Source organism: Phyllobacterium myrsinacearum (assembly GCF_014138285.1).
GTDB classification, from domain to species: domain Bacteria; phylum Pseudomonadota; class Alphaproteobacteria; order Rhizobiales; family Rhizobiaceae; genus Phyllobacterium; species Phyllobacterium myrsinacearum_A.
This window is the reverse complement of record NZ_JACGXN010000001.1, coordinates 1,667,223-1,780,145: the sequence shown is the minus strand read 5'-3', so window position 1 is coordinate 1,780,145 and position 112,923 is coordinate 1,667,223. Positions and strand designations below refer to the sequence as shown.

Sequence of the window (112,923 nt, the reverse complement as noted above, 5' to 3'; positions counted from 1 at the left end):
TATCATCGCTGGCGCCCACGGAGGTCACATCCGCTTGCACAAACTGCGCGCCCAGCTTTTCCGCATAGGCCCACAATCCCTTGCCGACATGCTGAGGATCACTCACCGTCTTCCAGCCGGGAACGAACGTTCCAGCAACAAAACGCGGTGAGAGACCCGGCTGGCGTTCGGACAAAGCATCACCACGCAGATGTTCGAACGCTATTCCGGCACCGGTCCGCGCAGCCCAGCCGGGCAAGGATAGATTGAGTTCATGTTCGCTCTCATAGAGCTCCAGCGAGCCATCCTCGCGCACCATATGGCGGATACCGGCCCGCTGCATCAGGCCAAGCATCTCCGGCTCGGCCAGACGCATCATTGCACCTTGCGTAACAGTCGTTCGCTTCTGCACATCGGACCGGCTGGCACGCCAGAACCGGTAGAGCCACGGTGCCAGTTTTGGCAGATAGGACGGGCGGATGGTGAAGGGCCCGAGCGGGTCCATCAGCCAGCCCGGAACCTTGGTCATGATCCCTTTCGAGGCCATGGGCAGAATGTCGGAAAATGCGAGGGCACCGGCATTGCCGGAACTTGTACCCTCGCAGATGCCCTGGCGGTCAATGACCAGAACCTTGCGCCCGGCTTCGGCAAGAAACGCCGCAATAGCGATGCCGATAATACCGGCACCGATAATAACGATATCCTGCTTTTCCGCGCGGGCGCTCATTGCCCGGCCTCAGAGTACAGGCAGCTTCGGCCGCGAAGCCATCGCATCCTTGACGATCTTGTCAACGGCAGCCCGGCGCGCGCCCCGCAAAGGCTGGCGCGGCAGACGCACGCGATCATTCGTTCCGATTTCATGGACTTCCGCCAGTTTGATGTTCTGCACAAGATAGGTGGAGACATCGAGGTCGAGCAAGGGGCGGAACCAGCGATAGATTTCCAGCGCCTCCGCATAGCGACCTGCACCGACGAGCTTGTAGATCGCAACGGTTTCCCTGGGGAATGCAGTGACCAACCCGGCTACCCAGCCGATGGCACCAGCTGTCAATGCTTCGAAAGCAAGATTGTCTACACCGGTGAAAAGATCAAAGCGCGTGCCGAAAGTATTGATGATATCGGTCGTGCGGCGCACATCGTCGGACGATTCCTTGATGGCGACAAAATGCTTGTCCGACGCGAGTTCGGCAAGAATTTCGCTGGTCACATCCACGCGGTAGGCGATGCGGTTGGAATAGATCATGACCGGCAGATCGCCTGCAGCCGCAACGGCCTTCAGGGCCGTAACCGTCTCTTCCGGGTCCGTATGATAGATCGGGCTGGGAACAAGCATCAGACCATCGGCGCCTGCCTTGGCTGCCTGCTGTGCAAGCGCAGCGCCATCACGCGTTGCCGCTTCATTGATGGTCAGAAGCACCGGCTTGCCTTTGGCAACATTCTGCGCGGTCTTCAGGACCTCAAGCTTCTCGGCATGGCTCAGCATCGGGCCTTCACCCAGCGAGCCCGCAACAATAAGGCCATCGCAACCCGCATCCATCAGGAGAGAGAAGCAACGTTCCATTTCCTTGTGATCGAGTTTATCATCTTCAGTGAATTTGGTTGTAACAGCAGGGAAAACGCCTGACCACATGTCTCTTCTCCTTCTTGATATATCAGAAATATATCTGTAGAGAACAAAGCTGTCAATTGCCTTGAATAGAAAGTTTGTCTGATGGATCAAACCGCTGTCCACACCATTGCCCAGACGGGAGAAAGTCTTGCCGACCTGGCCTACCGCCAGATCGAGGAGATGATTGTCACGCTGAAACTGGAACCAGGTGCGGTCGTCAACGAACGGACCCTTACCGACGTTACCAACATGGGCCGCACGCCCGTGCGCGAGGCAGTGCAGAAACTGGCGTGGGAAGGCTTGATGGAAATTCGCCCCCGTTCCGGCATTGCCATTGCTGCACTCAATCCGCAGGATTTTAACAAGGTTCTCGATGCGCGCGAGGGTGTTGAGCGGGTTCTTGCACGCGGCGCCGCGCTCTATGGCGCATCCTTGCACCATGAACGGTTGAAGGCCGCATCCGATGCGATGACGGCTGCGCGGTCGGGAAACGATGTGATCGGCTTTCTCAACGCCGACAAGATTTTCGATACGGTGCTCGGTCAGGCTGCTGAAAATCCCTATGCCGCCCGCCTCGCTTCGCCGTTGCAGACGCATAGCCGCCGCTTCTGGTTCCGGCTGCAACGCCCCGGCAGCCTGGAACAATCGGCCGGAGCGCACACGGCGCTCATTCAGGCGATTATTACCCGCGAACCTGACAAGGCCGCCGAAGAGGCATCCCGGCTGATCGGCTATCTCAGGACACTGGCGCCCTGAATGGTGCGGAGTACATAAAAATCGCCGCCCGGCAGGGAACCGGGCGGCGATTTCATTGCATGCAAATTGCTTATTTCATTGTTGGAATGACAAACTCGGCACCATCCTTGACACCGGATGGCCAACGCGATGTGACAGTCTTCGTCTTGGTGTAGAACCGGAACGCATCAGGACCATGCTGGTTCAGATCACCGAAGCCGGAACCCTTCCAGCCACCGAATGTGTAATAGGCGATCGGAACCGGAATGGGCACGTTGATGCCAACCATGCCGACCTGGACGCGCGAGGCAAAATCACGGGCCGCATCGCCGTCACGGGTAAAGATCGCAACGCCGTTGCCGTATTCGTGCTCGTTCGGCAGACGGATCGCATCCTCGTAGGTATCAGCACGGACAATGCCAAGAACCGGTCCGAAGATCTCTTCCTTGTAGATGCGCATGTCTGGCGTCACATGATCGAAGAGGCAACCACCCATGTAGAAGCCGTTCTCATAGCCCTGCATCTTGAACCCGCGGCCATCGACAACAAGCTTTGCGCCTTCCTGAATGCCGAGATCAACGTACCCCTTGATGCGATCCAGTGCCTGCCGGGTGACAACCGGGCCGTAATCCGCCGATGCGTCAGTGGATGGACCAACCTTGAGGCTTTCAACGCGGGGGATAAGACGTTCGACCAGCCGATCTGCTGTGTCCTTGCCGACGGGAACGGCAACGGAGATCGCCATGCAGCGCTCGCCGGCCGAACCGTAACCCGCACCTATAAGCGCATCGACCGTCTGGTCCATGTCCGCATCCGGCATGATGATCATGTGGTTCTTGGCGCCGCCGAAGCACTGGGCACGCTTGCCGTTGGCGGTAGCGCGGGAATAGATGTACTGGGCAATCGGTGTCGAACCGACAAAGCCGACAGCCTTGATATCCGGATCATCGAGAATGGTGTCGACGGCTTCCTTGTCACCATTGACCACGTTGAAAATACCAGCAGGCAGCCCTGCTTCAATGAACAGTTCGGCAAGACGCATCGGCACACCCGGATCACGCTCGGAAGGCTTCAGAATGAAGGCATTGCCCGAAGCAATCGCTGGACCCGCCTTCCACAGCGGGATCATTGCCGGGAAGTTGAATGGTGTGATCCCGGCAACGACGCCGAGCGGCTGACGCATGGAATAAACGTCGATGCCCGTACCGGCATTGTCGGTGAACTCGCCCTTCAGCATGTGCGCTGAACCAAGGCAGACCTCGACCACTTCAAGACCACGCTGGATGTCGCCCTTGGCATCGGGGATGGTCTTGCCATGTTCGCGTGCCAGAAGTTCGGCAAGGGAGTCATACTCGGCTTCAACCAGATCAAGAAACTTGCGCAGGACGCGTGCACGGCGCTGCGGATTGGTGGCAGCCCAGGCTGGCTGCGCCGCCTTGGCATTGGCGATGGCAGCGCGCACTTCATCAGGTGTTGCCAGCGCGACGCGGCCCTGAACGGTGCCGTCCATAGGCTGGAAAATCTCTGTCGTACGACCGCTTGTGCCGGCGACATGCTTGCCACCGATAAAATGTCCAACTTCACGCATTGCGAGCAACCTCCCTGGAATTGATTGATGGAATTCTGTTGTCCCATCATCGCGCTTCAAAATTTTTATTGCAAGCCGAGCAAAAGCGTATCCGTTGTGCGAAAATTAAAGTACCAATGCGGATGGAGGCCAATCGATGAACTGGGATGACGTGCGGATTTTCCTCGCTGTGGCGCGTGCGGGACAAATATTGGGGGCGGCCAAGCGACTTGGCGTCAATCACGCGACAGTGGCAAGGCGGTTGACGGCGCTTGAGGACGACATCAACACCAAACTGTTGACCCGCCGCACCAATGGCTGCGAACTGACTCATGCGGGCGAGGAGTTTCTGCTCTCGGCCGAACGCATGGAAGCCGAGATGCTGTCAGCTCGTTCCGCACTCGGGGATGCGGACGTGTCTATTTCAGGGTCAGTGCGCATCGGTGCACCGGATGGTTTTGGGGTGTCCTTTCTGGCGCCGCGCATCGCTACCCTCACCGCCCGCTATCCGGACCTGAAAATCCAGCTGGTTCCCGTTCCCCGCTCCTTTTCGTTGTCGCGGCGCGAGGCGGATATCGCCATCACCGTCGATCGCCCGGATCAGGGCCGTCTCGTGGCTAAAAAGCTCGTCGATTATACGCTCTGTCTCTATGCCAGCCGATCCTATCTGGCAGCACATCCGGCACCTCGCACCGTGGAAGATCTTTCAGGCCATCGGCTGGTGGGCTACGTCGATGACCTTGTGATCAGCCCGTCGCTGAACTATGCGCCTGAAATCACCCGTGACTGGCGCCCTACGTTCGAAATTTCCAGCGCAATCGGTCAGGTCGAGGCGGTCAAGGCCGGGGCAGGTATCGGCATCCTGCATACATTCATTGCCAGAGAACATCCAGATCTCGTGCCTGTTCTGCCAGAACGCACGATTCAAAGGTCCTATTGGCTTGCTTACCATGAATCCGTGCGCACGCTCCGGCGTATCACGGCCGTCTCAAGCTTCATCTCTGATCTCGTCAATGCCGAGACCGGGCGCTTTACCTGAGTGCAACTTATACGAACGTAACAGCGGACGGGACAAATGTGATTGACGTCCGAGGAACAAACTCCACAATTGCGCCTCGAACACGTGTACCTTCGCCACGTGTTGTCATCATATCGGAGAGGGAAAATGTACCGATATATATTAACTATTGCTGTGGCCATCGGGGGCATGCAGTTCGTAACAGTGCCTGCCGCACAGGCACAGGAACGCGCCGTACGGTGTGAATCGCCAAAATTCCGCTATCGCGAATGCAACGTCGACATGCGCCGCCCGCGCATTATCAGGCAGACATCGAAATCACCTTGTATTGCTGGCGATAGCTGGGGTTTCCAGCGCGGTACACTCTGGGTTGACAAAGGTTGCGGGGCTGTCTTTGCCGAGGGCGGCCGGGAACGCCGTCGTCCCAATGGCGGCTATCGGGATGATCCACGTCCGCGCGACGGATACCAGGATGACCGTTATCCGCGCCGTGACGACCGGCGCGGTTATGATAACCGCGATCCATATTACCAGCCTGACGACTATTGAGAATCACAGCGATTCGGGTTTTTCGCCATCTCCTCACCGAGGGAGATGGCGGCAAGCCATTTATACCCTGTGGTAGGGGTGGCCTGAAAGGATAGTTGTTGCACGGTAAAGCTGTTCCGCCACGAGAATACGGACAATCTGGTGCGGCCAGGTCATGGCACCCAGCGCCAGCACGAGATCGGCACGTTTCCTTAAATCAGCATCGTGGCCATCGGGCCCGCCTATTGCCAGGAGCAACTGGCGCTTGCCGTCATCGCGAAACCGCGCAATGGCATTGGCAAAATCTTCTGATGGCATCGTCCTGCCGCGTTCATCCAGAAGCACAAGCACTCCGCCCTGATCAAGCGCTTCCAGTACTTTGGCTGACTCTTCCTGCTTGCGCAGGTCCGGTTGCTGGGCACGGCTTTCGGTAATTTCGGTAACAGCGTTGAATTCAAGACCAAGCGGAGAGCCAGTTTTCTTCAACCGGTCAAAATAGCGGTCTGCCAATTCCCGTTCGGGGCCAGACTTCATCCGGCCCACGGCGAAAACGGTGATACGCATGACACACTCCAGTCCTTTGTCACTTGGCGCGAAGAATAACTCTCCGGCCATCGACCGGTCCATGTGAAGCTAACCGTTCGAAACGTCCCTCAATGGCAGAGTGCCGGGACGCTCCAATCCGTCAGAACTATCCATACCAGAACATACTTGTGTGCCGTAACGGCAGACATTGCTCTAGTGTACGGTTTCTCCGTCAAGCTCGGGAGCCTGCCACATCTTTTCCAAGTTGTAGAACTCACGCACTTCAGGACGGAAAATGTGGATGATGATATCGCCTGTATCGATCAACACCCAATCACCGCTGGCAAGACCTTCGACCTTCGCATTATTTCCGTGACCGCTTTCCTTGAGCGTACGCAGGAGCTGGTCAGCCACCGCCGTTACGTGACGGTGTGAACGGCCCGATGCGATGACCATATGGTCACCGATGACAGACTTTCCGCGAAGATCGATGGGGACAATTTTTTCAGCCTTGGAGTCGTCGAGACTGGCAAGGACTGTCTGGAGGGCAAGAGCAACGGAAGTTTCACCGTTCATCTCCGCCGTTGAAGGTGCCAAGGCATCCTTCTTATGTAATGCTGTTCTCAGTGTATTTCCTTTCCAATAAGAACAACGCGCCGCAGCCTTTAATCGTGCTGCACGTTATTAAGATAGGCAGAGTCGCATGACACTTTCAAGACGTCATCGCACTACCTTTGTTCACGTTTTCATTTATGCCGTTTTGCCGCCCCGTTACGTATCGCTGTCGATGACAGGGACGAGCGCGGGCCGTGGATGAAAGTCCAGGCCGGAGCGGATGCGCGCGCCAGCAGCGGTGCGTCGTCCTCATCAAAGCGGGCATAATCAAAAGTCTTGGCCATGCGCGATGACAGAAATGCAAGGGTTGACCCCGGTCGATCAATTACGGCGATCGGGAATGTCATTGCGATCTTCTGCCAACGCTGCCAGCGGTGAAAATCAGCAAGATTGTCAGCACCCATGATCCAGATAAAATTCACGCCTGGATTGCGTGCCTTTATCAGGGACAGCGTATCGGCCGTGTAGCGGACATTGTAGGCAGCCTCGAAAGCCGTCACCTTGATACGCGGGTCGTGCACTTGCCGTTCGCACAGTTTTAGCCGTTCCGCCAGAGGTGCCAGATGGCGCATGTCCTTCAGAGGATTACCCGGCGTAACAATCCACCAGAGCTGATCAAGCTGCAGGCGGCGCAGTGAGATTTCCGCCACCAGAGCATGGCCCGCATGGGGCGGATTGAAGGATCCGCCAAACAGCCCGACAGTCATGCCTTTTTCAACGAAGGGCATGCGCAACTGCGCATCGCTCACTCCGGGAAAGTCGTGACGTAACGCATCCATGGATGTCACGGGCGGGTCTGACCATTGCCGCGAACACGATATTTGAAGGACGTCAATTGTTCCACGCCCACGGGACCCCGCGCATGCATCTTGCCTGTCGCAATACCAATTTCTGCGCCCATGCCGAATTCACCACCGTCGGCGAACTGTGTCGAGGCGTTGTGCAACAGGATGGCAGAGTCAATTTCGTTGAAGAACCGCTCGACCACATGAATATCTTCAGCAATCACCGCCTCCGTATGATGCGATGAGTAGCGATTGATGTGTCCGATGGCATCACCAATTCCATCAACCAGTTTCACAGAAATGATGGCATCAAGATATTCCGTTGACCAGTCTTCTTCCGTCGCCGGTTTTGCCTCGGCAAATAGGGCGATGACACCCTGATCACCACGAATTTCGCAGCCCGCTGCATGCAAATCCTCAAGCAAGGGCAAAAGACGGACAGGCGCAATCAGCCGGTCCAGCAGCAGCGTTTCGGCAGAACCGCACACCCCGGTCCGGCGCATTTTGGCGTTGACTATGATCCGGCGCGCCATTTCGAGATCTGCCGATGCATCCACATAGACGTGGCACAGCCCTTCCAGATGGGCAAAGACCGGTACGCGTGCTTCCGCCTGTACACGGGCAACGAGGCTCTTGCCGCCACGGGGAATGATGACGTCAAGATTGCCGTTCAAGCCCTTCAGCATTTCGCCAACAGCGGCGCGGTCTGTTACCGGAATGAGTTGAATGGCGTCTTTCGGCAAACCCGCCGCTTCGAGCCCTTCGATCAGAGCGGCATGGATTGCCCGGGACGAATGAACAGAGTCAGAGCCGCCACGAAGGATGACGGCATTACCAGACTTGAGACAAAGCGCCCCCGCATCAGCGGTGACATTTGGGCGGCTTTCGTAAATCACACCGATAACGCCCAGCGGCGTGCGGACGCGCTCGATGTGCAGGCCGTTGGGTCGGTCCCATTCGGCAATGATGTCGCCGACCGGATCCTTGAGCGCAGCAATGGTGCGAATGCTTTCCGAGATCGAGGCAATCCGGGCCGCATCAAGCTTCAGCCGGTCGAGCAGGGAGGCAGCCATGCCGGTCTTTTCGCCATTGGCCATATCCTGGCCGTTGGCTTGCAGAATCTCAGCCGCATGACGGTCCACCGCATCAGCCATGGCGATCAGCGCGGTCATTTTCTGTTCCGGCGACGCGATCGACAACGGCTGGGCAGCCGCACGGGCTCTAAGGCCGATCCCGGCCATCAGTTCAGCAACGTCGTCAATCGCCTCGACTCGTCCCAGCATCTTTCACTCCTTCGCAGCACGTTTTGCTGCGCGCATAACCAGATCGTCCCGGTGGATCATCGCGGAACGGGCTTCATAACCAAGGATCGTGGCAATCTCATTGGTCTTTCGTCCTGCAATCTTTACGGCATCCCCGGCATCATAAGCAATAAGGCCGCGCGCTGCTTCGCGTCCGTCCGGACCAACCACAGCAACCGTATCGCCCCGTGTGAACTGTCCGGCAACCTCACGGACACCAGCCGCAAGCAGCGACTTGCCGGATTTGAGTGCGACAAGTGCTCCCTCGTCGATCACCAGCCGGCCAGCCGGTTCGAGATTGCCTGATATCCAGGTCTTCCACGCATTCACCGGATTGAGGCTTGGCTTGAAGAGAGTTGACCGCTCGCCTGCATCAATTGCACCCAGCGGATTCATGCGTGTTCCCGAGGCAATGATCATCGCCGTGCCCGCCGCATTGGCAATCTTGCCGGCATCAAGCTTGGTTTTCATACCGCCGCGCGAGTATTCGGAAGCTGCGGCACCGGCCATGGATTCGATCTCAGGCGTAATGGCGTCAACAACCGGAAGGAACTGCGCATCGGGGTTCTGATGCGGCGGCGCCGTATAGAGCCCGTCAATATCGGACAAGAGGATCAGGAGATCCGCACCCATCATCGTCGCCACCCGCGCAGCCAGGCGATCATTGTCGCCATAGCGGATTTCCGTCGTCGCCACCGTGTCATTTTCATTGATGACAGGCACAGCTTTGAGCCGCAGCAGGGTTCCGACCGTGGCGCGGGCATTGAGATAGCGGCGACGCTCTTCCGTGTCCGACAGAGTCAGAAGAATTTGGCCGGCACGCAATTGATGCCCGCCCAACACTTCGGAATAGGCTTTGGCAAGTTCGATCTGACCCGCAGCTGCGGCCGCCTGACTTTCCTCCAGCCGCAGTGCACCTTTCGGCAATCCAAGCACTGTCCGCCCGAGTGCAATGGCGCCGGAAGATACAATCATCACTTCGACACCAGCCTGCACCAGCCGCGCCACATCCGCACCAAGGCTTTCCAGCCAGTCGCGCTTCAGTCCCTTCGCGCGATCCACCAGCAATGCCGAACCGATCTTGACCACGATCCGCCGATAGGTGGAAAGTTTGAGGGTATCGTTCATATACCCCCCTCTGTCCTGTCGGACATCTCCCCCGCAAGGGGGGAGATCACATCGACATCAACATTTTCGCTTAATTTGCAATGCCGCAGAACAGTTCGAGGCAGTAATGAAGGCTGATCTCCCCCCTTGCGGGGGAGATGTCCGACAGGACAGAGGGGGGTGAAAAATACAGGCTCGTTCTGCACGGACATGATGCACTCAATATTTGAAGCGGGTATCGATCTCTACCGGTGCCTCTGACTGACGCGATTCAAGGATGATCGCCGACAAGGCACGCAGCACCTGCTCGACACCCTCGCGGCTGACCGATGACAGGAGCATCGGCTCGCGGCCCGCAGCCTTTTTCAGCGCAGTCACCTTCTTCTTGCGCGCGGCGGCATCCAGCGTGTCGATCTGGCTCAGCGCCACGATCTCCAGCTTGTCCGCAAGTCCGTGCCCATAGGCCTCAAGCTCGGTGCGCACGGTCTTGTAGGCTTCCGCCACATTCTCTTCCTGTGCGGAAACGAGATGCAGAAGAACCCGCGTGCGTTCGACATGGCCGAGGAAACGGTCACCGATACCAACGCCTTCATGCGCGCCTTCGATCAATCCCGGAATATCGGCAATGACAAATTCGCGGGCATCCACACGGGCCACACCCAGGTTCGGATGCAGGGTGGTGAAGGGATAGTCGGCAATTTTCGGCTTGGCCGCCGTCACACTGGCAAGAAATGTCGACTTGCCGGCATTCGGCTTGCCCAGAAGACCCGCATCGGCGATCAGCTTCAGCCGCAACCACAGATTGCGCTCTTCGCCCTCAAGGCCGGGATTGGCGCGACGCGGCGCCTGATTGGTCGATGTCTTGAAGTGCAGATTGCCAAAGCCGCCATTTCCACCCTTGGCAAGGCGATAACGCTGACCCACGGTTGTGAAGTCGTAGATCAGGGTTTCATTGTCGTCTTCGAAGATCTGCGTTCCCACGGGAACCTTCAACACGACATCCGAGCCCTTGCCGCCAGTCATGTTGCGGCCCATGCCGTGCATGCCTGTTTTGGCCTTGAAATGCTGCTGGTAACGATAGTCGATCAGCGTGTTAAGACCATCCACGGCCTCGGCCCAGACATCACCGCCGCGGCCGCCATCGCCACCATCGGGACCGCCAAATTCCAGAAACTTTTCACGGCGGAACGATACCGAGCCGGCACCACCATCGCCGGAGCGGATATAGACTTTCGCCTGATCGAGGAATTTCATGGAAGTTCAGTCCTTTTTGATGTCCCGAGGCATTACAGGAAAATGCACGGGAAGAAAACTGGCCAGATCGATATCGGCGGCCTTTTGAGAATTCAGCCTGGTGAGGCGGATGATGCGGTTTACGAGAACCGGAGCGCAGTGGACATTTTCGTCCATGAGTACCGGAAGCGCAGCAAACCGCATCAGATGACCATCAGGGTGGATTGGCATAGGCCGCCTAAGTGTTCCAGCTGCGAAGCCCGATCCATGTCCTTCGATCCAGCATATAGCGTTCGACGGGCACATTGCCTGCCGCGAGCGAATCCATCATGCCCGTATTGGCATACTGGAACCCGCTCTTGTATAGCACCCGCCGCGATCCGATGTTCGAGACCCGGCATGAAGCATGCAGCTTTTCCACCTGCGTGGCGCGGAATACGAGATCGACCAGCGCATGCGTGGTTTCTGTCGCATAGCCTTTGCCCCAATGGGGCTCGCCCAGCCAATAGCCGATCTCCAGTTCGTCCCTGCGCGGCTCACTCATCCGCAAATCCTTGCTGCGGCGGTAATTGATGCCGCAGCAACCAATGAACGTACCGGATTGTGCGAGGGTAATCGCATAGACGCATTTGCCGATCTCGCCCGCATTGGCGCGGCGCACGAAGTCCACCGCATGATCTTGTGTGTAGGGATGGGGCATGCGGGAAAGCATTTCCGCCACACGGGGATTGTCGGCGAGACGGGCAATTGCGTCAACGTCCTCGGTGTGCGGCGCTCGCAGGACCAGGCGTTCAGTTACGAGGACCGGACAGTCTATCAGGTCCAGTCTGTCTTCATCGTCTTCCAGTAATTCGGCAACCATTTTGCTATCCTCCAGATGCGAAAAGGGAGATGGGTGGTAACCCCATCTCCCTTTGATCTTTTGGCTTGGATGCCAGTCACCGGGTCCGATGGGGACGCCGGTGCTTCAAGCAGGACCAGCTATTCTGCTGCTTCGGCGATCGGGTTCACGATCGACACGAAACTACGGCCGTTGGCTTTGGTACGGAAAGAGACAACACCGGCTTCAAGAGCGAAGAGTGTATGATCCTTGCCGAGGCCAACATTGACGCCGGGATGCCACTTGGTGCCGCGTTGACGAACGAGGATGTTGCCAGCGAGAACCTTCTCGCCGCCAAACTTCTTCACGCCAAGGCGCTTTGATTCGGAATCACGACCGTTGCGTGACGAACCACCAGCTTTTTTGTGTGCCATGGGATTACTCCTTTAAACCTGTTCTTACTCGCCCGAAGCGGGCTTCTCAGCCTTGGCAGCAGCCTTCTTCGGCGCAGCTTTGGCTTTCGGGGCGGCTTTAGTCTCGGTTGCTTCCACAGCGGCAGCTTCCGCCTTCGGAGCAGGCTTCTTGTTGACCGGCTTTTCAGCAGCAGTCTTCGAAGGCTTGGCACCACCCGTCAGGATCTCGGCGATCCGGATCGTCGTCAGTTCCTGACGATGACCGCGTGTACGCTTGGAGTTCTGGCGGCGACGCTTCTTGAAAGCGATGACCTTGCGTGCCCGGCCCTGCTCGACGACTTCGGCTGTTACCAGCGCGCCGCCAACGGTCGGAGCACCGATCGTAGCGTCTGCACCGACGCCAACCATCAGAACTTCGGCAAATTGAACGATATCACCGGCATTGCCGGCAACTTTCTCGACCTTCAGAAGGTCATTGGCGGCAACGCGATACTGCTTACCACCGGTCTTGATGACTGCGAACATTTTATGCCCTTTCGGCGTTCGGTTCGGTTTTTTGCCGTTTGAAGGGCAATAACCGTCTTTTTGTCAGTCGTGACATATTAATCGAAAGATGCTTTCAACCCTTGCAGATCTGGGCATCCGGACTCAAAAACAAACGGCGCGGAGAATCCCCCACGCCAGTCGTCGGGCGCTTATAAGGTGAGGATTATGCGAGAGTCAAGAAATTTAACGCAAAATTGCTCTTGTATCCTTGCGCTTTGCCCGCTATCTAGCCCGTCGCACGCTCAAGCCAAGTCCTTCGGGATATCGCGGCACCGGCAGGGAGAGCATCCCGGCCACATCGAGGGTCTGTCCATGACAGGCTCTTACACGCGGAGAGGTGGCTGAGTGGTTGAAAGCACCGCACTCGAAATGCGGCATGGGGGCAACTCCATCGGGGGTTCAAATCCCTCCCTCTCCGCCATTATTTCTGTATCTATGTTTTCTTTACTTACAAGCTAGGACTTAACCCAAGAATTGGCTTGGGAGTGCGGGCAAATTTTGTTATGAAGCTACTTGTTTAGCTGCATTGGCGCAGACTACATTAGTCAATGAATTTTTCGATAATTCATTGACTTAATCTGGGTCCGCCATATTATGAATCTCACTTACGCGAATGGCATGAATTGCTTGGTCGGGCGCTTCGCTAGACCTCATTTGATTGACCGGGATTATTCGGCTCAGAAGGGTGTGAATCCTTTTCGCCTTCTTCGGTCGCTCCGCTCTACAAGGCTTCACACCCTTCTGAGCCTTTGGTAAGTGATAGACGATCTCTTAAAAGAGAATTTTCTTAATATGGTAGACCCGGATAATATTCGGGTCTACCAGCCGACCTCGCTTGTACTTGTTTGCGGAGGAGCAATGAATTCGGGGGCAACACCACCTCCTTCGCTGCGCGAAGCATTTCTGAGACTTATTTATGAAGGGCCATTTAAAGGCAAGTACAGGCCATTAATTGCGGAAGAAGTGATCAACTTGTTCGACGATGGAGGTTACAGCGATTTTCTTACGCTGGAAACGGATATAGCTCAAATATGCAGCTTGATAATAGTCTTTTCAGAAAGTTTCGGAAGTGCCGCAGAACTTGGTGCATTTGCCACCTCAAAAGAAATCGCTAAGCGTACATTGGTGGTGATTGGTGATCACGAGTATAATCAAAAATCCTTCATAAAATACGGCCCCATAAGATCCCTAGAAAAGTCATACGGGGCAAACTCGATATGCGTAATTAAGCCCAAAGACATAGGAGTGGAAAACCTTAAGAACCTCAATAATATAAACATGAATGATCTCAGCGACATTCTTTTTGAACTAGTACAAACAAAAGCAAAATTAGTCGAAAAACACTCTAGGTTTGATAAATACCTGAGTGGGCATAAAATTAAGCTGATAGTGGGACTTATTCAATGGTTCGGTGCACTTACACTCGAAGAGATAGAAGTTGCTCTATATTGTATAGGCGTCACTTGCACTGAAGATGACATCGAAAATTACCTGAAATGCGCGAATTTTGCTGGATGGATAAAAAGCGAAAAGCGAGGAGTCAGAACTTTTCATGCTGCGGCCGCTGAAATTATGGCGGTACGGTTCTATCCGAGACCAGGAACTACTAAAATTGACGCCCTACGATGGCAAACGGAAGCTCGCGCAGTTTGGCGTGAGAAGGATGTTAGGCGATTTAATTTCATTGCTGAAGTGCAGAAAGAGGCGCGATAATGGGCCAAATCATAAGCTTTTTGGTCCAAGAGAGTGGAATGTCGGAATATTCAATCCGAAAGATTCTTGCGACGGCCCCCGAACGGTACAAAGAGTATCGCATACCTAAGAAATCCGGCGGTTATAGGGACATTGCGCAACCCGCAAAAGAGCTCAAGATACTGCAACGCGGATTCGCTAACAATTTCTTGATGAAACTCCCCATACATCACACTGCTATGGCCTACCGGCATAAGCAAGGCATCCGCGACAATGCGCAACGGCATGCCGGTTTTGGACAGATTTTAAAAATTGATTTCAAAGGATTTTTTCCATCCATTCGCGTGGAGGACTGGCGTTCTTATTGTGCCGCAACTGGATTTCTCATCGAAGCTGAAGATATAGATTTGTCATCGTTATTATTGTTTCACCGCGCCCGGGGAACAAGAGGACTCCGTCTAGCTATAGGAGCGCCATCATCGCCAATATTATCAAACATCTTGATGTATGAATTTGACCAGCGGGTCAGTGAGATCGTTGCGCAAGATAAGGTAATATATACAAGGTATGCGGACGATTTAACTTTTTCAGCGCCACGAACTGGATACCTTCTCGACGTTAAAAAAAATGTCTCCAAGATATTGGATGAATTGCAGTTTCCACGACTAGAGATAAACCACAAGAAAACTACTCATGTAACCACCAAGTATCACAGAGTTGTGACGGGTCTAACGCTGGCGAATGATGGTCGTGTTACTGTTGGGCGCGAACGAAAGAGATTAATTAGAGCCACTATTCACGCTTATATACAAGGTCGCTTAGTAGCAGAAGATGTGGGACGGCTAGCGGGGTTGATTGCATTTGTAAAATCTGCTGAACCTGAATATTTTGGGTTGCTGAAACATCAATATACCCCAGAGAAAATTATTGAAATTTTGAAATGGTCTTCAGGTACACTAAATCTTTTTGATGATTGATGGCAGATTAATTGATCCAAGCCAAAAACCAAAATTCAGAGTCCTTGCTTAGCCCGGAACAGTTCTATGATCCGGGCGAGCAGGAACATGGCCGGATAGAACAGGATCGAGCTTACTCCTGCTGCGAACACAAGCACAAGGACGAATTGCACCGGCGACAGGGCTGTGGAACGGGGCGGCTGCGGCTCATCCATGGATTACTTCCCGGCTTTTCGCGCCTCGAATTCGATCCGCACTTTTTCCGCCTGCTTCAGCAGCGTGTCCTTGCAGGCCTTGCGATCCAGATCCGTCGGCTGTTTTGACGAGGCAATCAAACCCTTCAGCCAACCCCGCACAGTCCTGTCAGCGTCCTCAGGTGAATGACCCAGTGCCTTGAGGATGGTCTCGCTGCTTTCGATGGCCGAGTAATGCGGTTCGCGGCCAAGCGCGGTCTGGCATTGATAGGAAGTGGTTACCAGTTGCTTGACATCGGCCACCAGGCTCGCGTCATTGCCCTTGCTGCCGGAGGTCGTCGTGCAACCCGCCAGAAGCACAATCCCAAGTCCCGTACCGATCGCCGAAAACCGCATTGCATCCCCCATGGTGGACGTCAACGCTACCCGTGGAGCGAAGATGTGTCGAGCAGTTATCGCGGCTTGCCAAACGGCAAGTGGGGGTTCCGGATCAACGCCGCCCGTTATATTCCGGCACCTTGTTGTCGCCGCCAAACAGCAACTCCTGCGGGTTGCTGTCGAAATTCGAGATGGCACGTTCGATATTTTCGACTGACCGGCGGCTATCGGAAATAAACTTCTGCGCATTGCGCAATTTTTCACCGGTATAGGTCCCCAGTGTTTTCAGGATCGGAGCGAGCCGCGCCTGCAGACTATCGGCCGTATCGCGATAGGATTGCAGCTGTTCACGGATATTGGCAACCGCACTGCCCTTGTCCTCGGAGAGGACCTTGTCCAGCTTCGTCAATGCATCATCAACTTTCACTGAAGCTTCGTTGATTTTCGACATGGTTTCACGCGCATCTTTGATAACAGCCTGTACATCCTGCGCCCGCTGCCCGTAACGGTTGATCATATCGGTACTGTCGGCAAGTTGCTGGGTGAAATCCTTGGCTTCATGCGCCTTGTCGAGTGCCGGTCCCTTCATTTCGTTCAGATAGCTTTCGGTGGCATCCATTGCACGGTCCACCCGCTGGAGAACGTCCTGAACCGTTTGTACGAGGGTTTTCAGCGATGAAGGGTCGATATCGATACGTGCCACCGTATCTTCTTTTTCCGCTTCTTCAAGCAGCTTGGGCTCATAGCTCTTGCCCCCCTTCAGCTCGATATAAGCCTGACCGGTCAACAGAACGAAAGCCAGTGCCGCCTGGGTCGACCGCGTGATGGGCGTGGTTGAATCAATCTGCGTCTGGGCGATAACCACATCGGGGTTGCTGGCATCGATAAAAAGGCGCGTCACGTCGCCAACCTTCAGGCCATTGAACAGAACCTGGCTTTTCACCGCAAGACCCGTTACCGAACCAGGAATGCGGATTTCCAGCATGGACGTTGGACGAACATCGCCCAAACGCTCGATCCAGTAGACAAAACCAAAAGCCAGCAAGCTCACCAGCACGGTGAAAATACTGACCACAAGATAATTGGCCTTGGTTTCCATTCACTATTCCATTCATCCGGACCGACAGGCTTGCAACCATATCGTGCAATATCCCTAACCCCACGCGTTGCAGAACGCCACTACGTTCTTGTGGTTCCGGCACAAGGCTCTCTTCGTTGCCACAGCAAAGACCATCACAAGCGTTTGTAATTGGCTGCCTGGCGTTACGGCGAGCCCCCATGCCATACCAGTCCACGTTACGTAACTCACGCAATCATAACGTCCGTTATCAACAGTCTGTGTGTTACGTGACCATATTGTTGCCCGTTAGGGAACGCACCCTTATCAAGTTAATGCAAGTGATTCGCGTTCGTTACGGCACAGACATACCCATGGCATTATCCAATGCAGAGAGACAGAAACGACATCGCGAGCGGCAAAAGCAGAAGCTCGCCGAGGTCGCCCCGAGTGTGGCAATCCAGTATGAGAATGTCGGCGCGGACCTGCGCGAAAAGCTCTACAGCCTCGTCAATACGGAGAATACGCGCCGGGAAAAGATCAGCCGCAGTACAGAACTACCGCTGGAGCAGACGGATTTCAGCCGGGTTATTCTCGACATCGCCCTCAATGAAGATCATTCAGGACTTGCTGACAGGGCCCGCATGATCCTGCTCGGTGCCCTGTGCATGGGCGAAAGCTCGGAAAAGGAAATTAGCGAGGCGCGCAGGCAAAAAGAGGCGGCGCTTGCCGAAGATGCCCCGGATAATCAACAGGACGTCGAACCGCATGGGCGTATCAGTCCGCTGGAACATTATATCCGTGTACCGAATTTCGGCTAAGCTCTGCTCCATAGCAACGCTGCGCTGATCGCAAGCAGGAGAATAGCCATGACACATCCGGTTCTTACCCCATCCAACGTTGCCGTGATTACCGGAGGCGCATCGGGCATCGGCCTTGCTGCAGCGATCCGCTTTGCCGCAATGGGTCTGAAGGTCTGCATCGCCGACCTCCCGGGGGAAAGGCTCGATGCTGCCCTGGCCAAGGTTCGCGAGCACGGCAACCCTGCAGATAGCATTGCCGTCGGCACCGATGTGGCCAATGTTGAAGAGTTGCAAAGGCTTCAACAGAGAGTTGAGACGGAGCTTGGACCGGTCAGCCTTCTCATGAACAACGCCGGTATCCAGCCCGGCAGCAGTGTTTTCGGCCCCGGCGGATGGGACAGGATCATCGAGGTCAATCTCTTCGGCATCGTGCGGGGGACACAGGTATTCGGCCCCAAGATGGTAGTCCGTCAAAAACCCGGCCTCATCATCAATACCGGATCGAAACAAGGCATCACCACACCGCCGGGCGACCCGGCCTACAATGTCTCGAAATCAGGCGTGAAAACCTTCACCGAAGCCCTGCAGCACGAATTGCGCAACACCACAGACTGTCAGGTCACCGCCCATCTGTTCATTCCGGGTTTTGTCTACACAGCGCTCACGGCTGGCGGCAGAACGGAAAAACCGGCAGGCGCGTGGACGCCGGAACAAACAGTCGACTTCCTGCTCGAGCGTGTGACCGCGGGCGATTTCTATATCCTGTGCCCCGACAATGACGTGGTGCGCCGTACCGACGAACGGCGCATCCTGTGGGCTGCGGGCGATATCGTCCATAATCGCCCGCCGTTGTCGCGCTGGCATCCGGATTACCAGAGCGCGTTTACCGAATTCCTCAAACAGGAGGAATAGAGGATCAGGCTTCGAACTGTTCGGAAACGAACTGCCAGTTAACCAGCTTGTCCAGAACCGCAGCAACGTGCTCGCCCCTGCGGTTTTCATAGTCGAGATAATAGGCGTGCTCCCACACGTCGATGCCAAGCACGGCCTTCTTGCCTTCGGCCAACGGATCGCCGGCATCCTGCATTCCGACCACGGCAAGCTTGCCGCCATCCTTGACCAGCCACACCCAGCCTGTCCCGAAAACATTGTCCGATTCAGCGACAATCTTCTTCTTCAAGCCATCAAGCCCACCGAAGCTACTTTCCGCCGCGGTTGCGAAAGCACCCTTCGCTGCTGCTGAGCCGCCTTTGAACTGCTGCCAGTAGAAATTGTGATTCCAGGCCTGTGCCGCATTGTTGAAGATGGGCGCATTGCCTTCCTTTTTCGCCCGCACCACAACTTCCTCAAGCGAAAGATCGGCATAGGGTGTTTTTTCCACCAGCGTGTTCAGCTTCTTGAAATACCCGGCATGATGCTTGCCGTAATGCAGGCCGACGGTACGTGCGGAGATAACAGGCGCCAGACCGTCTTCACCGTAGGGCAGCTCCGGCTGTTTGAAAGGAGCCGCCGCATGCGCCTGGATGGTCGGGGCAAAGAGCGTTGTGGCTGCCACGGCACCCGAGAGTACCAGCATATCGCGTCTGTTGAGATCCATCTTCTTCTCCTGAAAATTGTTGAGGGCAAAATGAGGGGCTGTTTGAGTGAAACTTGGCTTGGGTTACGCCTTTCTCATTGTGGAAAAACGGCACAGGTCAGAGGGAGTTCCCCGATCATGGCAATTTTCCGCTCTTTTTTATCATGCTTTGGTGCAGTCACACGTCATCGAATTGCATCAGAACGGGGCAGATAAGGATTTGAATTCTGCGTGTTGCTGTCCTAAGACTTGCAGTCAGGGAGTCCCCATTCCAAACCAAGAAACGCCGTGCCGGCAATCTTGCAGCACAGACGGTCAGCCATAGTCAAAGGTAGGAATTTTCATGAGCGATATTGCTGAAACCGCGTCACTCGCCGTTGCCCCCGATGTCAAAACCCGTCTGAAATCCATTATTGGCGGATCGGCGGGTAATCTCGTTGAATGGTACGACTGGTATGTTTACGCCGCTTTCACCCTTTATTTCGCCCCGGTTTTCTTCCCTTCGGGCAATCAGACAGCCGAGCTTCTAAGCGCCGCGGCTGTTTTTGCTGTTGGCTTCCTGATGCGGCCAATCGGTGCGTGGGTCATGGGTATCTATGCCGACCGCAAGGGCCGCAAGGCCGGCCTCACCCTGTCCGTAACATTGATGTGTCTTGGCTCGCTTCTGATTGCCGTCACGCCAGGTTACGCGTCGATAGGGCTTCTGGCACCCACTCTTCTGGTTCTGGCGCGCCTGTTGCAAGGCCTGAGTGTCGGCGGCGAATATGGCGCCAGTGCAACCTATCTCAGCGAGATGGCAGGCAAGAATCGCCGTGGCTTCTATTCAAGCTTTCAGTATGTAACCCTTATTTCCGGGCAGCTCGTTGCGCTCGTGGTTCTGCTCATCCTGCAGCGCATCCTGACGCCGGAACAGCTTGGAGCCTGGGGCTGGCGCATTCCTTTCGCCATTGGCGGCGTTCTGGCAATCGCGGTTTTCTACATTCGTCGCGGACTTGCGGAAACCCAGTCGTTTCACAATGCAAAGAACGATGACAAGCCAAAATCCAGCGGCTTCGCGTTGTTCCGCCATTATCCAAGAGAAGCCTTTACCGTTCTGGCGCTGACCTCAGGCGGCACGCTCGCCTTCTATGCCTACACCACTTACCTGCAGAAATTCCTCGTCAACACATCGGGTTTCAGCAAGGAATCCTCGACAGAAATCACGGCGCTGGCTCTTCTGATCTTCATGCTCTGCCAGCCAATCGCCGGGGCGCTTTCGGACAAGATCGGCCGCAAACCGCTGATGGTCGGCTTCGGTATTCTCGGTGTTCTCTTCACCTATCTGATCTTCTCTACCTTGGCGGTCACCACGAACCCCTACATCGCATTTGCCCTTTCGCTGGCAGGACTTTTGATCGTGACGGGCTATACCTCCATCAATGCCGTCGTAAAGGCCGAGCTTTTCCCGGCGCACATCCGTGCGCTTGGCGTCGCCCTGCCCTACGCTCTGGCTAACACGATTTTTGGCGGCACCGCCGAATGGGTGGCTCTAAAGTTCAAGGAGATGGGCCATGAGACATGGTTCTTCTGGTATGTGACCATCATGATCGGCCTGTCATTGATCGTTTATGTCAAGATGCGTGACAGCCGCGATCACAGCCTGATCCACGAGGATTAGTCAGACAGGCGGGGAAGCAGACAATCTCGTGACCCCGCCTTTATCTCCCGTTCTCCATTCCACAGACACTCTGGAACCGTTATGACCACATCCGCTAAGACCAACTCCATTGATCCCGTAAAGCTCGATCGTCTGGCGGAAGTTGCCGTCAAAATCGGTCTGCAGCTGCAGGCCGGACAGGACCTGCTGATTACTGCGCCGTTGGCTGCCCTGCCGCTGGTGCGCGGCATAACCGAACACGCCTACAAGGCAGGGGCGGGTCTGGTTACCTCTCTTTACGCCGATGAAGAAGCCACATTGATGCGTTACCGTCATGCGCCGGTGGAGAGTTTTGATCATGCTGCCACATGGCTCTTCGAGGGAATGGCCAAGGCTTTTTCATCGAACACTGCGCGACTTGCAATTGCCGGCGACAATCCAATGCTGCTTTCGGCGGAAGATCCGGAAAAGGTCGCCCGCGCCAACCGGGCAACGTCCAAGGCCTACCAACCGGCATTGGAGAAAATTGCCGGTTTCGATGTCAACTGGAACATTGTTTCGTATCCGAATCCATCCTGGGCGAAGCAGGTTTTCCCTGATCATTCTGAGGATGCAGCTGTTGCCAAACTGGCCGACGCCATCTTTGCCGCATCGCGCGTTGACATTGATGATCCTGTCACCGCATGGCGGGAGCACAATGCGGTGCTTGCCAAACGCCGCGAATGGCTGAATGGCCTCAACTTCGCTTCCCTGCATTTCAAGGGACCCGGTACTGATCTGGTTGTTGGTCTTGCCGACGAGCACCAGTGGCAGGGCGGTGCTTCGACCGCCAAGAATGGCATCACATGCAACCCGAATATCCCGACAGAGGAGGTGTTCACCACACCGCATGCATTGCGGGTGGATGGTCATGTTTCCAGTACAAAGCCTCTATCCCATCAGGGCACGCTGATCGAAGATATTTCTGTCCGTTTTGAAGGTGGCAAGATCGTTGAAGCCAAGGCTTCGCGCGGTGAGGAGGTTTTCAACAAGGTGCTGAACACCGACGAAGGCGCGCGCCGTCTGGGTGAAGTGGCACTGGTACCGCACTCGTCACCGATCTCCGCGTCGGGGCTTCTGTTCTTCAACACCCTGTTCGACGAAAATGCCGCGAGCCATATCGCGCTGGGCCAGTGCTACTCCAAATGCTTCGTCAACGGCGACAAGCTATCACCCGAGGAAGTCGCGGCGCGCGGCGGCAACAAGAGCCTCATTCATATCGACTGGATGATCGGATCGGGTGAAGTGGACGTGGATGGCGTCAATGCGGACGGCAGCACTGTGCCGGTCATGCGCAAAGGCGAATGGGCCTGACAAGAGCCACGCATCGCATGCGTTGATGGTTACAAAATGAGCCAGTAGAACGCCTCCCGGGGTCAATAACGCCATTGGGAGGAATTCATGGCTCAGGACGGATTCGGAAAACGCGCGCGGCTGCTCTTTGCCAGCGCGGTGGGCACCATCATCGAATGGTATGACTTCTTTGTTTTCGCCACGTGTGCGGTACTGGTTTTTGACAAGGCGTTTTTTCCGACCGCCGATCCGGCGATCGGGATTCTGCTTGGTTTGAGCACCTTTGCCATCGGTTTTATCGCCCGCCCGCTCGGCGGAATCATCTTCGGTGTGTTGGGAGACCGTATCGGCCGCAAGAATGCACTTGTGGTCAGCCTCGCCATGATGGGTGGTTCGACCTTTGCCATGGGCCTGTTGCCAACCTATGCCTCAGTTGGCGTTCTTGCGCCTGCTTTGCTGGTTCTGCTGCGTATTTTCCAGGGTATCGCCGTTGGCGGTGAAGCCACCGGAGCATTGCTCATCGTCGCCGAATCCATGCCGGGCAAGCAGCGTGGCTTCTGGACCAGCTTTCCGATGATTGGTGGACCTGCCGCAAACGTGCTGGCCGCAGCCACCATCAGCTTCCTGACATTGCGCTTTGGCGAACAGGCCTTTGTCGACTGGGCATGGCGCTTGCCGTTCCTGTTCTCGATCGTTCTGGTTGTTCTCGGCTTCTGGATGCGCCGCAAGGTGGAAGAATCGCCTGCCTTCATCGAACTTGTCGAAAAGCGCAAATCCGTTCCGGCCGCGCCCTTATCGGAAGCCTTCAAACATTTCAGCAAGCCCATGGGGCAGGTGTTTCTGGTCAAAACCGCCGAAAACACGCTGTTCTATCTGTTCACGACCTTCTTCCTCGTTCTCACGGTGCAGTTCCTGGGACTGGCCCGATCCGTCGGCGTGGGCGCCCTGTTCTGGGGGTCTATTCTTGAAGTCGTCGTCATCATGGCAGCAGCCTACGCCTCGGATCGTTTTGGCCGCAAACCTTTGATGCTGCTCGGGCTTGTTGGTGGTTTGGGTGCAGGCGCCTATCTGTTCAGCTTGCCGCATGGGGCCGATCCGCAACTGGTCCTGCAGGCAACCCTGCTCACCCTGACATTCCACGGCATTATCGTTGGCAGCATGGCGCCGTTCTTCACGGAACTGTTCCCGACCCATGTGCGCTATTCGGCGATGTCGATCAGCTATCAGGTCGCCTCGGTGGTTGGCGGTTCGGTCGCACCACTGATTGCAACGCTGCTGCTCACCGCAACGGGCACGCCCCATGCGGTGATCATCTACGCCGCGGTCATGGTCATACCAGGCATCATCTGCGTGCTCCTGTCCAAGGAAACACGCGGAGCAGATCTGACAGCCATTTGAACGCGATGACCGTCACCGGAATGCCGGTGGCGGTCATCTAACGGTTGGAAATAACCGATGTCTTTGGCCGCCAGACAAGCAGCCTGTTCTCGACCAGCGTCACCAGCCAGTCGACCAGAATGACAAAGCCCATCAGCACGAACATCCCGGCGAAAACACCGGTGACATCGAACACGCTCTCGGCCTCGTGGATGAGGTAGCCAAGACCGGCGGCTGATCCCAGATATTCTCCCACCACGGCGCCAACCACAGCAAAACCCACCGAGGTATGAAGCGATGAGAACATCCATGAGAGGGCGGACGGCATGTAGACATGGCGCAGGAGCTGCCGCTCGTTCATCCCGAGCATGCGGGCGTTGGAAAGAACGGCAGGACTGACTTCCTTGACACCCTGATAGACGTTGAAGAAGACAATGAAGAACACCAGCGTCACGCCGAGTGCTACCTTGGACCAGATGCCGAGCCCCAGCCACAATGCAAAGATCGGTGCGAGCACAACGCGGGGCAGCGCATTGGCTGCCTTGACATAGGGATCAAACACCGCAGCGAGCAACGGCTTGCGGGCAAACCAGAATCCAATGATGACGCCGCCCAGAGAGCCGATAATAAAGGCAAGCGCCGCCTCGGTCAGCGTGATGCCAAGGTGATACCAGATCGACCCCTCCATAAACCACTGAACCATGCGCTTGCCGACGGCGAGAGGTTCGGCAAAGAAAAAGCTGATGGTTTTGGGATTGCCGATAAGGGTTGTCGTTGAGGCAATGTGCCAGAACACCAAGGTGACAACGGCCACAAGAACCTGCAGGCCGATGAGAGTAAGCCTGTTCATGACTGGACCTCTTCGGTCTGCCGGTAGCCCTTCAGGACTTCCTCTTTCAATGCATTCCAGATTTCCCGGTGCACTTCGTGGAATTGCGGCTCAGACTTGATGTCAGCCATATTGCGCGGCCGTGCCAGCGGGATCGTGTAATTGCCGATGATGCGGGATGACGGACCCGCCGACATGATTATCACCCGGTCGGCGAGACCAATGGCCTCATCAAGGTCATGCGTGACGAACATCACCGCCTTGCGGTCGGCCGACCACAGATTGAGCAGGAGATCACCCATGATCAGCCGCGTCTGTGCATCAAGCGGTCCGAACGGCTCATCCATCAGCAGGATTTTGGGATGACGGATCAGCACCTGTGCTAGCCCGACGCGCTTGCGCTGGCCGCCCGACAGCATGTGCGGATAACGGTCGGCGAAGGCGGCGAGACCTACTTTGCCAAGCCAGGCTCGTGCCTGTTCCAGGGCTTCGCGGCGGGACGTGCCTGCCACCTCCAGCCCGATGGCCACATTGTCTATGGCAGTCTTCCAGGGCATGAGCGAATCCTGCTGGAAGAGATAGCCCGCGTGTTTGTTGAGACCCGAAAGCGGCTTGGAAAAAGTGCGCACCTGACCCTGCGCCGGCTTGAGAAGACCCGCCGTAGCATTGAGCAATGTCGATTTTCCGCAGCCTGTGGGCCCGACAATCGCCACGAATTCCCGGTCACTGACGACGAGATTCGTTTCACCGACAGCTTCATAGGTGCCACCATCCGGCAGTGGAAACGCAATGCGGATGCCATTGAGCTCAACGGCATTGACACCGTGAGCCTCGTTCAGGTCCGATGTGGTCGTCTGTGCAATGGTCATTGAGCGTTATGCCTCATCCTTTGATGAAACGGTCATCATAGGTCGCGGCAAGGTCAATCGTCGCATTGGCGAATTCGGGGTCGAGGATTTTCAGCGTATTGAGAACCGACTGCATGCCCTCCATGGGAAGAACCCCGTCCAGCGAATAGGTCGGCAGCGAATTGGCAATGGCTTTGAGATAAAGCGGCTTGTCACCCAGCTGGTATTCGGCGGGAACGCTGTCGGCGATCTCTTCCGGCGTAGCGCTGTGCAGCCATTTCAGCGTTTTGACGAAAACACCTACCAGCGCTTTTGACGTATTGGGATTCGCGTCGGCAAAATCCTTTTTCACATAGAGAACTGCCGCCGGATTGGAGCCGCCGAACAGCGCACGGGTGCCTTCTTCCGTACGTGTATCAATGAGAATCTTGATATCGCCATCCGCTTCAAGCTTGGCGATGACGGGATCCAGATGTGAGATCACATCCACCTGCCCCTGCTTGATTGCAGCGACAGCACTGGCACCGCCGCCAATACCGATCAGTGGAGCATCACTGGCCTTCAGGCCCGCTTTTACCATTGCATACTGGATCGTAAGCGCAGTCGATGAGCCGGGGGCTGTGACACCAAGCTTCAGACCGGCGAAATCGGCAGGAGATTTGACCTTGTCGGCCAGTTCCTTGCGTACGGCAATGACAATGGCAGGAAAACGCCCGAGTTCACATAGGGCACGGACATCCTGTCCCTTCGCCTGCATGCGGATCGTATGTTCATAAGCGCCCGTCACCACATCAACAGAGCCGCCAACAAGCGCCTGCAGGGACTTTGCGCCGCCACCGAAATCATTGATTGTTACATCGAGACCTGCATCTTTGAAAAACCCGCGGCGCTCGGCAATCGTCAGGGGAAGATAATAGAGGAGTGGCTTTCCGCCGACACCCAGCGTCAGACTGGTCTTTTCCAGCGCGCCGCCTGTCTGTGCCATAAGTTCGGTGCTTGACCCTGCCAGCATGGACAGTGCCGCTGCGCCCACAAGAAATTCACGCCGTTCCATTGTCTTCCTCCCGGCATCACTTGCCGTTCAACAAGACATACGAGGTGCCTTGACGATCAGCGTGATGTTTGTCTGTTTTCACGTGTTTTCAAAACGCTACCACCCGGATTCCAGAAGTGCAAGGCAAGGAGACGGACCAAATATCGCAACAAAAACGCGCCAGACTTGGGTCCGGCGCGTCATTTATGCGTTGGCCAATAAGCCAGAATGATCAGGCGACGAGGCGTCCTGCTGTTTCGGTCTGGGCATAGGCCTTGCCAAAACGGTTTGCGAGGAAAGCATCAAGCGCGATATCCTCCTGCTTGAGGAAGCCCTGCTGTGGCAGGTCGCCATTGGCCAGCATGTCGAGAACGGCGCAAATGGCCGACGCTGTCGTGATCTGGATACCGCTGTAAAGCACGTTGCCGATGTGGCCGCTATAGACCTTGTTGGCATAGGTTTCCTGCAAGAGACGGCCCTTCTTGCGGCCACTGACGGTCACGAAAATCACCACGACATCCTGCATGGTCGAAGGCAGGGCATTTTCCAGAATGTCCTTGAACACATCGCGGCGGTCGCGCAGGCCAAGATCGTTGAGCAGCGCCTTCATGATGGCCGCATGGCCGGGATAACGGATCGTGCGGTAGTTCAGCGTGCGGACCTTGCCGAGGAGTGTTTCGCACAGGGTGCCAAGACCACCTGATGTGTTGAAAGCCTCGTAGGTCACGCCGTCGAGCGAGAATTCCTCACGCTCTTCCAGCGGCGGCACTTCGGTCAATTCACCGTCGACGATAGCTTCGCATGGCTCGCAATATTCGTTGATAACGCCGTCCGTGCTCCAGGTCAGGTTATAGTTGAGCGCATTGGACGGGTACTGGGGCAAGGCACCAACCCGCATGCGCACACTTTCCAGCGTATCGAAGCGCTTGGCCAGATCATTGGCAACAATCGAGATGAAGCCCGGAGCCAGACCACACTGGGGAATGAAAGCTGTCTTGGCTGTCGCCGAAAGCTGCTTGACGATGCGGGTGCTGGCAACATCTTCGGTCAGATCGAGATAATGCACGCCCGATGAAGCTGCCGCCTGCGCAATGCGGGTGGTCAGGTGGAAAGGAGCGGCGCTCAGCACGGCAAACTTGCCGGCGAGAATCTTCTCAAGCGCGCCTTCTTCCGCAATCTCGATGCAGCGGGTCACCACCAGCGGGGAAACGTCCAGAGCCTCAAGCTGCGCCTGAGCCCGGTCGACGACGGTGACACGGTAGTCTCCGGTGTTTGCGAGCAGGTTGGCGATTGTTCCGCCGATTTTGCCTGCACCGACGATGACGATCTCTTTCATGTGATTCCCCTCAGGATTTCAGAACTTTCATCATTTTCTCACCCTTGATCGTCGAAATGAAGCGTGTAAACTGACGATATAACGCCCTATTTTTAGCAAATACGCCGTATGAGTTTGACATTATGCTGACAGATGCCGATCACGCCCTGCTTTCCCTGCTACGTGAGAACGCACGCGCCTCGACCGCCGACCTTGCCCGCAAGCTCGGCGTATCGCGCACCACGGTGCAAAGCCGCATAGAGCGGCTGGAAAAGCGCGGCATGATTCGTGGCTACAGCGTGCTGCTTTCCCCCGAATATGAGCGTGATCTGGTCAAGGCGCACGTACTGGTGACGGCCCTGCCGAAATTCGCCAAGCGGGTCGAAGTGGCATTGCGCGAGATTGCCTGGGTGCGGACCCTGCATTCGATCAGCGGGCAATACGATATGATCGTGATTCTCGAGGCGCCCTCCATCAGCGAGCTTGATACTCTGCTCGACCAGATCGGCGCATTGGAAGGTGTTGAACGCACCATTTCTTCCATCATCCTCTCCACACGTATCGATCGCTGAGAGATATAAATCCGAACGCCTTGGACTCCGCTTGACTCTTTGGCCGAATGGATTCCATAATGGAACATATCATGAACATTTAGGGGAAACCGTGGTGACAACCGTCAACCTTACGGCGTTGCGGCGCGATATTGCGTCTTTAAGCGAGCGGAATGCGCTGGAAGCGCAGGCGCCGCGCAGTGCCTTTGGTTTTGGCGACCGAAGCCTTGACAGGATGCTTGGCAAAGGTCTGCAACGGGGAGCGTTGCATGAGGTCTTTTCAGCGAAAATGCATGATGCAGGCGCGGCGACCGGATTCGTTATCGCCCTTGCCTTGCGGTCTTCCAGTGACCAAAGCCCTATTGTCTGGCTCGAAGAGGACTTTGCAGCGCAGGAATATGGTTTTCCCTATGCACCCGGATTGAAGAATCTCGGGCTTGATCCGGAGCGGCTTGTCATCGTGCGCTGTTCGTCGCCGCAGGATGTCCTGAAAGCCGCATCGGACAGTCTTGGCATCCGGGGAACAGGCGCCGTCATCATAGCGCCGTGGAGCAATCCGAAATGCCTCGACCTGACAGCCACACGCAAATTGTTGCTGACCGCCCAGCAGACAGGTGTCCCCGCCCTCCTCCTGCGGCTCGGTGCCGTTCCAATCGACAACTCCGCCGTGACCCGCTGGATGATCCGCTCTGCACCCTCGCAGTCGAGCGGGGCCAGTGCGCCCGGCCACCCGGTGTTTGACACCACCCTTATACGCAACAGGCAGGGCATGACAGGCCATTGGATCCTGCAATGGGAGAGTGATGATCATGTTTTCAGACAGATCGAACCGGTTTCTGGCACTGTGGTTTCCACACCTGCCCACCGACCGCCTCAAACGCGAAAATCCGCAACGGGCTGAGTCCGGCCAGTTGCTGATTGTTGTCGACAAAGTCGTCAATGCCTTGCGTCTGACAGCGCTTGACGAACGGGCCGCCAAGGCAGGCCTGTTCAAGACCATGGCCTTGACCGACGCCCGGGCGCAGTTCGAAAACCTCGACATCGCCTTCGCCTCACCGCGCAAGGACGCCGCCCTCTTGGAGAAACTGGGCGACTGGTGTGACTGCTATACACCTCTGGTCGCTCTCGATGGTCCCGATGGGCTGATGCTTGATATCACCGGCTGCGCGCATCTCTTCGGTGATGAGCAGAACATGCTGAAAGATATCCACCAGCGCCTGAACCAATATGGCGTGGCTGTCCGATCGGCCGTTGCCGGCAATGCATCTGCAGCTCACGCGTTTGCCCGCCATTCACCGGGGGGCGTGATTGATGATTCTGTCCTCAAGGAGAAACTGCGGCGGTTGCGCCTCGTCAGTCTCGAGATCGATGATGTTCATCTGGCTGGTCTAAAGAGGGCCGGACTGCGCACTGTCGGCGATATCGAAGTTCTTCCCCGCGCCGCCTTGGCCGCGCGTTTCAGCGCCGGACTGGTGGATCGCCTCGATGCGCTTTTCGGATATGCGAACCACCCGATCTCGCCCCGGCGTATCGTTCCCGCCTGCATGGCCGAACGCCGCATGGTCGAGCCTCTGATTGTCATGGACTCCGTTGAGTTGGTGCTTCATGCGCTTGGCAATGCGCTTTTCCGGCAGTTGCAGCAGCGTGCGGAGGGAGCACGGGAAATCGAGGCCTCGTTTTTCCGCGTGGATGGTGAGATCAGACGTATCGACATTCAGGCGGGACGGCCACTCACCGAGACCAAGACCCTGTTCAGACTGTTGAAGGAACGGCTCTCCACGCTCGCGGAACCACTCGATGCCGGTTACGGCTTTGACATCATCCGCCTTGCTGCTGTCCGGGTCGAGCGAACCCGGACCGTACAAAAAAGCCTCGATACCAACGTTCAGGAAACCGAAGAAATTGGCGGCCTGATCGACCGTCTGTCCATTCGTCTTGGTACCAACAGGGTCCAGCGCCCGCACCCAGTCGATACACATATTCCCGAACGCGCCGTTTCACTCGAACCGGCTATACACACCGCAACGGAGCTGCCTTTAGAATGGACACCCGGCCATCATCCGGGCGAACCGCCGGAGCGTCCAGTCCGGCTGTTCCAGCCGCCGGAACAAATTGAAACAACAGCGGGAATTCCCGATGGCGCCCCGGCTCAATTCGTCTGGCGCCGGGTCCGGCACAATATTGTTCTGGCCGAAGGGCCGGAGCGTATCGCACCGGAATGGTGGCGGGAGCATGCCGGGGCCCTGACACGCGATTATTATCGCCTCGAAGACAACAAGGGACACCGTTTCTGGGTCTTTCGCGAAGGCCTGTATGAGCGCGGCCAGACCACACCGCGCTGGTATCTGCATGGGCTCTTTGCCTGATGTCCGGCTATACGGAATTTGCCGTTACCAGCAACTTCTCCTTTCTCGAAGGGGCATCACAACCGGAAGAACTGGTGCAGGCGGCTGCATTGCTGGGCCTTGAGGGAATTGGTATCGCCGACCGCAACACGCTTGCCGGAGTGGTACGGGCCTATAAGGCCCATAAGGAGCTGACAGAGGAACAAGGGATAAAGCTGAACCTCTTTATCGGCTGCCGGCTGATGTTCACCGATGGTACACCCGATCTGATTGTCTATCCGCGCGACCGCCCGGCCTATGGTCAGCTTTGCCGTCTTTTAAGCGAAGGAAAAAAGCGGGCGAAGATCAAGGGCGAGTGCCATCTGGTGCTTGAGGATTTTCTTTTCCGTGCGAAAGATTTTCAAACCGTGATTATGCCTCAGGAACAGCCAGACAAAAGTCTGCTGCCTCTGTTGAAAAAACTTGGCGTGGTTGCCCCGGGATGTGTCTGGCTTGGTCTTGCCATGCCCTATCAGGGTGCTGACCGGCGCTATGGCGAAAGGCTGGAGCGGATCGCTACTACAGCCGGTGTTCCGCTGCTGGCGGTCAACAATGTGCTCTATCACACCCCTTCCCGCCGCCCCTTGCAGGATGTGCTGACCTGCATCCGGGAACATGTCACCATTTATACGGCCGGACGCAAACTGGAAAAAAACGCCGAGAGGCATCTGAAACCAGCAGAGGAAATGCAGCATCTTTTCCGGCATTTTTCCTCGGCCCTTCAGGAAATCCGCCGCTTCACCGCACCGATTACCTTCTCATTGAGCGAATTGCAGTACCACTACCCGGATGAACCTGTGCCGCCGGGTAAAACCCCGCAGCAGCATCTGACTGACGAGACCTGGAAAGGCGCTGTGAAACGTTATCCCGGAGGTATTCCGGAAATGGTCCGGGACCTCTTGAACAAGGAATTGACACTTATCGGAACACTGGGATACGCGCCCTATTTCCTGACGGTTCATGACATTGTCACTTACGCGCGATCGCAGAACATCCTGTGTCAGGGGCGAGGTTCCTCAGCCAACTCAGCCGTCTGCTATTGCCTGCACATTACCGCTGTCGATCCCACCAACGGCAATGCGCTGTTCGAACGCTTTCTCTCGGCCGAGCGCAAGGAACCTCCCGATATCGATGTCGATTTCGAACACGAACGACGTGAGGAAGTCATGCAATGGGTCTATAAGCGCTATGGCCGCGACCGCGCAGCCATTGTCGCGACCGTTATCAGCTACCGCCCGCGCAGCGCCATTCGTGATGTCGGCAAGGCCTTAGGGCTGACCGAAGATGTAACGGCTGCGCTTGCCAATACGGTGTGGGGCAGCTGGGGAACCACGGTTGAGCAGCAGCAGGTGAGGCAAGCAGGCCTTGACCCTGACAACATCATGATCCGTCGTGCCGTCAAATTGGCGACGGAGCTGCTCGGTTTTCCGCGGCACCTTTCGCAGCATGTCGGCGGGTTTGTCCTGACGCGGGAGCGACTGGACGAAACCGTTCCCATAGGCCCTGCGGCCATGAAAGATCGTTCCTTCATCGAATGGGACAAGGACGATATCGACACGCTTCGAATCATGAAGGTCGATGTGCTGTCGCTCGGCATGCTGACCTGCATCCGCAAGGCCTTTGATCTTATCCACCTGCATAAGGGAGGCGATCGTTATGAGCTTGCGACTGTTCCGCAGGGCGATCTGAAGGTCTACGACATGCTGTGCGAGGCGGATTCTCTTGGGGTGTTTCAGGTGGAAAGCCGCGCCCAGATGAACATGCTGCCGCGCCTGCGCCCAAGGAAATTTTACGATCTGGTCATCGAGGTCGCCATCGTGCGTCCGGGGCCGATTCAGGGTGATATGGTTCATCCTTATTTGCGGCGGCGCAAAAAAATTGAGGCTGTTCATTATCCGTCGCCTTCTCCCGAGCATGGGGACAAGGACGAACTCAAGAACGTCCTTTATAAAACCCTTGGCGTTCCTCTGTTTCAGGAGCAGGCAATGCGCATTGCCATTGAAGCGGCAGGTTTTACCCCTGATGAGGCCAATAAACTGCGCAGCGCCATGGCAACGTTCCGCAATCGCGGCACCATTCACAAGATGCAGGAGCAGATGGTTGAGGGCATGGTGCGCCGCGGCTATGAGCGCACCTTTGCCGAAAACTGCTTCAATCAGATCAAGGGCTTCGGTGAGTATGGTTTCCCGGAAAGCCATGCGGCAAGTTTCGCCATTCTTGTCTACATTTCCTCCTGGATCAAATGCCACCATCCGGAGGTATTTGCTGCAGCTCTCCTGAATTCGCAGCCCATGGGTTTCTATGCCCCGGCCCAGATCATCCGCGATGCGCGCGAGCACGACGTCGAGGTATGCCCTGTTGATATCAATTTCAGCGAATGGGACAACACGCTGGAAAGAGGAAATAACAACAACCTCGTCATGCGCATGGGCTTTCGGCAGGTCGACGGCTTCTCGAAAGCATGGGCTGAAGAAATTTGCGCAAAGCGGATAAAGCCCTATAGGGACATTGAAGAAGTCCGCCGCGTGACGAGACTGGAGCGCCGCGCCTTCGTTCTGCTCGCCGATGCGGATGCGTTTCGCTCGCTGGCCATTGACCGGCGTGAAGCGCTCTGGGCCGTTCGCAGATTTCCTGACAACGCAACCTTGCCGCTCTTTCAGATCGCCGAAACCAACGAGCTTGCCATGGAAGCAGAGACAAGACTGCCGGGCATGCAAATGGCCGAGCACGTCATTGCGGACTATGAATCCTTCCGGCTATCGCTCAAGGGACACCCCATGCAGTTTCTGCGGGACATGCTTGCCGGCGAGGGCGCCGTGACCTGTCAACAGGCCACGGCGATGCCCAGCAACAGGCGCGTCAAGCTTGCCGGCGTGGTCACTGTCCGCCAAAGGCCGGGCAGTGCAAAAGGTGTTGTCTTCATGACAATCGAGGATGAAACCGGCATTGCCAATATCATCGTCTGGGCGAAAACAATGGCTGCCTACCGCAAGGAAGTAATGAGTTCCCGTCTCATCCTCATTGAGGGCACTGTCCAAACCAGCGATAACGTCACCCATATCGTTGCCAGAAAACTGATTGATCGGACGGCGGATCTGTATCGTCTTTCGGAACAGCTACCGTCCCTGACCGTATCGCGTGGCGACGAAGTGGTTCACCCGGTCCCCGATCAATCGAGAGCCCGTCATCCGCGCCAAGTCCGCATCCTGCCCAAATCGCGGGATTTCCACTAAGCTTGCTTGACGTTCTTGGCCAACGCAGCACGGTCAATGGCGGTGATCATACAAATCTCCAGATCTCCTAGCCCATCCAGTATCTCTTCCTTCGAAATACCGACTGCCTCGGCTTCGGCAGTGCATTTGGCGACAAGCTGTTTCGGCCGTGGATCATCATGCGCCATATCAGCCGGCCGCGTGGCATGAACATTGGCTTCTATCCAGTTATTGACGAAATCAATCGCACGTTGGCTCATACTTTCCTCCTATATACCTCCAGTCAAAACTGCTGGCAGTGGAGAAGGTTGCGAAAAAAGCAGAATATCACACTGCTTCTTCGGCCCAAACGGTGAACTTGGTCAGGACATTGGGCCCAAAAATATTGGTCAGCGGAACGTCAGCCGCATCCCGTCCGTGCGCTACCTTGATCCGTCCGATGCGGGGCTTGTTGTTGCGTGGATCGAACGCATGCCATTGCCCGCCAAGATAAACTTCCATCCAGGCGCAAAAATCCATGGCGGAATGGGGCAGCGGCGTACCGATATCGGTGATATAACCAGTGCAATAGCGGGTCGGGATATTGAGGCACCTGCAAAAAGCCACGGCCAGATGGGTAAAATCCCGGCAAACGCCACGGCCCTCCGCAAAGCCTGATGCTGCAGTTCGCGTCGGGTTGGAAAATTCATAGCCGAAAGTAATGTGATTATGTACGTAGTCGCAGACCGCCTGAACCCGCTGCCAGCCTTCGGGAGCATAGCCGAACAACCGCCATGCATCTTCACTCAAGACATCCGTCTCGCAATAACGGCTGCCCAAAAGATAAACCAGCGTCTCGGCAGGCAGGTCCTGCACATGATGTTGAATGGCGTCCAGCACGACTGGATCAGGCAGGCCATCGTCGTAGACAACCGCATTGGTCGAACACGTGAAGGGCCCGGGGGCAGCAAGAATTCGGTTGCACCAGTTACCGAACTGATCGTGATAGCCATCGACGCTGGAACCCAAGGTCGACTGGAATGTCTCGATCCCCTCAATGTCATCCACCCTTGAGTGGTGCACATTCAATATGGCAATCAGGGGTGTTTCCTGAACAAAATCAAAACTCAATTCACACCCGACATTCAGTCTCATGAAGATACCCCTCAACACATCAGAATATTATTTTTGAAAATTGCAGTTCAGCACGACAGACTATTGCGCAAAAAGCAACCGGCTCGATTGCGAGCCGGTCAGAATTTGAAGTCGCAGGTGCAATCAGGCGCGGTCAACGACCTTTTTTACAGCATCCTTGGCTTTACCCTTGATCTGCTGGGCGTCGCCTTTCAGTTCCTGCGCCTTCCCTTCGGCTTGCAGCTTCTTGGAGCCTGTCGCCTTGCCAGCCGCCTGTTTGATATTGCCAGCTGCTTTGTTTGCAAGCCCGGAAATCTTGTCGCCTGTGCTACCCATCGGTCTACTCCTTGATTGTTCATTCACACTCGTTAAACGGCGCACATGGCCTGCGGTTCCAGACCCGGTGAAAATATTCAACTTATTGAAAACAAAGGGAATGCGTCTGTTCACGCATAGAAAACCCGGCGCCCACGGGGGAACAGGCACCGGGTTCTGAACGTGCTGACCGGCATGCGATCAGCCTCCTTGAAACGTTGCAGGATTGTCTTGGTTCCCGACAAACGGAAGCTTTCGCGGGAATACGTGCGATCACCCGGAAACATGGGTTACAGCCTCGTCGATTGACGAGGCAAAATAGCAGTTTTTGGTTGACCCGACGATCTTCTCTCCCTCGATGCTTCCGGGGGTGTCGGACCAGAACCCAATGATGATTTTGATGCGCGCATTGCGTCGCCGGATGCGGCGGACAAGATAGCGGGCATGGGCTACGGATGATGTGTTGAGGTAACTGACATAAATCGCACTCGCATCCGCGAGATCGAGTTTCCCTATATTGACGGTCTCCAGTTCGTCATGGGTAATGTCGCGAACATCGAAATCGCGCCGCTCGAGAATATCGCCAACAATCACCGCAGCCGCGTCGTCAAGATTGCCTCGCCCTCCAGCCGAGATAATCGTCTTTGGTTCTTTAGCCTTGCCATTTTTTGTCTTGGCTGGTTCGGCGTCGGCTTCGTTTTCGGCAACCGCGTCATCTTCATCATCCTGATGATCTGACAGATTTTCCACGAGGCGTATCATGCTCTGTGCCACCCGGCCGCGGCGCGTTGCATCCAGCACTCCCCGCCCCCGGTCATGCTCGGCAAGCAAAAGCGCAGGCACAGCAACGGAAACGTAGTAATCGCCTATCGTCGATGATTGCAGGTAGTCCTCGGCTTTCTCCGTCGCCTCGTCGGGATCGCCGGACAGCAATCGCTGATAGAGCTGTTGCGGCGGCAGGAGCACGGGCTCATTGCCAAGCAACACATCAAGAAATTCGAACCGTGGTACGTGGCGTCCCAGCACAACGAGGCAAACCGTCAACGGCGTGGAGAGAAGAAGCCCGATAGGACCCCATATCCAGGTCCAGACAATAGCCGCGAGCAGGATAGCCACTGGCGAGAGCCCTGTTTTCGATCCATAGAGAACCGGTTCCATGATGTTGTTGCTGATGAGTTCGAGAACGATGAACAGGCTTGCCGTCCACAACAGGAGCATCCACCCCGGATCGACTGCCAGCGAAAGCACCAGCGGGAACGACGCTGCGATGAACGGGCCGATATAGGGAACGAAGCGAAGGGCAATGGCCAGAAGCCCCCACAGCATCGGATTGGGAATGCCGATCAGCCAAAGACCGATGCCGATAGGAACACCAAAGCAGATATTGATGACGAGCTGCATCAAAAGATATTGCCCGACCCGCTTGCCCGCATCATGCAAAGCCGTAGTGGTGCGGTGAATATCGCTGGCGCCAACAAGCTTGATGAAACGGTCGCGTAGATCCTCCCGCCGCAGCAACATGAAAATAACGAAGACGATGACGATGCCAATCGTTGCCAACGGTTGAATCAGCGGTCCGGCAACCGTTTGCAGCAACTGCAGCGGATCGGGTGCAGGATAGCGGATTTCGACCGGAACAGGTTTGTCCGGATTATCATTGCGCAGGGGCGACCGGTCTTGCTGCGGGTCTTGCTGCGCTACATTTTGAGGTGGATGTTGAGCTTTTTGATCGGCATCGTTCCCGGTTGGAAACCGCTCCACCTCATCGGAACGGCCAATTTCCTCGCTGAGACGTTTGAACATGCGGGCGCCGCGATCGAATATACCATTGCCCGACTGGGCATCCTTGATGGTTCGAATCTTGGCTTCAATATTGTATTGGTAGCTTGGCAAATTTTGCGCCAGAACCGTCAGCTGGCCGACCACAATTGTGGCAAACAGAAAGATGACGATGAAGGCGGTTAACACCACGCTGATAACCGACAGCACCTTCGGAATTCCGAAGCGATGCAGGTATGTGACCAATGGCGACAAGGCAAAGGTCAGCAGCAATGCCAGGGCGAGCGGGACAAAAATGTCCCGCGCAAAATAAAGCGCACCGACCACGGCGATGGCAACGATAATGGGTGGAAACTGCATCCGCCCGTCTGAATCAGGCGTGTTGGACGTATAAATGGATCTCTGTGTGACGCGCTCGACTGCACGAGGCGATGCCTTCCGCGCATTTTCAGAAGGCATGGCTGTCCCACTTGCCTAGATTCATCACCGTCCCTCCCCGTTAAAATACGCCACTGAAACGAAGCCGGCTGAATTTGGTTGCATCAGCTTTCCTGACTTCGCCTCGAAAAGGAGGAGATCCTTCCCTTGTTATCCCAAGGAGTACGATCGAGGCGCTTCGATAGCCCGGAACAAAAACCGATATCAGAAGTTTCCAGATGAACGGACCACCCAAAGGAGAGAAGCAGAAATGCCGGTGACGACTATCCTGATTATCATTCTGATACTGGCACTTATCGGTGTATTTCCCAGTTGGCCTCATTCACGGGCATGGGGGTATGGGCCGACAGGGCTCCTCGGGATTGTACTGATTATTCTGCTGATCTTGCTTCTCTTGGGCCGCATCTAGTTGAAATTTTTATATTCTGATCTGACCCACAGATCAGCTCTTACGACAGGAGTTACTCAATATGCTGCGTGGTGTTTTGCTTTGGCTCATCGGCCTGCCGCTACCGATCATCCTCATTCTTTGGTTCCTTGGCTATCTTTCATAGAAAGAATTCAAGGTCATTGCTTTGCGCCGGCCACTGCGCCGGCGTTTCTTTCCCCATCGCAATAGTGCACTGGAACCATATTCCCATGATGAAACATCTCTTGATTACCACCGCCTTGATGACCGTTTTAACCGCATCCGGCTTCGCCCAAACGAAAGAGACCGGCACAACACACGGTATTTTCGGCGAAAAGGTCAAGATAGGGGCAAATGGCGAGCGCTATCTTCAATCCGAACCCGGCCAAATACTTGCATCCGGATTGATTGGCCAGAAGGTTTATAATGGTGCGCAAGACGATGCACTTTCGATCGGATCAGTGAAAGACCTGGTGCTTGATGCCAATGGCATTGCCGTCGCCGCGATCGTCGGCGTTGGCGGATTTGTCGGTATCGGCGAGAAAGACGTGGCCGTTGGCTTGAGTGACCTCACCTGGGCAGATCGCGCCGACCAAACACGCTGGCTGGTCATTGCCACAAGCAAGGAAGAACTTGAGAAAGCACCCGCCTTTGACAAGGGAGCTTTGCTCGGCGAGGGCGTTTCCGCAGAACGTGCAAAGCCGGTTCTTGAACCGTTGAAGTCGCTGCCGGAAGCGACGGTGAGCGCCCACGATGGTCTCAAAGCCGTCCCGGCAACTGCCGTAAGCGCAGAAAAGCTGATTGGCACGACAGTCTACGGGTCGGAGGAAGAAACGCTTGGCACCGTGGGCGACGCCCTGATGACACCGGACGGTCAGGTGGAGGCATTCGTCGTGGACGTGGGGGGCTTTCTTGGTCTTGGTAAGAAGCCGATCGCCATCTCTATCGAGAATCTTGATCTGTTAAGTGACAAGGACGGCAAGATCGCCGTCTATACGCCCTTTACCAAGGAACAGCTTGCGGCACATCCTGCCTATAGTGAGGAAGCGTACAAAGCAGACAGCGAGAAAATCCTGCTGCGCGGCAGTGCTGAATAGGCCTCCTGCCTTGACAGCAAAAGGAGAGCGTTGTCCTGCAACGGTCTTCGCTGTTGTTTGGAACCAATAGTGATGCAGGGCGTTTCCACCCCTATAAACCCATATTTCTCAAGGAGTTCCTTTAATGGCGTCAGTTTCTTCGAAAGTTCGCAAAGCCGTGGATGATGCAACCGAATCCAATCCCGATCTTCAGGCACAGGTTGCCGCTTTGAAGGAAGATATCGCGAGCATTGCAGCCACACTCGCCAAGATCGGTAAGGACTCGGCGAGAGAAGCAACGAGCAATGCGTCATCGACGTTTGAAAACGCCAAGTCACGCGGCGAAGATGCTCTGGACGAGATCCGGTCTCAAGCCAAGGCGCTCGAGGATCAACTGACCGAGACCGTACGCGAGAATCCTCTGACGACCGTTGCCGTTGCTGCGGGCGTAGGGTTTCTTCTGGCTCTGATCGCCCGTCGCTGACATGCTGAAACTGCTGGCCCCACTTCTGTCCAGTGCTGTTTCTGGAGAGTTCGGTTCTGCCGTGAAACGGGCAAAACGCCGTGCCGTTTTTCTCAGCCTCATCGGCATCCTGTCGGTTATTGGCGGGATTTTCTTGCTTGTTGCCGGATATATCGCACTCGCTGAGCATTTCGGCGAGCTGCATGCAGCCCTGATACTGGCTGGGGGGGCTTTTGTTCTTGCGCTGCTGGCCTACATCATCATGAAAATTTCCGAGGCAATTGTCCGTAAGCGCCAGCGCGAGCGGTCAAAAGTCGACACGTCAACGCTTCTGACTATCGCTGCCCTGGCGGCTGCACCGACAGTACTGAAATCGCGCGGGCTGCTCATGCTTGCCGTCCCGGTCGTTGCCTTTGCCGGCCTCTCGCTTCTCACGAAGAAGAAAAAGCCATCATCCAACGATGGCGCTTGATCCGTCCTTTATCGGCATGGAAATCAAAACCTCCATGCCGGTCTCGGGATAGCTCAATCTGACGCTGCTCGACAGAACCTTGTCCAGACTGCGTTCGATCAGACGCTCTCCCAGACCACGGGCGGCGGGTGCCGTAACGCGCGGACCATCCGATTCGACCCAATGGATCACGACACGCGATTCATCCAGACCAGGCTCCGTTTGCCAGGAGACACGCACCTGCCCGGCCGCAGACGACAACGCTCCATGCTTGGCTGCATTGGTAGCAAGTTCATGCAACGCAATACCAAGACCCAGCGCATGATCAGGCGGCAGTATCATATCTTCGCCTTCAAGGACGACCTGCGCAGGATCATAGATCGCATAGGGTTCGACCTGCTTTGTGATGAGATCGACGAGACTGATTCCACTCCATTCCCGGTCAGACAAAAGTGTATGAGCTTCGGAGATAGCCCTCAGGCGTCCGGAAAACGCCTCCATGAACTCAGCCGGATCGGATGTGCGATTCAGTGTCTGCCGTGCCAGGGATTGCAGCATGGCCAAGGTGTTCTTGACCCGATGATTCAATTCGCGCAGCAACAGTCGCGTTTTCTCGGCAGCATTCCGCGTGTTGGTGATGTCAATATTCACACCGACGGCAACCACCGGCCTCCCCGCTGCATCCCGCTCGAAAATGCGCCCGCGCCCCAATAGCCACTGGCCGGAGGCTGCGGCACGAAATTCACCGACATAATCCTGATTATGGGCAAGTGCCCGAGTGAACGCCGATTTCATGGACGGAAAATCATCCGGATGCATTGCGCGGAACACATCCTCGCCATTGATCGGTTTGTCGTCGCTCAGCCCAAGCATGGAATAGGCCATCTTGTTACCACTGAACTTGCCGGTCTTCAGGTCCCAAACCCAACTGCCAACGTTGCCGACCTCCAGCGCCATGTCATTGCGCTGCTCGTCCCTGTGCAATGTCGCGATCGAATCTGCCCGGCTTCGGGCATCGCGCTTTAGCGTGAGAAAGGAGCCGGCGAGCCTCGCCACCTGCCTGAGCTGGGATTGAAGCGGAAGAGCAAAGGCATCAACAGGCTTTGCCGATGCAATGATCAATGCAGCAACGGGCTCATCTTCGACGCAGACAGGAACAGCCGCAACAAACCGCACATCCTGTGCGGCGGAAACGGCGTCAATTTCGGAAAACCGCTCGTCAGCACGTGCATCGAAAACAACGAGGCAATCGTCTCCTGACAGAGCAACAGCACTGGCACCAAACGCCCACAGATTGGAAGGCGGTTCAGAGGAAATCCCGGCCTGTGCCAGAATCTGCGCTTGATTCTCACCCACCAGAATAATCTGGGCAAAATCGGCAACTGACAATGAAGCAGCCAGAGATATAAGATCGGCAAGTTCGCTATCTGACTGAAATTCCAGTTGACTTATAGCGGAAAGAACGTCCAACCGAGCAGGCGCTGACAGGAATTCTGACGTGTTTTCGGAAATATGGTTTGACTTCATATTCACATGACGCCCCTTGTCGAGCCGTCCTTACTCTCAACGTTAAAACAGCTTCGAACATCAACGCGACCAATTGGCCTTTGTTCCCAAATCGGAACATTTAATCGCCAGCGCCGTTTCTGTTTTGCCAATGATGCAAAGGAGATACTTATGCTCGAAGTCAAAGACATTCTATCCGACAATAGTCTGAACAAACCTGCGAAGATTGAAAAACTGCAGGATCTCCTGAGTGAAGCAAGGGGACTGCAACGAGCAGCAACCGAAGGCGGAATGGACACCGACGATGGTTTCACCCGAAATTTACGCGATATCGAGCTCGCGCTTGAAAAATTGAATGCTGATATGCCGGAAACGGGGGCAGCAACGTTGTAATGCCTTTTCATTCGTTCTCTGCCTTAACCTCTTCCGGAGTTTCTGCACTCTGGAGGGAAGGGAATGTAACGGTTACCAATGTGCCGCCGCTTTCATTTGCGGTATAGTTTACCTCTCCACCAAACTGCTGGCAGAGCTGTGCGACGATTACTGATCCGAGCCCCGATGCACGCTTTTCGCGCTTCTCCTGCATGCCAATTCCGTCATCTGCGATGGCCAGTGCGACAACACCATTGCCATTGCGCTCAAGGCGAATTGCAATCGATCCGGAGCGATTATCCGGAAAGGCATGCTTGATCGCGTTCATCGTCAACTCGCCAATGATGATACCCAGCGTCGTGGCGTCGCGCGAACTCAAGTCAATTTGCTCGAAATGTGCATTGATCCGGATATCCCGATCATGAACATGGGATTCTTTAAGGTCGGCGATAACCTCCGGCAAATATTCGTCGGCTCGAACAGTTTCATGATCCTTGCCGAGCCGGAGACGCCGATGCGCTGAGGAAATCGTCTGGATGCGGTCCCGCGCCGCACCAAGCGCCACGCGGATTTCTTCCGATGAAACATCACGCATCTGGATGCCAAGAAGCGATGAAACGGTCGCCAGCGAATTACCAATGCGGTGATCGGAATCCTGTAGCAGCGTTTCGACACGCGCCCTTTCCCGCTTGGCTATCAGCATAGCTTTTTCCAGCTCGGCCGTGCGCAACTGCACCATTTCTTCCAACTGCGATTTTTCGGACAGAAGAGTCGATTGCCCTTCCGTCAATCTGCGGACATAACGTTTAGTCCGGCTGGCAAGGATATAGGCCAATAAGAGTGCACCGCCGAGAGAGAGAATCGAGGCAACCGTGAGCCAGAATCGGAGATCATCCATTGCAATATTGCGCGCGATAAGCCGCCGGTCCTCCTCGGCCAGAAAACCGCTGATGGTTTTCTTGATCTCATCCATTTGCCCTATGCCGAAGTCCGGACCGAGGGACGCCAAGGCATCACTGTTTTTTCCTGCCAGCGAGAGCGATATCGCGGATTCAACCCTTTGTTGCTTTTGTTTCGCCAAATCTCGAATTTGACTGACAATCACCTGTTGGCGGGAATTGCCTCTTGTCATCTCGTTCAAGGTATTCAGAGATTCATCGAGTCGGGACGCCGCGCCGCGATACTGATCAAGAAAGGCAGGGTTTTGGGTCAGGAGATAGCCGCGCTGACTGGTGTGCGTCTCATTCAGAAGGGCAAGCGCACCATCCGCCCGCTCACGCACCTGATAAGTGGCAATAACATCATCCATCTGATTGTTAAAACCGCGGGTCAGAATGACCGTCGATGCTGCCGCAGTAATGATCAGCGCCAGTGAAATTATGATTGCCAGTCCGCGCGCCGGCCTCTCAGAAAAACCCGCCAAGACTCTGCGCCACTGCACCAACTCTATTGCTCCTGCCAGATCGAGTCTGGTCTACAAGACTGTCAAATCTAAGACCTAAATAAAAGGTCTTGGCACCTTCGGCAAACCCTGCCATCCGGAAATATCCAGAAGCATTGGCTCGTCAAGAACTTCACACCCCCTGTCAACCCAGCGCAGTGCACCACGAGCGGCCAGCTTCTTCAATGTCTTGTTGGTATGCACGATGGATAGCCCAAGCGTATCCGCCACATGCTGCTGCCTGAGGGGAATGAAGAGTTTGTTGTCTTTCACCATACCCACGGATTTGGCGCGCTGGAACATGAAGGCAAAGAGATACGCCGCGCGCTCCAGCGCAGACCGGCGGCCCACGCTCAGCAGGATTTCATCCAGCATCTGTTCCTCGCGCGACGCCAGCCATGTGATGTCATAGGCGAGACTGGGGAAATTGCGGAAGAGATTAGGCAACTTGTCCCGCTGAAAGACGCAAAGAATAACCGGCGACATTGCCTCGATGGAATGTTGCATCTCCTTCATCAGCGATCCTTGCAATCCGATGAGATCGCCGGGCAGCACGTAGTTGAGGATTTGTCTGCGACCGTCTTCGAGCGTTTTATATCGAAATGCCCACCCCGACAGCACCGAGAACAGGTGCGCGCTGTTGGCGCCCTCGACCAAAAATGTCGTTCCGGCATCGGCCACGAGTTCGCCGGTCTTGAATCCAGACAGGAAAGTCAGCTCTTCTTTGTCATGTGGCTGAAAATGCGGAAAGTCCTGCAAGGGACATTTTTCGCAAGGAAATTGCCGCACTGCTGAGGCCGTTGTTGTTTTCATGTGTTTCTCGATCGAGAGTTGTTGAACAGGCTAGCATGGCGCCATTGAAATGCCCGATAATTCTTCGCTTTCGACATGTCATAGTTAAATGACACATACCGGCACCGGGCGCATAAGCACTGCTTTTAGGAGCAGTTGAGATGGAATTGACCGGCAAGCGGGTTCTTGTTCTGGAAGATGAATTTCTGATTGGAATGGAGCTGGAGCGCATCGCCAACGATTGCGGCGCCAAATCCGTTCATGTGGTTTCAACGGTTGCAGAACTTCTTTTCTGGATAGACAGTCAACAGCCATGTGACATTGCCATTCTCGAAGTCCAGGCGCGTGGTGCTTCGTCCTTTGAAGCGGCGCGGCTTTTGCTGCAACGGGGGATTCCCCTCGTCTTTGCCACTGCCTACGACCAGCAAAGGGGCGGCATACCGGGCTTTGCCAATGTTCCCGTTGTTCTGAAACCCTATGGCAAGTCCCATATCCTGCAAGCAGTCACCGCTGCGGCATTCAAAGTTTCCCACAGTACTGCGGTGGCAAAAGATGATGACACGTCAGGCGAATTTGTTTGAGGTAACCTGTGTGGAGATCGAATCAGGCCCGTAATCCACCTCCCCTTGCACATCGAGGAGTTCCTGCAACCGCGTTCTCGCGCGGCTGACCCGGCTCTTGATTGTTCCAACAGCGCATTCACAGATTTCAGCCGCTTCCTCATAGGAAAAACCCGACGCGCCAACAAGAACAATTGCCTCCCGCTGATCATCGGGCAGCTTTTCCAGTGCCTTGCGGAAGTCCTGCAGATCGAGTGCGCCGTACTGTGAAGGATGTACGGACAACTGTTCGGTGAAAATGCCGTCGGAATCCTGAACCTCGCGCCCACGCTTGCGCATCTGGCTATAGAATTCATTGCGCAGGATGGTGAATAGCCACGCCTTGATATTCGTGCCCGGTTCGAACGAATCCTGCTTCGCCCATGCCTTCATGATCGTATCCTGAACAAGATCATCGGCGCGATCAGGATTGCCAATTAGCGATACCGCGAACGCACGGAGCTTCGGTAAGGACGCAATCAGGTTTCTCTTGAAATCAGCAGACTCATGTACCATTCGACCGCCTGTTATTTTGACGACTGAGCATGGTTGCGTTCAGCCTCGTCGAGCTTTTCCAGAAGATCCAGAAACCGCACGGGGATTTCTTCCTCCTGGACTGAGGCATAAAGCGCACGAAGCTTCAAACCGATTTCTGATTCCGCGTTTCTGACGTCGCGGCGGCGGACGCGTCCCTTTTCAGGGCCGTCGGAGAGACTTTTATTTGCGTTCATTCTACTATCTTTGCTGGTCGTTCGTCGCAAAAGCTTTTGGCAGGCACATTAGTATCGATAATACTTCAGTGAAGGAAAAGTTCCGTTGCAGGGAACTTTTTTTTCGCGAATGTGTTTTGGTTCGTATTCGTCTTCAATGCCCCAAGGGGAACAGGGAATCCATTATAATGTCATTGTCCACTCGGATCGCTCCACATCTGCCCTATCTTCGTCGTTTTGCCCGCGCCATTACAGGCTCGCAGTCTTCGGGTGATGCCTACGTGGCAGCGACCCTCGAAATTCTCATCAACGACGTCTCCCTTTTTCCCGAAACATCGTCGGATCGCGTCAGCCTCTACAAGCTGCTGATCAAGCACTTCAATTCCGTCAATGTGCGGCCGCTTGAGCTGCAGTCGGAATTTGGTTGGGAAAAGCACGCCGCAGCCAATTTGACAGCCATCGCGCCCCGCGCGCGTCAGGCCTTCCTGCTCATCAGCCTTGAAGGTTTCAGCCAGGCCGAGACGCTCGATATTCTCGAAATCGACGAGCAGGAACTTTACGGTCTGCTCGATGAGGCTTCCGTCGGCATCTCCAAGCAGATCGCAACCGATATCATGATCATCGAGGACGAACCGCTGATCGCCATGGATATCGAGCATATGGTTGAAAGTCTGGGCCACCGGGTCGTCGGCATTGCCCGCACGCGGGACGAAGCCATCAAACTTTATTCCCAGACACAGCCGAGCATGATATTGGCGGATATTCAGCTTGCAGACGGGAGTTCCGGCATTGATGCCGTGAACAATATTCTCAGTCAGGATGCCGTTCCGGTCATCTTCATCACGGCCTTTCCAGAACGTCTGCTGACCGGCGAGCGGCCGGAGCCGACTTTCCTTGTTACCAAGCCCTTTAATCCGGACATGGTGAAAGCGCTGATTACGCAGGCATTGTTCTTTAAGGAAAGCAGCAAGGCAAAGGCATGAGAAACGCTTAAGGTGTAAACCACCCTGTCGTATCGGAACCAAACCTCTTGGAAAGCGTTCTGAAAGCAACAAGATAGGGAGATGATAATGCTATATTATGCCGTGGTTTTTCTCATTATTGCCCTTGTGGCAGGCGCTTTGGGCTTTGGCGGAATTGCAGGTGCTTCTGTGGGCATTGCAAAGATCATATTCTTTGTATTCTTGGCGCTGCTGGTAATTTCGTTGGTTGCCGGACTGCTGCGAAAGGCCTGATAAAAACCTTTGAATGCCACAAAAACCGCCGGTTCCGCACCGGCGGTTTTTGCTTTTTGTGTGACTGGCGTTGCCCTTCGCTATTTGAGCATTGCGAGAGGTACCACTTGGTTGTAGTGGGTTGATGAAAATGTAAACTTGACGGTCAGGCTGCATCCGGTTTTCGATGATATGCAGCGTTGAAACTGGACGGCCCGATGATTGACTGGACATACCTCGCCCGTAGGGTACCCGTTGCCATATTATGCTATACGGCAGGCGTGATCGCCTTGAGGCTGGCACTTTCGCCATTCCTCGATATTGACGAGGCCCAGTTCGTCGGCTCAGTTGACTTCGCCTGGATATATGGCAATTCCCACCCGCCGCTTTACAACTGGCTTGTCCGGCTTGGTCTCACCCTGACTGGCTGGAACTGGGTGGCCGCAACCGTTCTTGTACGTCTGTGCCTGCTCGGCCTTTACCACTGGCTGTCCTTCGACACCGCCCGCCGCCTCGGCGGGGACCGCGCCGGGGTGCTGGCGTTGGCTGCCTCGGCTTTGCTGCCTCAAATTGTATGGATGTCGATTCAGACAACCGCACACACGCTTCTTGTGATTGTCGCATCCATCGGCGTCATTCACGCCTTGACTCTGATCCGATCAGGCCGAGGCTACAGCGCTTACGTGTGGCTCGGTGTATGGGCCGCGATTGGCGGGCTCGCAAAATACAATTTCTTCATATTCCTGTTCAGTTTCCTCATTGCCTGTGCGTTGAATCTGAATATCCGTCGACAGGTTTTCCGCAAACCTGCGTGGATTTCTCTTGCCATTTTTGTGGTGGCCATGTGCCCCATTGTCGTTGCGTCTCTTAATGCACCTTTGGCGGCCACAGCCGGGCGAATGGCCAAGCTCAACCATCCGATACCCATGCTCCAACCGCTTGATCTGCCCTGGTTTGGAGTAGATGGCGTTCTCAGTCTTGTCATTTCGGCATTCCTCTGGTCCGGCCCTGCTCTGCTGATCTTCCTGATCGGCAGGCGGAAGGATGATCCCAAGCCCGCTCCGGACGGTGACGCCGATGTCAGAAAAGTACTGTTCCGAACCATTGTCATCGGTCTGACAGCCTTTGGCCTGATCGTGTTTTTTGCCGATTATCATTCGGTGGCCGAGCGCTATATGGCACCCATTCTGGCACCGACTGCCATTTTGCTGGCGTTGTATTTCCCGCAAAAGTACGGCGCGCGAAATCTCCTCGTTATATCCGCAGGCTTTTATCTGCTGGCTCCGACCGCCTTTGCCATCGTCATGCTTTTTGGCGCAGAACGGCTGTCAACGCCATTTGATGCTGTGGCGGGCGCCATTCGCGCGCAGAATTCGACGCCGGCACGCATTGCGGGCGACAGGCAGGATGATGGGGCCAATGTTGCAGTTCAGTTGAATTGGCCGCCCGCGAGTGGCAGCGCCGACGATATTGTTCTTGTCTGGCGCGGTGACGATGCACCAAACGAAGATACGCTTGAGCGGCTACCGGCCGATGCAGTCGCCGCCGGCCCTGTCACAAAGGTCGTGAGCCCGCTTAGAAACTTCAGCGGACGAACACGGACCTTCAGCTTTCAGCGCTATTCATCTCACTCACCGCTTCCGGATCAGAATACCGGCGGCTGAGCCAAAAGACACCCACGGTGTCGAGGAATGCGACCGCAGCGCGATCGAAGAATCCATACTTCGAGACTCCGGCTAAACGCGGGCGATCTTCCACGTCAATCTCGACCACAGGCAATCCAGCCCGGACCGAGAGCGCTGGAAGAAAGCGATGCATATTGTCGAAGTAGGGCAACCCTTTTGCAACGCTCGCAGGCAAGACCTTGAAACCGCACCCCGCGTCCCTGCAGTTATCCTTAAGAAGTCGCTTGCGTATGAAATTGGCAGATTTCGATGTCAGCAGCTTCACCACGCCGTCATTGCGGCGCTTCCTGACGCCGGCAAAAAGCACAGGCGGAGATTTTTCGATACGCTGCCAAAGTTGCGCCAGATCTGACGGATTATTCTGCCCGTCCCCATCAAGCGTTGCGATCCATTTGCCCTTGGCGGCCTGAAACCCGCTCACAAGCGCCCTGGATTTTCCGGTCCGTTTTTTGTGCTGGAGAACGCGAACATGATGGCCGGCATTCAAGGCTTCTTCTGCCGAGCCATCAGCGGATCCATCGTCCACGATGAGTATCTCATAGACTGCGATGCCCGAAAGGGCCTGATTGATTTCAGTGACAAGTGCACCGATGTTTCCCGATTCATTGTAGACAGGAATTACGACTGTCAGGTCGGCCATTTCAAAAATCCAGAAATCGTGATGGGCCTGCCGCATTCCGATCAGATTCGGGTTGTGCCCGGCCTGGTATGAATATCATTGCATCAGCGCAATGCGTCAGAAATTTAAATCTATTACCGCTCCCATAGCATTCAAAACGGGAAAGCAAAACAAATGTTCACAGCGAGGAACACACCAATACCTGGAATGGAGGCTGAACCGACTATGTTTCACGTAAGAGTGAAGCTCACGCCGCAATTCCGCCATCCCATTTGATACTAAAGTGATAGCATCACGCTAATATCCGGCGTGGATGGTTTATGGTTAATAGTTCATTAATCGAAGTCTTCCTATTGTCGGCTCTAATCATAATTTATTTCGGTCCGCATATGCGTTTTCAGGTTTCACAGGCAAAGATCGGTTCGGGGAAGGGTATAGGCGCGCATGCAGGCCTCCTTCTTCTGTTGTTTGCCTGCGTTTTACCTGCGAAGGCTCAGGAACAGGTCGACGCAAAACGCGCCGAAACCGTCAAACAGCTGGATGAAATCGCCGGCCAGATCAGCTTGTCTTCGGAACGGGTCGCCTCGCTCGACAAGGAAATCGCTGATCTGAAGAAAGATCAGACGACTATAACAGCTGCGCTTATCCAGTCGGCCAAGACCGAAAAGAAACTGGCTGAAGATATCGCCGGGATCGGCGATAAGCTGACGGATCTGCGGGAACGGGAAGATGGCGTAAAACTCTCCCTGAGAGAGCGCCGGGGTGCCCTCGCCGAGGTTCTGGCCGCCTTGCAGCGTATGGGGCTCAATCCACCGCCCGCTATTCTTGTCCGCCCCGATGACGCACTTGCTTCAGTCCGAAGTGCTGTTCTGCTTGGAGCTGTTGTTCCTGAAATGCGCGAACAGACCGAAATATTGATTGCGGATCTCAAGGAATTGACCCGGATCAAGACATCGATCTCGGACGAGCAGACGCGATTGACCGCTGCTCTGTCGGGACAGGCGGAAGAAAAGAAGCGGCTGGATCTGCTGCTCGCCGAAAAACAGAAGCTGCAGTCGACTTCGGAAGAGACACGCAAGGCCGAACAGCAACGATCCGAAGATCTGGCAAAAAAAGCCACCTCGCTGCGCGATCTTATCGCCTCGATGGAACAGGATATGGAGGAGGCGCGTAAAGCAGCCAGCGCCGCCAATCAGCAGGAAGAACAAAAACTCGCGGCCAGCCAGGAACGCGCCGATAATTTTGCCTCCAATCAGGAACGCCTTTCGGCCAAGGTGAATTTTGCTTCGCTCAAAGGGCATCTGTCCATGCCGGGCGCCGGCAAACTTATCAGGCATTACGGCGACGACGACGGTTTGGGTGGCATTTTGCAGGGCGACACGCTCGAAACTCCTGCCGGAGCGACGATTACCTCGCCCACGGATGCAGTGGTCCTTTATGCCGGCGCATTCCGGTCCTATGGTCAACTCTTGATCCTTGACGCCGGCAATGGCTATCATGTCGTTTTGGCGGGTATGAAGAGAATCAATGTTTCGCAGAATCAGTTCGTTTTGGCGGGAGAGCCGGTCGGTGTGATGAACGAGCAACTTGTAGCCAGTACCGGCACCGTTCAGATGGGAAATGGAGCGCCAATGCTTTACATTGAGTTCCGAAAAGATACAAAACCTGTTAATCCCGCTCCTTGGTGGGCGGATAGGCTCGCTGGAAGGACCACAAATGATACGTAGGTTAACGCTTCTCATGGCCGGAGCCCTGTTGGGCGCGACGGCAATGGTCGTTGTGCAGGGTTCGCTGCCCACAACCGCTGCAGAAGCTGCGGGCAACGATACATACAAACAACTGTCGATTTTCGGTGACATCTTCGAGCGCGTCCGGGCTCAGTATGTCACGCCGCCGGATGACAAGAAGCTGATCGAAAGCGCCATCAATGGCATGCTGACGTCGCTTGACCCCCATTCATCCTATATGAACGCCGAGCAGGCGCAGGATATGCGCGTCCAGACAAAGGGCGAGTTCGGTGGCCTTGGTATTGAAGTCACGATGGAAAACGAACTTGTAAAGGTCATTTCTCCCATTGAAGACACACCAGCATCCAAGGCTGGCGTTCTTGCCGGCGATTATATCTCGCAGATTGATGGCACCGATGTTCGCGGGCTGACATTGACCGATGCCGTCGACAAGATGCGCGGCGACGTCAACACCCCGATCGAACTGACACTTATCCGTCAGGGTGCCGACAAGCCGATCAAGCTGACGATCGTCCGTGACGTCGTCAAAGTGAAGGCCGTGAAATACCGCGTTGAAAACGAAGTTGGTTATGTCAGGGTTATTTCCTTCACGGAACAGACCTTTGAAGACCTGCAGAAAGCAATCAAGGATATCCAGAGCAAGGTACCGGAAGACAAGCTGAAGGGCTTTGTGCTCGATCTGCGCCTCAACCCGGGCGGTCTTCTGGATCAGGCAGTTGCCGTATCCGATGCTTTCCTGGACAAGGGCGAAGTCGTATCCACCCGTGGCCGCGATCCTCAGGACATCACGCGGTTTGATGCCCGTCCGGGCGATCTGATCAACGGCAAGCCGCTGATTGTCCTGATCAATGGCGGTTCGGCCAGCGCCTCTGAAATCGTCGCGGGTGCATTGCAGGATCATCGCCGGGCAACGGTGCTTGGCACACGTTCTTTCGGCAAGGGTTCTGTTCAGACAATCATCCCGCTGGGTGAAAATGGCGCGCTGCGTTTGACAACGGCGCTTTATTATACACCTGCCGGCAAGTCCATTCAGGGCAAGGGCATCGTTCCTGATATTGCAGTCGATCAGCCGTTGCCTGATGATCTCAAGGGCCGCGCTGAGCCCATGAGTGAATCCAGCCTGAAGGGACATATCAAGGGCGTTCAGGAAGATGCTGAGGGCTCGGGCTCCATTGCCTATGTACCACCGGATCCAAAGGACGATCTGCAGCTGATCGAAGCCTTGAAGCTTCTGCGCGGCGAACAGGCCAATGCAGCCTTCCCGGCAGACCCGACAAAGGGTGTCCCGAACTGATATCAACAATGGGGATCAGGCGCCTTGTCTGATCCCCTCTTTCTTTGACACTTCCTTCCGTTCCCTCTCCCTCATCGGCCGAAGCGCGTGAATTCCGACATCAACAGGCCGCTGGGACAAAACAGCAAACGGCCTCAAGAAAGACCAGGTCGCAAGGCTGGCACTCGCTGGCTGCTGTCTACTGTTGCCATTATGGGGATAGGTGCAGCTGCGCTGGTGATTTCACTGACAAGCAATCATGGTTTTCGCAATCCTTCTCCGGAGCCGAAAAAACCGAAGCTTATTGAGGCAACACCGCAGCTCCCACCAAAGAACGATCCAGCAGCGAGCAAGCGACCAGCAGCAACGGTGACGCAGGAGAATGTGACAACCAGTCCCGGCGGCCCTAAAATAATCATCGTGGGCGATCCGGGCAGGCAGTCGCAGAACCCTCTGACTGCGCATATCCCGGATCGCGATCTGCTTGAGATGACTGCTCAGGGGCCATTGCCGATCACCGCATCGGACGGTCGACGGTCACTCGATGTCTACGCGCGGTCGTGGTCCGGCGCACGCGGTGCACGGGTTGCAATTGTGATCGGTGGGCTCGGCATGTCCCAGACGGGCACACAGCGGGCCATAGGCACACTCCCTGCGGAGATCACGCTGGCCTTTGCCCCCGAAGGAAACAGCCTTACCCGTTGGATGCAAACGGCACGCCAGAATGGTCATGAACTGCTGATGCAGCTCCCCCTCGAACCATTTGATTACCCGCGCGTCAATCCCGGCCGCAACACGCTGACAGTCGATGCGCCAGCCACGGAGACACTCGACAATCTCCACAAGGCCATGGGGCGCATTACCAACTATACCGGGGTCATGAATTACATGGGTGCCCGTTTTACCGCCGACACCAAAGCGATGACTCCGGTGATGCAGGACGTAACAAAGCGCGGCCTGCTTTATCTTGATGATGGCAGTTCGGCCCGCAGCCAGGCTGACATGATCGCCGCACAGCAGGGGACGCCCTTTGCCGCCGCTGACATCCTGATTGACGGCGCACAGGATCGGGGCAGTATTCTCAAGAAGCTCGATGAACTCGAGCGCATCGCTCGCGCCAAGGGCACGGCCATTGCTACCGGCTCGGCCTTTGACGTGACCGTTGACGCCGTTACTGCCTGGGCAAACGAAGCCAAGACCCGGGGCATTGAGATTGTACCGGTTTCCGCCCTTGTCCGGGACCCTGAAAAGGGCTAGGCACCCATCATCACGACCTTCTGCAGCGGAGTATTCTCATGAGCAAGAAACATGGGCCAGTTGATCCGGATACACTCCCCTATCGGCCTTGCGTCGGCATCATGGTTCTCAACGCTGAAGGGCTTGTCTGGGCGGGTCATCGCATTGTCATACCCAATGACGAGATGGAAGGCGCAACCCAGCTTTGGCAGATGCCGCAGGGTGGTATCGACAAGGGCGAAGACGCGGAGATTGCAGCGCGCCGGGAGCTCTATGAAGAAACCGGCATGAAAACCGTTTCCCTGCTCGCAGAAGCGCCGGACTGGATCAACTATGACCTGCCGCCGGAACTCGTCGGGCTGGCACTGAAAGGCAAGTACCGCGGCCAGACACAGAAATGGTTTGCCTACCGTTTTGACGGCGACGAAAGCGAGATCGCCATCAACCCGCCGCCCGGTGGCCACACGGCTGAATTCGACGCATGGGCGTGGAAGCCAATGGTTCAACTCCCGGATCTGATCGTGCCGTTTAAACGCGAGGTCTACGAGCAGGTCGTCGCTGCTTTCAGGCATCTGGCGGATTGATCCGCACTATTTCCCGCCTGCATTTCTGTTGTGCGTGGTTCGACAAGCTCACGATGAGGGGGATGGATGATTGCGCAAAGCTAACCCCGTAACTTCGGTATATCTCGTTGAAAAACCACAACCTTACCGCTCCTATATCTTCGAGCTCCTCCCTTTGTGTCATCCTCGGGCTTGACCCGAGGACCCACGGCAAAGAGTATAGCCCTATCTAGAAATGCAAAGGGATCCAGCGAACTGGCTGCACAAATTCTTCTTCGTTGCGGATTGACTAAACTGGGATGCATTAAGCCAGTTGGAACGGCGGAGTTCCTCGCTCGTGGGTCCTCGGGCTAAGCCCGAGGATGACGAAGAGGGAGGACCTTGTGATAAGATCCTGCAACCCAGTTCAAACAAAAAAAGCGGACCAAAAGGCCCGCTCTAATCATTACCGAGGCTTGGAAATCAATCAAGCAGCCTTGATGGCTTCCTGCAGCGTTGTCAACTGGCCGAGAAGATCTTCTGCCTTGGCCTTTTGTTCGCGCGTCGTCGCATCTTCGAAGTCTTCCTTCGCGTCCTTTATGCGGTTCTGCAGCTCATCAGCCTTTATATCGGTGACGTGTACCGCCGATTCCGCGAGGAGAATGCATCCGTCCGGTGTCACGTCGACGAAACCGCCGAATACGACATAGCTGTCCGGCTTGCCGTCCGCCGTCTTCACAGTCACGACACCTGGCTTGATCGTCGCCATCAGCGGCGCATGATGTGCCATCACAGTCATGTAACCTTCCGTGCCCGGAACCACAACTTCGGTGACCTGTTCCGAGAGCAGCAGACGTTCTGGCGATACGAGTTCAAAATGGAAGGCTTCTGCCATGATATTCACTCAATTCCTGCGGTCATTGACCTGATAGAAGGGATGGCCTTGACAAGAAAGGGCGGGCCGAAGCCCGCCATTATGTTCCAGATCAGGCAGCTTCAGCTGCCAGACGCTGTGCCTTTTCGATCGCCTCGTCAATCGAGCCGACCATGTAGAATGCTGCTTCCGGCAGGTGATCGTAGTCACCGTTGCAAAGACCTTTGAAGCCCTTGATGGTGTCAGCCAGATCAACCAGCTTGCCCGGCGAACCGGTGAAGATTTCAGCAACGAAGAACGGCTGCGACAGGAAGCGTTCGATCTTGCGGGCGCGGGCGACCGTGATCTTGTCTTCCTCGGACAACTCATCCATGCCGAGAATGGCGATGATGTCCTGCAGGGACTTGTAGCGCTGCAGGATCGACTGAACCTGACGGGCAATCTGGTAGTGTTCTTCACCAACGATCAGCGGATCGAGCATGCGTGATGTCGAGTCGAGCGGATCCACAGCCGGATAAATACCCTTTTCAGAGATCGCACGGTTAAGGTTCGTCGTCGCATCCAGATGCGCAAAGGATGTCGCAGGAGCCGGATCGGTCAAATCGTCGGCGGGCACGTAAATGGCCTGCACGGATGTGATCGAACCCTTGTGGGTCGTGGTGATGCGTTCCTGCATCTGGCCCATGTCGGTTGCCAGCGTTGGCTGATAACCCACGGCGGACGGGATGCGGCCCAACAGAGCCGACAATTCCGAACCAGCCTGCGTGAAGCGGAAAATATTGTCCACGAAGAACAGAACGTCCTGACCCTCATCGCGGAAATGCTCGGCAACTGTCAGACCGGAAAGCGCAACACGGGCACGGGCCCCTGGCGGCTCATTCATCTGACCGTAAACGAGTGCAGCCTTGGAGCCTTCACCGCCGCCAGCCTTGTTCACGCCGGACTCGATCATTTCGTGGTAAAGGTCGTTGCCTTCGCGGGTACGTTCACCCACGCCGGCGAATACCGAGTAACCACCATGCGCCTTGGCCACGTTGTTGATCAGTTCCATGATCAGAACGGTCTTGCCAACGCCAGCACCACCGAAGAGGCCAATCTTACCGCCGCGTGCATAGGGTGCAAGCAGATCGATAACCTTGATGCCGGTCACCAGAATCTGGGCTTCGGTCGACTGCTCGACATATTCCGGAGCTGGCTGATGGATAGCGCGTGTCAGCTTTGTCTTGATCGGGCCGGCTTCATCAACCGGTTCACCGATAACGTTCATGATACGGCCGAGCGTTGCTTCGCCGACTGGAACCATGATAGCCGAACCGGTGTCATACACGGGCTGACCGCGAACCAGACCTTCGGTCGAATCCATGGCGATCGTGCGAACAGTGTTCTCACCCAGATGCTGGGCAACTTCCAGAACAAGACGATTGCCGAGGTTGTCGGTTTCGAGCGCGTTCAGAATCTTTGGCAGATCGCCTTCTTCGAAATGAACGTCCACAACGGCGCCGATGACCTGGCTGATGCGACCGGCAGTGCCGGTTGCCTTCACGGTCGTCTTTGGCGTTGCCGATGCCTTGGCGCTCTTGGCTACCGGAGCAGCCTTTACTTCAGCCTTCGGAGCGGCGGCCTTTGCAGCGGCTGCTGGCTTGGCTGCGGCTGCCTTTGTGGCTGCCTTGGGTGCAGCTGCTTTGGCGGCTGCGGGTGTTTTCGGGGTCGCTGCTTTTGCCATCGATCCTTACCTTCGCGATTAGAGCGCTTCCGCGCCCGAAATGATTTCGATCAGTTCTTTGGTGATCTGAGCCTGACGCTGGCGGTTGTACGACATTGTCAGCTTGTTGATCATGTCACCGGCATTGCGGGTTGCGTTGTCCATGGCGGACATACGCGCACCCTGCTCCGATGCCGCGTTTTCGAGGAGAGCGCGGAAAACCTGGACGGAAATATTGCGTGGGATCAGATCGCCAAGAATGGATGCCGGATCCGGCTCATATTCATAAACCGCATCGCCTGCCGTTTCCGGTTCGGCATCGCCGATGGCGCTTGCGGGAATCAACTGCTGGGCAGTTGGTATCTGGGAAATCACCGACTTGAATTCCGAATAGAACAGCGTCGCAACGTCAAACGCACCTTCATTATAAAGGTCGATGATCTTGTGACCGATCGCATCAGCATTGACAAAGCCGAGCTGCTTCACATCGCGCAGATCAACGTGATCGATGATATGCTTGCCGAGATCACGGCGCAGGATATCCGCGCCCTTCTTGCCGACAGTGATGATCTTGACCGTCTTGCCGTCCGCAAGCAGACGGCGTGCATGTTCACGGGCCAGACGGGCGATCTGCGAATTGAAACCACCGCAGAGACCACGCTCCGATGTGCAGACGATGAGCAGATGCACATCGTCCTTGCCGGTTCCGCTCATCAGTACAGGAGCATCATCACCATCCACATTGGCAGCGATGTTGGCCAGCACAGCAGCCATACGCTGTGAATAGGGACGCGCGGCTTCCGCAGCTTCCTGCGCACGACGCAGCTTCGCCGCGGCGACCATCTGCATCGCCTTGGTGATTTTCTGCGTCGCCTTGACCGAGGCGATCCGGTTTCTCAGATCCTTTAACGAAGGCATCCGTTCATCCCGTCAGTGGTTACGCGAAAGACTTGGCGAAGGCGTCAACTGCAGCCTTCAGCTTGCCTTTGATGTCGTCGCTCAGCTGCTTTTCCTTGGCGATTGCGTCGAGAACATCCTTGTTCTCGGTGCGCAGCCATGTGAGCAGGCCCTGCTCGAACTTGCTGACCTGATTGACGGCCAGCTTGTCGAGATAGCCGTTCACACCCGCGAAAATCACGGCAACCTGCTCTTCAGTCTTCAGCGGCGAGAACTGCGGCTGCTTGAGAAGTTCAGTGAGGCGTGCGCCACGGTTGAGAAGACGCTGGGTCGATGCATCGAGATCGGAACCGAACTGCGCAAAGGCAGCCATTTCACGATACTGCGACAGCTCACCCTTGATCGAACCGGCAACCTGCTTCATCGCCTTGATCTGCGCGGCAGAACCGACGCGGGACACCGACAGACCGACGTTAACGGCAGGACGGATACCCTGATAGAACAGGTTGGTTTCAAGGAAGATCTGACCGTCGGTGATCGAAATCACGTTGGTTGGGATATAAGCCGAAACGTCGTTCGCCTGCGTTTCGATAACCGGCAAAGCAGTCAGCGAACCGGCACCATTTTCGTCATTCAGCTTTGCCGAACGCTCGAGAAGGCGGGAATGCAGATAGAAAACGTCGCCGGGATAAGCTTCACGGCCCGGAGGACGGCGCAGCAGCAACGACATCTGGCGGTAAGCCACAGCCTGCTTCGACAGATCGTCATAACCGATCAGCGCGTGCATACCATTGTCACGGAAGTATTCGCCCATGGCGCAGCCGGCGAACGGTGCAAGATACTGCATCGGAGCAGGATCAGAGGCCGTAGCAGCCACAACGATCGAGTATTCGAGCGCGCCGCGTTCTTCAAGGATCTTGACGAACTGGGCAACAGTGGAACGCTTCTGACCGATAGCAACGTAAACGCAATAAAGACGCTCGCTCTCATTGCCGGCATCATGCGCAGGCTTCTGGTTGAGGAACGTGTCGAGAATGATCGCCGTCTTGCCGGTCTGACGATCGCCGATGACCAGTTCGCGCTGGCCGCGGCCAACGGGGATCAGGGCATCGATGGCCTTGAGGCCGGTCGACATTGGCTCATGCACCGACTTGCGGGGGATGATGCCGGGAGCCTTGACGTCAACGCGCGAACGCTGCTTCGCCTTGATCGGGCCCTTGCCGTCAATCGGATTGCCGAGAGCGTCAACGACGCGGCCAAGCAATTCCTTGCCGACAGGAACGTCAACGATAGCGCCTGTGCGCTTGACGATGTCGCCTTCCTTGATGTCACGGTCCGAACCGAAAATAACAACACCAACGTTGTCGCTTTCAAGATTCAGGGCCATGCCACGGGTACCGTCCGGGAATTCGACCATTTCACCGGCCTGAACATTGTCCAGACCATATACACGAGCAATACCGTCACCGACGGACAGAACCTGACCGACTTCGGAGACTTCTGCCTCCTTGCCGAAATTCTTGATTTGCTCTTTCAGGATTGCGGAAATTTCCGCGGCGCGGATGTCCATCAGCCGACCTCTTTCAGTGCAAGCTTAAGCGAAGAAAGTTTTGTGCGAAGTGAAGTGTCGATCTGGCGGGACCCCAACTTGACGATGAGACCTCCAAGGATCGACGGATCAACAGTGACATTGATTGTCACGTCCTTGCCGGCGACGCTTTTCAGCGTGGCCTTCAATTCAGTTTGCTGCGCTGCCGTCAGGGCATGCGCAGAAGTAACATCGGCCGAAACCTCGCCGCGATTCTCGGCAGCGATATTGCGGAACGCCTGGATCATGGAAGGAACCGCGAACAGGCGGCGGTTCGTTGCCACGACACGAAGAAAGTTGGCCACAAGACCGCCGATCTTGGCTTTGGCCAGGATCGCGGAGATAGCCTTGACCTGATCTTCCGCGGAGAAAACGGGGCTCTCGATGAGGCGCCTCAAGTCAGCACTGCCATTGACGAGCGCTTCAAACTGGCCCAGATTCTTTTCTACATCAGCGACTGATTTTGCTTCCAGCGCGAGGTCGAACAGTGAACCCGCATAACGCTGGGCAACACCGGATATGAGCGACGAAGTTTCTGCCACGAACGACAAGCTCTCTGCGTTGAAGCCAAAAATCGGGAAACCAAAAGGAATTTTCGGTCAAATCTTTGGCATTATTGATTTTTTATCGCCCCGGAAACAACTCTGAAACTGTCCCCCGACGAGATTTGAATGCCGTCTAGCATAGAGAAGCAGGAGTCGCAACACGCGAATCCGCTAAAACTGGCGTCAGAATTGCCGCAGCGGCAAATTTTGAATTAGACACTCAACTTTTGGACGACCCGCCTAGGCAATAAAGCCGAAGGCGAACAGGAGTGGCCCCACTGCCAACGCCAGCTCGATCAGCACGGAAATCCAGTTGTAAAGTGTATTGCCCCGGTCCGACATCATCGAGATCAGGCGGCCAAAAACCGTGAACCCCCAGGAGGCCCCGAGCGCGATCCACAGAAACGGTTGCGCAAAGAGCAGGGCGCAAAGCCCAAGTCCCAGATAGAACCCTGCCATTGTGGCCCGCGCCTCGGACAGCGCTTCCGGATGCGCCGGAACAGGTTGCAGACGTAGTATCCTGAATGCAATGCGGGGTGCAAAAAACAGGATCAGGCCAAAAAAAACCGTGACGCCAGCAGAACTCCAGGCGATCCACTCGCCTTGACTGGCTGGCCAATACAATTCGATCATTCTTGCGTCCCCGCTGCGTTAACCATTTCCGCTGTTTGCTTATAGAAAACTTTGCGGGTCGATATCAATCTGAACGCGCACTGATCCACGCTCTTTTGGTCCGGCACTCAGAATTGCGCGAATGAAATTCTGGATGTCTGCCTTGCGTGTTCCGTGGATCAGCAGACGAAAACGATGCTGCCCCCGGATAAGGGCAAGCGGCGCTTCTGCCGGACCGAGCACATTGATCTCTGGCGATTGCGGGGCAGCACGGCGCAATGCCCGCGCGTGGTTTTCCGCTTCCGCCCGCGTTCCGGCTGAGATGATAAGGGCACCCAACCTTCCATAGGGCGGCAAACCGGATCTTTCCCGCTCCTCGATTTCCCGTGCATAGAAGGCATCCGCATCACCGGAGACAATCGCACGCATGACAGGATGATCCGGCTGATAGGTCTGCAGAAGGCCCAGACTCTTCTTGCCGGTGCGTCCTGCCCGGCCGGTCACCTGGCTCAGCAACTGGAACGTCCGTTCTGCTGCCCGCGGGTCGCCATTGGCCAGACCAAGATCGGCGTCGACCACGCCCACCAGCGTCATATTGGGGAAGTTGTGTCCCTTTGCGACAAGCTGCGTGCCGATAACAATATCGGCTTCACCGCGTGCAATTGCATCCAGCTCCAACCGCAGCCGCTTCACCCCCATCAGATCGGAAGACAGGACAATGATCCGCGCCTCGGGAAAGGTTTTCTCCGCTTCCTCGGCAATACGCTCGACACCCGGTCCGCAGGCGACGAGATGATCCAGCGTCCCGCAGGAAGGACAGGCCTCCGGCCGCGGTTCCTTGTGTCCGCATTGATGGCAGACAAGCTGGCCGCGAAACCGATGCTCGACCAGCCAGCTTGAGCAGCACGGACACTGAAAGCGATGCCCGCACACCCGGCACAGCGTCAAAGGCGCATAGCCACGGCGATTGAGAAACAGCAGTGACTGTTCCTTGCGCTGCAAGGTCTGGTTCATCGCCTCGACCAGCGCCGGGGACAGGAAGCCACCGGGACGCGGCGGCGAGCGGCGCATATCGATGGCTTTCAGATCCGGCATCGCCGCTTCCGCATAACGGCCTGTCAGGCGGATCCGGTTATAGCGGCCCTGCAGGGCGTTGACCTGGCTCTCGACGGACGGCGTGGCGGAAGCCAGAATGACTGGGAAGCTGCCGATATGCCCACGAACCACTGCCATGTCGCGTGCATTGTAGAAAACGCGGTCCTCCTGTTTGTAGGCAGGGTCATGTTCTTCATCCACAATGATGAGGCCCAGATCCCGAAAGGGCAGGAACAGTGCCGAGCGCGCGCCTGCGACAACCCGCACCTGTCCTTCCATCACCTGCCGCCAGACACGCTCGCGCGTTTTCGGTGCGAGATCAGAATGCCATTCCGCGGGTTTCGAGCCGAAACGATCGTGGAAGCGTTCCAGAAACTGCTGGGTCAGGGCGATTTCAGGTAGAAGGATCAGCACCTGCTTTCCCTGCCCGATCGCCTTTGCCACCGCTTCAAAATAGACTTCCGTCTTGCCGGAACCCGTCACGCCATCCAGCAGGGAAACGGAGAAACCGCGTGACGAAACTGCATCCACCAGCTGTTTTGCCGCATCGGCCTGATCACCGGAGAGCTGGGCCGGTGCATAGTCCGGATCAGGCGGCGCAACGACGGGACGTGCGGGGATCATGACTTCCTCGAACACGCCTTGCGCCGAAAGCCCGTCGATCACCGTTGCCGAAACCCCCGCGGCGTGGGCCAAGCCCGTGCGGGTCCATGCAAGGCCGTCACCAGCCAGTTCAAGCACCCGCGAGCGCGCACCAGTCATCCGTTCCGGTTGCTGGCCGGAAAAACGCAGACCCGGCACCGGTGGCTCTGGATCGAAAGCAGCAGGCACGCGCAGGACCATCCGAGCCACCATGCCCGGTGGCGAGATCGTATAATCCGCCGCCCAGCGCATGAAGCGCATCATGTCATTGTCCACAGGAGGACAATCGAACAGCTCCGAGATCGGCCGCAGCTTTTTCGCATCAATCGAATCAGTCGAACCCTCTGTCACAATCCCCGCAACCTCGCGCGGACCCAAGGGGACACGAACAATTGAGCCGGCTTTTACCTCCATTCCTTCCGGCACAGCATAGCTGTAGGGCTTCGCTGCCGGCATAGGCACGAGCACTGGGACAATTTTTTGCGCGGAAGGCGAATCTTGCTTCATAACCTCGTGACCTTGGCGCGGCTTTCAGTTAAAGAAAAGCCACTTTTCCGGGACACCATCCCTTTAGCCCCATTTAAGGAGGACTGCTCCAATGAAATTTTTTGTCGATACTGCTGATGTGAAGGATATCCGTGAGCTGAACGATCTCGGATTGCTAGACGGCGTAACAACCAATCCGTCGTTGATCCTCAAATCCGGTCGCAGTATCCTGGAAGTCACCAAGGAAATCTGCAGCATCGTCGATGGTCCGGTTTCTGCAGAGGTTGCAGCTGTCGAATATGAGCAGATGATGAAGGAAGCGGCGGTTCTTTCCAAGATCGCCAAGAACATCTGCATCAAGGTTCCGCTGACGCTCGATGGCCTGAAGGCCTGCAAGGCGCTCAGCTCCGATGGCCACATGGTCAACGTAACGCTGTGCTTCTCCGCCACCCAGGCGCTGCTTGCTGCCAAGGCCGGCGCCACATTCATCTCGCCATTCATTGGCCGCATCGATGACATGGGCATCAACGGCATGGATCTGATTGCGGAAATCCGCACGATCTATGACAATTACGATTACAAGACAGAAATCCTTGCCGCATCGATTCGCACGGTCAACCATGTCAAGGAAGCTGCGCTGATCGGCGCCGACGTTGCCACCATCCCGCCGGCAACACTCAAAGCACTGGTCAAGCATCCGCTGACCGACAAGGGCCTCGAGACCTTCCTCGCAGATTGGGCTAAGACTGGTCAGAAAATCGCCTGATACAGGCATATCCCTTTTAAGACAAAACGCCCGCCGGTTCAAAACCGGCGGGCGTTTTGTTTATGGGTGTCGCTGGCGAAATCAACCCGCCTCGTACCGGCCAAAGAACTACAACAGATCAGCGTGGTGGCGCTGTGCGACATCCGGATGCGAGCGCAGGCGCCCCTTGAGATAGTTGCGCCCGACTTCCCGGAACAACGGATTGTCCGGGTCGGAGTCGGCACCACCCGCTTCCCGCGCAAGATCGTCCGGCAGCGTCAACAAAGGCACATTGGCATTGAGATCCGCGCCGAAGAAGAACGCGACCGATAGCCTGTCCTTACCCGATGGCGGCGTGACGACCCGGTGCACGGTCGCCTTGAGATAACCATTCGAGGCCAGCTCGAGAATTTCACCGATATTGATGACGAAAGTACCGGAAACCGGTGTGGCATCAATCCACCCGCCATCCTTTTCCACCTGCAAACCGCCCTGCACGTCCTGCAGGAGCAGGGTCAGAAAACCGCTATCCTTGTGTGCGCCCACACCTTGATCGCTGCCTGTTGCGTCACGGCCGGGATAGCGGATGATTTTCAGGTGCTGGTTGGGCGCCTTTTCATAGATCGGCTTGAAAACATCCTTGTCCTGCCCAAGTGCTGTTGCAAAGGCCTGCAGCAGCTCGATGGCAACACGGGTCAGCTCGTTCTGCCATTCCAGCACTGTGGATTTCAGATCAGGCAGGGTGTCCGGCCACTGATTCGGCCCCTGCAGCCGCGACCATGCGGGCGTTGCTGTGTCCTGTTTGACGACCGCTCTTTCTGCTCCCACATCAAACTGCTCGCGCCAATCCGCCTGTCCTTTGGTCCGCTCCCAGCCCGCACGGGTGTAACCGCGAAAATGCGGGGAATTGACCATTTCGACGGCGAGCTTGTCCACGTCCGGCATGGCAAAGAACCGTTTGGAAACAGCGACAACATCTTTTTGCAATTGCTCTGAAACGCCATGGCCACTCAGATAGAAGAAACCATAGGTCCGCGCTGCATGGCGCAAGTCCTCGAAGAAAGCTTCCCGTTGCGCAGGATCACGATAACGCCTGAAATCAAGTGTTGGCAGTGTGTCGGTTTTGGGCAGGGCGCTCATGGTCCGGGTCTCCGCATGCAAACAGATTGTCTATCTCGGTGCATTCAACTTCAAGGTGTTTTTTGCTTGTAAAGCTGGTCCAGAATCTGGCGCTCGAAGAAGGCAAGTTCCGGCGACGCATGCCGCCGCGGCCGCTCCACCGGAATGGGCAGATCAAGGGCAATCCGGCCGCTGTCGATCACAACAACACGATCCGCGAGGGCAACCGCTTCCGCCACGTCATGGGTCACCAGCACTGCTGTAAATTTCTTGCTGAGCCAGATACGTTCAAGCAATTGCTGCATTTCAATGCGGGTCAGGGCATCAAGCGCACCGAGCGGCTCGTCCAGAGCCAGAATGCTGGGGTGGCCAACCAGCGCACGCGCCAGAGCCACCCGCTGACGTTGACCACCCGACAACACCGAGGGCCACTCTTCGCTGCGATCTGCCAATCCGACTTCTGCAAGGATATCCAGGCTCTTCTTCCGGACCTCCACTCCTTTGGCGATACCGGTCAACCCGACATCCACGTTGGCTCCAACCCGTGCCCATGGCAGGAGACGCGGTTCCTGAAACATGATGCGCGTGCGTTTCTGATCCTTTGTTTCATCAGCATGAACAAGTTCGCCTGATGTTGGTTTGTCGAGCCCGGCCAGCAACCGCAGCAATGTGCTCTTTCCACATCCGCTCTTGCCGATCACGGCAACGAACTGGCCGTCATGCACATCAAGGTCGACACCCTGCAGCACGGTCTTGTCACCGAAGCGTTTGGTAACGTTACGGAACGAGAAGGCAATCTTGCGCTCCTGTGCCGTTACGGTCGCACGCGCTGTGGTTTCGGTAAAGGATTGGCGGGCAGTAATGGTTGCTGCAGTCATCGTCGTTCCTCACGCGTTTTGAAAGGCGGGATGCCATTGCAGGCAAAGCCGCTCGAGATAGCGCGCCAAAGTATCAGCGAGTTTTCCGAGAAGCGCATAAATCAGGATTGACAGGACAACCACATCGATCAGCAGGAACTCTCGAGCCTGCATGGCCATATAGCCAAGGCCGGAGGATGCGGAGATCGTCTCGGCCACAATCAGCGTCAGCCACATGATCCCGAGCGCATAACGCAGCCCGACGAAGATGGAGGGCAAGGCGCCCGGCAGGATAACCCGGACAAACAGTTGTGAACGGGACATGCCGTAGATACGGCCCATTTCAACCAATTGCGGATCGACACCCTGAATACCGAGAAGCGTATTGATGTAGATCGGAAAGAAAACGCCGAGCGCAACCAGAAACAGTTTTGCTTCCTCGTCGATACCGAACCACAGGATCACCAGCGGGATCAGCGCAAGATGCGGGATATTGCGGATCATCTGGATGGTGGTGTCGGTGAGGCCGCGGCTGAGCGCTGAAAGCCCGTTGGCAAGGCCGAGACCAAAGCCGATGGCACCGCCGACGGCGAAGCCGCTCAAGGCCCGCAGCGTCGATATGCGTATATTTTCAAGCAGTTCGCCTGACAGAAGCAGTTTCCAGAAAGCTGCGCCCACGGCAGAAGGTGCAGGCAGGACATTGGCCGAGATGACACCGGCGCGGGATGCGATTTCCCACCCGACAAGCAGAAGGGCGGGAAGCAGCCAACCTATGGCGCTACGGCCGATGGATTGAAGCGCCCTGCTCATGAAGTAGCCTGCAACCGCTTGGCTCCGTGTGAACCAACGGCAAATTCGTTCGCAATCTCTTGTCGAAGTGTGTTCTTCCGCCCACCCAATCCCAATTTCGGGAACAATAGCTCGGCGACGCGATAGGCTTCTTCAAGATGCGGATAACCGGAGCCGATAATTGTATCGATACCCACGTCCTGATATTCGCGGATCCGCGCCGCAATGCTTTCGGGATTACCAACCAGCGCTGTGCCCGCACCGCCGCGCACCAGCCCGACACCTGCCCACAGATTGGGCCCGACAAGCAGCTTGTCACGACGTCCGCCATGCAGTTCCGCCATGCGGCGCTGACCAACCGAATCCATTTCCTTGAGGAAGCGCTGCTGCGCAATCTCGATCTGCGCATCGGTCACGCGGCTGATCAGCCTGTCAGCCGCTGCCCAAGCCTCGTCCTCGGTTTCGCGAACAATGAAATGCAGCCTTATGCCGAACCGCAGCTTGCGCCCCTTGAGTGCTGCCCTCTTGCGCGCGCGCTCGATCTTTTCGGCAACCTGCGCCACTGGTTCACCCCAGGTCAGATACATATCCACCTGCTCGGCTGCCAGATCCTGACCCGCATCGGATGATCCGCCAAAGTAAAGCGGCGGCGGGGTCTGAACCGGCAACAAATCGAGCCGCCCGCCCTGAACGCGGTAATGCTTGCCCTCGAAATCAACGGTCTCGCCGGTCACCAGTCCCCGCCAGATTTTCAGGAACTCGGCCGCCTGTTCGTAACGTTGATCATGCGGCAGGAAGACGCCATCGCCTGCGAGTTCCGTCGGGTTGCCGCCGACAACCACGTTGAGCAGCAGTCGGCCGTTGCTGAGCCGATCAAGCGCCGCAGTCTGCCGCGCGGCAAAAGCTGGCGAGACAATGCCGGGGCGCAGTGCAACCAGAAACTTCAATCGCTCCGTATGGGCGGCAAGACCTGTGGCCGTAATCCAGGAGTCTTCACAGCTTTGCCCCGTCGGCAGCAGCACGCCCGGGAAACCCAACCGGTCCACGGCCTGGGCAATCTCCTTGAAATAGGCGAACTCGGGCGGCCGTTGCTGTGTCTCCGACCCAAGATAGGTTCCATCCCCATGGGTTGGAATGAACCAGAAAAAGTCGAGCGGGGCTTGCGAGGCGTTTGCTGGCTGCGTCATGACGGGTATCCAGTTCTTTCCAAGGTGCGGGATGGGTTCCACATCCCCAGTTGTTTGCTCAGTTACCGGGTGCCGTCCAAACGGCATCGGAAATCTTGATGGCTTTCGGGATCAGTTTCAGCTTGAAGAAACGATCCGCCGTTTCCTGTTGATGCGCGATGATCTCGGGAGTGATTGGAAAGATCCCGAATACGGAACGGTTTGCTGCAATGGTCTGCGCTTCGAGCGGAACACCTGTAACTTCATGCAGCGCCGCTGCAACCTTGTCCTTGTTTGCATCGGCCCATGTGGCGGCTTCCTTCAAGGCGGCAACCGTTGTGGTCACGACATCGGGATGCGCAGCGGCGAAGTCGCGGTTTGCCAGAAAGTACGTGTTGACGTCGAGCACATCACTGGAGCGCGCCAGAATGCGGGGCTGATAACGGGTTTCGGCAATGGCAAAGAACGGATCCCAGACCGCCCACGCATCAATCTTGTCGCTGGCAAAGGCTGCCGCTGCATCGGCGGGACTGAGGTAGATGGGCGTGATCTCGTCATAACCGACCTTCGCCTTTTCAAGGGCAGCCACGAGCAGGTTGTGCGCACTTGTTCCCTTGCCAACACCAACCTTCTTGCCTTTCAGATCGGCCAGAGACTGGATTGAAGAACCCGGCTTGACGAAAATCGCCTCACCTTTGCCATTGGATGGCAGCGCAGCGACATAGACAATGGCCGAACCCGCGGACTGTCCGAAGATCGGCGGGGCATCGCCAACCCATCCCACATTGATGCTGCCGACATTCAGCGCCTCAACCAATGGCGGACCAGCAGAAAATTCGACCCATTTGACCTTGATGCCTTTCGGCTCGAGCGCCTTTTCAACGACCTTCTGCTGCTGGGCAATGACCGGCAAGCTCGTTTTCTGAAAGCCGATCTTGAATTCCTGTAACGGTTCGACGGCAAAAGAGGCCGTTGCAGCCAGTGCCGCAACAGCCAATACAGCTGCACCAAATAATCTGCGTGTCAGTATGGACATGGGTCTCTCGCAATTCTGCCGGTTGGGAACACGTCATCAAAAGCGATCGACGGTCTCCTGTCTGATCAGGAACTGCTGCAATGCTATTCAACCCGACTATTTCTATAGAGAAAATATATTTCATATAATGCAGGCTATGCGGATTGGTTTTCCGATAACCGCGCCCGCTCAAGCAAAGGCGGGCGATTTCACGCCGTGCCTCTCATTTGCGAGCAATTTATTCCTTCCCGGCCCAAGGCACGAGTAGCCGCTCGAGCCGCCGGATTCCGATCTCCAGAATGAACGCCACACCGGCAATAACGAAAATGCCCATGATAACCACATCCGTGACCAGAAACTGCGCCGCGGACTGAATCATAAATCCAAGGCCGCGTGTGGCAGCCACCAGTTCGGCGGCAACCAGCGTCGACCATCCTGCACCTAGCGCAATACGCAACCCGGTCAGGATGTTGGGAAGTGCACTTGGCAAAATCACATGACGGATAACCTGCAACCGTGTGGCCCCGAGCGCCCTCGCAGCATTGATCCGGTCGAGGGATGCACCTTTGACACCCGCGGCCGTTGAAATGGCAATGGGCGCCAGCATGGCAATCGCGATCACCAGGATCTTGGACGGCTCGCCTATGCCAAACCAGATAATGACCAGCGGCAGATAGGCCAGCGGCGGAATCGGTCTGATGAACTCGATGATCGGATCGAATATGCCGCGCCCGACGGCACTGACACCAATGGCGATGCCTGCGGGAACAGCCACAAGCAATGCAAACAACAGCGCGGCAAACACCCGCAACAGGCTTGCAAGGAGATGCTGCCACAATGTGGCGTCGACAAAACCATTGGTCGCGACTGAATAGAACTTCCACAGCACCGCCGCCGGTGAGGGCAGAAAAACCGGAGAAACCAGTTTGAAATGCGCCGAGACGATCCAGAGCAGCAGCAAGCCAGTAACGGTCACTGCGCTGGCAATGCGCGCAGTTCGTTTCGCTGAGGGCTTTGCCTTCGGCTCCGTCGGTACGCTCCCGACAGCAGCATCTGCAATATCACCGCTGGCTTCTATGGAGAGTGTCATGCAGTCTCTCCTTCGAAGATGGAATCCTCGAGCTCGGCACGGGCCCGATTGAACGCCGGGTCAGCCTTGATCGACCGTACGGGTTCGCCGCCCACATAGCGGCGGCCAAAACCGGCCTCCATCTGCCTGACAATCCTACCTGGACCCGGAGCGAGCACCACGATACGCGTTGCGAGCAGCAGCGCCTCGTCAATGCCGTGGGTCACCATAAGAACGCCAACGGAGTTGGCGGCCCAGATATCGAGAAGCAGTGTCTGCATACGCTCACGCGTCAAGGCATCAAGTGCACCCAGCGGCTCGTCCATCAACAGAAAATCCGGCTCCGCCGCCAGTGCCCGGGCGAGCCCAACCCTTTGGCGCATACCGCCGGACAATTCCCAGATCGCCTTACCGCCGATGCCATCGAGCTTGACCCGTTCAAGCAGGCGCGTTGCGGCAGCGTCCCTTTCCTGTTGAGGCACTCCGCGCAGTTTCAGGGCAAAGCCGACATTGTCCTTTACGCTCAACCAGGGAAATAGCGCGTCATTCTGAAATACAACGGCGCGATCAGCACCCGGTGACGTGATGTTTCTCCCATCCACCGTCACCGCTCCTCCGGTAGGCGTGACCAATCCGGCAGCCGTGTTGAGCAATGTCGTCTTGCCGCAACCGGACCGGCCCACCAGCACGACGAAATCACCCGATTTGACAGAAATGCTGGCCTGCACGACGGCTGGCTGCGTCTGACCTTCGTAGTGAACGGAAACATGATCGAGAACGAGATGTGCCATGGGGTCTACCGGTTGAACGGCGGCGTCCGTGGCCTTTCCGGCGGTCGGGGGAGTGGGTACCCCGAAGACCGGAAAGGACACACGAACGCCCCCGCACTATCAAGATTTGAACTCAGTTCGATGCGATTGCCGCCTCCACGAACTTTGCCGTTGCATATTTCGAGTAGTCGGGAAGGACAGCGTCGATCTTCCCCTGCTCTTTGAGAAACTCGGACGTGGCTGCAATTGCTTTAACCGTGTCACCCCCCAGAAACTTGGCAGACGCCTGTTCCGTCAGCGTCGGGAAAACATAGCCCTTCAACAGAAGCGGCACATCATCCACCTTTGCACCGGTCAGGCGGCTGATCTTCTCGGCCTGCGGCGATGTCGCGGACCATGCATCCGGTTTCGCCAGATAATCAGCATAGGCCGCACCGGTTACCTTGACGAAATCGCGAACGGCATCCGGGTGTTTTTCGGCGAATTCCGTGCGGACGATCCAGGCGTCAAATGTGGGCGCGCCCCACTGCGCCACCTTCGATGAATCGACGATGATTTTCCCACTGGTCCTGATCTGGCCAAGTGCCGGATCCCACACGTAGGCCGCGTCGATATCGCCACGCTCCCACGCTGCAGCGATCTCGGGCGGACGCAGGTTGAGGATATTGACGGATTGTGAATCGACACCTTCATGCTTCAATGCGGCAAGCAGGCTGTAGTGTGTCGTTGACACAAAGGGGACAGCCACTTTCTTGCCGGCCAAATCCGCAATCGTGCTGACATTGGAACCGTTGCGGGCGACCAGTGCTTCCGATTCGCCGATGAGGCCGACGACAAGAATGGTCTGGATCGGTAGCTCACGGCTGGCGGCAGCCGCCAGCGGGCTGGACCCGACATAGCCGATATCAACTGAGCCGGAAGCGACTGCGGCGATGACATCCGCTCCGGAATCAAACTTCCGCCAATCGATTTTGGCGGCCGCTGCCTTTTCATAAGCAGCGTCCGCCTGCGGGACCTTCGATGGCTCGACCACCGTCTGATAGCCGATAGTAATCTTCAGATCTTCCGCCTGTGCGGTGGAAAACGCCCCGAGACTGAAGAGAACAGTCGTCGCAGCAAGGAAATGGCGGCGGGTAAACATCGGTGATCCTGACCTGTTGAAACATTTCTGTTCCAACTCTGGTCGCCTCTACTCGAATTGTAGAGTTACGATCTGCCAAGATTCTGCCGCTAGGAGAAAATTATTTCTTCCGGCGATGCTTCTCCAGAGAAATGACGGTAAACAAACCGTCAGTCGTCGTCATCCGCATAGCTACCGGACAGGCGCATGCCTTTGATGGTTGTGGCGCCATGGTCACGCACCACTGTCAGGGCGCGCGTGCCGGTTCTCGCCTCAATTTCGTCGGCAAGGATACGCGAATGGGTGACGATCCAAACCTGTGTCCGTTCGGCGGCGTTCGTAATCATTTCAGCCAGCGCGGGAAGCATGGACGGATGCAGGCTGGTTTCCGGCTCATTCAGCGCGATAAGCCGGGGCAAACGATAGGAAAGCAATGCTCCCGCCAGCGCCAGAAACCGGATCTGACCGTCTGACAGTTCTTCCGGCCGGAAGATGCGTTGCGGGAATTCCGGCAGTTGCAAACCGAATGTTGCGGTTTCGCCCGGAACCGGTACATCCAGCACTGCGCCGCCGAGGGCAGATGCAACGCAATGATCAAGATCGGCGGTATCCTCGCGGATGTGAACCAGCGTCGCGAAAACAGCAGCCAGATTCTTGCCGTCCTCATCCAGCATCGGCGCGGTAATTGCCAAGGCGGGCTGGCGGATCGGCGAATCGCGATCCGTCCGGAAGCCATGATAAAATCGCCATCCGAGAATCGTGGCCCGCAGATCCCCAATTTCGGGATATCGCCCAGCATTCCTAAGGGTCGAGAGTGCTGTCTCCGAATCGAGTAACCGAACCGGGTGCTCGATTCTTCGGCCGCTATCGTCGCGAGCGAACACGGCTGGCCCCTTGCGACCCATCATCTCGACTGGCCGGCGCCCGGAATCGATGGTGAGAGCTTCTTCCTTGATCTGAGGCTCAAAGGCAAAGCCTGCCGCAGCAGGGGGTCTCAGTCCTATCTCAATGCTGTAAGTCGGGGCAAAGCCCGTTCGAACGGCATGGCCGGTCCGGATCGCTTCCTCGTCATCGTCAAAAGAAGCGCTGAAAATCATCCTTACCGGGCCCGGTTTGCGTTTACCGGTCCACAACGCCGATTGCATACCGCCCTCCCGCGCTATCTCATAGGAAAGCGTACCCTCCGCCGCGGCTTTTATCATCTGCATGGCGCGATAAAGATTGGATTTACCGACACCGTTCTCGCCAATGAACACGGCGAGTTGGCGGATATCCAGACGGATCGACTGCAGCGACCGGTAACCGATCGCTGATAGGGAAATCAGGCGCATGGAATGCCACCCGTCATAATTTCAAAGCTTGGACATGTCCTGCGCCACGCTGAGATTCAATGCTTCCGCGGTTTCACGTGCTGCCCGATTGATCGCGTCGCGCTGGGCCCGAAGCACGGCGTAACGCTGTCTCGGCGCATCGTAGTCTGCCGTGATAAGGCGCGTGCCCTTGCCAACAACTTTACCGTCGGAAATGCGGGTCAGCGTATAGCTGCCTGTCATACGCATAGAACCGGCTGTCGGCTGACCCGACTTGTCGTTGGTTGCGTTCTGGATAAGAGCCAGCGACAAATCCTGATAGCCAACACTGAGTTGCAACGTATAAGCCGCACTCGCAGGCTGTCCGGCTCCATGATTAAACATGAAGATCAGATTGTTGCGCACCTGTTGCGCTTCGCGCGTGCCCACTTCAGGGATGGTGATACTGGCCAGTTTTGACTGCACGCTGCCACTCACACCAGCGCCTGCACCGGCAACCGGGCCCGGATTGGAATAAAGCGGTCGAACCTGGCAACCGCCAGCGATCAGAGCCATGCCGAGAACGCACGCGGACAGCAAACGCTTGGAGCCGGAAAACGGCTGGAAACGATCAGGCAACGACATTGATGATCCTCTGCGGTACGATAATGACTTTCTTCGGCGGATTACCGTTCAAGGCCATTTTGACAAAATCAAGTTCAAGGGCGGCCTTTTCGACCGTCAATTGATCCGCATCGCGGGCAATTGTCAAATCACCACGCTTCTTTCCGTTAATCTGCACAGGCATTGTGACGGTGTTCTCAACGATCAGTGCATCATCATAATGCGGCCAGGCCCTGTCGGCAACGAGACCCGTGCCCTTGAGTGCTTTCCAGCACTCCTCCGCCAGATGCGGCATCATCGGCGCGATCATGGCGATCAGCATGTCAGTTGCTTCACGGCAGGCAGCAATCGTTGCCGCATCCGCGTCACCGGCCGCAATTTTCTGCAAGGGGGCAGCCAGTACATTGACGAGTTCATAGAGTCTGGCAACAGCCTTATTGAAAGCCAGCTTCTCAATGTCTTCGCCTACGGCTTTCACCGTTCTGTGTGCTGCCTTGGAAATCGCCGCTGCATCACCCTCAGAGGCTGGGGCGGCGATCGCATCCTGCAGGGCAGGCGCTGCTTCGGAAATCAACCGCCAGACACGTTGAACAAAGCGGTGTGCACCCTCTGCTCCCGCTTCGGTCCAGATCACATCCCGTTCGGGCGGTGAATCGGACAGCATGAACCAACGTGCAGTATCGGCACCATAGGAAGCGATAATATCATCCGGATCGACAACGTTCTTTTTCGACTTCGACATTTTTTCGATTGAGCCGATTTCCACCTCGTCACCCGTGGCAATCAAAATCGCCCGGCGCTTGCCATCGCTTTCCTCCAGCCGCACTTCCGCCGGTGTGACCCAGCTTCCATTGGCACCCGTCCCAAGCCGGTAGGTCTCGTGAACAACCATGCCCTGTGTGAACAGGCCCTTGAACGGCTCGCTGATATCAAGATGACCAGCGACTTTCATGGCACGGGTAAAGAAGCGCGAGTACAGCAGATGCAGGATCGCATGCTCGATACCGCCGATATATTGATCAACCGGCAGCCAGTGATTGGCCGCCTTCGGGTCCGTCGGCTCGTTCTCCCATGGCGCAGTGAAACGGGCAAAATACCAGGATGAATCGACGAACGTATCCATCGTGTCGGTTTCGCGCCGTGCAGCCTTGCCGCACTGCGGACAATTGACATGCCGCCATGTCGGATGCCGGTCGAGCGGATTGCCCGGTCGATCGAATTCCACGTCATCCGGCAGCTTTACCGGCAAATCAGCCTTGGGAACAGGAACGACACCGCAATCATCGCAATGGATCATCGGAATCGGGCAACCCCAGTAGCGTTGACGGGAGATACCCCAGTCACGCAGGCGGAAATTGACCTTGCGTTCGCCCTGCGGGCGGCCGCCGATCGACTGTTGTTCCAGCCGCTTTGCAACCTCGTCAAAGGCCTCCGCAGGAGACAGCCCATCAAGGAAGCGCGAGTTGATCATCACGCCATCGTCGACATAGGCCGTTTCAGTGATCTGGAATGTCGCGGCATCGCCGCCCTCGGGCATGACGACGGCCACGACAGGCAAACCATACTTGTTGGCAAAGTCCAGATCGCGCTGATCGCCGGACGGGCAACCGAAAATCGCGCCCGTGCCGTAATCCATCAGCACGAAGTTCGCGACATAGACCGGCAACGTCCAATTTTCATCGAGAGGATGCTTGACACGCAGACCGGTGTCGAAACCGCGTTTCTCGGCCGTTTCCAGGGCAGCGAGGGAGGTACCCGCGCGGCGGCACTCCTCGTTGAATTCAGCGAGATCAGGATTATCTTCCGCGGCTTTCTTGGCCAGCGGGTGATCCGCGGCAATCGCCAGGAACGATGCGCCGAACAGGGTATCGGGCCGTGTCGTATAAACTTCGACTTCCGTCACGCCGCCAATCTGCGACTTGGCATCCAGCGCCCAGCGGATCAGCATGCCCTCTGACTTGCCGATCCAGTTGCGCTGCATCAGCCGCACCTTGTCCGGCCACTGATCGAGACCATCCAGAGCGCCCAGCAACTCTTCATTGAAATCGGTGATCTTGAAGAACCATTGCGTCAGTTCACGCTGTTCAACCAGCGCGCCGGAGCGCCATCCACGGCCATCGATAACCTGCTCGTTGGCAAGCACCGTCATGTCCTCGGGGTCCCAATTGACCTTGGAGGATTTGCGCGTCACCAGCCCCTTCTCGACAAAGTCCAGGAACAGCATCTGCTGGCGGTGGTAATATTCGACATCGCAGGTCGCAAATTCACGCGACCAGTCCAGCGAAAGCCCCATGGATTTCAACTGGCTACGCATGCTCGCGATGTTCTGATACGTCCATTCCTTGGGATGCACCTTGTTCTGCATCGCCGCATTTTCTGCGGGCATGCCGAACGCATCCCATCCCATCGGATGGAGGACATTGAATCCCTTGGCACGCTTGTAGCGGGCAACTACATCGCCCATGGCGTAGTTGCGCACATGCCCCATATGGATACGTCCCGACGGATACGGGAACATCTCGAGCACATAGTAAGGATCGCGCGGATCATCATTGTTGGTTTCGAAGAGCTTGGCTTCGTCCCAAACCTCTTGCCAATGCTTCTCGGCTACGCGGGGATTGTATCGTTCGGTTGCCATGAACGGGATTCTCTTGCAAAGGATAGTGATGGGCGGACCTTCACCATGGATTGACCAGAGCGTCAACCATAGACAATGAGGGAACCGCGCGAAACTGCATCAAAAAGGACCTGCCTGACCATGTCGACCGCCGTTGAACACCTTCTTGCCGTTCGAAAGGCTATTGTGAAAGCCGAACTGGAAGCCAACCGCAGGGAAGGCTCGGTGACGCTCGTTGCCGTATCGAAAACCTTCGAATCCGACGAGATTCGCCCCGTTCTTGATGCCGGACAGCGCGTCTTCGGTGAAAACCGGGTTCAGGAAGCACAGTCGAAATGGCCGCGTTTGCGCGAGGATTATGCGGATATCGAGCTACATCTCATTGGACCATTGCAGTCAAACAAGAGTGAAGACGCCGTTGCACTGTTTGATGTTATCGAAACGGTCGACCGGGAAAAGATCGCAGCGGCCCTCGCAGCTGAAATGAAGAAGCAGAACCGATTTCCCAAACTCTATGTTCAGGTCAATACTGGCTCAGAACCTCAAAAGGCCGGGATTGAACCGAAGGAAGCCGTCGCCTTCGTCAAACGCTGCCGTGCCATCCATGGCCTGGCCATCGAGGGCCTGATGTGTATTCCGCCCGCCGATGAGAATCCCGGCCCGCACTTTGCGCTTCTGGAAAAGATCGCGCGCGAAGCGGACGTCGAAAAGCTGTCCATGGGCATGTCAGGCGATTATGAGATTGCCGTCGGCTTCGGCGCGACGTCAGTGCGCGTCGGGTCTGCAATTTTCGGCAGCCGAACCTGAAGACCCGCCAGTTACCAGCTGCGGCGCGGTCCGGTATCGATGTGGTAGTAACCCGCAGGATAGCGCTTGAAACCGCCGACTTCCTTGCTGCCCGACAGATGCTGCAAAAGGCCGGAAGCGCTTCCGTGCACACGGAAATCAACAGCCTGGCAGCTCAGGTGATAGGATTTTTCCCGACCGCCTACCCTGCGGTTTCCGTTGCGTGAGCGCACCGTCGAATTCACGGTGATCGGCCCGTAACTCGCCGAAACGCGGTTCAAGACATTCTTCAGCCGCTCCGGTACGCAATTGGCCGGCGCCTTGTACTGGACGTAGGCTTTGCCGCGCGGCATGGCAGCGAGAACCAGCGGATTGATCTTGTCGAACAGGGAGTCGCCGAGCAAATGCGCATGCTCCTCATCAAAGAGATGCGCACCAAGCCTTTTCCATGGGTTGGCAGGCTCAGGTAGCGTACCGGCGGTCGCGGGAATGGTAAAAGCAAGCCCGAGCAGGGCAAGCGCCAGAGAGGCCGATTTTGCGCAAAACACAACGCTGCGCAAGAGTAACATCGTCATTCATCAGTCCTTGATTGGGCACGCGCTTCTCAGTCCACACGGCGCGCCAAAATTATCCTCCCCAGTCAAGGCAGTGACGGTCTAAGGCAAAATGTGTTCAAAATGGACCACGGCCCATAACAAAATGTAACGCAATATTACAATGCGTTGTGGATCGTGTGCGACGGAACGCCATTCCCTCAGGGGCATTTGTTGTATTTACGCATCGATTTGCATGGTGATAATGAAGGCCATGCGCCTCTCTCTCCGGGAGGCATCCGGGTGGAGGCCCGTCAGCTCAGGTTTGGAGGAAATTGATGTCCGAGAAGGTCTATCCCGTGCTGCCAAGCGCGAAGAAAAACGCGCTTATCGACAATGAAACGTACCTCGCCTGGTACAAGCAGAGCATCAAGGATCCGGAGAAGTTCTGGTCCAAGCACGGCAAGCGCATCGATTGGTTCAAGCCTTACACCAAGGTCAAAAACACTTCCTTCGACGGCAAGGTCTCAATCAAATGGTTTGAGGATGGCCAGACCAACGTCTCTTACAACTGTATCGACCGGCATCTGAAGACGCGCGGCGATCAGGTCGCCATTATCTGGGAAGGTGACAATCCCTATCTCGACAAGAAAGTCACCTATAACGAACTGCACGAGCAGGTCTGCCGTCTCGCCAACGTGCTGAAAAAGCACGGGGTCAAGAAGGGTGACCGTGTAACGATCTACATGCCGATGATTGTGGAAGCGACCTACGCCATGCTCGCCTGCTCGCGTATCGGCGCTGTCCATTCCGTTGTTTTCGGCGGCTTCTCGCCCGATGCCCTGGCAGGCCGTATCATTGATTGCGAATCGACCTTCGTCATCACCGCCGATGAAGGCATGCGCGGCGGCAAGCCGATCCCGCTCAAGGATAACACCGACAAGGCCATCGACATCGCCGCCAAGCATCATGTGATGGTGAAGAGCGTGCTGGTTGTCCGCCGCACCGGCGGCAAGACCACCTGGGCACCCAACCGCGATTTCTGGTACCACGAGGAAATTCTCAGCGTTAAGCCCGATTGCAAGCCGGAAAAAATGAAGGCGGAAGACCCGCTGTTCATCCTTTACACTTCGGGTTCCACCGGCAAGCCGAAGGGTGTGCTGCACACGACCGGCGGCTATCTCGTCTACGCCTCGATGACCCACCAATATGTCTTCGATTATCACGACGGCGATATTTACTGGTGTACGGCCGACGTGGGCTGGGTCACTGGCCATTCCTACATCGTCTATGGCCCGCTTGCCAACGGTGCTACAACGCTGATGTTCGAGGGTGTTCCCAACTACCCGACCAATTCGCGCTTCTGGGAAGTCATCGACAAGCACAAGGTCAATATCTTCTACACGGCTCCCACTGCCATTCGCGCGTTGATGAGTGCCGGGGATGAACCGGTCAAGAAGACTTCACGCAAGTCGCTGCGTATTCTTGGCTCCGTCGGCGAACCGATCAATCCGGAAGCCTGGGAATGGTACTATCAGGTGGTCGGCGACAAGCGCTCGCCCATCGTCGATACCTGGTGGCAGACGGAAACCGGCGGCATTCTCATCACCCCGTTGCCGGGTGCCACCGACCTGAAACCGGGTTCTGCCACGCGCCCATTCTTCGGCGTACAGCCGCAGCTTGTCGACAATGAAGGGGATGTGCTGGCAGGCGCTGCCGATGGCAACCTCTGCATCACCGACTCATGGCCGGGCCAGATGCGCACGCTTTATGGCGATCACAAACGCTTCATTGAGGCTTACTTCTCCACATACAAGGGCAAGTATTTTACCGGGGACGGCTGCCGCCGCGACAAGGACGGCTATTACTGGATCACCGGCCGCGTTGATGATGTGCTCAATGTCTCGGGGCACCGCATGGGCACTGCCGAGGTGGAATCCGCCCTTGTATCTCATGATACGGTTTCGGAAGCCGCCGTCGTCGGCTACCCGCATGATCTCAAAGGTCAGGGCATCTATTGTTATGTCACGCTGATGGCCGGCCTTGAAGGTACGGACGAGCTGCGCAAGGAACTCGTCACCCACGTGCGCAAGGAAATCGGGCCAATTGCCTCTCCGGACAAGATCCAGTTCGCACCGGGCTTGCCCAAGACACGCTCGGGCAAGATCATGCGCCGCATCCTGCGCAAGATCGCCGAGGACGATTTCGGCTCATTGGGCGATACATCGACATTGGCCGATCCCGCCGTTGTCGATGACTTGATCGCCAACCGGCAGAACAAAAAGGGCTGATGATCCGCTGACCGGAAACACTGTGCGTGGTTCGACAAGCTCACCATGAGGGAAGTGGACGACTGTAACGATAGTCATTGTCGTTGCAGGTCTTGGCTTCCTGCAATCAATCCAATTCCCTCATGGTGAGCTTGTCGAACCACGCATAGAAGTTACTGCAATCGAGGACTACCGATACAAATCTGCTCTGGTCTGCGGTACCGCTGAAATCCCGCGCTTGCGTCTGGATGCAAGGGTCTGGTTGATCTGTACGGTTCCACGCTCGAATGCCAGTGCGCAACCGGTCAGATAGAGCAGCCAGAGCCGGGCCTTTGGTGCACCGACTTCAGCAATGGCTTCGTCAAACCGGGCATGCAGCCGATCGGCCCACAGACGGCACGTCTTGCCATAGTGCTCGCGCAGATTTTCCACATCGTGAACCTCGAAACCATAACCTTCAAGGTTTTCGATTGTCATGCCGAGATGGTCGAGTTCACCACCCGGGAAGATATATTTCACCAATGCCAGATGCTCGGCGCTCTTGCGGCCGAACGTCTTCTTGTTGCGCTTCATACGGCGGGTAATCGCGTGATGCAGATAAAGGCCGCCCGGCCGCAGCAAGCGATGGACACTGGAAAAATACGTGTCGTAATTGGCGATGCCAACATGCTCGAACATACCGATCGACGAGATTTTGTCGAACTGCTCATCGAGATGTTCGTAGGATTTCACGTGAATCGTGATCTTGTCTTCCAGACCCTCTGCCTTGATCCGCTCACGGGCCAGCGCGGTCTGGGCCTCCGAAAGTGACACGCCGGTTCCGATGATTCCGTAATGTTTGGCCGCGTGGATCAGCATTGCGCCCCAGCCGCAGCCAATATCCAACAGCTTTTCGCCGGGCTTCAATCGCAGTTTCCGGCAGATGAGGTCGAGCTTGGCTTCCTGTGCCTGATCGAGGCTATTCGCCCAATCCGTGAAGTAGGCGCAGGTATAGACCATCCGTTCATCGAGGAAGAGCTGATAGAATTCGTTCGAGACATCATAGTGGTGGGTGATGGCAGCCTTGTCGGAACCGCTGACAAAAGGCTTCTGCCCGTCGACACCCGAAGCATCCGTCCCGCGACCGCCGAGCAGCAATGCGGGAACATCCTTCAGCAATTGCCATTTCGGTAGCGTCTTAAGCTTCTGCTTGAACTTCCCCTTGGGCCCGCGCTCGACAAGGTCAAAAAGCGTGCCGTTCTTGACGTCGATCTGGCCCGAAATCCACAACTCGACAATCGATCCGATATTGGGTTTCAGCGCCAGCCGGCGCACTGCCATCGGATCATTGATGGCGAGTACCGGCCCATCCATGTCGCCGATGCGTTCGCCGTTCCATAGTTCGACAGCAAATTGCGGCTCCAGCATATGTATGACTGTGCGGATGATCCGCGCCGCGCTCTCTTGTGCCGCCATTCAACAACTCCAAATCATATACTCCGGAATACTTAGGCCGGAGGTTTGGCAGAACCTATGCGCTTCGTTTCCGGCTGGCAACGCACTTTCAAGGGCAGCCAAAGGAGTGGTTGAAAATTTCCTCTTGAAACCTGAGGCAATACACCCCATTCTCAATTTGTGTTCAACGAATGAAAAGGAGGTGATCTGATGTCTCGTGATTTCGCAAACTGCCACAAGGCGTCTGATGCTTTCCATCGGGGATCGTCTCTCCGTTGAATAAGCGCCCTGGCTCGCGCCGGGTAAGAAGGCCAAACGACAGCTTTGTGCCAGACGGAATTGCGGGGCCACTCTTCGGAGTGGCCCTTTCCGTTTAGGCAGCCAGAATTCTCTTCCATCTGCTTTGCTCTTTCCGAAATTGGTGATACCAAGTTTATGCCTGAAAATGGTGCACTCTGCCTCCATTGGAGGCAATTCCCTCGGAAAGACCCACGATGTCCGCCCTTTCAACCCCAAACGCAGCACCAAAGCGTGCATGGCGTGACGAAATCATTGCGATGCTGGCTTTGAGCTGGCCGATGATCCTCACAAATCTGGCCCAGACCGCCATGACGGCGACTGATGTCATGATGATGGGGTGGGTCAGCGCTCATACGCTGGCCGCCGGGGCACTGGGTACCAATCTTTACTACGTTCCGATGATCTTTGGCCTCGGTCTCATGCTGGCGACATCGCCGATGATGGCGCGGGAGCTTGGCCGCAACAAACACACTGTCCGGGAAATCCGTCGCACCGTGCGCCAGGGCCTCTGGATTGCCGTGACAATCTCCATCCCCATCTGGTGTGTGTTGTGGAACACTCAACACATCCTGACTGCCATGGGACAGGATCATGCACTCGCGGCCGAGGCAGGCGCCTATGTACGGGCTCTGCAGTGGGCCGCCCTCCCCTTCTATTGCTATATCGTGGTCCGCTCGTTCCTCGCAGCACTGGAGCGTCCCGGCTGGGCACTGGTGATCGCTGTTCTCGCCGTCATGTTCAACGCGCTGGCAAACTGGTGCCTGATTTTCGGTAATCTCGGGTTCCCCAAGCTCGGCATCGTCGGTTCAGGCATTGCGACAACGCTTTCCTCCGCCCTGATGTTCATTGGCCTTGTCATTGTCGTACTGAAAGACCGGCAGTTTCGCCGCTATCGCCTGTTTGGCCGGTTCTGGCGCCCAGACTGGGCCCGCTATGGCGAATTGCTGCGTCTCGGCTTGCCCATTGCGGCGATTCTCAGCTTTGAAGTGACCATTTTCAACGCGGCGGCGTTTCTGATGGGCATTATCGGCCCCGATTCCCTTGCCGCTCATGCCATTGCCATCCAGATCGCCTCAATCAGCTTCATGGTGCCCATGGGCTTTGGTCAGGCCGCGACGGTGCGCATCGGCCGTGCCTACGGTGCGCAGGACAAGGACGGCATCAAACGTGCGGGCTGGGTCGCGTTCACTGCAGGCACTGGTTTCATGGTTCTGACGGCGCTGCTGATGCTGCTGGCGCCCTATCAGCTCATTCGCGCTTTCATTGATGTCAACGATCCGGCGAATGCCTCTGTTGTATCGCTGGCAGTCTCATTTCTGGCTTTCGCCGCACTTTTTCAGATTTTTGACGGCGGGCAGGCCGTTGCCAGTGGTATGCTGCGCGGACTGCATGACACGACCATACCGATGATCTATGCTGCCATTGCCTATTGGGGCATCGGACTGCCGCTCTCGGTTGCCTTTGGTTTCTGGCTGAAACTGGAAGGCGCAGGCATCTGGCTCGGATTGCTTTCCGGTCTCGCTGCAGCAGCCATTCTGTTGATGAGCCGTTGGCTCAGGCGCGAAAAGCTGGGTATCGAGATCATCCGGCACTAAATCAAAAATCGATAGTGCGGCCCTTTATTTCCCAATCACCGAAGCGGGCAGGATCCTTGCCGCCACGCCCGCCGATTTCCCGCGGCTGGCTGGCCAGTTTTTCCTCGGCCTTATGGCGCGCTTCAGCTTCCAGCAATGCGCGCTGTGCCGCAGGCGGCAGTTGATCGAACGGCTTGCGTGACGGTTGCTCGCTGGCGTCGGCCCGTGGCGTCTCTGATGTCGGGTTACTGGTCATTCTGGTCTGTCCATCATTGAAGCTTGCTGTACGAAACACCATCATATACCGGAAGATGTCGAACAAAAGGAATGATCTTGATACGTAAGATGTTCACAATGCGGGGAATGAAACCATGAATGTAATGCGCACAGGAATGCTGCTCGCCTTCATGACCGCCTTGTTTATGGGCGTTGGTTTTCTCATTGGTGGCACGGGCGGCATGATGATTGCCCTTGTCGTAGCAGCAGGCATGAATCTCTTCAGCTACTGGAATTCCGACAAGATGGTCCTGCGGATGTACAACGCCGTCGAAGTGGATCAGAACAACGCACCGGAATATTATGGCATCGTCCGAGACCTCGCTGCGCGCGCGGGCCTGCCCATGCCGCGTGTGTATCTCATTGAAAACGATCAGCCGAATGCTTTCGCTACAGGCCGAAACCCGCAGAACGCTGCTGTCGCTGCTTCAACCGGGCTGTTGCATCGCCTGTCCCCCAACGAAGTTGCTGCTGTCATGGCGCATGAGCTCGCACATGTGGAGCACCGTGATACCCTGACCATGACCGTCACGGCCACCCTTGCCGGAGCGATCTCCATGCTCGGTAATTTCGCCATGTTCTTTGGCGGCAACCGTAACAACAACAATCCGCTCGGCTTCATCGGTGTTATCGTTGCCATGATTGTCGCGCCATTCGCCGCCATGATCGTCCAGATGGCAATCAGCCGGACACGCGAATATTCGGCTGACCGGCGTGGTGCGGAAATTTGCGGAAATCCCCTGTGGCTCGCTTCGGCTCTCAACAAGATTGCCCGCGGTGCCAAGGAGATCGTTAACGAGGAAGCCGAGCGCAATCCGGCCTCCGCGTCGCTCTTCATCATCAATCCATTGAGCGGCCAAGGAGCTGACAATTTGTTCTCAACCCACCCGAAGACGGAAAACCGTATCGCAGCACTGGAAGCGATGGCAGACGAATTTCGCCAGCACCCTGCCACGCCACAGCCAATGGCAACACCCGAAACTACCATGAGTGAGAACCAGCAGGACGATGAAACACCTTCTCCCTGGGGCCGTGACGGTTCCTCGCGTAAAGGCCCATGGGCATGAGCGCGGGACAGGAGAGAAAGCGGCCATTCGGCAAGAAGAACAGCACGTCAAGCTACCATGAGGCCGAAGACCGGCCGGGGCTGGCTGCGCGTCAGTGCGCGACCCGGCTGCTGGGTGCCGTCATTGAAAAGCAGACTTCGCTGGATGGATTGACCGACAACAGCAACGGCCATCCGCAGTATATGGCGCTCGACGATCGCGACCGGTCACTGGTTCGCGCCATTCTGGGTGCTGCCCTGCGCAACCGTGGCACCATTGAAGCGGCCATTGGCCAGTTGATCGATCGTCCGCTGCCCGAAAACGCTGTTGCCTTGCGGCACTTGCTGCATGTGGCCGCGGCACAGATGCTTTATCTGGATTTGCCGGATCGTGCTGCCGTCGATCTTGCCGTCACCGCTGCCAACAATGATCCGCGAAACCGCCGTTTCGCTTCGATGGTCAACGCCGTGCTGCGTCGCCTGTCACGCGAAAAGGACACAATCGTCTCGAATGCAAGCAATGTACCTGCGTGGTTCGAGGACAGTCTGATTGCCGCCTACGGCAAGGAGAAGACCAGCGCAATTCTCGATATTCAGAGCAAGGAGCCGCCTATTGACCTCACTGTCAAAGGCGATCCGCAGGAATGGGCTGAGCGTCTCGGCGGTCTTGCCCTTCCAACCGGGTCGGTGCGTATCGCCCAGGTTGATGGTGCGCTGACCAGCCTTGCAGGCTTTGCCGAGGGCGAATGGTGGGTGCAGGATACAGCCGCAAGCCTCCCGGCAAAGCTCTTCGGTGACATCAAGGGCAAACGCGTTGCCGATCTTTGTGCCGCACCGGGTGGCAAGACGGCACAATTGGCGCAGGCTGGCGCCCACGTCACCGCGCTTGATCTGTCAGCCAATCGGCTGAAACGCCTGCGATCCAACCTCGAACGCCTGCAGCTGACGGCAGAAACCGTGGAAGCCAATCTCTCGACATACAATCCCTCGGAATTATTCGACACGATTTTGCTCGATGCACCATGCTCCTCGACAGGCACCGTGCGGCGTCACCCCGATGTTCCGTGGACGAAGTCGCCGGCCGATATCCAGAAGCTTGCCGCGCTTCAGGCCAAATTGCTCGATCATGCGGTCACGCTGGTTAAACCCGGCGGCGTCGTGGTCTTTTCCAATTGTTCGCTTGATCCGCTCGAAGGCGAAAAGGTTGCCAACGATCTTCTGGCCAAGAATCCCTCCATCGAGTTGCTGCCCGTCAGCAAGGAAGAGGTAGGCGGATTTGCCGAACTGATCACCCCGGAGGGCTATGTGCGTTCCACACCCGCTGATCTCTCGAATGCTGATCCGGCACTCTCGGGTATGGATGGTTTCTTCGCTGCACGTTTTCGCCGGAAAGATTAAAATCAACTACTAAAATTTTAACTGTTTTGGTTGCATAGTCCCGGTTTGTCGTCGATGGGTTGAAACCAAAGCAATGATTTCAGGGAGCTGGAGCAGAATTCCGCTGTGCGGGAAATGTTTCACGAACATGCATAAAAGCAGACTGAAGTGCGCCGGAACGCGGCGAAGCGAGGAAATGCCGCGAGATGGTCGCGTTTAGCGAAACACCGCAACTCTGGGGACTTGCGACTGCGCAATTATGGCGCCGTTTTCGCAGGCGCCTGCGCATGGGTCCGCTGTTTCGCTGGCGCTTCACCGGCTTCACGCCCGAACGCGTGCTTATTGCGCCGCAGGATCTGCGCCCAGCCGACCCGCAACTTGCGGAAGAGTTCTATCATGGCCGCTTTGCCCTCGCCGGACGCGTGGTTGAAACAGGCGGACGCTCACCCTTCATCGTCGAGCCGCCCAATGCCGCCTGGCAGGCGGCGCTGCACAATTTCGGCTGGCTGCGCCATATGCGCGCCTCCGGCACGGAGCTTGCCACGGCCAATGCCCGCGCGCTCCTCAGCGACTGGATCACGACCCACGGCCGCTCGATCGGCGGCCCCGCCTGGACACCAGAGGTAACGGCGCAGCGCATTATCGCCTGGCTGCAGCATTCCAGCCTCATTCTGGCCGGTGCAGAACTGCGCGCCTATCGCCAGTTCATGCGCTCGCTCGCCATGCAGGTGCGCTATCTCAAGACCATGGCTGCCGTGATGGATGACGGCGAAGAAAAGCTGCGTGCCCGCATTGCGCTGGCCTTTGCCGCATTGGCCCTGCCCGTTTCGTCCAACACCGCGCGTTCCGCGCGCCGCAATCTCGAATTTGAACTCGTCCGCCAGATCCTGCCGGATGGCGGCCACATTTCCCGCAATCCGCTGACGGTGCTTGAGCTTCTGGCCGATCTTCTGCCGCTGCGCCAGACCTATGCCAGCGGCACGGAAGCGCCGCCAAAAGCGCTGATGGAAGCGATCGAGCGCATGCTCCCGGCCTTGCGTTTTTTCCGCCACCATGACGGCAATCTGGCCCTGTTCAATGGTGTTGGTGCAACAATGCCGGAACGTGTCATTGCTGTTCTGCGCCACGATGATATCGGCGGTCTGCCACTCACCCATGCATTGCACTCCGGTTATGAGCGGCTTTCGATGGACTCCACCACCATCATCGCAGACACCGGGCTTGCACCACCGGTGACCGCGTCACGCGACGCCCATGCCGGATGTCTGTCCTTCGAAATGTCATCCGGGCGCAACCGCTACGTCGTCAATGCCGGTGTCGACCGCTATGGCCCGGCAGAATTTCGCCCGCTTGCGCGCTCGACTGCCGCCCATTCCACCGCCACGATCAATGATACCTCGTCATGCCGTTTCAGCGCGACATCAGGTCTGTCTACCATGATCGGTACCCCGATCATCGCCGGGCCGACAAAGGTCAATGTAGAGCGGATCGAACGACCGGGCGCGGTTGGTTTCGTCGCCAACCACAATGGCTATGTCCGGCCATTCGGCATCTATCACGAACGCCAGATTGTCCTGTCACACAATGGCAGCGTCATCGAAGGCATCGACAGTTTCTTCGCCGCAGGTCGCAATCCCCTGCGTGGCACGGGGCGCGAGAATGTCGTCATCCGCTTCCATCTCCATCCCTCGGTCAATGTCAGTGTCGATGATCATGGCTTGATCATCCTTCAGGTGGACAATGACGATATCTGGATGTTCTCCGCTACGGTCCAGCCCTTCATTGAAGACTCGTTGTTCTTCGCCGGTTTCCGCGGACCGGTCAAAACACGCCAGATCACGCTTTCGCTCAATGCATCACAGCTACCGGAAGTGGAATGGCAGTTCACCCGGACATCCCTCGGAGCCTATGGCTGACCCCATGGGGTGGGGAAAACCGCCCCAATTCGTCTGAATATGCGATCGGAAGTAGGATTCCTTGGCAGCCTGTGCTAACCGGCTGTCAAAATCCCCCAAACTTTTCCGCTGAGGACGAATTCTCCCATGGCCGTCACTGCAAAATCCATTCCCGCCCCCAACCTTCATCCTGTCAAGCGCGCACTCATTTCGGTTTCCGACAAAGCGGGCCTGACAGCACTCGCCCACGCACTGCACCGGCACGGCATTGAAATTCTGTCGACCGGCGGCACATCCAAGACCATTGCGGCGGAAGGCATTCCCGTCATTGACGTTTCCGAAGTCACCAACTTTCCCGAGATCATGGATGGCCGCGTCAAGACCCTGCACCCCAAGGTGCATGGCGGCCTTTTGGCAGTGCGTGATGATCCGGAACACGCCGATGCCATGCAGGCGCACGGCATCGGTGCCATCGATCTGGCTGTCATCAATCTCTACCCCTTTGAAGAAGTCCGCCATTCCGGTGCCGACTACGCCAATATCGTCGAGAACATCGACATTGGCGGACCGGCCATGATCCGCGCCGCGGCAAAGAACCATGCCTATGTCGGCGTCGTCACCGATACGGGCGATTACGAGATGGTGATTGCCATGCTCGACAAACACGAGGGATCGCTGCCCTATTCCTTCCGCCAGAGCCTTGCTGCCAAGGCCTATGCCCGCACGGCAACCTATGACGCCGCTATTTCAGGCTGGTTCGCCGAAGCGCTGATGACCGAAACGCCATCACGCCGGGCAATCGGCGGTCATTTGCATTCCGTCATGCGTTACGGCGAAAATCCGCACCAGTCCGCCGGCTTCTACCTCACCGGCGAAAAACGTCCGGGCGTTGCCACGGCAACCCAGTTGCAGGGCAAGCAGCTTTCCTACAACAACATCAACGATACGGATGCGGCCTTCGAACTCGTTGCCGAGTTTGATCCTGCCCGCACATCCGCTGTTGCCATCATCAAGCACGCAAACCCCTGCGGTGTAGCCGAGGGTACGACGTTGAAGGACGCGTATCTCAAGGCATTTGCCTGTGATCCCGTTTCAGCCTTCGGCGGCATTGTTGCGCTCAACAAGACACTGGACGCGGATGCTGCCGAAGAAATCGTCAAGATTTTCACCGAAGTCATCATTGCGCCCGATGCCACGCCGGAAGCCCAGGCAATCGTTGCCGCCAAGAAGAACCTTCGCCTGCTCATCACCGGAGGCCTGCCGGATCCCCGCGCTTCGGGTATCACCGCAAAGACCGTCGCCGGTGGCATTCTGGTCCAGTCACGCGACAGCGGTGTGGTTGACGATCTTGATCTGAAGGTTGTGACCAAGCGTGCCCCAACCGAGCAGGAAATGACCGATCTGAAGCTTGCCTTCCGCATCGCCAAACACGTCAAATCCAATGCTATCGTCTATGTAAAAGACGGTGCAGCGGTCGGCATCGGTGCCGGTCAGATGAGCCGTGTCGATTCGGCGCGCATCGCCGCCCGCAAAGCCGAAGATGCTGCGGAAGCCGCCGGCTTGCCAACACCTCTCACCAAAGGCTCGGTCGTCGCCTCCGATGCGTTCTTCCCGTTCGCGGATGGACTACTTTCAGCGGTTGCTGCCGGAGCAACTGCCGTTATCCAACCCGGCGGTTCCATGCGGGATGATGATGTGATTGCCGCCGCCGACGAACATGGCATTGCCATGGTATTCACCGGCATGCGCCATTTCAGGCACTAGGCTTTACCGGAACTGCTGCCGGATAGGGGGTTCGCAACAGAACCGCCAATCCGGCCAGCAGGAAAATAACGATCATCGCCATGCCGAGGCGCGGCGATCCACTGACCGCCGTTACCGTTGCAACAACGAATGGTGCAAGAAAACTCGTTGCCCGTCCCGACAGGGCATAGATGCCGAAATAACGGCCAGCCTCATCGATCGTCACGCTTCGCGCCATATAGGACCGCGAGGAGGCCTGGACCGGGCCAAACGCGACGCCGATCAGCAGGCCGAACACGATATAGGCCTTTTCCGCAGGTGTGCCGAACAGCCCGCCCGTATCCGCACCGGGCAGCGGCCATAGGCCAAAAAGCGTATAGCCGGGTCCCGTCGAAACAATGCCGACTGTGGCAATCGTCAGCAGTACCAGCGATATCACCACGACCACTTTTGATCCAAGCAGCGTATCAAGGCGGCTTGCGGCAAGACAGCCAAAAATCGCAACAACATTCAGGATGATTCCGTAAATGCCGATCTCGGCGGTCGCCCAGCCAAACATGGTGGCCGCGAAGGCTCCGCCGAGTGCGATCAAGGCATTAACGCCATCCTGATAGATCATGCGTCCAATCAGGAACCGTAGAATACCCGGCCGTTGCCGCACTTCGCCGATGGTCGATTTGAGCTCGGCCAGCCCCGTATGCACGGCCCTGCCAATGGGGAGGCCCTTGCCGCTGTCAGGCGTGAACAGGAACATGGGAAGGACGAAAATCAGATACCACAGCGCCGACAGGGGCCCGGTTGCCCGGTCCCCCTCGCCTGTGACCGGATCAAGCCCGAGGATCGGGTTCAATCCCAGCATGGTTTTTCCCGTTTCGGGCGAGCCCGCCATGAAGGCCACCACGAAGATCAGGACGATCATGCCGCCGAGATAGCCAAGGCCCCAGGCCATATTGGAGATACGGCCGATATCCTTTTCCGGCACCAGGCGGGGCATCATCGAATCATTGAAAACGATGGAAAACTCAGCGGCAATCGATGCCAGTGAAAAGAAGAGCAGCGGCACGATCAGGTTTGAACCCGGCGCCGCGAACCACAGCATTGACAGGGCAACAATCTGGATGACGGCAAAGAAACCGATCCAGGGTTTTCGCGCTCCGGACTGGTCGGCAATCGAGCCAAGGACGGGAGACAGCACTGCAATGATGAGGCCGGATATGGCTATGCCATAACCCCAGGCAGCCTGACCGACGGCGGGATCACTCGCCATCCGTGCAACGAAATAGGGACCGAAAATAAAGGTCGTGACAACAGTGAAGAATGGCTGCGCCGCCCAGTCGAAGAGCATCCATCCCCAGATGCCCCGTTTAGACGCAGCCATGTCGTTCCCTTCCCCTGATCCGGTCCCCTACTTTTGTCTAGGACAGATCGGAAAGCAATCCGGCAGCCACCGCAAGCCGCGAGACGGTCAAATCCCCGCCTTCAACGATGTTGACCATCCGCTGCCGCAACTCGTCTACGCGCACGCCCCGGTTCGCAATCCACTCCTTCGCCGGATCGGACTTCTTGCCGTATTCGCTGAGTGCAGCCACGGCGATGCCGCGCCGAGCCTGCGAAATCAGGTCGGATGCCCGCGCCAGTGCGATACCGTCATAGTAATCCGCAACGGATACGCCCCGCGCAGCTTCCACGATACGGCCGATGCGGAACGCTTCGGAAATATCGAAATAAGCCTTGGCGGCGCTGGCAATATCGGTACCGGCCTGCTGTGCAACCGCAGCAATATCCGGGATGATCGGCGCAATTTCCAATCGGGCGAGCTGAGCGGCGAGAGCCGCAGGCGCACCCAGTCCGGCATAATAAGCCGTATCGTCACGCAACTGGTTGCTCATGGACAGCGGCAGCAGCTTTTCGAGTTTGGGCTGCAAGGTAGCGCGCGCCGCCTTGATTTCCCCGATAGCCGCCTGCAGTCCCACACCGACGGTGCGGTTGCGCAGAACCCACGCCGTGGTCCAGTTCAGCATCTGCGCCACCTTGGCGTAGAAGCCGTTCTGCGCATCGCCGGGCAATGCGTTATCCAGCGCATCAATCTCGGCAAACAGTCCATCCACTTCGAAACCATCGCGCACGATCACGTAGGCACGCACGATATCCGGTGCCGATTGTCCCGTCAGATCGGCGAGACGGCTGACAAAGGTCGGACCGCCCCGGTTGATGGCATCATTGGCGAGCTGAGTCGCGATGATTTCCCGACGCAGACGGTGCGTGCGGATTTCCTCGCCATAACCTTCCTTCATCTGTTTCGGGAAGTAATCGAGCAGGCCACGCTCAAGATAGGGGTCATCTGGCAGGTTGCTGGCCAGCAGCTGATCCGACAGCACGATCTTGGCATAGGCGAGAAGAACGCCGAGCTCAGCGCGGCTGAGGGCAATGCCATCGGCCTGCCGTTCCGCCAAAGCCTTGTCATCCGGTAGGGTTTCCACCTTGCGGTTGAGCAGTTTCTTGGCTTCCAGCTCGCTCATGAAACGCGACTGATAGGCAAGATCGGTCAATCCGCGCCGCTGCGCCAAGGACAGCGCCAGCGTCTGCAGATAATTGTTGCGCAGGACGAGATCACCCACCTCATCAGTCATCGATTCAAGCAGCGTGTCGCGCTTGTCGCGCTGCAGCTTGCCGGAACGCATGGCCTGCGCCAGCGCGATCTTGATGTTGACCTCAACGTCGGATGTATTCACGCCGGCAGAATTATCGATAGCATCGGAATTGCACCGTCCGCCGGCAAGCCCGAACTCGATACGCGCCTTTTGCGTGACGCCAAGATTGGCGCCCTCGCCGATTACCTTGGCCCGCACATCGAGCCCGGTAATGCGGATGGCATCATTGGCGCGGTCACCCACTTCCGCATCAGTCTCGAAACTGGAGCGCACATAGGTGCCGATACCGCCGAACCACAGGAGATCAACCGGCGCTTTCAGAATGGCCGTCATGATTTCGAATGGCGTCGCCGTGGTCTTGGCCAGACCGATCACCTTGGCCGCCTCTTTCGACAGCGTGATGGACTTCTGCGAACGGGAGAACACACCACCCCCTGCCGAAATCTTCGACTTGTCATAGTCCTGCCAGCTGGAACGCGGCAGGTTGAACAGCCGCTGGCGCTCTTTCAGGCTGGCTTTGACGTCCGGTTCCGGGTCAATGAAGATATCGCGGTGATCGAACGCCGCAACAAGCTTGGTCTGCGGCGATAGCAGCATGCCATTGCCAAAGACGTCGCCGGACATGTCACCGACGCCGACTGCCACAAAAGGTACTTTCTGGATATCCGTGCCGATTTCGCGGAAATGCCTTTTTACGGCCTCCCAGGCACCACGAGCGGTGATGCCCATCTTCTTATGGTCGTAACCGGCCGAACCACCCGATGCGAAGGCATCATCCAGCCAGAAATCATGCGCCTGGCTGATCGCATTGGCGGTATCGGAGAATGTCGCGGTACCTTTGTCAGCAGCGACGACGAAATAGGGATCGTCGCCATCCAGCCGCAGGATATTGTCCGGCGGCACGACAGTTTCGCCTTGCAGGTTATCCGTCACCGACAACAGGGTCGCAATAAAGGTGATGTAGGCGGAACGCCCGGCTTCGAAGATCACATTGCGGTCGCCGCCTGCCGGCAGTCGCTTGGGGTAAAAACCGCCTTTGGCACCCACCGGCACGATAACCGCGTTCTTGACCTGCTGTGCCTTGACCAGGCCCAGGACTTCCGTGCGGTAGTCTTGTGCTCGATCCGACCAGCGCAACCCGCCACGAGCGACCGGACCAAAGCGCAGGTGGACACCTTCAACTTCGGGACCATAGACAAAGATTTCGCGATAGGGCCGAGGCTCCGGCAAGTCATCCAGCGCACGCGGGTCAAGCTTGAAGGCCAGCGTCACACGTTCACCGCCATCTTCCTCAGGTGCAAAGGCATTGGTGCGCAATGTCGATTCGATCAGATTGAGGAAACGGCGCAGAATACGGTCATCATCAAGGCTTGGCACACCCTGAAGCGCCTCTTCGATGGAAGCGCGAATGGTTGCCTGTTTGCGTTCCGATTGAGCAGAGCTGCCTTTTTTCGGATCAAGCCGCTGTTCGAACAGAGTGAACAATTGCTTGGCAATATCGGGATAGCGATTGAGCGCTATCGCAATGAAATCCTGCGAATAGGGTATCCCCGCCTGCTGCAGATAGCGGCCATAGGCGCGAAGGATAATGATCTGGCGTGCCGTGAGCTGTCCCGTGAGGGCAAGAGCATTGTAACCGTCATTATCTGATCTGCCGCTCCATATGTTGCGGAACACATCTTCAAACAAATCGCCGTTGTCTCTGAGGTCGATCGGTGAGCCGGAGGTACTGACCAATTCCATATCATGCACGAAAAGCGGGCTTCCATCACCGGCGGGCAATGCAAAGGTCTGCTCACTGATTACCCGGAAGCCCATATTTTCGAGCAGCGGCACGCGCTGGGACAGAGCGACAGCTGAACCGTAGTGATAGATTTTCAGCGATGCTGCGTTGGGACCGTCTGTCCGGTGACGATAAAAATCAACGAACAGAGGATTCGTGCGCGACAGCCCGGCAATGCGGCTGGCATCGACCAGCGCTTCATCCGGTGAAAAGTTTTCGCGGTAGGAATCGGGAAATACCGCAGCAAGCGACGAAAACTCGGCAAGGCCGCTGCGATCGCCGACCTCGGCCACGGCATCTTCCCAGGTGCGGACGATGGAACGGACAGTCTCCTCCAGAACCTCGCGCTTGACCTTGGGAAAGTCATTATCCGCATGGCCGATGATGAAATGGACGCGCGCCAGATTGCCTTCCGGGAACGCCGGGTAATAGGCGGAAACATGCCCCTGATAGATGGACGCGAAATAGGATCCCATCTTCTCGCGCACAATGGAATCGTAACGTTCGCGCGGAACGTAAACGATGATGGAGGCAAACCGGCCGAAGGGATCAATGCGCGGCAGCACGCGAACCCGCGGACGCTCGCCAAGTGCCAGAATGATCTCGGCATTGCGGGTCAATGTCTTGATATCGATCTGGAAAAGATCGTCGCGCGGATACCCCTCGAGAACCTTGATCAGCTGTTTGCCCGAGTGATCCTCGCGATTGAAACCCAATCGGCTGATGACACTTTCCGTCTTCGAGCGCAGATAGGGGATTTTCAGTACGGAACGCGTATAGGCTCCGGAGGTAAACAGCCCGACGAACCGCAATTCGCCGCTCACCTTCCCCTTCGCGTCATAGGTTTTGATGCCGATATAATCCATATAGCCGCGGCGATGCACCAGAGACTTGGTGTTCGCCTTGGTAACGATCAGCGGCTCGGGGCCTGTGAGAAACGCAATGATCTGCGGTGTAGTCGTCACGCCCTGATTGCCGCGTTTAAGCACACGCACATCGGGATCACGCAGAATACCCAGACCGGGTTTGCCCGAACGTTCCAGCTCGCCCTGGCTGCCATCGCCCTCATAGTCGTACTCGCGCACACCAAGGAAAGTAAAATTATTGTCGCGCAGCCATTCGAGGAATTCGACCGCTTCTTCGGCCGCAGCCTTCTTCATGGGCGTCTTGCCGGTCTTGTACGCCTCGATTGCATCACCGAGACGCGCAACCATGGCGGCACGGTCGTTCACCGCTTCGCGTACTTGCTTGAGCACAAGATTGAGCGCTTCGACCATGATTTCGCGTACAGGTGCATCCAGCGCCGGCACGTGAATCTGCATCACCGAAACACGTATCTCGTCTTTGCCTGGCTTGTCGGGACCAGCGCCGCCAATAACGGCACCGCTTTTCTTGTCGACGTCCATCACCGGATGCAGGACCAGATAGACCGAACTGACCCGCTCGCTGATCTCGCCAAGAACCGAGTCGAGCAGGAAGGGCATATTATCGTTGATCAGGGTGACAACAGTGATCGGTCTGCCGTCGCGGTAGACCGCACTGCCATCCGAAAGATCGATGAGAGGCGTACCTGATTTGAACCGGCTGAGCGCATCCTCAGCGAGCTTGGCGGAAGCTGTCAGAGCGCCGGCATCGTAATCGGCAAGGTCTTCTGCGGGAGCCCGCGCAAACAGCAGCTCTTCAAACAACCCTGGCGTTTGTTTCTTCTCTTTCGTGGCTTTGGCTGTTTTTGATGCCGGAGCGACTTTTCCGCCCGATTTTTTCGTTGAAGCCATCAGAATCTCTCCCTGAACAGGCATTTTGGCTGATCATAGCCACTGAAATTGCATTTTCGACTGCAAACTGCACGCCAGACGTAAAATTCGCATGACATCGTGCAGGTTACAATTCGACCAAATGGTCATCGAGTTCGTTGACGTTATCGGGACCCGCCGGAAAATGGGTCTCCAACAGATGGCCCGCTTGCTGAATAGCCTTGAGAAAACCCGAGGCATGGTCTTCCAGCGCGGCATGGTCCGTCAGGATTGTGACAATGCCATTCCACTCATCCTGCCCAACTTTTGCATTGATACCGGCATCGGCCACCACCTCGGCATAACGCTCCGCCAGCGACACAAAAAGCAGAATTCCCGTCCGTTTCTCGGTGAGGTGTACATTGCGTGTCAGGAATTGCTGAACCGCGTTGAGATGCGCACGCTGATAGAGAATGCGTTTGGGCACAAATCGCAGGCTGAGTCCCGGTATCAGCCAGAGAAGAAGAATGGCCGTCGCGAACGCCGCAAGGATCGCTAGGCCAAAGAACGGCAGGGAGATCGTGAACCAGTACCAATGGGCGGCCAGCGCAACGATGATGGCAGCAATCAGAATACCCACCGTGACGGCGAAACCGGCAACAAAGAAGTAGGTATCGCTGCTGCGCGCGAGCACAGCATAGATTTCGCCGCTCGTGCGGCTTTCCGCATCACGGATCGCTGCGGCAATGCGGGCGTGATCGTTGTCGCTCATCACTGACATGTTCTCTCCTACCAGCTTCCCGACGCGCCGCCGCCGCCGGACGATCCGCCACCGCCCGAAAAGCCACCGCCGCCACCACCGGAGGACCAGCCGCCCCCACCGCCCGAAGACCAGCCACCACCGGAACCACCGCCGGACGATCGCGTATCAATGACCATGCCGAGCCATTTGTACCGGCCGGGCCCGATTTTCTGGCCAAAAACCGGAACAAGTATCGCCATTCCGAATCCGCCGAAGAAAATGATGACCCATATCGAAATGAAGATGACCCCAAACCAGTCGATATCGGAGGATTCGTCTTTGATATTCCGCTTTGCCCGCGCTTCGAGTTCGGCTGAATCACCCGACAGCACCTTCAGGATGTCGTCGACCCCTCGCGCTATCCCTCCGGAATAATCGCCCGAGCGGAAGCCGGGAATGATGGCGTTCTCGATGATGAGTTTTGACAGAAGGTCCGTCAGTGTTCCTTCCAGGCCATAGCCGACTTCAATGCGCACCTTGCGGTCATTGGGCGCAACGACAAGGAGCACACCGTTGTTTTCCTGTTTTTGTCCCAGGGCCCAGGCACGATAGAGCCGGTTGGAATAGGGCTCTATCGCCTCTCCATCGAGACTTGGAACAGTAACCACAACCACCTGATCCGAGGATTTTGCTTCGAACGCCGCGAGCTTCTGGGTGATCGCATCCCGCGTTCCGGCATCGATGACATTGGCTCCATCAACAACCCGCCCCGTCAATACGGGCAGGTCTGCTGCCTGGACATGGCTGAGAAACAGCCCGAGTAAGACCGGTATCAGGAGCAAGCCGTATGAAATCCGCCTTGAAAAGGGATTCCATACGGTAATGACCGCACTTTGGCGCATGCTGCGCATTATGAAAGCCTAGAATTTGACTTGGGGTGTTTGCTTGGCGGAGTCGTCGATGGTGAAAGTCTGGAATGGTTCGCTGCTGGTGTACCAGATCCAGGTCCAGATAATCGTCGGCATGGTCCTGAGCGATGTATTATAAACCCGCACCGCCTCGATATAGTCGCGGCGCGCAACCGCTATACGGTTTTCAGTGCCTTCGAGCTGTGATTGCAGTGCCAGGAAGTTCTGATTGGACTTGAGGTCCGGATAGTTTTCGACAACCGCCAGAAGCCGCGACAGGGCGCCGGTCAAATTGGCCTGATTGTCCTGGAATGCCTTGAAGGCATTGGGATCTTTGAGGGTATCCGGAGTGACCTGCACCGATGTCGCCTTGGCGCGTGCTTCGACGACTGACGTCAGCACATCTTTTTCCTGAGCCGCATAACCTTTGACGGTTTCAACGAGATTAGGGATAAGGTCGGCGCGGCGCTGATACTGGTTGAGCACTTCACTCCATGCGGCCTTGGCCTGCTCTTCATTGGTCGGAATCGTATTGAAGCCGCACGCGGACAGCAGCGGAACGAGGACAACGAGAGCAAGAACCGAAAAGACATTGCGGGGCAGAAAGCCGGTCAAAGACGCCATTTTTTGCATAAAACTCTCTCCTCAATACTCATTTTCCTGACCTGTTGGCCATTTTGGAACGAAGCAGGCTGAGCGTAGCCATTTTTTGCTGCAAAAGGAACTGGCAAAGCGCTATGCTGCCTTGCAACAAGGATCAAGCGGAATCGCCATGGCTGCAAATGACAAAGAACGTCAGGCTGTAACAGAATCGAAGCAGATTCTGGAGCGCATCGGCCATGAGTCCAATCCTGCCGGGCGGTCTGCGGTTGAGCGCACTGTCTCCAGAACCAAAGACCATTTCACCGCAGAGGATGCCGACACAACAGATCCGATAGAAATCTGGGGAACGCGCATTGGCCGGTTTCTGGGATTGCTTGTGTTGATTGCCATGTTTATCTGGTTGATCAGTCTTATCATCGGCAAAAGCTGAGTCCGTGGGCTCACCCCCGCTTTTCCGAACTCTTTCTCGAGTATCTCCATGACCGGTTCTGTTGCTCCCTCCTCCAATGCTGTCATCGTCATATCCAGCCACGTCGTGCGTGGTTCCGTCGGCAACCGGGCGGCAGTCTTTGCCCTTGAGACCCTCGGTCACCCCGTCTGGGCCGTGCCGACGGTCATATTGCCTTGGCATCCGGGTCATGGACCAGCCAAGCGCATCGTGCCGGAACCCCAGCAATTTGATGATCTGATCGCGGATCTCGAGCGCGCGCCCTGGCTCGGCGAGGTGCGAGCGATCATGACGGGCTATCTCGGCAATGCCGCGCAGGCGACGTCCGTTGCCCGCCTCGTCAAGAAGGTCAAAAGCCAGAACAAGGATGTGCTCTATCTCTGCGATCCCGTGATCGGCGATACAAAGGGATTGTATGTTCCCGAAGCAACCGCCGTTGGCATCCGCGACGAACTCATGCCGCTGGCGGATATTTCGACACCCAACCGTTTCGAACTTGCCTGGCTTGCCGGAGCTGATCTGCCCGACAACAAGGCGATCATGCAAGCTGCCTTGCACGCCGGGCCCGGCACGATGCTGGTAACCTCCGCCCATCCCATGCTGGCGGGTGGCACGGGGAATCTTCTGGTCACCCACTCCTTCGCCATGCTCGCCGAGCATCGCCTCGTGACCGGTCCGACCAATGGACTTGGCGACCTGACGTCGGCGCTCTTCCTCGCACGCATGCTGGCTGGCCTTGATCATGAACAGATTTTGCAGCGCACCACTGCATCCGTCTTTGAAATCATGGCCCGCTCGGCGAAGCGTGGCGCCGACGAGTTGATGCTCGAAGCCGATGCTTCCAGCCTCTCAACCCCAATGGCCATGATCCAGATGCGCAGGCTGACCCATCCGAGCAAAGGCATAAGGGCCTGAACACAATTATGATGGTGTTGATCAGACCATTGGAGACCGCTGACATCGGGCGTGTCCGTAAAATCGACGGTTCTTTTCGGGTGGAAGCGCGGCTTGTGCTTTCCCTTGCCGATGGCGTCATCGATTATCAAACAGCTCCTGTTGAGCCCTATATCAAGTGCTATGATGAGGAAGATGATCTGGCTGACTATATTGGTGTCAGCGACAAGGCAGGCTTTCTTGCCCTGATAGACCGGACACCGGCCGGTGTTCTTCAACTGTCGGAAAACTGGAACAAGTACGCCATCATCGACAACATTGCCGTGGATGCACACTTCCGCAAAGCGGGCATGGGGAAGATGCTTGTCGATCAGGCCATCGAGTGGGCAAGAGCACGCGACCTTGCCGGCGTTATGCTGGAAACCCAGGATAACAATGCCGCCGCCTGTGCATTCTACCGGCATTGCGGCTTTACCCTGCGCGGTTTCGACACGGGCCTTTACAAAGCAATCCCGATGACACGACAAGAAACTGCCCTATTTTGGTATCTGACATTTGAGCCCTGAGCCTCTGGCTCGCTGCTACCTACGCAAGACTAATTGATCTTCCCCTCAATCGGGATTAATGCACCATCATGACCATGCTTCCTGAGAGACTGCTCACCGGTTATCGCACCTTCATGGCACAGCGGTATGCCAATGAAACCATGCGCTACCGCCAGTTGGCCGAACAAGGCCAGACTCCTGAAACGCTGGTAATCGCCTGTTGCGACTCCCGCGCTGCACCCGAGATCATTTTCGACACCAGCCCCGGCGAGATTTTCGTCATCCGCAATGTCGCCAATCTGGTCCCGCCCTATTCACCCGACGGTGAATACCACTCGACCTCGGCGGCGCTGGAATTTGCTGTACAAAGCCTCAAGGTGAAAAACATCGTGGTTTTGGGTCACGGACGCTGCGGCGGTATCAAGGCCGCGCTTGATACGGAAAGCAAACCGCTTTCACCCGGTGATTTCATCGGCAAATGGATGAGTCTGGTGGCGCCCGCTGCCGAAGCCGTTGCCGCCAATGAGCTCATGACGCCGTTCGAACGCCAGACCGCCCTGGAGCGCATTTCCATCCGCTATTCCCTGAAGAACCTGCGCAGTTTCCCCTGTGTCGACATTCTGGAGAAGAAGGGCCGCCTCACCCTGCACGGTGCATGGTTCGATATCTCGACGGGCGAATTGTGGGTGATGAATCCTGAAACTGGGGATTTTTTGCGCCCTGACCCGGAACTGGTCGACCTTCAGCCGGGGCAATAACCGATGCAGAGGCTGTTGGTCTCCCTTGTGCTGCTTCTCAGCCTCGCCCTGCCATCTCTGGCCGAAGATACACCGGAAAGGCTTGCCGAGCGCTGGTACGCGGCACTCGAAACCGCCAACAGGTCCGAATTTGCCGATCTCCTGACCGACGACGCAACGATTATTATTGAAGATCAGGAGATAGAGCAGACCAAGAGCGAATTTCTCGCTTCTCTTGACGAATGGGAAAGCGCGGTAAAGGGAACGACCGTCAGGCATAAATTGGGCGGCATGGAGAACGGCAAACTGACAATGTTCGTGTGCTACGAGTTCCCCGGGAACACCACCTATTCCCGCGAAATATTCAGCTTCCGCAATGGCAAGATCAGTGCCAGCGCACAGGGTGCAATAGGCGAGACCTGCGAAGGCTTTTAAAGATAAGGCCGATGCAGAGCACCGGCCTTTTCTGACTCATCGCGGATCGAGACCAATCTCAGTTGCCGTCGATCTGCGCGCCCATGATGGCAATAGTCTGCTGGTACACCGTTGCTGCGTTCCATTCCTGGATTGCCGCAAAATTCGGCTGTCCGGGCTGATAACCCGCACCGCGCTGCCAGCCATGACCGGCGAGATAATTCGCGGTCGATGCCAGCGCATCAGCTTTGGAATGAACCATATCGATATGACCGCTGCCATCGCCATCAGCACCGTACTTCAGTACGTTGGCAGGCATGAACTGCGTCTGGCCGATTTCACCGTGCAGGGCGCCTCTGGCATCGGCAGCAAGGTCATCCTTGTCGATCAGACGCAAGGCTGCATAAAGCTGCTCAGTAAAATAGGCACTGCGGCGGCAATCATAAGCAAGGGTCGCCACGGCGGACAATGTGTGCTGGTTTCCTGTGGCCGCACCGAAACCGGTTTCCAGACCCCAGATGGCAATGATGGGACCAGCTGGCACGCCGTACCGCTTTTCAATACTGGCGAACAGAGCTGCATTCGCGGCCTTCTGCCTCTTGCCGCGCGCTACGATCGCCTGAGCGCCGCGCACCTGCATGAACTTCTCGAGGGAGTATTTGAAGCTCTTCTGATTCCGATCATAGCTGATCGTCTTGGATGCGTAGGTCAGGTTGTTAAGGGCATTCAGACCCTTGCTGCCAATACCCTGGGATTTGGCTTGTTGCTTGAACTGTTCAACCCATGCCGGAAATCCAGCGGAATTGTTGCCGCACTGGGCCGCTGCCTGAGCCGCTCCTGCTGTCATGAGAAGCGCGGCTGCTACGCCCGCAAAAAACTTGCCTTTGGCAACAAACGCCATGGAAATCTCCTTAAAAGTTAAATCTACTTTGAACCTATCTGCCATTTTTCTGTCATTCTGTCATCTGGCAGAATCGGGCGATATTGGGCGAAACCGCGCCTATTCCGTTTATTCTGGCCCAGTTTTGCCGTTCCATCGCTCTCTGAGTGCGTTTCGTGGATCTCCGGCAGATCCTCCATACCCGAACCATACGCAACCCATGATTGCTTAGTACAACCTGATTCGGCGGCAATGCTTAGACTTATTGATAGGCAGCCTAGAAAACTATGCAGAAGAGCGAACCGTGGTGATAGGCTTTATCGGGCAGAACCTTTTCACGCTTTTATACCGAACGCGGTGACCAGATTAGAGTCATATCCTTACGCAGATCGACAACCATCGAGATCAGAAGATATGCAAACGAATATGACTGAGAAACGGCACACAGAGCACGCATTCAAGTGGCTTTGGATAAGATTACCCCCGAAGAAGATGCTGCGCTTACCAAGGCAGGGCTGGCAGATCCGGATACTGTTCTCATTACACAATTGAGTAAGCGCAAGCCTGGCAGGCCGGTTGCGGATATAACCAAGACGCCTGTCTCCATCCGGCTCAGCCCTGATGTGCTTGATTATTTCCGTTCCGGTGGTCCCGGCTGGCAGAGTCGTATCGACGAGGTCTTGCGCAAAGCGGCGGGGCTGAAAAAGCGCGCATAGCAGCGGCCACCTTGACTTTGAGCTGCATTTACTGTTTAAGCCGCGCATCAATCCGCGACGAGTTCCAAACTCCGAGCAGCCGACCGGGGCCCCGCAAGGGTCTGACGATCCCGGAGGTCAACACCCGACAGCGCGATGCGCCCTCGGGTGCAATTTTGCTTTGAGCCGCATTTTGGGTATGGGCTTTGGCGCGGAGGATGCTTACCTCTCGGGGAAACGGTTCCCGGAAGGATAAAGGAAAACGGATGTTTGAGAGCTTACAGGAACGACTAGGTTCGATTTTGAATGGCCTGACGGGTCGCGGCGCGTTGTCGGATGCCGACGTCGCGGCGGCCTTGCGCGAAGTGCGCCGGGCACTGATCGAAGCTGACGTTGCCCTCGATGTTGTCCGCTCGTTCACGGACAAGGTCCGCGCCAAGGCTGTCGGCGCTGAAGTCCTGAAGAGCATCAAGCCGGGCCAGATGGTCGTCAAGATCGTCCATGATGAACTCGTCGACATGCTCGGTGCCGAAGGCGTCACTATTGACCTGAATGCCCCGGCTCCCGTCGTTATCATGATGGTTGGTCTGCAGGGCTCCGGTAAAACCACCACCACGGGCAAGATCGGCAAGCGTCTGACCGAACGCTCGAAGAAAAAAGTACTGATGGCGTCGCTCGATACGCGCCGACCGGCTGCCCAGGAACAGCTGCGGCAGCTTGGCGTGCAGACTGGCGTCGATACGCTCCCCATTATTGCCGGTCAGACACCGGTCGAGATCGCCGCGCGCGCGGTACAGGCTGCCAAGCTCGGCGGTCATGATGTCGTTATTCTCGACACGGCAGGCCGTACGCACATTGACGAGCCCTTGATGGTCGAGATGGCCGACATCAAGAAGAAGACCAATCCGCATGAAATTCTGCTCGTTGCCGACGCCCTGACCGGTCAGGATGCCGTCAATCTCGCGCGGTCCTTCGATGAGCGTGTTGGTATTACCGGCCTTGTCCTCACCCGCATGGACGGCGATGGCCGTGGCGGTGCAGCCCTCTCGATGCGTGCTGTTACCGGCAAGCCGATCAAACTGATCGCCACCGGCGAAAAGATGGATGCGCTGGAGGAATTCTACCCGCGGCGTATCGCTGACCGTATCCTCGGCATGGGTGACATTGTTTCGCTCGTTGAAAAAGCAGCCGAAAACATCGACGCGGAAAAAGCCGCAGCGATGGCCAAGAAGATGCAGTCCGGCAAGTTCGATCTCAACGATCTGGCGGACCAGATCGGCCAGATGCAGAAGCTTGGCGGCATGGGCGGCATCATGGGCATGATGCCCGGCATGGGCAAGATGAAGGATCAGATGGCAGCAGCGGGTCTTGACGACTCCATTTTCAAACGCCAGCTCGCGATCATTTCATCAATGACTGCTGCCGAACGCACCAATCCGGACATGCTGAAACATTCACGCAAGCAGCGCATCGCCAAGGGCTCCGGCACCAATGCCGCCGACATCAACAAGCTTCTCAAAATGCACCGCCAGATGGCGGATATGATGAAGGCGATGGGCGGCAAGGGCAAAGGCGGCATCATGAAACAGATGATGGGCGGTATTGGTGCAAAGATGGGTCTTGGCGGTTTAGGCGGCATGGGTGGTATGGGCGGCATGCCCGACCTGTCCAAGATGGACCCGAAACAGCTTGAAGCCTTGCAGAAACAGGCGGAAGCCGCCGGATTCGGCAAGGGTGGTGGATTGCCCGGTCTTCCCGGCGGTCTCGGTGGTGGTGGTTTGGGTGGCGGCCTCCCGCGCTTGCCCGGCCTTGGTGGCGGCCTTCCGGGCCTGCCGAAGAAGAAGGGATAAGCATGACGTCTTCCTCTCTGCCCAAAGAATTGCTCGAACTGCGCGCATCCATCGACAATATCGATGCGGCGCTGATCCACATGCTGGCGGAACGTTTCCGCTGCACCAAAGCCGTGGGTGTGCTGAAGGCCAAGAATGGCCTCGCTGCTGCCGATCCCGCGCGCGAAAAACGACAGGTTGAACGTCTGCGCTCCCTCGCCCAGTCGGCCGACCTCGACCCCGATTTTGCCGAGAAGTTTCTGAACTTCATCGTCAAGGAAGTGATCAGACATCACGAAACAACTGCGGCCAAAGAGAACGCCGCGAACTAACCTAAGGAGAATACCCCATGTCTATCAAGATTCGCCTGGCACGCGCCGGCTCCAAGAAGCGCCCTTACTACCACGTCGTTATCGCTGACGTTCGCGCACCACGCGACGGCCGTTTCATCGAAAACGTTGGTTCCTGGAACCCGATGCTTCCTAAGGACGGCGATCGCGTCAAGCTTGATGCGGACCGCATCAACTACTGGATAAGTCACGGCGCACAGCCGACAGACCGCGTTCTGCGCTTCCTCGATCAGGCTGGCATTGCCAAGCGCGACACACGCAACAACCCGGAAAAGGCTCTTCCAGGCAAGAAGGCTCAGGAGCGTATTGCTTTTGCCAAGCAGGCTGAAGAAGATGCGAAGGCAAAGGTTATTGCGGAAGCAGAAGCTGCAAAGGCAGCTGAAGAAGCCGCCAAGGCTGCTGCCGCTGAAGCTGCTGCTGCCCCTGCAGAAGAAGCTGCGACTGAAGAAGCCGCCAGCTAATAAACGGCCTCACATATCGACCGCAAAACGGGTGGCTTTGCCGCCCGTTTTTGTTTTAATCAGTATCTACCGTCAGCCCATCCCAGGCGGCCATGGCCGCGTTTGCAGTCTTCACCAGCTGATCCAGTGTCGAGCCGTCGCGTGCGGTGATCGACATCCCGTGCTGTACGGTCGCGTAGAACTCGGCAACCTGCTGAAGATCGACCGTTTTTGAAAGTTCGCCTTCGCGTACCCCGCGTTCCAGACGCTCACGTAAAAGTGTTACATTATCGAGACGGCGTTCCCTCAGAAGAGAACAAGGCGTGTCCACGCCTTCCTCACCATGCAATGCACCCAGAACCACCATGCATCCATGCGGCTGGCCAGGTTGCGTATGCGAAATGGCTGTCTGCATAAGAAAATCAGCAATCCCCTTTTTTGCAGTTTCTGCCATTGGCAAAGAATTCTTGATGCGCTGTCCAACTTGGTTGCTGTAAAGTTCAACCGCCGCCCTGAACAGACCAGCCTTGCTGCCGAAAGCCGCGTAAAGGCTTGGCGCGTTGATCTGCATCGCCGCGGTCAGATCAGACATCGAGGCACTGTCATACCCCTTCTGCCAGAAAACCAGCATTGCGCGTTCCAACGCAGCATCACGATCAAATGCGCGGGGCCGACCTTTCGGCGACATGACAAACTCCTTTTGTAACAATCAATACATAAATCACTTGACGCCTCTGCGCAAGAGTGGCAATGGTTTATGTATCAATCATTACAAAAAGGAAAACTGATGTCTCGTCTCTCCAATAAAGTCGCCTTCGTCACCGGCGGTAGCCGCGGTATCGGCGCAGCCATTGCCCTTAAACTGGCAGAAGATGGTGCGGATATCGCCATCACCTACACCAGCGCTCCTGATAAGGCGGATCAGACGGTCAAGGCCGTCGAAAAACTTGGCCGCCGGGCAATTGCCATCAAGGCGGACAATACAGATGCGAAAGCGGTTGAGAGCGCGGTCAACGAAGCCCACGCCAAACTCGGGCGGCTGGATATTCTTGTAAACAGTGCTGGCGTCTACACAATGGACACCGTCGATAAGCTGGAACTGGAAGAATTTGATCGCGTGATGTCAATTCATGTTCGTGCAAGCTTCGTTGCCGCAAAGGCTGCCGCCGCACTCATGCCCGCAGGCGGGCGAATCATCAGCATCGGCAGCAATCTGGCAGAAATCGTGCCTTTCTCTGGCCTCATCGCCTACTCGACCAGCAAGGCCGCATTGATTGGCCTGACCAAGGCACTGGCACGCGACCTCGGACCCAGGGAGATCACCGCGAACATTGTTCATCCCGGCTCTACGGACACGGATATGAATCCTGCCAATGGCGATCACGCTGAAGGCCAGCGCGCCCGCATGGCTATCCCGCGTTTCGGTGAGGCAAAGGACATTGCCGGTCTCGTGGCATTTCTTGCCGGCGAAGAGGGCCGTTTCATCAATGGTACATCGCTCACAATCGATGGCGGCGCGAACACTTGATCAATCCAAAATGTCCCGGGTGGTTTTCCGCCCGGGTTTTTCTATTGCTCGCCCTTGCGTACCAGACGGCCTTCTTCGGCCTTGTGGAAAAACTGCGAACACACCAGCCAGCCCTTCAGCGGCCGTAGAAGGATAAGGCTTCCGAAGAGTGTCAGTGGTAGTGTGGTGAAAATATGCACCCAGATTGAGACCTCATAGGTCGTCTGTAGCCAGAGTGCGAACAGCATCGCCGGAACCGCCACAATGGTCATGGCAAAAAAAGCGGGGCCATCCGCCGGATCGGCAAAGGAATAATCCAGTCCGCAAACTTCGCAGGAGGGTGCAAGCTTGAGGAACCCGTGGAACAATCGCCCCTGTTGGCACTGCGGACAGCGTCCAAGGATGCCGGTCTTCATTGGATTGTCAGTCGCGTGGTAGTGGCCTGTCTGAGACATGGCGGAGCCTTTCCAAAGCTGATCTATTGTATGGATATTTGTATGACTAAACGTACAATACGCATACTATTTATGCAGAACATAGACATTGTATGCAGAAAAGCAAGTGCAGTGACTCATCAACCGCCAAATTTGTCCTTGCCCGGGCATAATCATCCGGATAATTGTACGGCGATAAACCATACAAAGAGCCTGACATGACCGTTTGGAAGCCTCGAATCGCCACCACATCCCGTTATAAGCACCAGGGCATTGTCGATGCGCTGGTGGCCGACATTGAGACCGGTGTATTGAAGCCGGGTGATTCTCTTCCTCCCCAGCGCGAGATTGCCAAGCAGCTCGGAATTGATCTGACCACCGTCACCCGGGCAATGACCGAAGCACGACGCCTTGATATCATCGAAGCGAAAGTCGGCTCCGGAACCACCATAAAGGGCTCGTTGGCACAGCCCGTGCAAAGCATGGCATCCCTTCTGACGGACCTTGATTTGACAATGATCATTCCACCGCAACCGGCAGAAGCGGATCTTCACGGCCACCTGATCAACGGGGTCAGTCACGTCCTCAATGGCGCATCGAGCCACTTCCTCAGCTATCAGGAAGGCACCGGAACAGAGGCTGCACGGGCCGCCGGAACAAAATGGCTGGCCCCGCGCTTTGGCGAAGCGCCGTCGGCCGATCGCCTGCTGGTCGCTGGAGGCGCTCAGAGTGCACTCTTTGCCATTTGCAGCCTCCTGGCCGGGCAAGGTTCCATATGCGCCGCAGCATTGACCTATCCCGGTCTGAAATCGGTCTGCTCGGCACTTGGCATCCCTCTGCACCCGCTTGCCACGGACAGGAGCGGGATTATCCCCGATGTGTTCGAAAGTTGCTGCAGAACGTCGAAACCCAAGGCGATTTACCTCTGCCCCTCGATCGATAATCCAACAACGGTGACGATGCCGCTTTCACGCCGTCAGATCATCGTCAGCATCGCCCAACGCCACGATGTCATGATTATCGAGGACGATCCCTATGCAGAGCTTCTTGATAACCCCTTGCCCGCGATCGCCTCGATAGCACCCGATATCACCTGGCATATCGCAACTCTCTCGAAATGCGCCACACCGGCATTGCGCGTGGCCTATGTTGTCTGCCCCTCCGGGCTGGACGTGCTGAAGCTTGCATCGAGCCTGCGTGCCAGCAATCCCACCGCATCGCCACTGCTGATGGCCATCGCCACCGCATGGATCAATGAGGGCATTCTTTACAGGATTGCCGATGCCATCCGTGAAGAAAGCCGTGCGCGGCAGGCCATCGCCCGAAAGGTTCTGAAGAACTGGCATTTCTCGGCACAGCCTGCCGCCCACCACCTTTGGCTTGACGTGCCGGTCCAGTGGAGCGCCGCGGAGTTTTCTGCTCTCGCGCGCCGTTCCGGCATCGGAATCGTTCCCGCCTCGGCCTTCAGCATTGCCCCGACGGCACCTGAAGCTGTCCGGCTGTCACTGGGAGCTGCGCCAAACAGGGAAAGGCTTGAGCAGGCACTGGTCCTGCTTGACCGGTTGCTGCACGAGCCGCGTTTCGCTACGGGGATTATTGTCTAGAGAAAGCTTCCCTGCGCGGTAATGGGGTGAAACACGGGCTCTTCCGATTTCCGTGCGGCAACCCGGTGTTCCAGATCAAGCAGAAAGCGCTTGCGCGGCTGGCCGCCGCCATAGCCGGTCAACGATCCGTCAGCCCCAATGATCCGGTGACAGGGAACGACAATGGCAATGCGATTCTGGCCGTTCGCACCGCCCACCGCCCGGCTGGAATTCGGCTTGCCGAGTGCCCGTGCCATCCCGCCATAGGTACGGGTTTCGCCAAAGGGAATGTCGAGGAGCATGGACCAGATCGTACGCTGAAACGGCGTGGCAGGCAGAAACAGGGGCGTCTTGAACACCGTCTGTTCCCCGGCAAAATAGGCCGCTATTTCGCCTTCGATCTGATCGAGATACCGGTGGTTGCCGGGCATGATGGTATAGCGATAGCGCTGCTCGAGTTCCGTCAGTTCCGCAGGTAAGGCAGGCCGGTCGGCGAACTCAAGCAGCGAAAGCCCTTCATCGTTCGCCATGGCAATCATGGGACCGATTGGCGTCTGGATATGTTTGTAGCGCAAGGTCTTTGTCACGAGGATCTCCCGACTCATGCGCGCGATTCTATCCGCTTGTCCTCAAGCCGCCACCCGATTCTTGTCAGGCACTACTGTCAGCGATATTGACTTTTATACCCGCCCGGCCAAGCGACAGGACAATGGCTTCGGGGGGTGCAGAGTCGGTTACAAGTTCATCAAACCCGGTGAAATCACAGACCTGAACAAGACCCTGCCGGCCGAACTTGGATGCATCCGTCACTACCACCGATCGCTCGCCACGCGACAGGACCATCCGCGCGAATTCCGCTTCCTCCAGATTGTAGTCCATCAATCCGTGCGTCGCATCGACAGCGCCGATGGAGATGATGGAATGAGCAACATTGAAGCGGCTTATAAAGTCGATGGCAAGCGCACCGAAAGCAGCACCGTTGTCGCTGCGCAGTTCGCCACCCGCCATGAAAACCTTGTTGCCGTTCACCGTCGCCAGTGTTCGCGCGATGTCGGAAGAATTGGTCACGACGGTCAGGTTGCGGTATTGCAGCAGCTCCCGCGCCAGAAAACTTGTCGTCGTGCCGGTATCGAGCATGATCGAGTCGCCATTACCGATAGTGCTCGCAACATATCTGGCGATTGCCCGCTTGGCGCCGGCATTCTCGCGCATACGCCGCTCGAATGGTGCTTCACCCAGATGTTGCGGCAGTCCGACAGCACCATGGGTTCGTACGATGACACCTTCATCCGTCAGCGGTTTGACGTCACGCCGTATCGTTTCCAGGGAAACGCCGAGCCTTTGCGCCAAATCCGAAATCGAGATCGTACCTTCATCCTGCAAAACTTTCGTGATCTCACCACGCCGTTTGGAAACCATAATTCACCTCGTCAATGCTGCATGACCAATGCAGCCTCAAACATCATTACCACAAAAATTTTATATATCAGTCATAAAAACCACAAAAACTCACAGAAATGCATTGACAAGGCCTGTGATGCGGATGAGATTTACCGCATAGGGTACTCAAGGCGGGGACCCATTTCTCTGGATTGCCCATGACGCAGAGCCAGACCAGTGAAGCCCGGATTGCTGCGTTGCCGCTATGGCGCGGAACCATTCGCGTATCGCTCCTCAAGGGCGGGATCAGCAATGAAAGCTACGTCGTCGAGGATAGTGCCCGCAAATATGTGGTGCGCTTTGGCCGGGATTACCCATTTCATCATGTCTTTCGCGATCGCGAGGCCATGACGGCCAAGGCAGCCCATAAGGCCGGATTTGCACCGGAGCTTTTCTACGCGGACGAAGGCGTCATGGTCTCGGCATTTCTCGGCGCCAAAACCTACAACGCACCTGACGTGCGTAGAAACATTGCTGGTGTTGCCAACCTGATCCGGCAGTTCCATTCGACAATGCCGGAGCATATTACCGGCGCCGGATTCATGTTCTGGGTGTTTCATGTCATCCGCGACTATGCCCGCACACTGGCTGCGGGCAAGAGCCGTATGGTCGGTCATCTGGACAGCTACCTCGCCATAGCCACGGAGATGGAGACGGCGCAGATCCCCTTGCCGATCATCTTCAGCCACAATGATCTCTTGCCCGCCAATATCCTCGACGACGGTGAGCGTCTCTGGTTGATCGATTTTGAATATGCGGGCTTTTCCACGGCCATGTTCGATCTTGCCGGCATCGCCTCCAACGCCGGTCTGAGTGACGATGAATCGGAAGCATTGCTGGCCCTCTATTTCGGGACTTCGCCTGACTCCGCGCTGAAACGCGCCCATGCGGCCATGCAGTGTGCCTCGCTGCTGCGCGAAGCCATGTGGGGCATGGTCTCCGAACTCTACCTCAATGCACCCGGCGTCGATTACGCCGCCTATACCCACGAAAATCTGGAGCGGCTGGATCAGGCGCTCGACCGGTTTCGAACCACATACGGAAACAGATCATGACCCTGCCCAATCACGCTCAGATCGTCGTTATCGGCGGCGGCATCATCGGCTGTTCGACAGCCTACCATCTTGCCAAGGACCACAAAGCCGATGTCATCCTTCTGGAACAGGGACAGCTGACGTCAGGTTCAACCTGGCATGCGGCGGGACTGGTCGGGCAGTTACGCTCCTCCGCATCGATCACACGCGTCCTCAAATACTCGGTCGATCTATACAAACGGCTTGACGAGGAGACCGGTCTGGCAACGGGCTGGAAAATGACGGGCTGCCTGCGGCTTGCCACCAATCAGGATCGCTGGACCGAGTTTCGGCGCTTGGCAACAACCGCTGGCAGCTTCGGCATGGAGATGCATCTTCTATCGCCGCAGGAGGTCAAGGCTATGTGGCCACTCATGCGCGTTGATGACCTGGTTGGAGCGAGCTGGCTGCCGACGGACGGACAGGCGAGTCCCTCTGATATTACTCAGTCGCTCGCGCGTGGTGCGCGCATGAACGGCGCGAAACTGGTCGAGAATATTCGCGTGACCGGTTTCGAGATGGACGGTGAGCGTATCGTCAAGGTCAAGACGGATCAGGGTGACATCACCTGTGAAAAGGTGGTCAATTGCGCTGGCCAATGGGCACGGCAGGTGGGGGCGATGGCGGGCATCAACGTCCCGCTCCAACCCGTCAAGCACCAGTATATCATTACAGAAAAGATCGATGGCCTGTCCTCTGATGCGCCGACAATCCGTGACCCCGACCGGCGCACCTATTTCAAGGAAGAGGTGGGCGGACTGGTCATGGGTGGCTATGAGCCCAATCCGCAGGGTTGGGTGACCGGCGATGTACCCGAAGATTGGCAGTTCCGCCTGTTCGACGATGATTTCGATCATTTTGAACAGCATATGGTGCAGGCCATCAAGCGTATTCCCGCCCTCGAAACCGTCGGCGTCAAGCAGATGATCAATGGGCCTGAGAGTTTCACGCCCGACGGCAATTTTATCCTCGGGCGGGCTCCCGAATGTTCCAACATGTTTGTCGGCGCAGGCTTCAATGCCTTTGGCATCGCGTCCGGGGGCGGCGCTGGCTGGGTTCTGGCCCAGTGGGTCATCGATGGCGAAGCGCCGCTCGATCTCTGGACCGTCGATATCAGGCGCTTCTCCAATCTCCACCGCGATCGCGACTGGGTGCTCGATCGCACGCTGGAAGCCTACGGCAAACATTACACGATCGGTTTTCCGCATGAGGAGTACACGTCCGGACGGCCTGCCATCATGTCGCCCCTCTACGATCGTCTGAAGCGGCATGGTGCCGTTTTCGGTTCAAAACTCGGGTGGGAACGCCCCAACTGGTTCGCGCCGAAGGGCGTGGAAGCGATCGACATCTATTCAATGGGTCGGCAGAACTGGTTTGATCAGGTCGGTAAAGAGCATGCGCTTATCCGGGAAAAGGTCGGCATTTTCGACCAGTCTTCCTTTGCCAAGTATGAACTGACAGGCAAGGACGCGCTAAAGGCATTGGACTATATCTGCGCCAATGATGTCGCCAAGCCCGTGGGGCGCCTGACTTACACGCAGCTTCTCAATACCCGCGGCGGCATTGAATGCGATCTCACCGTCGCGCGGCTTGCCGAGGACAAATTCTATATCGTGACCGGAACCGGTTTCCGGACACATGACTTTGCCTGGATCAGGGACCATATCGGGGAAGGGCTGGATGCACGCCTGGTCGATATCACCGAGCATTTCGGCACGCTTTCCCTCATGGGACCGAAAGCGCGGGATGTCCTCGCCCGGATCACGGAGACCGACGTTGGCAACAGCGCCTTCCCCTTTGGTCATGTCAGGGAAATCACCGTTGCCGGCGCAACGGTCCGCGCCCTGCGTGTCACCTATGTCGGTGAACTCGGCTGGGAACTGCACATCCCCATTGCCGCCACCGGCGCCGTCTTCGACGCCTTGATGCTGGCCGGTGCGGATTTCGGCATAGAGCCAGTCGGATACCGGGCACTGGAATCCCTGCGGCTGGAAAAAGGCTACCGTGCTTGGGGTTCCGACATCACCCCGAATGACTCGCCTTTCGAGGCCGGGCTGGGCTGGGCCGTCAAACTGCGCAAAAACACGGAATTCCTTGGCCGGAAAGCCAGTGAGACCATTCGGGCTACCCCACTCAAGAAGCGCTTTGCCGGGTTCACGGTGATCAAGGACGACGTGGTTCTTCTCGGGCGCGAGACAATCCTGCGCAACGGCGAAGCGGTCGGTTATCTGACCAGCGGCGGTTTTGGCTACACGATCGGCAAGCCCATCGGCTTTGGTTATGTACGTCATCCGGATGGTGTGACGGATGGTTTTCTGACCGATGAAACCTACGAACTCATTGTCGCCAATGAACGGTTCCCCGCCAGAATTCACCTCGATCCTCTCTACGATCCGCAGAACGCAAAAGTGAAGGCGTGAGGGATTGATTAACCCTTGAACTGAGCACGCCAAAACCCCAGCAATTCAGCCCCCTGCGGCATAATTTCCAGGGGGTTGACTTTCCCTGGGAAGGGGACCAAATGGCACCACGTGACCGGAAAATTTCGGTCACGTATCACCAAACCGGAGTCTATCTCTTATGCCCAACGACGACAGTCATAGTCGATTGTTTGCGCCGTCATTGGCGATCGTGGCCTGATTCTT

The 112,923-nt window shown here is 56.5% G+C and carries 109 protein-coding genes and 1 tRNA gene (1 of these 110 cut by a window edge); 49 read left to right on the top strand and 61 right to left on the bottom strand.

Features of this window, described 5'->3' with window-relative positions:
• On the bottom strand, positions 1 to 706 hold the 5' portion of the coding sequence (locus FHW16_RS08850) for an NAD(P)/FAD-dependent oxidoreductase (RefSeq protein ID WP_182548695.1). 554 nt of this gene lie to the left of the window's left edge; only the first 706 of its 1,260 coding nucleotides appear in the window; it begins with the start codon at positions 704 to 706; its stop codon lies beyond the left edge, outside the window.
• 9 nt (positions 707 to 715) lie between these two features.
• Entirely contained in the window at positions 716 to 1,609 is an 894-nt protein-coding gene (locus FHW16_RS08845) for a dihydrodipicolinate synthase family protein (RefSeq protein WP_182548694.1), read from the bottom strand.
• Between the two features lie 81 nt (positions 1,610 to 1,690).
• On the opposite strand from FHW16_RS08845, the gene FHW16_RS08840 reads away from it, so the two are divergent.
• Positions 1,691 to 2,344: a GntR family transcriptional regulator gene (locus tag FHW16_RS08840; RefSeq protein ID WP_182548693.1), complete on the top strand. Its 654-nt coding sequence runs from the start codon at positions 1,691 to 1,693 to the stop codon at positions 2,342 to 2,344.
• 70 nt (positions 2,345 to 2,414) lie between these two features.
• Here FHW16_RS08840 and FHW16_RS08835 read toward each other — a convergent pair whose 3' ends face one another.
• Entirely contained in the window at positions 2,415 to 3,911 is a 1,497-nt protein-coding gene (locus FHW16_RS08835) for a CoA-acylating methylmalonate-semialdehyde dehydrogenase (protein ID WP_182548692.1), read from the bottom strand.
• Positions 3,912 to 4,047: 136 nt separating this feature from the next.
• Between FHW16_RS08835 and FHW16_RS08830 the strand changes: the two genes are divergently transcribed.
• Complete coding sequence (locus FHW16_RS08830; RefSeq protein WP_182548691.1) at positions 4,048 to 4,929, top strand: LysR family transcriptional regulator; 882 nt, start codon at positions 4,048 to 4,050, stop codon at positions 4,927 to 4,929.
• 126 nt (positions 4,930 to 5,055) lie between these two features.
• A complete protein-coding gene (locus FHW16_RS08825) occupies positions 5,056 to 5,457 on the top strand; it encodes a DUF3011 domain-containing protein (RefSeq protein WP_182548690.1) in 402 nt (133 codons plus the stop codon).
• A 60-nt stretch (positions 5,458 to 5,517) separates the two neighbouring features.
• On the opposite strand, the gene rlmH is transcribed toward FHW16_RS08825, so the two are convergent.
• The 9 genes from rlmH to rplU all read right to left on the bottom strand — a co-directional run bounded on the left by rlmH (position 5,518) and on the right by rplU (position 12,760).
• A complete protein-coding gene (gene rlmH, locus FHW16_RS08820; RefSeq protein WP_182548689.1) occupies positions 5,518 to 6,000 on the bottom strand; it encodes a 23S rRNA (pseudouridine(1915)-N(3))-methyltransferase RlmH in 483 nt (160 codons plus the stop codon).
• A gap of 174 nt (positions 6,001 to 6,174) precedes the next feature.
• On the bottom strand, positions 6,175 to 6,558 hold the full coding sequence (rsfS, locus tag FHW16_RS08815; RefSeq protein ID WP_246711637.1) for a ribosome silencing factor: 384 nt from the start codon (positions 6,556 to 6,558) through the stop codon (positions 6,175 to 6,177).
• Positions 6,559 to 6,707: 149 nt separating this feature from the next.
• Positions 6,708 to 7,355, bottom strand: a complete 648-nt coding sequence (locus tag FHW16_RS08810; RefSeq protein ID WP_246711636.1) for a nicotinate-nucleotide adenylyltransferase — start codon at positions 7,353 to 7,355, stop codon at positions 6,708 to 6,710.
• 5 nt (positions 7,356 to 7,360) lie between these two features.
• Positions 7,361 to 8,644 (bottom strand): glutamate-5-semialdehyde dehydrogenase, encoded by a 1,284-nt coding sequence (locus tag FHW16_RS08805; protein ID WP_182548688.1) that lies wholly within the window; start codon positions 8,642 to 8,644, stop codon positions 7,361 to 7,363.
• A 3-nt stretch (positions 8,645 to 8,647) separates the two neighbouring features.
• Complete coding sequence (gene proB / locus FHW16_RS08800) at positions 8,648 to 9,790, bottom strand: glutamate 5-kinase (RefSeq protein ID WP_182548687.1); 1,143 nt, start codon at positions 9,788 to 9,790, stop codon at positions 8,648 to 8,650.
• 198 nt (positions 9,791 to 9,988) lie between these two features.
• Complete coding sequence (gene obgE / locus FHW16_RS08795) at positions 9,989 to 11,023, bottom strand: GTPase ObgE (protein ID WP_182548686.1); 1,035 nt, start codon at positions 11,021 to 11,023, stop codon at positions 9,989 to 9,991.
• A 217-nt stretch (positions 11,024 to 11,240) separates the two neighbouring features.
• Complete coding sequence (locus FHW16_RS08790; protein ID WP_182548685.1) at positions 11,241 to 11,864, bottom strand: GNAT family N-acetyltransferase; 624 nt, start codon at positions 11,862 to 11,864, stop codon at positions 11,241 to 11,243.
• A gap of 119 nt (positions 11,865 to 11,983) precedes the next feature.
• On the bottom strand, positions 11,984 to 12,256 hold the full coding sequence (rpmA, locus tag FHW16_RS08785; RefSeq protein WP_182548684.1) for a 50S ribosomal protein L27: 273 nt from the start codon (positions 12,254 to 12,256) through the stop codon (positions 11,984 to 11,986).
• Between the two features lie 24 nt (positions 12,257 to 12,280).
• Complete coding sequence (gene rplU / locus FHW16_RS08780) at positions 12,281 to 12,760, bottom strand: 50S ribosomal protein L21 (RefSeq protein ID WP_182548683.1); 480 nt, start codon at positions 12,758 to 12,760, stop codon at positions 12,281 to 12,283.
• A 352-nt stretch (positions 12,761 to 13,112) separates the two neighbouring features.
• Here rplU and FHW16_RS08775 point away from each other — a divergent pair.
• From FHW16_RS08775 to FHW16_RS08765, 3 genes are all read left to right on the top strand, one after another.
• Positions 13,113 to 13,202 (top strand) — tRNA-Ser (locus FHW16_RS08775).
• A gap of 335 nt (positions 13,203 to 13,537) precedes the next feature.
• Positions 13,538 to 14,494 carry a retron St85 family effector protein gene (locus FHW16_RS08770; protein ID WP_182548682.1) on the top strand — a complete coding sequence of 319 codons (957 nt, stop codon included), beginning with the start codon at positions 13,538 to 13,540 and terminating at the stop codon, positions 14,492 to 14,494.
• Positions 14,494 to 15,450: a retron St85 family RNA-directed DNA polymerase gene (locus FHW16_RS08765; protein ID WP_281410097.1), complete on the top strand. Its 957-nt coding sequence runs from the start codon at positions 14,494 to 14,496 to the stop codon at positions 15,448 to 15,450. The genes FHW16_RS08770 and FHW16_RS08765 overlap by 1 nt, the downstream gene beginning before the upstream one ends.
• Before the next feature lie 35 nt (positions 15,451 to 15,485).
• Here FHW16_RS08765 and FHW16_RS08760 read toward each other — a convergent pair whose 3' ends face one another.
• The 3 genes from FHW16_RS08760 to FHW16_RS08750 all read right to left on the bottom strand — a co-directional run bounded on the left by FHW16_RS08760 (position 15,486) and on the right by FHW16_RS08750 (position 17,100).
• Positions 15,486 to 15,644, bottom strand: coding sequence for a hypothetical protein (locus FHW16_RS08760; RefSeq protein WP_182548680.1), 159 nt, complete (start codon positions 15,642 to 15,644; stop codon positions 15,486 to 15,488).
• 3 nt (positions 15,645 to 15,647) lie between these two features.
• Positions 15,648 to 16,019, bottom strand: a complete 372-nt coding sequence (locus FHW16_RS08755) for a hypothetical protein (protein ID WP_182548679.1) — start codon at positions 16,017 to 16,019, stop codon at positions 15,648 to 15,650.
• Between the two features lie 94 nt (positions 16,020 to 16,113).
• Positions 16,114 to 17,100, bottom strand: a complete 987-nt coding sequence (locus FHW16_RS08750) for an MlaD family protein (protein ID WP_182548678.1) — start codon at positions 17,098 to 17,100, stop codon at positions 16,114 to 16,116.
• A gap of 332 nt (positions 17,101 to 17,432) precedes the next feature.
• Between FHW16_RS08750 and FHW16_RS08745 the strand changes: the two genes are divergently transcribed.
• Together FHW16_RS08745 and FHW16_RS08740 are read left to right on the top strand one after the other, a co-directional pair.
• A complete protein-coding gene (locus tag FHW16_RS08745) occupies positions 17,433 to 17,879 on the top strand; it encodes a hypothetical protein (protein ID WP_182548677.1) in 447 nt (148 codons plus the stop codon).
• 48 nt (positions 17,880 to 17,927) lie between these two features.
• Positions 17,928 to 18,773: an SDR family NAD(P)-dependent oxidoreductase gene (locus tag FHW16_RS08740; protein WP_182548676.1), complete on the top strand. Its 846-nt coding sequence runs from the start codon at positions 17,928 to 17,930 to the stop codon at positions 18,771 to 18,773.
• Between the two features lie 4 nt (positions 18,774 to 18,777).
• Here the strand turns inward: FHW16_RS08740 and FHW16_RS08735 are convergent, their stop codons facing one another.
• Positions 18,778 to 19,458, bottom strand: a complete 681-nt coding sequence (locus tag FHW16_RS08735) for a superoxide dismutase (protein ID WP_182548675.1) — start codon at positions 19,456 to 19,458, stop codon at positions 18,778 to 18,780.
• 322 nt (positions 19,459 to 19,780) lie between these two features.
• On the opposite strand from FHW16_RS08735, the gene FHW16_RS08730 reads away from it, so the two are divergent.
• The 3 genes from FHW16_RS08730 to FHW16_RS08720 all read left to right on the top strand — a co-directional run bounded on the left by FHW16_RS08730 (position 19,781) and on the right by FHW16_RS08720 (position 23,803).
• Positions 19,781 to 21,094, top strand: a complete 1,314-nt coding sequence (locus FHW16_RS08730) for an MFS transporter (RefSeq protein WP_182548674.1) — start codon at positions 19,781 to 19,783, stop codon at positions 21,092 to 21,094.
• An 81-nt stretch (positions 21,095 to 21,175) separates the two neighbouring features.
• A complete protein-coding gene (locus FHW16_RS08725; RefSeq protein WP_182548673.1) occupies positions 21,176 to 22,426 on the top strand; it encodes an aminopeptidase in 1,251 nt (416 codons plus the stop codon).
• A gap of 87 nt (positions 22,427 to 22,513) precedes the next feature.
• Entirely contained in the window at positions 22,514 to 23,803 is a 1,290-nt protein-coding gene (locus FHW16_RS08720; RefSeq protein ID WP_182548672.1) for an MFS transporter, read from the top strand.
• Between the two features lie 37 nt (positions 23,804 to 23,840).
• On the opposite strand, the gene FHW16_RS08715 is transcribed toward FHW16_RS08720, so the two are convergent.
• From FHW16_RS08715 to FHW16_RS08700, 4 genes are all read right to left on the bottom strand, one after another.
• Entirely contained in the window at positions 23,841 to 24,632 is a 792-nt protein-coding gene (locus FHW16_RS08715) for an ABC transporter permease (protein ID WP_182548671.1), read from the bottom strand.
• A complete protein-coding gene (locus FHW16_RS08710) occupies positions 24,629 to 25,480 on the bottom strand; it encodes an ABC transporter ATP-binding protein (RefSeq protein WP_182548670.1) in 852 nt (283 codons plus the stop codon). The genes FHW16_RS08715 and FHW16_RS08710 overlap by 4 nt, the downstream gene beginning before the upstream one ends.
• Positions 25,481 to 25,493: 13 nt before the next feature.
• Positions 25,494 to 26,513, bottom strand: coding sequence for an ABC transporter substrate-binding protein (locus FHW16_RS08705; protein WP_182548669.1), 1,020 nt, complete (start codon positions 26,511 to 26,513; stop codon positions 25,494 to 25,496).
• Positions 26,514 to 26,724: 211 nt separating this feature from the next.
• On the bottom strand, positions 26,725 to 27,828 hold the full coding sequence (locus FHW16_RS08700; protein ID WP_182548668.1) for a saccharopine dehydrogenase family protein: 1,104 nt from the start codon (positions 27,826 to 27,828) through the stop codon (positions 26,725 to 26,727).
• Between the two features lie 122 nt (positions 27,829 to 27,950).
• Here FHW16_RS08700 and FHW16_RS08695 point away from each other — a divergent pair, with 122 nt between their 5' ends.
• The 4 genes from FHW16_RS08695 to FHW16_RS08680 all read left to right on the top strand — a co-directional run bounded on the left by FHW16_RS08695 (position 27,951) and on the right by FHW16_RS08680 (position 33,975).
• Entirely contained in the window at positions 27,951 to 28,379 is a 429-nt protein-coding gene (locus FHW16_RS08695) for an Lrp/AsnC family transcriptional regulator (protein ID WP_182548667.1), read from the top strand.
• A gap of 94 nt (positions 28,380 to 28,473) precedes the next feature.
• Positions 28,474 to 29,259, top strand: coding sequence for an ImuA family protein (locus FHW16_RS08690; RefSeq protein ID WP_182548666.1), 786 nt, complete (start codon positions 28,474 to 28,476; stop codon positions 29,257 to 29,259).
• Entirely contained in the window at positions 29,168 to 30,724 is a 1,557-nt protein-coding gene (locus FHW16_RS08685; RefSeq protein ID WP_182548665.1) for a Y-family DNA polymerase, read from the top strand. Before FHW16_RS08690 ends, FHW16_RS08685 begins: the two co-directional genes overlap by 92 nt.
• Positions 30,724 to 33,975, top strand: coding sequence for an error-prone DNA polymerase (locus FHW16_RS08680; RefSeq protein ID WP_182548664.1), 3,252 nt, complete (start codon positions 30,724 to 30,726; stop codon positions 33,973 to 33,975). The genes FHW16_RS08685 and FHW16_RS08680 overlap by 1 nt, the downstream gene beginning before the upstream one ends.
• Here FHW16_RS08680 and FHW16_RS08675 read toward each other — a convergent pair.
• The 4 genes from FHW16_RS08675 to FHW16_RS08660 all read right to left on the bottom strand — a co-directional run bounded on the left by FHW16_RS08675 (position 33,972) and on the right by FHW16_RS08660 (position 37,620).
• Positions 33,972 to 34,214 carry a DUF768 domain-containing protein gene (locus tag FHW16_RS08675; protein WP_182548663.1) on the bottom strand — a complete coding sequence of 81 codons (243 nt, stop codon included), beginning with the start codon at positions 34,212 to 34,214 and terminating at the stop codon, positions 33,972 to 33,974. The two genes, FHW16_RS08680 and FHW16_RS08675, sit on opposite strands and share 4 nt — an antisense overlap.
• A 67-nt stretch (positions 34,215 to 34,281) precedes the next feature.
• Positions 34,282 to 35,088: a transglutaminase-like domain-containing protein gene (locus FHW16_RS08670; protein WP_182548662.1), complete on the bottom strand. Its 807-nt coding sequence runs from the start codon at positions 35,086 to 35,088 to the stop codon at positions 34,282 to 34,284.
• 123 nt (positions 35,089 to 35,211) lie between these two features.
• Positions 35,212 to 35,403: a CsbD family protein gene (locus FHW16_RS08665; protein ID WP_182548661.1), complete on the bottom strand. Its 192-nt coding sequence runs from the start codon at positions 35,401 to 35,403 to the stop codon at positions 35,212 to 35,214.
• 252 nt (positions 35,404 to 35,655) lie between these two features.
• Positions 35,656 to 37,620, bottom strand: a complete 1,965-nt coding sequence (locus FHW16_RS08660) for an AI-2E family transporter (protein ID WP_182548660.1) — start codon at positions 37,618 to 37,620, stop codon at positions 35,656 to 35,658.
• A 229-nt stretch (positions 37,621 to 37,849) separates the two neighbouring features.
• On the opposite strand from FHW16_RS08660, the gene FHW16_RS08655 reads away from it, so the two are divergent.
• The 4 genes from FHW16_RS08655 to FHW16_RS08640 all read left to right on the top strand — a co-directional run bounded on the left by FHW16_RS08655 (position 37,850) and on the right by FHW16_RS08640 (position 40,019).
• Positions 37,850 to 38,008, top strand: a complete 159-nt coding sequence (locus FHW16_RS08655; RefSeq protein ID WP_182548659.1) for a DUF3309 family protein — start codon at positions 37,850 to 37,852, stop codon at positions 38,006 to 38,008.
• A 233-nt stretch (positions 38,009 to 38,241) separates the two neighbouring features.
• Entirely contained in the window at positions 38,242 to 39,105 is an 864-nt protein-coding gene (locus tag FHW16_RS08650) for a PRC-barrel domain-containing protein (protein WP_182548983.1), read from the top strand.
• Positions 39,106 to 39,229: 124 nt separating this feature from the next.
• Positions 39,230 to 39,568, top strand: a complete 339-nt coding sequence (locus tag FHW16_RS08645; protein ID WP_182548658.1) for a DUF883 family protein — start codon at positions 39,230 to 39,232, stop codon at positions 39,566 to 39,568.
• A 1-nt stretch (position 39,569) separates the two neighbouring features.
• Positions 39,570 to 40,019 carry a hypothetical protein gene (locus FHW16_RS08640; protein WP_182548657.1) on the top strand — a complete coding sequence of 150 codons (450 nt, stop codon included), beginning with the start codon at positions 39,570 to 39,572 and terminating at the stop codon, positions 40,017 to 40,019.
• Here the strand turns inward: FHW16_RS08640 and FHW16_RS08635 are convergent.
• Positions 39,999 to 41,525 carry a sensor histidine kinase gene (locus FHW16_RS08635; protein ID WP_246711696.1) on the bottom strand — a complete coding sequence of 509 codons (1,527 nt, stop codon included), beginning with the start codon at positions 41,523 to 41,525 and terminating at the stop codon, positions 39,999 to 40,001. The two genes, FHW16_RS08640 and FHW16_RS08635, sit on opposite strands and share 21 nt — an antisense overlap.
• 150 nt (positions 41,526 to 41,675) lie before the next feature.
• On the opposite strand from FHW16_RS08635, the gene FHW16_RS08630 reads away from it, so the two are divergent.
• Positions 41,676 to 41,897 (top strand): hypothetical protein, encoded by a 222-nt coding sequence (locus tag FHW16_RS08630; protein ID WP_182548655.1) that lies wholly within the window; start codon positions 41,676 to 41,678, stop codon positions 41,895 to 41,897.
• A gap of 7 nt (positions 41,898 to 41,904) precedes the next feature.
• Here FHW16_RS08630 and FHW16_RS08625 read toward each other — a convergent pair whose 3' ends face one another.
• Together FHW16_RS08625 and FHW16_RS08620 are read right to left on the bottom strand one after the other, a co-directional pair.
• On the bottom strand, positions 41,905 to 43,317 hold the full coding sequence (locus FHW16_RS08625) for a CHASE3 domain-containing protein (RefSeq protein WP_182548654.1): 1,413 nt from the start codon (positions 43,315 to 43,317) through the stop codon (positions 41,905 to 41,907).
• Between the two features lie 57 nt (positions 43,318 to 43,374).
• On the bottom strand, positions 43,375 to 44,130 hold the full coding sequence (locus FHW16_RS08620; protein ID WP_182548653.1) for a Crp/Fnr family transcriptional regulator: 756 nt from the start codon (positions 44,128 to 44,130) through the stop codon (positions 43,375 to 43,377).
• Between the two features lie 140 nt (positions 44,131 to 44,270).
• On the opposite strand from FHW16_RS08620, the gene FHW16_RS08615 reads away from it, so the two are divergent.
• Entirely contained in the window at positions 44,271 to 44,690 is a 420-nt protein-coding gene (locus FHW16_RS08615) for a response regulator (protein WP_182548652.1), read from the top strand.
• Here FHW16_RS08615 and FHW16_RS08610 read toward each other — a convergent pair.
• Positions 44,673 to 45,224, bottom strand: coding sequence for an RNA polymerase sigma factor (locus FHW16_RS08610; protein ID WP_182548651.1), 552 nt, complete (start codon positions 45,222 to 45,224; stop codon positions 44,673 to 44,675). The genes FHW16_RS08615 and FHW16_RS08610 overlap by 18 nt on opposite strands.
• 11 nt (positions 45,225 to 45,235) lie before the next feature.
• Entirely contained in the window at positions 45,236 to 45,439 is a 204-nt protein-coding gene (locus FHW16_RS08605) for a NepR family anti-sigma factor (protein ID WP_182548650.1), read from the bottom strand.
• A gap of 167 nt (positions 45,440 to 45,606) precedes the next feature.
• On the opposite strand from FHW16_RS08605, the gene FHW16_RS08600 reads away from it, so the two are divergent.
• From FHW16_RS08600 to FHW16_RS08590, 3 genes are all read left to right on the top strand, one after another.
• Positions 45,607 to 46,401 carry a response regulator gene (locus tag FHW16_RS08600; RefSeq protein ID WP_182548649.1) on the top strand — a complete coding sequence of 265 codons (795 nt, stop codon included), beginning with the start codon at positions 45,607 to 45,609 and terminating at the stop codon, positions 46,399 to 46,401.
• Positions 46,402 to 46,488: 87 nt separating this feature from the next.
• Positions 46,489 to 46,653: a DUF1328 domain-containing protein gene (locus tag FHW16_RS08595; RefSeq protein ID WP_182548648.1), complete on the top strand. Its 165-nt coding sequence runs from the start codon at positions 46,489 to 46,491 to the stop codon at positions 46,651 to 46,653.
• Positions 46,654 to 46,850: 197 nt separating this feature from the next.
• Complete coding sequence (locus tag FHW16_RS08590; RefSeq protein WP_182548647.1) at positions 46,851 to 48,296, top strand: ArnT family glycosyltransferase; 1,446 nt, start codon at positions 46,851 to 46,853, stop codon at positions 48,294 to 48,296.
• Here FHW16_RS08590 and FHW16_RS08585 read toward each other — a convergent pair.
• Positions 48,238 to 48,957 (bottom strand): glycosyltransferase family 2 protein, encoded by a 720-nt coding sequence (locus FHW16_RS08585; protein ID WP_182548646.1) that lies wholly within the window; start codon positions 48,955 to 48,957, stop codon positions 48,238 to 48,240. The two genes, FHW16_RS08590 and FHW16_RS08585, sit on opposite strands and share 59 nt — an antisense overlap.
• Before the next feature lie 368 nt (positions 48,958 to 49,325).
• Here FHW16_RS08585 and FHW16_RS08580 point away from each other — a divergent pair, with 368 nt between their 5' ends.
• The 4 genes from FHW16_RS08580 (at position 49,326) to FHW16_RS08565 (ending at position 53,777) form a co-directional block, all read left to right on the top strand.
• On the top strand, positions 49,326 to 50,663 hold the full coding sequence (locus FHW16_RS08580) for a murein hydrolase activator EnvC family protein (RefSeq protein ID WP_182548645.1): 1,338 nt from the start codon (positions 49,326 to 49,328) through the stop codon (positions 50,661 to 50,663).
• A complete protein-coding gene (locus FHW16_RS08575) occupies positions 50,653 to 51,978 on the top strand; it encodes a S41 family peptidase (RefSeq protein ID WP_182548644.1) in 1,326 nt (441 codons plus the stop codon). The genes FHW16_RS08580 and FHW16_RS08575 overlap by 11 nt, the downstream gene beginning before the upstream one ends.
• Before the next feature lie 216 nt (positions 51,979 to 52,194).
• Positions 52,195 to 53,214, top strand: coding sequence for a divergent polysaccharide deacetylase family protein (locus FHW16_RS08570; protein WP_348643863.1), 1,020 nt, complete (start codon positions 52,195 to 52,197; stop codon positions 53,212 to 53,214).
• Between the two features lie 38 nt (positions 53,215 to 53,252).
• Positions 53,253 to 53,777 carry an RNA pyrophosphohydrolase gene (locus FHW16_RS08565; RefSeq protein WP_182548642.1) on the top strand — a complete coding sequence of 175 codons (525 nt, stop codon included), beginning with the start codon at positions 53,253 to 53,255 and terminating at the stop codon, positions 53,775 to 53,777.
• A 445-nt stretch (positions 53,778 to 54,222) separates the two neighbouring features.
• On the opposite strand, the gene FHW16_RS08560 is transcribed toward FHW16_RS08565, so the two are convergent.
• From FHW16_RS08560 to FHW16_RS08530, 7 genes are all read right to left on the bottom strand, one after another.
• On the bottom strand, positions 54,223 to 54,630 hold the full coding sequence (locus FHW16_RS08560; RefSeq protein ID WP_182548641.1) for a F0F1 ATP synthase subunit epsilon: 408 nt from the start codon (positions 54,628 to 54,630) through the stop codon (positions 54,223 to 54,225).
• A gap of 91 nt (positions 54,631 to 54,721) precedes the next feature.
• A complete protein-coding gene (gene atpD, locus FHW16_RS08555) occupies positions 54,722 to 56,332 on the bottom strand; it encodes a F0F1 ATP synthase subunit beta (protein WP_182548640.1) in 1,611 nt (536 codons plus the stop codon).
• 18 nt (positions 56,333 to 56,350) lie between these two features.
• Entirely contained in the window at positions 56,351 to 57,229 is an 879-nt protein-coding gene (locus tag FHW16_RS08550; protein WP_182548639.1) for a F0F1 ATP synthase subunit gamma, read from the bottom strand.
• A gap of 19 nt (positions 57,230 to 57,248) precedes the next feature.
• Positions 57,249 to 58,778 (bottom strand): F0F1 ATP synthase subunit alpha, encoded by a 1,530-nt coding sequence (gene atpA, locus FHW16_RS08545; protein WP_182548638.1) that lies wholly within the window; start codon positions 58,776 to 58,778, stop codon positions 57,249 to 57,251.
• The gene (locus tag FHW16_RS08540) at positions 58,778 to 59,338 is read right to left on the bottom strand and encodes a F0F1 ATP synthase subunit delta (protein WP_105734626.1); all 561 of its coding nucleotides are present in this window, start codon (positions 59,336 to 59,338) and stop codon (positions 58,778 to 58,780) included. Before FHW16_RS08540 ends, atpA begins: the two co-directional genes overlap by 1 nt.
• 243 nt (positions 59,339 to 59,581) lie before the next feature.
• A complete protein-coding gene (locus FHW16_RS08535; protein WP_182548637.1) occupies positions 59,582 to 59,974 on the bottom strand; it encodes a DUF4345 family protein in 393 nt (130 codons plus the stop codon).
• A 39-nt stretch (positions 59,975 to 60,013) separates the two neighbouring features.
• Positions 60,014 to 62,197 carry a primosomal protein N' gene (locus tag FHW16_RS08530; protein WP_182548636.1) on the bottom strand — a complete coding sequence of 728 codons (2,184 nt, stop codon included), beginning with the start codon at positions 62,195 to 62,197 and terminating at the stop codon, positions 60,014 to 60,016.
• A gap of 91 nt (positions 62,198 to 62,288) precedes the next feature.
• On the opposite strand from FHW16_RS08530, the gene fsa reads away from it, so the two are divergent.
• Positions 62,289 to 62,942, top strand: a complete 654-nt coding sequence (gene fsa, locus FHW16_RS08525; protein ID WP_182548635.1) for a fructose-6-phosphate aldolase — start codon at positions 62,289 to 62,291, stop codon at positions 62,940 to 62,942.
• Positions 62,943 to 63,050: 108 nt separating this feature from the next.
• Here fsa and FHW16_RS08520 read toward each other — a convergent pair whose 3' ends face one another.
• The 11 genes from FHW16_RS08520 to leuS all read right to left on the bottom strand — a co-directional run bounded on the left by FHW16_RS08520 (position 63,051) and on the right by leuS (position 75,377).
• Positions 63,051 to 64,061: an isopenicillin N synthase family dioxygenase gene (locus tag FHW16_RS08520; RefSeq protein ID WP_182548634.1), complete on the bottom strand. Its 1,011-nt coding sequence runs from the start codon at positions 64,059 to 64,061 to the stop codon at positions 63,051 to 63,053.
• 50 nt (positions 64,062 to 64,111) lie between these two features.
• Complete coding sequence (locus FHW16_RS08515) at positions 64,112 to 64,918, bottom strand: ATP-binding cassette domain-containing protein (protein WP_182548633.1); 807 nt, start codon at positions 64,916 to 64,918, stop codon at positions 64,112 to 64,114.
• Between the two features lie 9 nt (positions 64,919 to 64,927).
• The gene (locus FHW16_RS08510) at positions 64,928 to 65,707 is read right to left on the bottom strand and encodes an ABC transporter permease subunit (RefSeq protein ID WP_182548632.1); all 780 of its coding nucleotides are present in this window, start codon (positions 65,705 to 65,707) and stop codon (positions 64,928 to 64,930) included.
• Positions 65,704 to 66,873, bottom strand: coding sequence for an FMNH2-dependent alkanesulfonate monooxygenase (gene ssuD, locus FHW16_RS08505; RefSeq protein ID WP_182548631.1), 1,170 nt, complete (start codon positions 66,871 to 66,873; stop codon positions 65,704 to 65,706). Before ssuD ends, FHW16_RS08510 begins: the two co-directional genes overlap by 4 nt.
• 58 nt (positions 66,874 to 66,931) lie before the next feature.
• The gene (locus FHW16_RS08500) at positions 66,932 to 67,888 is read right to left on the bottom strand and encodes an aliphatic sulfonate ABC transporter substrate-binding protein (RefSeq protein ID WP_182548630.1); all 957 of its coding nucleotides are present in this window, start codon (positions 67,886 to 67,888) and stop codon (positions 66,932 to 66,934) included.
• Between the two features lie 217 nt (positions 67,889 to 68,105).
• Entirely contained in the window at positions 68,106 to 68,957 is an 852-nt protein-coding gene (locus FHW16_RS08495; RefSeq protein ID WP_182548629.1) for an ABC transporter permease subunit, read from the bottom strand.
• Positions 68,954 to 69,727 carry a taurine ABC transporter ATP-binding protein gene (locus FHW16_RS08490; RefSeq protein WP_182548628.1) on the bottom strand — a complete coding sequence of 258 codons (774 nt, stop codon included), beginning with the start codon at positions 69,725 to 69,727 and terminating at the stop codon, positions 68,954 to 68,956. Before FHW16_RS08490 ends, FHW16_RS08495 begins: the two co-directional genes overlap by 4 nt.
• A 112-nt stretch (positions 69,728 to 69,839) precedes the next feature.
• Positions 69,840 to 70,847 carry a taurine ABC transporter substrate-binding protein gene (gene tauA / locus FHW16_RS08485; RefSeq protein ID WP_182548627.1) on the bottom strand — a complete coding sequence of 336 codons (1,008 nt, stop codon included), beginning with the start codon at positions 70,845 to 70,847 and terminating at the stop codon, positions 69,840 to 69,842.
• Positions 70,848 to 70,996: 149 nt separating this feature from the next.
• Positions 70,997 to 72,157 carry an AAA family ATPase gene (locus FHW16_RS08480; protein WP_182548626.1) on the bottom strand — a complete coding sequence of 387 codons (1,161 nt, stop codon included), beginning with the start codon at positions 72,155 to 72,157 and terminating at the stop codon, positions 70,997 to 70,999.
• 21 nt (positions 72,158 to 72,178) lie between these two features.
• The gene (locus FHW16_RS08475) at positions 72,179 to 72,760 is read right to left on the bottom strand and encodes an LPS assembly lipoprotein LptE (protein ID WP_182548625.1); all 582 of its coding nucleotides are present in this window, start codon (positions 72,758 to 72,760) and stop codon (positions 72,179 to 72,181) included.
• Positions 72,747 to 75,377: a leucine--tRNA ligase gene (gene leuS, locus FHW16_RS08470; protein WP_182548624.1), complete on the bottom strand. Its 2,631-nt coding sequence runs from the start codon at positions 75,375 to 75,377 to the stop codon at positions 72,747 to 72,749. Before leuS ends, FHW16_RS08475 begins: the two co-directional genes overlap by 14 nt.
• A gap of 120 nt (positions 75,378 to 75,497) precedes the next feature.
• Here leuS and FHW16_RS08465 point away from each other — a divergent pair, with 120 nt between their 5' ends.
• Positions 75,498 to 76,163, top strand: a complete 666-nt coding sequence (locus FHW16_RS08465; protein WP_182548623.1) for a YggS family pyridoxal phosphate-dependent enzyme — start codon at positions 75,498 to 75,500, stop codon at positions 76,161 to 76,163.
• Positions 76,164 to 76,174: 11 nt separating this feature from the next.
• Here the strand turns inward: FHW16_RS08465 and FHW16_RS08460 are convergent, their stop codons facing one another.
• Positions 76,175 to 76,717, bottom strand: a complete 543-nt coding sequence (locus FHW16_RS08460) for a YcbK family protein (protein WP_182548622.1) — start codon at positions 76,715 to 76,717, stop codon at positions 76,175 to 76,177.
• Positions 76,718 to 77,013: 296 nt separating this feature from the next.
• Here FHW16_RS08460 and acs point away from each other — a divergent pair, with 296 nt between their 5' ends.
• On the top strand, positions 77,014 to 78,966 hold the full coding sequence (gene acs, locus FHW16_RS08455) for an acetate--CoA ligase (RefSeq protein WP_182548621.1): 1,953 nt from the start codon (positions 77,014 to 77,016) through the stop codon (positions 78,964 to 78,966).
• A 168-nt stretch (positions 78,967 to 79,134) separates the two neighbouring features.
• Here the strand turns inward: acs and FHW16_RS08450 are convergent, their stop codons facing one another.
• A complete protein-coding gene (locus FHW16_RS08450; RefSeq protein WP_182548620.1) occupies positions 79,135 to 80,400 on the bottom strand; it encodes an SAM-dependent methyltransferase in 1,266 nt (421 codons plus the stop codon).
• 473 nt (positions 80,401 to 80,873) lie between these two features.
• On the opposite strand from FHW16_RS08450, the gene FHW16_RS08445 reads away from it, so the two are divergent.
• Positions 80,874 to 82,274 (top strand): MATE family efflux transporter, encoded by a 1,401-nt coding sequence (locus FHW16_RS08445; protein ID WP_182548619.1) that lies wholly within the window; start codon positions 80,874 to 80,876, stop codon positions 82,272 to 82,274.
• 1 nt (position 82,275) lies between these two features.
• Here the strand turns inward: FHW16_RS08445 and FHW16_RS08440 are convergent, their stop codons facing one another.
• A complete protein-coding gene (locus tag FHW16_RS08440; protein WP_182548618.1) occupies positions 82,276 to 82,509 on the bottom strand; it encodes a DUF1674 domain-containing protein in 234 nt (77 codons plus the stop codon).
• Between the two features lie 115 nt (positions 82,510 to 82,624).
• Here FHW16_RS08440 and htpX point away from each other — a divergent pair, with 115 nt between their 5' ends.
• From htpX to purH, 4 genes are all read left to right on the top strand, one after another.
• On the top strand, positions 82,625 to 83,596 hold the full coding sequence (gene htpX, locus FHW16_RS08435) for a zinc metalloprotease HtpX (protein WP_182548617.1): 972 nt from the start codon (positions 82,625 to 82,627) through the stop codon (positions 83,594 to 83,596).
• The gene (locus FHW16_RS08430; protein ID WP_182548616.1) at positions 83,593 to 84,972 is read left to right on the top strand and encodes an RsmB/NOP family class I SAM-dependent RNA methyltransferase; all 1,380 of its coding nucleotides are present in this window, start codon (positions 83,593 to 83,595) and stop codon (positions 84,970 to 84,972) included. Before htpX ends, FHW16_RS08430 begins: the two co-directional genes overlap by 4 nt.
• Positions 84,973 to 85,157: 185 nt before the next feature.
• The gene (locus FHW16_RS08425) at positions 85,158 to 86,867 is read left to right on the top strand and encodes a heparinase II/III family protein (RefSeq protein ID WP_182548615.1); all 1,710 of its coding nucleotides are present in this window, start codon (positions 85,158 to 85,160) and stop codon (positions 86,865 to 86,867) included.
• A gap of 126 nt (positions 86,868 to 86,993) precedes the next feature.
• A complete protein-coding gene (gene purH, locus FHW16_RS08420) occupies positions 86,994 to 88,610 on the top strand; it encodes a bifunctional phosphoribosylaminoimidazolecarboxamide formyltransferase/IMP cyclohydrolase (protein WP_182548614.1) in 1,617 nt (538 codons plus the stop codon).
• On the opposite strand, the gene FHW16_RS08415 is transcribed toward purH, so the two are convergent.
• From FHW16_RS08415 to FHW16_RS08395, 5 genes are all read right to left on the bottom strand, one after another.
• On the bottom strand, positions 88,600 to 89,967 hold the full coding sequence (locus FHW16_RS08415) for an MFS transporter (RefSeq protein WP_182548613.1): 1,368 nt from the start codon (positions 89,965 to 89,967) through the stop codon (positions 88,600 to 88,602). The genes purH and FHW16_RS08415 overlap by 11 nt on opposite strands.
• Before the next feature lie 37 nt (positions 89,968 to 90,004).
• Positions 90,005 to 94,798: an NAD-glutamate dehydrogenase gene (locus FHW16_RS08410; RefSeq protein WP_182548612.1), complete on the bottom strand. Its 4,794-nt coding sequence runs from the start codon at positions 94,796 to 94,798 to the stop codon at positions 90,005 to 90,007.
• Between the two features lie 106 nt (positions 94,799 to 94,904).
• Positions 94,905 to 95,537: a TPM domain-containing protein gene (locus tag FHW16_RS08405; protein ID WP_182548611.1), complete on the bottom strand. Its 633-nt coding sequence runs from the start codon at positions 95,535 to 95,537 to the stop codon at positions 94,905 to 94,907.
• 8 nt (positions 95,538 to 95,545) lie between these two features.
• Positions 95,546 to 96,400: a TPM domain-containing protein gene (locus FHW16_RS08400; RefSeq protein ID WP_182548982.1), complete on the bottom strand. Its 855-nt coding sequence runs from the start codon at positions 96,398 to 96,400 to the stop codon at positions 95,546 to 95,548.
• 18 nt (positions 96,401 to 96,418) lie between these two features.
• Positions 96,419 to 97,039 carry a LemA family protein gene (locus FHW16_RS08395; RefSeq protein ID WP_182548610.1) on the bottom strand — a complete coding sequence of 207 codons (621 nt, stop codon included), beginning with the start codon at positions 97,037 to 97,039 and terminating at the stop codon, positions 96,419 to 96,421.
• A gap of 139 nt (positions 97,040 to 97,178) precedes the next feature.
• Here FHW16_RS08395 and FHW16_RS08390 point away from each other — a divergent pair, with 139 nt between their 5' ends.
• From FHW16_RS08390 to FHW16_RS08370, 5 genes are all read left to right on the top strand, one after another.
• Positions 97,179 to 97,439 carry a hypothetical protein gene (locus tag FHW16_RS08390; RefSeq protein WP_182548609.1) on the top strand — a complete coding sequence of 87 codons (261 nt, stop codon included), beginning with the start codon at positions 97,179 to 97,181 and terminating at the stop codon, positions 97,437 to 97,439.
• A 48-nt stretch (positions 97,440 to 97,487) separates the two neighbouring features.
• On the top strand, positions 97,488 to 98,372 hold the full coding sequence (gene pdxY, locus FHW16_RS08385) for a pyridoxal kinase PdxY (RefSeq protein ID WP_182548608.1): 885 nt from the start codon (positions 97,488 to 97,490) through the stop codon (positions 98,370 to 98,372).
• Positions 98,373 to 98,380: 8 nt separating this feature from the next.
• A complete protein-coding gene (locus FHW16_RS08380) occupies positions 98,381 to 98,917 on the top strand; it encodes a GNAT family N-acetyltransferase (protein WP_182548607.1) in 537 nt (178 codons plus the stop codon).
• A 68-nt stretch (positions 98,918 to 98,985) separates the two neighbouring features.
• Positions 98,986 to 99,654, top strand: coding sequence for a carbonic anhydrase (locus FHW16_RS08375; protein WP_182548606.1), 669 nt, complete (start codon positions 98,986 to 98,988; stop codon positions 99,652 to 99,654).
• 3 nt (positions 99,655 to 99,657) lie between these two features.
• Positions 99,658 to 100,068 carry a nuclear transport factor 2 family protein gene (locus FHW16_RS08370; protein WP_182548605.1) on the top strand — a complete coding sequence of 137 codons (411 nt, stop codon included), beginning with the start codon at positions 99,658 to 99,660 and terminating at the stop codon, positions 100,066 to 100,068.
• Positions 100,069 to 100,126: 58 nt separating this feature from the next.
• Here the strand turns inward: FHW16_RS08370 and FHW16_RS08365 are convergent, their stop codons facing one another.
• Positions 100,127 to 100,948 carry a lytic murein transglycosylase gene (locus FHW16_RS08365; RefSeq protein ID WP_182548604.1) on the bottom strand — a complete coding sequence of 274 codons (822 nt, stop codon included), beginning with the start codon at positions 100,946 to 100,948 and terminating at the stop codon, positions 100,127 to 100,129.
• Between the two features lie 440 nt (positions 100,949 to 101,388).
• Here FHW16_RS08365 and FHW16_RS08360 point away from each other — a divergent pair, with 440 nt between their 5' ends.
• The 4 genes from FHW16_RS08360 to rpsP all read left to right on the top strand — a co-directional run bounded on the left by FHW16_RS08360 (position 101,389) and on the right by rpsP (position 104,262).
• A complete protein-coding gene (locus FHW16_RS08360) occupies positions 101,389 to 101,643 on the top strand; it encodes a BrnA antitoxin family protein (protein WP_348643862.1) in 255 nt (84 codons plus the stop codon).
• Between the two features lie 245 nt (positions 101,644 to 101,888).
• Positions 101,889 to 103,472 carry a signal recognition particle protein gene (gene ffh / locus FHW16_RS08355; protein WP_182548603.1) on the top strand — a complete coding sequence of 528 codons (1,584 nt, stop codon included), beginning with the start codon at positions 101,889 to 101,891 and terminating at the stop codon, positions 103,470 to 103,472.
• A gap of 2 nt (positions 103,473 to 103,474) precedes the next feature.
• Complete coding sequence (locus FHW16_RS08350) at positions 103,475 to 103,783, top strand: chorismate mutase (RefSeq protein WP_182509252.1); 309 nt, start codon at positions 103,475 to 103,477, stop codon at positions 103,781 to 103,783.
• Between the two features lie 17 nt (positions 103,784 to 103,800).
• Positions 103,801 to 104,262 (top strand): 30S ribosomal protein S16, encoded by a 462-nt coding sequence (gene rpsP, locus FHW16_RS08345; protein ID WP_182548602.1) that lies wholly within the window; start codon positions 103,801 to 103,803, stop codon positions 104,260 to 104,262.
• Between the two features lie 55 nt (positions 104,263 to 104,317).
• Here the strand turns inward: rpsP and FHW16_RS08340 are convergent, their stop codons facing one another.
• Positions 104,318 to 104,929, bottom strand: a complete 612-nt coding sequence (locus tag FHW16_RS08340) for a TetR/AcrR family transcriptional regulator (protein WP_182548601.1) — start codon at positions 104,927 to 104,929, stop codon at positions 104,318 to 104,320.
• Positions 104,930 to 105,028: 99 nt separating this feature from the next.
• Between FHW16_RS08340 and FHW16_RS08335 the strand changes: the two genes are divergently transcribed.
• Positions 105,029 to 105,769 carry an SDR family oxidoreductase gene (locus FHW16_RS08335; RefSeq protein ID WP_182548600.1) on the top strand — a complete coding sequence of 247 codons (741 nt, stop codon included), beginning with the start codon at positions 105,029 to 105,031 and terminating at the stop codon, positions 105,767 to 105,769.
• A 41-nt stretch (positions 105,770 to 105,810) separates the two neighbouring features.
• On the opposite strand, the gene FHW16_RS08330 is transcribed toward FHW16_RS08335, so the two are convergent.
• On the bottom strand, positions 105,811 to 106,203 hold the full coding sequence (locus FHW16_RS08330; protein WP_182548599.1) for a DUF983 domain-containing protein: 393 nt from the start codon (positions 106,201 to 106,203) through the stop codon (positions 105,811 to 105,813).
• A 197-nt stretch (positions 106,204 to 106,400) separates the two neighbouring features.
• On the opposite strand from FHW16_RS08330, the gene FHW16_RS08325 reads away from it, so the two are divergent.
• A complete protein-coding gene (locus FHW16_RS08325) occupies positions 106,401 to 107,786 on the top strand; it encodes a PLP-dependent aminotransferase family protein (RefSeq protein ID WP_182548598.1) in 1,386 nt (461 codons plus the stop codon).
• On the opposite strand, the gene FHW16_RS08320 is transcribed toward FHW16_RS08325, so the two are convergent.
• Positions 107,783 to 108,352, bottom strand: a complete 570-nt coding sequence (locus tag FHW16_RS08320; RefSeq protein ID WP_348643861.1) for a methylated-DNA--[protein]-cysteine S-methyltransferase — start codon at positions 108,350 to 108,352, stop codon at positions 107,783 to 107,785. The two genes, FHW16_RS08325 and FHW16_RS08320, sit on opposite strands and share 4 nt — an antisense overlap.
• 64 nt (positions 108,353 to 108,416) lie before the next feature.
• Positions 108,417 to 109,187 (bottom strand): DeoR family transcriptional regulator, encoded by a 771-nt coding sequence (locus FHW16_RS08315; RefSeq protein ID WP_182548979.1) that lies wholly within the window; start codon positions 109,185 to 109,187, stop codon positions 108,417 to 108,419.
• A 176-nt stretch (positions 109,188 to 109,363) separates the two neighbouring features.
• Between FHW16_RS08315 and FHW16_RS08310 the strand changes: the two genes are divergently transcribed.
• Both FHW16_RS08310 and FHW16_RS08305 read left to right on the top strand, forming a co-directional pair.
• Positions 109,364 to 110,260, top strand: a complete 897-nt coding sequence (locus FHW16_RS08310; RefSeq protein ID WP_182548597.1) for a phosphotransferase — start codon at positions 109,364 to 109,366, stop codon at positions 110,258 to 110,260.
• Positions 110,257 to 112,698 carry a GcvT family protein gene (locus tag FHW16_RS08305; RefSeq protein ID WP_182548596.1) on the top strand — a complete coding sequence of 814 codons (2,442 nt, stop codon included), beginning with the start codon at positions 110,257 to 110,259 and terminating at the stop codon, positions 112,696 to 112,698. The genes FHW16_RS08310 and FHW16_RS08305 overlap by 4 nt, the downstream gene beginning before the upstream one ends.
• The last annotated feature ends 225 nt before the right edge of the window (positions 112,699 to 112,923 follow it).

What these genes read in the sequence shown, in the direction of transcription:
- FHW16_RS08605 (WP_182548650.1), bottom strand. Translation starts at nt 45,439, where the DNA reads ATGAACGCAAATAAAAGTCTCTCCGACGGCCCTGAAAAGGGACGCGTC.
- FHW16_RS08425 (WP_182548615.1), top strand. Translation starts at nt 85,158, where the DNA reads ATGGTCGCGTTTAGCGAAACACCGCAACTCTGGGGACTTGCGACTGCG.
- FHW16_RS08335 (WP_182548600.1), top strand. Translation starts at nt 105,029, where the DNA reads ATGTCTCGTCTCTCCAATAAAGTCGCCTTCGTCACCGGCGGTAGCCGC.
- FHW16_RS08700 (WP_182548668.1), bottom strand. Translation starts at nt 27,828, where the DNA reads ATGAAAGAGATCGTCATCGTCGGTGCAGGCAAAATCGGCGGAACAATC.
- htpX (WP_182548617.1), top strand. Translation starts at nt 82,625, where the DNA reads ATGAATGTAATGCGCACAGGAATGCTGCTCGCCTTCATGACCGCCTTG.
- proB (WP_182548687.1), bottom strand. Translation starts at nt 9,790, where the DNA reads ATGAACGATACCCTCAAACTTTCCACCTATCGGCGGATCGTGGTCAAG.
- purH (WP_182548614.1), top strand. Translation starts at nt 86,994, where the DNA reads ATGGCCGTCACTGCAAAATCCATTCCCGCCCCCAACCTTCATCCTGTC.
- FHW16_RS08640 (WP_182548657.1), top strand. Translation starts at nt 39,570, where the DNA reads ATGCTGAAACTGCTGGCCCCACTTCTGTCCAGTGCTGTTTCTGGAGAG.
- FHW16_RS08650 (WP_182548983.1), top strand. Translation starts at nt 38,242, where the DNA reads ATGAAACATCTCTTGATTACCACCGCCTTGATGACCGTTTTAACCGCA.
- FHW16_RS08830 (WP_182548691.1), top strand. Translation starts at nt 4,048, where the DNA reads ATGAACTGGGATGACGTGCGGATTTTCCTCGCTGTGGCGCGTGCGGGA.
- FHW16_RS08415 (WP_182548613.1), bottom strand. Translation starts at nt 89,967, where the DNA reads ATGGCTGCGTCTAAACGGGGCATCTGGGGATGGATGCTCTTCGACTGG.
- leuS (WP_182548624.1), bottom strand. Translation starts at nt 75,377, where the DNA reads ATGGCAACCGAACGATACAATCCCCGCGTAGCCGAGAAGCATTGGCAA.
- FHW16_RS08745 (WP_182548677.1), top strand. Translation starts at nt 17,433, where the DNA reads ATGGCATTATCCAATGCAGAGAGACAGAAACGACATCGCGAGCGGCAA.
- FHW16_RS08365 (WP_182548604.1), bottom strand. Translation starts at nt 100,948, where the DNA reads ATGGCGTTTGTTGCCAAAGGCAAGTTTTTTGCGGGCGTAGCAGCCGCG.
- atpA (WP_182548638.1), bottom strand. Translation starts at nt 58,778, where the DNA reads ATGGACATCCGCGCCGCGGAAATTTCCGCAATCCTGAAAGAGCAAATC.
- FHW16_RS08685 (WP_182548665.1), top strand. Translation starts at nt 29,168, where the DNA reads ATGTTTTCAGACAGATCGAACCGGTTTCTGGCACTGTGGTTTCCACAC.
- FHW16_RS08430 (WP_182548616.1), top strand. Translation starts at nt 83,593, where the DNA reads ATGAGCGCGGGACAGGAGAGAAAGCGGCCATTCGGCAAGAAGAACAGC.
- FHW16_RS08720 (WP_182548672.1), top strand. Translation starts at nt 22,514, where the DNA reads ATGGCTCAGGACGGATTCGGAAAACGCGCGCGGCTGCTCTTTGCCAGC.
- rplU (WP_182548683.1), bottom strand. Translation starts at nt 12,760, where the DNA reads ATGTTCGCAGTCATCAAGACCGGTGGTAAGCAGTATCGCGTTGCCGCC.
- FHW16_RS08635 (WP_246711696.1), bottom strand. Translation starts at nt 41,525, where the DNA reads ATGAAGTCAAACCATATTTCCGAAAACACGTCAGAATTCCTGTCAGCG.
- FHW16_RS08565 (WP_182548642.1), top strand. Translation starts at nt 53,253, where the DNA reads ATGAGCAAGAAACATGGGCCAGTTGATCCGGATACACTCCCCTATCGG.
- FHW16_RS08390 (WP_182548609.1), top strand. Translation starts at nt 97,179, where the DNA reads ATGGCTGCAAATGACAAAGAACGTCAGGCTGTAACAGAATCGAAGCAG.
- FHW16_RS08475 (WP_182548625.1), bottom strand. Translation starts at nt 72,760, where the DNA reads ATGTCGTTGCCTGATCGTTTCCAGCCGTTTTCCGGCTCCAAGCGTTTG.
- FHW16_RS08460 (WP_182548622.1), bottom strand. Translation starts at nt 76,717, where the DNA reads ATGACGATGTTACTCTTGCGCAGCGTTGTGTTTTGCGCAAAATCGGCC.
- FHW16_RS08600 (WP_182548649.1), top strand. Translation starts at nt 45,607, where the DNA reads ATGTCATTGTCCACTCGGATCGCTCCACATCTGCCCTATCTTCGTCGT.
- FHW16_RS08790 (WP_182548685.1), bottom strand. Translation starts at nt 11,864, where the DNA reads ATGGTTGCCGAATTACTGGAAGACGATGAAGACAGACTGGACCTGATA.
- tauA (WP_182548627.1), bottom strand. Translation starts at nt 70,847, where the DNA reads ATGTTTACCCGCCGCCATTTCCTTGCTGCGACGACTGTTCTCTTCAGT.
- FHW16_RS08400 (WP_182548982.1), bottom strand. Translation starts at nt 96,400, where the DNA reads ATGCGCCAAAGTGCGGTCATTACCGTATGGAATCCCTTTTCAAGGCGG.
- FHW16_RS08590 (WP_182548647.1), top strand. Translation starts at nt 46,851, where the DNA reads ATGATTGACTGGACATACCTCGCCCGTAGGGTACCCGTTGCCATATTA.
- FHW16_RS08580 (WP_182548645.1), top strand. Translation starts at nt 49,326, where the DNA reads ATGCGTTTTCAGGTTTCACAGGCAAAGATCGGTTCGGGGAAGGGTATA.
- FHW16_RS08680 (WP_182548664.1), top strand. Translation starts at nt 30,724, where the DNA reads ATGTCCGGCTATACGGAATTTGCCGTTACCAGCAACTTCTCCTTTCTC.
- FHW16_RS08730 (WP_182548674.1), top strand. Translation starts at nt 19,781, where the DNA reads ATGAGCGATATTGCTGAAACCGCGTCACTCGCCGTTGCCCCCGATGTC.
- FHW16_RS08645 (WP_182548658.1), top strand. Translation starts at nt 39,230, where the DNA reads ATGGCGTCAGTTTCTTCGAAAGTTCGCAAAGCCGTGGATGATGCAACC.
- FHW16_RS08490 (WP_182548628.1), bottom strand. Translation starts at nt 69,727, where the DNA reads ATGGCACATCTCGTTCTCGATCATGTTTCCGTTCACTACGAAGGTCAG.
- pdxY (WP_182548608.1), top strand. Translation starts at nt 97,488, where the DNA reads ATGACCGGTTCTGTTGCTCCCTCCTCCAATGCTGTCATCGTCATATCC.
- FHW16_RS08520 (WP_182548634.1), bottom strand. Translation starts at nt 64,061, where the DNA reads ATGAGCGCCCTGCCCAAAACCGACACACTGCCAACACTTGATTTCAGG.
- FHW16_RS08665 (WP_182548661.1), bottom strand. Translation starts at nt 35,403, where the DNA reads ATGGGTAGCACAGGCGACAAGATTTCCGGGCTTGCAAACAAAGCAGCT.
- FHW16_RS08765 (WP_281410097.1), top strand. Translation starts at nt 14,494, where the DNA reads ATGGGCCAAATCATAAGCTTTTTGGTCCAAGAGAGTGGAATGTCGGAA.
- FHW16_RS08350 (WP_182509252.1), top strand. Translation starts at nt 103,475, where the DNA reads ATGACGTCTTCCTCTCTGCCCAAAGAATTGCTCGAACTGCGCGCATCC.
- FHW16_RS08395 (WP_182548610.1), bottom strand. Translation starts at nt 97,039, where the DNA reads ATGCAAAAAATGGCGTCTTTGACCGGCTTTCTGCCCCGCAATGTCTTT.
- FHW16_RS08740 (WP_182548676.1), top strand. Translation starts at nt 17,928, where the DNA reads ATGACACATCCGGTTCTTACCCCATCCAACGTTGCCGTGATTACCGGA.
- FHW16_RS08760 (WP_182548680.1), bottom strand. Translation starts at nt 15,644, where the DNA reads ATGGATGAGCCGCAGCCGCCCCGTTCCACAGCCCTGTCGCCGGTGCAA.
- fsa (WP_182548635.1), top strand. Translation starts at nt 62,289, where the DNA reads ATGAAATTTTTTGTCGATACTGCTGATGTGAAGGATATCCGTGAGCTG.
- FHW16_RS08340 (WP_182548601.1), bottom strand. Translation starts at nt 104,929, where the DNA reads ATGTCGCCGAAAGGTCGGCCCCGCGCATTTGATCGTGATGCTGCGTTG.
- rlmH (WP_182548689.1), bottom strand. Translation starts at nt 6,000, where the DNA reads ATGCGTATCACCGTTTTCGCCGTGGGCCGGATGAAGTCTGGCCCCGAA.
- FHW16_RS08755 (WP_182548679.1), bottom strand. Translation starts at nt 16,019, where the DNA reads ATGCGGTTTTCGGCGATCGGTACGGGACTTGGGATTGTGCTTCTGGCG.
- FHW16_RS08585 (WP_182548646.1), bottom strand. Translation starts at nt 48,957, where the DNA reads ATGGCCGACCTGACAGTCGTAATTCCTGTCTACAATGAATCGGGAAAC.
- FHW16_RS08675 (WP_182548663.1), bottom strand. Translation starts at nt 34,214, where the DNA reads ATGAGCCAACGTGCGATTGATTTCGTCAATAACTGGATAGAAGCCAAT.
- FHW16_RS08705 (WP_182548669.1), bottom strand. Translation starts at nt 26,513, where the DNA reads ATGGAACGGCGTGAATTTCTTGTGGGCGCAGCGGCACTGTCCATGCTG.
- rpmA (WP_182548684.1), bottom strand. Translation starts at nt 12,256, where the DNA reads ATGGCACACAAAAAAGCTGGTGGTTCGTCACGCAACGGTCGTGATTCC.
- FHW16_RS08735 (WP_182548675.1), bottom strand. Translation starts at nt 19,458, where the DNA reads ATGGATCTCAACAGACGCGATATGCTGGTACTCTCGGGTGCCGTGGCA.
- FHW16_RS08725 (WP_182548673.1), top strand. Translation starts at nt 21,176, where the DNA reads ATGACCACATCCGCTAAGACCAACTCCATTGATCCCGTAAAGCTCGAT.
- rpsP (WP_182548602.1), top strand. Translation starts at nt 103,801, where the DNA reads ATGTCTATCAAGATTCGCCTGGCACGCGCCGGCTCCAAGAAGCGCCCT.
- FHW16_RS08835 (WP_182548692.1), bottom strand. Translation starts at nt 3,911, where the DNA reads ATGCGTGAAGTTGGACATTTTATCGGTGGCAAGCATGTCGCCGGCACA.
- FHW16_RS08575 (WP_182548644.1), top strand. Translation starts at nt 50,653, where the DNA reads ATGATACGTAGGTTAACGCTTCTCATGGCCGGAGCCCTGTTGGGCGCG.
- FHW16_RS08305 (WP_182548596.1), top strand. Translation starts at nt 110,257, where the DNA reads ATGACCCTGCCCAATCACGCTCAGATCGTCGTTATCGGCGGCGGCATC.
- FHW16_RS08375 (WP_182548606.1), top strand. Translation starts at nt 98,986, where the DNA reads ATGACCATGCTTCCTGAGAGACTGCTCACCGGTTATCGCACCTTCATG.
- obgE (WP_182548686.1), bottom strand. Translation starts at nt 11,023, where the DNA reads ATGAAATTCCTCGATCAGGCGAAAGTCTATATCCGCTCCGGCGATGGT.
- FHW16_RS08465 (WP_182548623.1), top strand. Translation starts at nt 75,498, where the DNA reads ATGTCGACCGCCGTTGAACACCTTCTTGCCGTTCGAAAGGCTATTGTG.
- FHW16_RS08330 (WP_182548599.1), bottom strand. Translation starts at nt 106,203, where the DNA reads ATGTCTCAGACAGGCCACTACCACGCGACTGACAATCCAATGAAGACC.
- acs (WP_182548621.1), top strand. Translation starts at nt 77,014, where the DNA reads ATGTCCGAGAAGGTCTATCCCGTGCTGCCAAGCGCGAAGAAAAACGCG.
- atpD (WP_182548640.1), bottom strand. Translation starts at nt 56,332, where the DNA reads ATGGCAAAAGCAGCGACCCCGAAAACACCCGCAGCCGCCAAAGCAGCT.
- FHW16_RS08550 (WP_182548639.1), bottom strand. Translation starts at nt 57,229, where the DNA reads ATGCCTTCGTTAAAGGATCTGAGAAACCGGATCGCCTCGGTCAAGGCG.
- FHW16_RS08480 (WP_182548626.1), bottom strand. Translation starts at nt 72,157, where the DNA reads ATGCGCCTGATTTCCCTATCAGCGATCGGTTACCGGTCGCTGCAGTCG.
- FHW16_RS08380 (WP_182548607.1), top strand. Translation starts at nt 98,381, where the DNA reads ATGATGGTGTTGATCAGACCATTGGAGACCGCTGACATCGGGCGTGTC.
- FHW16_RS08310 (WP_182548597.1), top strand. Translation starts at nt 109,364, where the DNA reads ATGACGCAGAGCCAGACCAGTGAAGCCCGGATTGCTGCGTTGCCGCTA.
- FHW16_RS08750 (WP_182548678.1), bottom strand. Translation starts at nt 17,100, where the DNA reads ATGGAAACCAAGGCCAATTATCTTGTGGTCAGTATTTTCACCGTGCTG.
- FHW16_RS08805 (WP_182548688.1), bottom strand. Translation starts at nt 8,644, where the DNA reads ATGCTGGGACGAGTCGAGGCGATTGACGACGTTGCTGAACTGATGGCC.
- FHW16_RS08825 (WP_182548690.1), top strand. Translation starts at nt 5,056, where the DNA reads ATGTACCGATATATATTAACTATTGCTGTGGCCATCGGGGGCATGCAG.
- FHW16_RS08710 (WP_182548670.1), bottom strand. Translation starts at nt 25,480, where the DNA reads ATGACCATTGCACAGACGACCACATCGGACCTGAACGAGGCTCACGGT.
- FHW16_RS08515 (WP_182548633.1), bottom strand. Translation starts at nt 64,918, where the DNA reads ATGACTGCAGCAACCATTACTGCCCGCCAATCCTTTACCGAAACCACA.
- FHW16_RS08670 (WP_182548662.1), bottom strand. Translation starts at nt 35,088, where the DNA reads ATGAGACTGAATGTCGGGTGTGAATTGAGTTTTGATTTTGTTCAGGAA.
- FHW16_RS08560 (WP_182548641.1), bottom strand. Translation starts at nt 54,630, where the DNA reads ATGGCAGAAGCCTTCCATTTTGAACTCGTATCGCCAGAACGTCTGCTG.
- FHW16_RS08630 (WP_182548655.1), top strand. Translation starts at nt 41,676, where the DNA reads ATGCTCGAAGTCAAAGACATTCTATCCGACAATAGTCTGAACAAACCT.
- FHW16_RS08370 (WP_182548605.1), top strand. Translation starts at nt 99,658, where the DNA reads ATGCAGAGGCTGTTGGTCTCCCTTGTGCTGCTTCTCAGCCTCGCCCTG.
- FHW16_RS08530 (WP_182548636.1), bottom strand. Translation starts at nt 62,197, where the DNA reads ATGAAGCAAGATTCGCCTTCCGCGCAAAAAATTGTCCCAGTGCTCGTG.
- FHW16_RS08845 (WP_182548694.1), bottom strand. Translation starts at nt 1,609, where the DNA reads ATGTGGTCAGGCGTTTTCCCTGCTGTTACAACCAAATTCACTGAAGAT.
- FHW16_RS08595 (WP_182548648.1), top strand. Translation starts at nt 46,489, where the DNA reads ATGCTATATTATGCCGTGGTTTTTCTCATTATTGCCCTTGTGGCAGGC.
- FHW16_RS08510 (WP_182548632.1), bottom strand. Translation starts at nt 65,707, where the DNA reads ATGAGCAGGGCGCTTCAATCCATCGGCCGTAGCGCCATAGGTTGGCTG.
- ffh (WP_182548603.1), top strand. Translation starts at nt 101,889, where the DNA reads ATGTTTGAGAGCTTACAGGAACGACTAGGTTCGATTTTGAATGGCCTG.
- FHW16_RS08500 (WP_182548630.1), bottom strand. Translation starts at nt 67,888, where the DNA reads ATGTCCATACTGACACGCAGATTATTTGGTGCAGCTGTATTGGCTGTT.
- FHW16_RS08840 (WP_182548693.1), top strand. Translation starts at nt 1,691, where the DNA reads ATGGATCAAACCGCTGTCCACACCATTGCCCAGACGGGAGAAAGTCTT.
- FHW16_RS08660 (WP_182548660.1), bottom strand. Translation starts at nt 37,620, where the DNA reads ATGCCTTCTGAAAATGCGCGGAAGGCATCGCCTCGTGCAGTCGAGCGC.
- FHW16_RS08695 (WP_182548667.1), top strand. Translation starts at nt 27,951, where the DNA reads ATGCTGACAGATGCCGATCACGCCCTGCTTTCCCTGCTACGTGAGAAC.
- FHW16_RS08405 (WP_182548611.1), bottom strand. Translation starts at nt 95,537, where the DNA reads ATGTCAGTGATGAGCGACAACGATCACGCCCGCATTGCCGCAGCGATC.
- FHW16_RS08610 (WP_182548651.1), bottom strand. Translation starts at nt 45,224, where the DNA reads ATGGTACATGAGTCTGCTGATTTCAAGAGAAACCTGATTGCGTCCTTA.
- FHW16_RS08495 (WP_182548629.1), bottom strand. Translation starts at nt 68,957, where the DNA reads ATGACACTCTCCATAGAAGCCAGCGGTGATATTGCAGATGCTGCTGTC.
- FHW16_RS08450 (WP_182548620.1), bottom strand. Translation starts at nt 80,400, where the DNA reads ATGGCGGCACAAGAGAGCGCGGCGCGGATCATCCGCACAGTCATACAT.
- FHW16_RS08325 (WP_182548598.1), top strand. Translation starts at nt 106,401, where the DNA reads ATGACCGTTTGGAAGCCTCGAATCGCCACCACATCCCGTTATAAGCAC.
- FHW16_RS08440 (WP_182548618.1), bottom strand. Translation starts at nt 82,509, where the DNA reads ATGACCAGTAACCCGACATCAGAGACGCCACGGGCCGACGCCAGCGAG.
- FHW16_RS08445 (WP_182548619.1), top strand. Translation starts at nt 80,874, where the DNA reads ATGTCCGCCCTTTCAACCCCAAACGCAGCACCAAAGCGTGCATGGCGT.
- FHW16_RS08615 (WP_182548652.1), top strand. Translation starts at nt 44,271, where the DNA reads ATGGAATTGACCGGCAAGCGGGTTCTTGTTCTGGAAGATGAATTTCTG.
- FHW16_RS08620 (WP_182548653.1), bottom strand. Translation starts at nt 44,130, where the DNA reads ATGAAAACAACAACGGCCTCAGCAGTGCGGCAATTTCCTTGCGAAAAA.
- FHW16_RS08810 (WP_246711636.1), bottom strand. Translation starts at nt 7,355, where the DNA reads ATGGATGCGTTACGTCACGACTTTCCCGGAGTGAGCGATGCGCAGTTG.
- FHW16_RS08535 (WP_182548637.1), bottom strand. Translation starts at nt 59,974, where the DNA reads ATGATCGAATTGTATTGGCCAGCCAGTCAAGGCGAGTGGATCGCCTGG.
- FHW16_RS08410 (WP_182548612.1), bottom strand. Translation starts at nt 94,798, where the DNA reads ATGGCTTCAACGAAAAAATCGGGCGGAAAAGTCGCTCCGGCATCAAAA.
- FHW16_RS08715 (WP_182548671.1), bottom strand. Translation starts at nt 24,632, where the DNA reads ATGAACAGGCTTACTCTCATCGGCCTGCAGGTTCTTGTGGCCGTTGTC.
- FHW16_RS08655 (WP_182548659.1), top strand. Translation starts at nt 37,850, where the DNA reads ATGCCGGTGACGACTATCCTGATTATCATTCTGATACTGGCACTTATC.
- ssuD (WP_182548631.1), bottom strand. Translation starts at nt 66,873, where the DNA reads ATGACGCAGCCAGCAAACGCCTCGCAAGCCCCGCTCGACTTTTTCTGG.